The following is a 113203-nucleotide window of genomic DNA, read 5'->3' on the forward strand; positions in this document are numbered from 1 at the left end:
GATTCCGCTCAAGCGGGTGGCCGATCCGAGTGAGATGGCCGGTGCGGTGCTGTATCTGGCGAGCGACGCATCGAGCTACACCACCGGGGTTTCACTGAATGTGGACGGTGGGTTCCTGTCCTGATTCAGCCGGCCTTCAAAAGCGTGTGGGAGCGGGCTTGCTCGCGAAAGCGGCGTGTCAGTCAACGACCTGGCGACTGACGCACTGCTTTCGCGAGCAAGCCCGCTCCCACATGGGTTTTATGTCAGGGGCCCGCACAACCCGCGCAACCCGAAACTTGCGCCCTGCCCGCGCTATTGCGTGACGCAACGGGTGGTTGTGATGTGGCGAGTGACTTGCCCGTCGCCGTACATATCACCGGCGACCTCGGTGTTTTCAAGCACCTGACAAGTGCGTTCCGGCGGTGGCGCAGGCGCGACAGGTGGAGGGGGCGGCGGACTGGCACAACCCGCCAGCAACACAGCCAAGAAAGCCAACGGCAACACGCGTTTCCCAGGATGATTCATAGGACGACCCGCGATAAAGGGAGACAAACTCCCGCGACCTGACCGACCACGGAAGACCTGACCACTCATTCTTTATAGCCGACCCTCCCGCATACGCCAGTAAAGCCGCCGCATCAGGTGAATATGGCTGTCGATTTTGCGCCGGAATCACACAGGGTTGGCAGATGGGAGTGCGCATTGCCAGGCAGATCGCTTTCGCGAGCACGCTCAGCGCCTGCGAACGGCAGGATCAAATGATTGCAGCCTTTGGCTCAGGATTTGGCCGGGGCCGAATCCCAGGATGATCGCAAAGCGTTGCTCTCAAGCTCATACCGCAACTCGCCAATCAACGCCTCCACCGACTCCGGCGTGCGCAACTGATCAAGTTTCAACCCACTGATCACCAAATCCACCTGCCCGGACACCGGGTGATACAGCTTCACCGTCAACGAATGATCACCGTCCACCGAACACTCACACGCCAGCGGCGAAAAACTGCGCTCAAGCCGCGCGCGCAACTGCGCCAGATTCATCATGGAGACTGTTCCTTAAACTGCTTCGAAGGGACACGATCCCAAGCCAATCGGCTCGTATCGCACTCCGACAGGCTAAGAACTGCACCCCGCGATCAACACCTCCATTTGCACCTGGCCGACTAGTGCATTTGCACCTCAACGCTGGCCCTTGTTACGCCACTCGCCAGCGAACAAACCACGCTCCCGCGCCCAGACGATTGCTTCGCTACGGCTGTGCACATCCAGTTTCGAATAGATTGTCGCCACATGATTGCGCACGGTATTGGGCGCCAGCTTCAGACGCGCGGCGATCTCCTTGTCCGCCAACCCTTCGCAGATCAGCCCCAGCACATCGCGTTCGCGGGCGGTCAGATCGGTGAACGACACACTCGGCAGTTGCGGCGAATTGACCTTCTTCACGTTGGCGAGTTTTTCGATCAGCGTGCGGCTGAACCATGAGGCGTCCTTCATCACTTCTTCAATCGCCGCCACCAGCTCAAGCTCGGTGCGTTTGCGCTCGGTGATGTCCATCAATACCAGCAGGTAGCAGGGCACGTCCTGAATATTGACGGTGTCGGCGGACAACGCGCACTCCAGCAGATCGCCGTCCTTTTTGCGCACGCGCATGTCGACCCGGTCAACCCGACCGTTGTTCGCCAGCGCGGCCAACAGCCGTGTGCGCGCACCTTTGTCGTCGATGAAGTCCAGAGCCATCGCGGCTTTGCCAACCACCTCATCGCTGTCATAGGTCAGGGTGTCGAGAAACGCCTGATTGACGTCGATCACCCGCTGCTCGTCGGCGCTGCAGATCAGGATCGGCACCGGCGTCAGGCGGAATGCCTTGGCGAAGCGCTCTTCGCTCTGGCGCAGCGCCACTTCAGCCTTGTGCCGCAGGTCAATGTCGACAAAGGAAAACAGCATGCAATCCTCATCGTTGAGCACCAGCGGTTGCCCGGCGACGATCACCTGCTTGCGATTGCCATCGGGCAGGCGCAGTTCGGCCTGCATCTGCGGAATGGTCGCCACGTCGCGCAAACGCTGGATGGCCAGCTCGCGTTTCTCCGCTTGCTCGTAGATATCGATTTCATAGGCCGACGTGCCGATCACCTGCTCGCGGGTATAACCGGTCATCTCCAGAAATCCCGGATTGACCTTGATATAGCGCAAGTCGCTGAGGCGGCAGATCACCGCTGGCGCCGGGTTAGCGTTGAAGGTTTTCTCGAAGCGCTGCTCGGCGTTGGCCCAGTCGGTGACATCGTTCATGATCAGCACCAGCGACTCGGGCTGGCCTTCGCGATCAGTCAGAATCATGCTGCGCACGTCGTGAACCCAGACCCGTTCCGGGTCATCCACGGCATTCACTTCGATGAGCACATCATTGAACGCCTCGCAGCGAGCCACGCGGCTGATCGGATAATTCTCCGGCGCCAGCGTGTGGTTATTGCGATAGCGCAGGTTGAAGCGCTGCGCGTATTCGGTGGCGTTGCGGCCCAGGTCACCGATTCGGCTGACCCCGTGCATGGCCAGCGCTGCTTCGTTGGCCCAGAGAACGCTCTGATCCAGCTCCAGCAGAATCACGCCGTCGGATAATCCGGCGATGATCTGCTGCAACTGGCGGCGATTGGTTTCGGTGGTCAGGACTTCCTGGCTCATTGGATCTCCACGAGTGATACGCCATGTGAAGAGTACGACCGCAGCCACTTCTGATCGTGCCGCCAGCTACCCCGCTAAACATCGATCATGCATGAGCTGCCGCAGGGCTCGGACATTCGCGACTTCCGGCTTTGTCGACTAAGGTTACTCCCTCATCGGACTGAGCCCCTGCCAGCAAGACCGGGCTCTTGATCAAGGAGAGACTGATGACATCGCCTCGCAACATCGAACAGGTTTATCGCACCTGGTCCAGCCCGATTCTGCTGGAGCTGAAAAAACGTGAACACCAGATGGCGCCGTTCGAGCGCCAGGCGCTGGAGAACGTCCTGGTCGAACGGCGGTTGGTGGATGCCGGCAATCCGGGTGGCGATGAGCGCCGGGCACGATCAGAGCACTCATCGCAGGAGCTGCCGAAGGCTTCGATCCTTTGACCTTCAGGCCGCGCGTTGCCCTGCCGCTACCATCGCCGAAGCGGCGAGCATCGCCCGCAACAACACCGCGCACCCCGCCGCCAGATCATCTGGCGCGGCGTTCTCGATTTCGTTGTGGCTGATCCCGCCTTCGCACGGCACAAAGATCATCCCGGCCGGGCCAAGTTCGGCGAGGAAGATGGCGTCGTGGCCGGCGCCGCTGACGATATCCATGTGCGACAGGCCCAGACCTTGCGCCGCGCCGCGCACGGCTTCGACACAGCCTTTTTCGAAATACAGCGGCGGGAAGTCGGCGGTCGGCGTTAGCTCATAGGTCAGGCCGTGTTCTTCGCAGGTAACGTCGATGACGTGTTTGACCTCGGCAATCATCGAGTCCAGGCGCGCCGGTTCCAGGTGACGGAAGTCGAGGGTCATGCGCACTTCGCCGGGAATGACGTTGCGCGAGCCGGGATAGGCTTGCAGGCAGCCAACCGTGCCGCAGGCGTGGGGTTGGTGGCCGAGGGCGGCGCGATTGACGGCGCCGACGATCACCGAGGCGCCGACCAGGGCGTCCTTGCGCAGGTGCATCGGGGTCGGGCCGGCGTGGGCTTCGACGCCGCGCAGCTTGAGGTCGAACCACTTCTGCCCCAACGCGCCAAGGACGACGCCAATGGTTTTCTGTTCGTCTTCGAGGATCGGACCTTGTTCGATGTGCGCCTCGAAGTAGGCACCGACCTTGTGCCCGCTGACCTTGCGCGAGCCCGCGTAGCCGATGGCGTTCAGTGCTTCGCCCACCGTGACGCCGTCGGCATCGACTTTGGCCAGGGTTTCTTCGAGGGTGAATTTTTCCGCAAACACGCCGGAGCCCATCATGCACGGAGCGAAGCGCGAGCCCTCTTCGTTGGTCCAGACCACCACCTCCAGCGGCGCCTCGGTTTCCACTTTGAGGTCGTTGAGCGTGCGCAAGACTTCGACGCCGGCGAGTACGCCGAAGCAGCCGTCGAACTTGCCGCCGGTGGGTTGGGTGTCGATGTGGCTGCCGGTCATCACCGGCGGCAGGTCGGGATTGCGGCCTGGACGGCGGGCGAAAATGTTGCCGACGGCGTCGACCGTGACGCTGCATCCGGCGTCCTTGCACCATTGCACGAACAGGTCGCGGGCCTGGCGGTCGAGGTCGGTCAGGGCCAGGCGACAGACCCCGCCCTTGACCGTGGCGCCGAGCCTGGCCAGTTCCATGAGCGAGGCCCAGAGGCGGTCGCGATTGATGTGCTGATGGGTCGATTGCAGAACGTCTACGGCTGCGTTCATGGGGATCTCCTCAGGCTGCTTTTCTTATGGATATTCTTTGGTGTCGGGTAGATCGCCTGCTCGCGAAAGGGCCATCCGCTACACCGCCGACTTAACGACCGAAGGCTGCGCACGCATCACGCACAACCCGTAATAAATAATCCCGCCCAGTGCCGAACCCGTGAACCAGCCATAGCTGTAAAACCAGCTGAACGCATCGCTGCCCAGCGACATCACGGTCAGCACCACCGGCACACCAAACGCAACGAAACCGGCCCGGTTCCACGCCGGGTAGACGTCGTCGCGGTACAGCCCGGCAAGGTCGAGTTGCTGTTTCTTGATCAGGAAATAGTCCACCACCATGATCCCGGCAATCGGCCCGAGCAGGCTCGAATAGCCCAGCAACCAGTTGGAGTAGACGCTTTCCAGGCTCACGTCGGAAACGATCCAGCCGAGTTTTTTCAGCAGTTCATGGGCCATCAACGCCAGCCCGACAAACCCGGTCAGCAACACTGCTTTGGTGCGGTTGATCACCTTGGGGGCGATGTTCTGGAAGTCGTTGGTCGGCGAGACAATGTTCGCGGCGGTGTTGGTCGACAACGTTGCGATGATGATCAGCGCCATCGCCACTGCGACCCACACCGGGCTTTGGATATGACCGATCAGCGTCACCGGATCGGACACCGTCACACCGACCAGTTTCACTGAGGCCGCCGTCATCACCACGCCCAGCGCAGCGAACAGGAACATGGTCAACGGCAAGCCGATGATCTGTCCGAGAATCTGGTCTTTCTGGCTTTTGGCATAGCGACTGAAGTCAGGAATGTTCAGCGACAGCGTGGCCCAGAAACCGACCATCGCCGTCAGTCCGGCAGCAAAGTAGCCGTAAACGCTGGCACCTTCAGGGCGTTTGGCCGGGATCGCCATCAACTCTGTCATCGACACATTGGGCATCGCCCACATCAGCAGGCCGATGCCGACCGCCACCAGCAACGGCGCGGATAACGTTTCCAGCCACTTGATCGACTCGGCGCCGCGAATCACCACCCACAGGTTCAGCGCCCAGAACACCATGAAGCCGATCACCTCCCCCGTGCCGCCGAGGGATTTCCAGCCCTCGAACACCGAGCCGAGAAACAGGTGAATCGCCAGTCCGCCAAACATCGTCTGAATACCGAACCAGCCACACGCCACCAGCGCGCGGATCAGGCACGGTACGTTGGAGCCAAGAATGCCGAAGGAGGAACGCAGCAACACCGGAAACGGAATGCCGTACTTGGTGCCGGGAAACGCGTTGAGCGTCAGCGGAATCAACACAATGATGTTGGCGAACAGAATCGCCAGCAGCGCTTCGCCAACGCTCAAACCGAAGTACGCCGTCAGCACGCCGCCGAGGGTGTAGGTCGGCACGCAAATCGACATGCCGACCCACAGCGCGGTGATGTGCCATGTGTTCCAGGTTCGTTCGCGCACCTTGGTCGGTGCCATGTCATGGTTGTAACGGGGACTGTCGAGGACGTCGCTGCCGGCTTCGAGTTCGAACAAGCCGTCGCGCTCGGTCACTTGCGATCTGTTCTGTTGCATGGCCGCTCCACTGTTCTTCTGATTATTTTTTGCTCATCAGGCGGCTGGCACATGAAGGTGCAAACCGGACGATGGCCGGAGGAACTGACAACTTTCGTGCACCGGCCATGGTGTCAGCGGCGGCATCAATAAACGTGCCGGGTGCCCCGCATTCACATCGGGCGGTACTGCAAACGTTTTGCAACTTTCTGATATCTATCAGTTTTAATTATTCACCTGGAGGGCCCGCGAAAACTTGTCTGAACGCTCAGGCCAAACGTCGGGCAAGTTGTTCGAACTGTCAGGACTCAATCTGGTGCACTGCATTTATTTTCATTGTGAGCGAGCAGCCGCAGCTCAACTTCAAGCGGCTGATTTCACATACAAAATCTTGCTCATATTTCCATCCTGTCAAGTGCGTCAAAATGGTGAACGGCCTCACCATTTTGGTGATTTGTGGTTTTTATCGTTATTTTTCATGCACTTAAAACATGAATAAGCTTATAAAAAATAATCTTGATCTATTGCAGTTCTACGACTAGTTTCTATTCCTGACAGCACTGACAGGAATACGACCTGCAACGCTGTACATCAATAAAACATCTAGAACCGGCACAAGCCGGTCATGCCTGCGAGGAACTCGGAATGTCTCTGTTGATCCGTGGCACCACCGTTGTTACCCATGATGAAAGTTATCGCGCCGATGTTTATTGCGCTGACGGCGTGATCAAGGCCATTGGTGAAAACCTTGATGTTCCCGCCGGCGCCGAAGTGCTCGACGGCAGCGGCCAATACCTGATGCCCGGCGGCATCGATCCGCACACTCACATGCAACTCCCGTTCATGGGCACCGTCGCCAGCGAAGACTTCTACAGCGGCACCGCTGCGGGTCTGGCCGGCGGCACCACATCGATCATCGATTTTGTGATTCCCAATCCGCAGCAGTCGCTGATGGAAGCGTTTCACCAGTGGCGCGGCTGGGCGCAAAAGTCGGCGTCCGACTATGGCTTCCACGTGGCGATCACCTGGTGGAGCGAGCAGGTGCGCGAGGAAATGGCCGAGCTGGTCAGCGATCACGGGATCAACAGCTTCAAGCATTTCATGGCCTACAAGAACGCGATCATGGCCGCCGATGACACCCTGGTGGCGAGCTTCGAACGCTGCCTGGAGCTCGGTGCGGTGCCGACCGTGCACGCGGAAAACGGTGAACTGGTCTATCACCTGCAACGCAAGTTGATGGCCCAGGGCATCACCGGGCCGGAAGCGCATCCGCTGTCGCGGCCATCGCAGGTTGAAGGTGAAGCGGCAAGCCGGGCGATTCGCATCGCCGAAACCATTGGCACGCCGCTGTATCTGGTGCACGTCTCGACCAAGGAAGCCCTCGACGAAATCACCTATGCGCGCAGCAAGGGCCAGCCGGTCTACGGCGAAGTGCTCGCCGGGCATCTGCTGCTTGACGACAGCGTCTATCAACACCCGGACTGGCAGACCGCCGCCGGTTACGTGATGAGCCCGCCGTTCCGTCCGCGCGGCCATCAAGAGGCGCTCTGGCACGGCTTGCAAAACGGCAATCTGCACACCACCGCCACTGACCACTGCTGCTTCTGCGCCGAACAAAAAGCCGCCGGCCGCGATGACTTCAGCAAGATCCCCAACGGCACCGCCGGCATCGAAGATCGCATGGCCGTGCTTTGGGATGAGGGCGTCAATTCCGGTCGCTTGTCGATGCAGGACTTCGTCGCCCTCACCTCCACCAACACCGCGAAGATCTTCAATCTGTATCCGCGCAAAGGTGCGATTCGCGTTGGCGCCGATGCCGACCTGGTGCTGTGGGACCCGCAAGGCACGCGCACCATTTCCGCCAAGACCCACCATCAGCAGGTGGACTTCAACATCTTCGAAGGCAAGACCGTGCGCGGGGTGCCGAGCCACACCGTCAGCCAGGGCCGTTTGGTCTGGGCCAATGGCGACTTGCGTGCCGAGCGTGGTGCCGGCCGGTACATCGAACGGCCGGCGTATCCGGCGGTGTTTGATTTGCTGAGCAAACGGGCTGAGTTGCACAAACCGACTGCTGTGAAACGCTGAAATCCAGGCCTTCGGCCTTCGCGAGCAGGCTCGCTCCCACATTTGAAACGCATTCCCCTGTGGGAGCGAGCCTGCTCGCGAAGAGGCCGGTCCAGGCCACACAAAAACCAATGCCCATCAGAGGCAGCACCTCAATTAGCCATGAGGCAAAAAACCGTGATCGAGACCCTGAACCATCTCCCCCACCCGCACGAAAGTGCGGCCGCCCTCGCCGGTCATTTCACCGACCTGGCGCCGCCACTCAACGCCCGGCAGGCGCATCTGGAAGCCTCGCGCTGTCTGTATTGCTACGACGCGCCGTGCGTGAACGCGTGCCCGAGCGAGATCGACATCCCGTCGTTCATCCGCAACATTCATCAGGACAACGTGACCGGCGCCGCGCAGAAAATTCTCTCGGCCAACATCCTTGGCGGCAGTTGCGCCCGGGTCTGTCCGACGGAAATCCTTTGCCAGCAAGCCTGCGTGCGCAACAACGCTCAGGAATGCGCGCCGGTGCTGATCGGTCTGCTGCAACGCTACGCCGTGGACAATGCGCACTTCACTGAACACCCGTTCCAGCGCGCCACCGCGACGGGCAAACGCATCGCCGTGGTCGGTGCCGGGCCGGCCGGATTGTCCTGCGCCCATCGCAGCGCCATGCACGGGCATGACGTGGTGATTTTCGAAGCGCGAGAGAAGGCTGGCGGCCTCAATGAATACGGAATCGCCAAGTACAAACTGGTCGACGACTACGCGCAAAAGGAGCTGGATTTCCTCCTGCAAATCGGTGGTATCGAGATTCGTCACGGGCAGACGCTCGGCGACAATCTGACCCTCAGCGAACTGCACCAGCAGTTCGACGCGGTGTTCCTTGGCCTCGGCCTCAACGCCAGCAAGCAACTCGGCCTGCCTCACGAAGAGGCGCCGGGCCTGCTCGCCGCCACCGACTACATTCGCGAACTGCGCCAGGCCGAGGACCTCACGCAATTGCCACTGGCCGAACGCTGCATCGTCCTCGGCGCCGGCAACACCGCTATCGACATGGCCGTGCAGATGGCGCGCCTCGGCGCTCGGGATGTGAATCTGGTGTATCGCCGTGGTGCCGCTGACATGGGCGCCACCGGCCATGAACAGGACATCGCCAAAGCCAATCAGGTACGCCTGCTGACCTGGGCGCAACCCGAGGAAGTGCTGCTCGACGCCCAGGGCCACGTGCGCGGCATGCGCTTCGCCCGCACCACGCTGGTCGACGGTCACCTGCAAACCACCGGCGAAACCTTCGAGCTGGCCGCCGATGCGATCTTCAAAGCCATTGGTCAGGCCTTGGACGACAGCGCCCTCGCCGATCCGCTGGCGCGTGAGCTCAAGCGTCAGGGCGAACGCATTTTCGTCGATGAAAACCTGCGCACCAGCATCCCCGGTGTGTATGCCGGCGGCGACTGCACCAGCCTCGATCAGGATCTCACCGTACAAGCCGTGCAGCACGGCAAACGCGCCGCCGAGGCGATCAACGCTCAACTGATGCTCAACGTGGAGGCTGCGTAAATGGCCGATCTCTCGATTGTCTTCGCCGGCATCAAAGCTCCGAACCCGTTCTGGCTGGCCTCCGCGCCGCCGACCGATAAAGCCTACAACGTTGTCCGCGCCTTTGAGGCGGGCTGGGGCGGCGTGGTCTGGAAAACCCTTGGCGAGGACCCGGCGGCGGTCAACGTGTCTTCGCGTTACTCGGCGCATTACGGCAACAACCGCGAAGTGCTCGGCATCAACAACATCGAACTGATTACCGACCGTTCGCTGGAGATCAACCTGCGCGAAATCACTCAGGTGAAGAAGGACTGGCCGGATCGCGCGCTGATCGTTTCGCTGATGGTGCCGTGCGTCGAGGAGTCGTGGAAACATATCCTGCCGCTGGTGGAAGCCACGGGCGCTGACGGTATCGAGCTGAATTTCGGCTGCCCCCACGGCATGCCCGAGCGCGGCATGGGCGCGGCGGTCGGCCAGGTGCCGGAGTACGTCGAGCAGGTGACGCGATGGTGCAAGACCTATTGCTCGCTGCCGGTGATCGTCAAGCTCACGCCGAACATCACCGACATCCGCGTCGCCGCCCGCGCCGCCCATCGCGGTGGCGCCGATGCGGTGTCGCTGATCAATACGATCAACTCGATCACCAGCGTCGATCTCGAGCACATGGTCGCCCTGCCCACCGTCGGCAGCAAAAGCACCCACGGCGGTTACTGCGGCTCGGCGGTGAAGCCGATTGCGCTGAACATGGTCGCCGAAATCGCCCGCGATCCGCAGACCCAGGGCTTGCCGATCTGCGGTATTGGCGGCATCGGCAGTTGGCGCGATGCGGCGGAATTCATGGCGCTGGGCAGCGGCGCGGTGCAGGTGTGCACCGCGGCGATGTTGCATGGGTTCCGCATTGTCGAGGAGATGAAAGACGGCCTGTCGCGGTGGATGGACAGTCAGGGTTACGCCAGCATCGCCGAGTTTTCGGGGCGTGCGGTGGGCAATACCACGGACTGGAAGTACCTCGACATCAACTATCAGGTCATTGCGAAGATTGATCAGGAGGCGTGCATTGGTTGCGGGCGTTGCCACATTGCTTGCGAGGACACTTCACACCAGGCGATCAGCAGTCTCAAGCAGGCGGACGGCACGCATAAATATGAAGTGATCGATGACGAGTGTGTGGGCTGCAATCTGTGTCAGATCACCTGCCCGGTGGCGGATTGCATCGAGATGGTGCCGATGGAGACGGGCAAGCCGTTCCTGGACTGGAATCATGATCCGAGGAATCCGTATCACGTTGCGGTCTGAATTGGCGGCTGATCCTGGAAGGCCCTCACCCTAACCCTCTCCCAAAGAGAGAGGGCTGGGGCGGGTCAGCTTTTGCTTCAGGGCTCCAGCCCGATCCCGCGCAAAATCACACTCGTCACCGTCTGCACCGCCCGCTCGAACTGCATATCCGACAGCGGTTGATGATCATTGAGAATATTCACCTGGTGATCAAAATCCGCATAGTGCTGCGTCGACGCCCAGATCATGTACAGCAGGCCTGACGGTTCCACCGGCAAGATCCGCTTGTCCTCGACCCATTGGCGAATCTTCGCTTCCTTCATTTTCGCCCAGTCATACAGGCTGACATCCAGCGCCTCGCCCAACGTTGGCGCGCCGTGGATGATCTCGTTGGCCCAGACTTTCGAGCCGTAGGGCCGGCTGCGCGAGTGGTTCATCTTGGCGCGGATGTAGCTGCTCAAGACCACGCGCGGATCGTCGAACATCTCAAAGCACAGCGCATCCTGCTTCCACACTTCGAGCAAGTCGAACAGCACCGCGCTGTACAGCTCGCTCTTGGTTGAAAAATAGTAATGCAGGTTGGAGCGCGGCAGCTGGACTTCGGCCGCAATGTCAGCCATCGCCGTGCTGCCGAAGCCTTTCTCGGCGAATACTTTTTCCGCCGCCAGAAGAATTTTTTCGACGTTACTGCGACGAATCTCGATCTTGTGATTGCCCATGTGGGCTCCCTGACAACAACGTTGCCCAAGACTAGCATCCGCTCTGGTGCGCGGGCGAACGCTGCAAACAAAACTTCTTGCTGACGTGGCGGGATGGCTAAACTGAGGCTCTTCGATCCTGCCTCAGAGGTACACACGATGCTGTTCAAGAACGTCATGACCACCACTGCCCTGCTCGCTTCGCTGTTCGCCGCATCCTCGGTATTCGCCCACGCCCACCTGAAAAGCCAGACCCCGGCCGCCGACAGTACCGTCACCGCCCCGGCCGATTTGCGCCTGACCTTTTCCGAAGGCGTAGAAACCAGTTTCACCAAAGTCACGTTGACCAAGGATGGCGCGCCGGTCGCTGTCAAAGCCCTGACCACTGAAAACGACAAGAAGACCCTGATCGTCACTCCCGCAGCACCACTGACGGCCGGTGAGTACAAAGTCGAATGGCACGCGCTGTCGGTTGACACGCACAAAAGCGAAGGCGCCTATCAGTTCAAGGTCGGCCTGTAATTCATGAGTGAAGCGTTGGTGCTGTGCCGTTTCCTGCATTTCACCGTGGTGTTGATGCTGTTCGGGGCCTGGCTGTTCAGGCCGTTGCTGCTCAAGGGTGAAGCGCCGGAACTGGATCGGCACCAGGCGCGCCTGACGTGTTGGCTGAGCGCTGTGGCACTGCTCAGCGGCATCGCCTGGACGCTGTTGATTACCGCGAGCATGGCCGACTCGGCAGCGGCAGCGTTTGATCCGCACACCGTTGGGCTGGTTCTGGGCACCACATTTTTCGGTCAGGTCTGGCGCTGGCATCTGCTGATCAACGCGGTGCTGCTGATCTTGTTGTTTACCCCCTGGCGATCAAGCCTGCCATGGCGACTGGGCCTGAGCACCCTGCTGCTGGCGACACTGGCGCCGGTCGGGCATGGGGCGATGCTCGATGGTTTGAGCGGACAACTGCTGATTCTCAACCAGATCGTTCATCTGACCTGCGTGGCCGCATGGCTGGGTGGATTGTTGTTGCTGGTGCTGATCCTGCGCCAACCGACTGAGCCGGTGGCCGCTGTGTTGCGACGTTTCAGCGGGATCGGATACGCGTTGGTCGCAGGTCTGCTGATCAGCGGGTTGATCAACGTCCGCGTGCTGACCGGCCAGTGGTGGCCGACACCGCTCTTCAGCGGGTTTGCGTTGATTCTGCTGATCAAGGCGATGCTGGTGTTGGCCATGCTCGGATTGGCGCTGTTCAATCGCTTGCGGATTAATGATTGCGAGCAGCGGATGGAGACGCTCAGGCGCAGCGTGATGCTGGAATGGTTGCTGGGGATTGGCGCAGTGGCGGCGGTTTCACTGCTGGGCACTCTACCGCCGATGATCACTGCCTAAAGATCATGGAGATCCAATGTAGGCGAATTGTGTGGATCAGTGCGGCTGAGTGTCGCCCGCGGCAGTGTCGATGCTGACCACCACCGACATCCCCGGCCGCAACCGTTCCTCTTCCTGCTGATCCGGATCGATGGTGATTCGCACCGGCACGCGCTGGGCGATTTTGACGAAGTTACCCGTCGCGTTATCTGCCTGCAACAAGGCAAATTCCGACCCTGTCCCTGGCGAAATATGCTGCACATGCCCGGTGAATTGGCGGTGGTTCAACGCATCGACGGTAAAACGCACGGGTTGCCCGACGCGCACGTTGTCCATCTGGGTTTCCTTCATGTTGGCGATCACCCATTTCTGATCCGGCACCAGCGCCATCAACTGCGCGCCGGAGTTGACGTAGGCGCCGAGGCGCACGCCGATCTGCCCCAGTTGCCCGTCACGCGGAGCGACGATGCGCGTGTTCGACAGATCGATGCGCGCCAGTTGCACCGCCGCTTCAGCGCTCGCCACCGCCGCTTCCAGCGAGCCGCGATTGACGATCACCGTTTGCAGGTCCTGACGGGCGATTTCCAGATTGGCCTTGGCCTGCGCCACCGCCGCAACACTCTGCGCATTCGCCGCCAGCGCTACATCCATCTCGCGTTTGGACACCGAACCGTCGCGCACCAACGCCTGATTTCGGCGCAGATCCGCCTCGCTTTTGCGCAACTGCGCCTCGCTGTCGGCCTGCACCGCTTGGCGCAATTTAATCGTCGCCTCGGCACTGTTACGCTGCTGCACGACGTTGGCCAGCGCGGCTTTCTGCACGGCCAGTTGTGCCAGCGACTGGTCGAGACGCTGCTGATAGATACGGTCGTCCAGACGCACCAGCAGATCCCCGGCCTTCACAAACTGGAAGTCCTGCACCGGCACTTCATGGACATACCCGGCGAGCTGCGGGCCGATAATCGTCACCTGGCCGCGGATCAAGGCGTTTTCCGTGGTTTCGACCGCGCTGCTGAACGGCGGCAATTGCCACGCGTACAAGACGATCAACACGCCAACGATGGCAATCGCGGCAAAACCCAGCGAAGAGATGATCCGCACCCGCAACGAGCGCGGTTCGGTGTTCGGCGATGATGGCGGCGCCACACCTTCAGGCGTGGCAGCGATGGCATTGGTGGTTGTGGTGGTCGGTTCGGTCATGAAGGAGAAGCACCGCTAGGAGGTACGGGAGGCGCTGGGTCGACGGCTTTGGTGGTGCTCATCAGCCACAGCGCACGAATGGACAGCCAGATCATGGTCAGCACCGCAATCACGGCGATCAGCATGAACACATCGTTGTAGGCCAACACGTTGGCTTCACGGGTCGCCGCGTTGGACAGACTGCGAATCCCGGCCAGATTGCGCAGGCCCGGGTCGGCCAGCAAGGAACCGTAAGCCGAGCCGCCGCTCTGCACCCGAGCAGCCACCAGCGGATCGGACAGCGTCAGGTGCTCGACGAGGTGGCTGGAATGAAATTTCTCGCGCGCGATCTGGAACGTGCCCAACAGCGCCGCGCCGAGCAGGCCGCCGAGGTTGTTGCAGATCCCGAACAACACCGAAAAACTGACCAGATTGCGCGGATTGGTCAGCACATTGCGCGTGCCGAAGACCATGGTCGGCCCGAGGAAGAACGTGCTGCCGAAGGCCAGCAGGAACTGACTGAAGTAGAGGTTTTCCGGGCGGGTCAGGTTGTTCGAATAACTGTCCATCACCGAGCCGGTGGCCATCAGCGCCAGCGAGATGATCAGCGGCATCAACAGGTGTTTGGGGTCGATGGTCAGCGCGCTGGTCAACAGCCCGGCGACACTGCCGATCAGCATGACCACGTACAGGCTGTGCAACTGCTCATAGCCCATGTTCAGGTTCTGCATGAAACCCACTGCACCGGTGGATTGCTCAGAAGTGACCATGCGAATCAACGTCACCGCCAGCGCCAGGCGGATCATCGTCCCGCTGCCGAGCCAGCGGGTCATCAGCATCGGATTGCTGCGATTGTGTTCAATCGCCAGGCCCGCGAGGATCAAGGCAATCGAGGCGGCGAGCGCGTAGCCGATCCAGTTCGCCTCCAGCCACCAGTCGATGCGCCCCAGAGACAGCACCGCACAGAGCAGTGCCACGCCGCTGGCAAGGATGGCAAAGGTCAGAAAATCCAGCGGTTCGAAGGTTTTGAAGCGGTCCCCCGGTGGCAACTTGAGCAGCAGCACGCAGCCGAGCGACAGCAAGGCCATACCCAATTCGAACAGGTACAAGCCGCGCCATTCAGCGATCTGCAAAAGGTCTTCGGAGAACAGGCGCGCCAGCGGCAGCGCCAGTTGTGAAGCGCCAAGCCCCAGCACCAGCGCCTTGAGTCGCCATTTGGCCGGAAATGCCTGGACCATGTAATACAGACCCAACGAACTGAGCGCCGCGCCGACCATGCCGTGCGCCGCCCGCACCGCCACGGCGGAATTCAGGTCGTTGACAAACAAATGGCCGAACGTCACCAGCGCATAGAGCACCAGAAACACCTCGGTGAATGCACGCAAACCGAACTGCTGGCGAAACTTCACCAGCAGCAGGTTCATCGACACGTTGGTCATCACATACGCCGCCGGCAGCCAGGCCATCTCCGCCGTGGTCGCGCCGAGCGCGCCTTGCAGGTAAGGCAGGTTGGCGACCACCAGCGAGTTGCCCAGGCCACCGGTCACCGCTACCAGCAAACCGACCAGCGCATAGGCCAGGCGCTTGGGGTTGGAGTGCAGCGGCGTCGACGGGGAACCGGGCAGGCTGGGCTTCTCGTGTGGCTGCCAGTGGCGCGGGGCGTATTGATCCATTGAAAGGCCTTGGGCGGAACGTGGGTGAAGTTTGCCGCAAATTCATCGGCAACACACATCCCATGGACAACACAAATCAAATGTGGGAGCGGGCTTGCTCGCGAATGCGGTGTGTCAGGCGGCACTTCCGATTCTGATTTACCGCGTCGCGAGCAAGCCCGCTCTCACAAGGAGATTAGCTACGGCGCGAAGTCATCGTATAACTTACTGTTGACATTCCCGGAAAACCTAGGAAATATCCGCCTCGATGTTGTACGACGACGTATAACAAATAATAAAAACAACAAACGAATCAGGGAGCGTCACAGTGAGCACACTCGTCCGCAATTCCGTCCGCCTTTCCCGCTTTGCCACGCTGCGCCCGCGTACCACCCTCGGCCTGATCGGCTGCGGCAGCCTCGCCCTGGCCTTACCGATGAGCGCCGATGCCGAAGGTTTTCTCGACGACAGCAAGGCCACGCTGAACTTGCGCAACGCCTACTTCAACCGCAACTTCGTCAACCCGGCCTATCCGCAGGGCAAGGCCGAAGAGTGGACGCAAAGCTTCATTCTCGATGCCAAATCCGGCTTCACCCAAGGCACCGTCGGTTTTGGCCTCGACGTGCTGGGGATGTACTCGCAAAAGCTCGATGGCGGCAAAGGCACGGGCGGCACGCAATTGCTGCCGATCCACGATGACGGGCGCCCGGCAGACAACTTCGGTCGCCTCGGGGTCGCGCTGAAAGCCAAGGTGTCGAAGACCGAACTGAAAGTCGGCGAATGGATGCCGGTGCTACCGATACTGCGCTCTGATGATGGCCGCTCGCTGCCGCAGACCTTTCGTGGCGGCCAGATCACCTCCACCGAGATCAACGGCCTGACCGTCTACGGCGGCCAGTTCCGTGGCAACAGCCCGCGCAACGACGCAAGCATGGAAGACATGACGATGAATGGCCGCGGCGCGTTCACTTCGGATCGCTTCAATTTCGGCGGCGGCGAATACAGCTTCAACGACAAGCGCACTCTGGTCGGCGTGTGGTACGCCGAACTCAGCGACATCTACCAACAGCAGTATTTCAACCTCAGCCACAGCCAGCCAATGGGCGACTGGACCCTGGGCGCCAACCTCGGTTTCTTCACCGGCAAGGAAGACGGCAGCGCTCAGGCCGGCGAGCTCGACAACAAGACCGCGTTCGCCCTGCTTTCGGCCAGATACGGTGGCAACACCTTCTATGTCGGCCTGCAAAAACTCAGTGGCGACGACGCGTGGATGCGGGTCAACGGCACCAGCGGCGGCACCCTGGCCAACGACAGCTACAACGCCAGTTACGACAACGCCAAAGAGCGTTCCTGGCAGTTGCGCCACGACTACAACTTCGTTGCCCTCGGCATCCCCGGCCTGACCCTGATGAACCGCTACATCAGCGGCGACAACGTGCACACCGGGACGATTACTGATGGCAAGGAATGGGGGCGCGAGTCGGAGCTGGCCTACACCGTGCAGAGCGGCCCGCTGAAAAGCCTCAACGTGAAATGGCGCAATGCGACGATTCGCCGGGACTTCAGCACCAACGAGTTCGACGAGAACCGGATCTTTATCAGTTATCCGATTTCGTTGTTGTAAGCAGATCTCTTTTGACCCTGTGGGAGCGAGCCTGCTCGCGAAGTCGGCGGCAGATTCACCATTGATGTTGATTGACACACCGCTTTCGCGAGCAAGCCCGCTCCCACAGGTGGAACCGCATTGCAAAGAGGGCATTGTGCTGATGGAACATCAATCGGCCCTTCCGTCATTTACACCGAAAGTCGCGTTGACAAGTTCTGGAAACCCTACCGATACTTCAGCGCAGTCATACGACAACCTACAACAAACCTAATAACAATGTGTTCAGGGATTGCCATGACGTCTACCTCTACTCCCCGCGCTCCATTCAATCGCCTGCTGCTGACCGGCGCCGCCGGTGGCTTGGGCAAGGTCCTGCGCGAACGTATGCGCCCTTATGCCAACGTTCTGCGTCTGTCCGACATCGCCGCCCTCGCCCCGGCGGTTGATGACCGTGAAGAAATCGTCGTCTGCGACCTCGCCGACAAACAGGCCGTGCACCAATTGGTCGAAGGCGTCGACGCGATCCTGCACTTTGGCGGCGTCTCCGTTGAACGCCCATTCGAAGAGATCCTCGGCGCCAACATCTGCGGCGTCTTTCACCTCTATGAAGCCGCGCGCCGGCATGGCGTGAAGCGGGTGATCTTCGCCAGTTCCAACCACGTCATCGGCTTCTACCAGCAGGACGAAAAACTCGACGCTACCTCGGCGCGCCGCCCGGATGGCTACTATGGATTGTCCAAGTCCTACGGCGAAGACATGGCCAGTTTCTACTTTGATCGCTACGGCATCGAGACCGTGAGCATCCGCATCGGCTCCTCGTTCCCCGAGCCGCAAAACCGCCGCATGATGCACACCTGGCTGAGCTTCGACGACCTCACGCAACTGCTCGAGCGCTCGCTGTACACGCCCAACGTCGGCCACACCATCGTCTACGGCATGTCCGCCAACAAGGACGTCTGGTGGGACAATCGCTTTGCCAGTCACCTCGGTTTCGAGGCCAAAGACAGTTCCGAAGTGTTCCGCGAAAAGGTCGAAGCGCAGCCGCTGCCGGCCGCCGATGACCCGGCGCGGATTTATCAGGGTGGCGCGTTCGTCGCGGCCGGCCCGTTCGGCGACTGATCACTCTGACAACGACACAAGGGGATGAACATGCAAGCCGAATTGATCGTCGATGCTCGCAACGCCGTGGGCGAAAGCCCGGTGTGGGTGCCGCAGGAAAACGCGCTGTACTGGGTCGACATTCCCAACGGTGGCCTGCAACGCTGGAGCGCCGACACTGGGCATGTGCATGCCTGGAAAGCCCCGCAAATGCTTGCCTGCATCGCCCGCCACAGCCGTGGTGGCTGGATCGCCGGCATGGAAAACGGCTTTTTTCACCTGCAGCCGCACACCGATGGCAGCCTCGACAGTGAACTGCTGGCCAGCGTCGAACACCGCCGCGAAGACATGCGTCTCAACGATGGTCGCTGCGACCGTCAGGGCCGGTTCTGGGCTGGCAGCATGGTGCTGAACATGGGCCTGAATGCCCCCGAAGGGCGACTTTATCGTTACGGCGCCGGGCAGTCTGGTGTGGTTGAGGCGCAACTCGACGGCTTCATCGTGCCCAATGGCCTCGGCTTCAGCCCCGACGGCAAGACGATGTACCTGTCCGACTCGCACCCCAACGTGCAACTGATCTGGGCGTTCGATTACGACACCGACACCGGCACCCCCTCGAACCGCCGGGTGTTTGTCGACATGAACGATTACTGCGGTCGCCCCGACGGCGCGGCAGTAGACGCCGACGGTTGCTACTGGATCTGCGCCAACGACGCCGGCCTCGTCCATCGCTTCACGCCGGACGGACGCCTCGATTACTCACTGCCGGTGCCGGTGAAAAAACCGACCATGTGCGCCTTCGGTGGCAGCGCAATGGACACCTTGTTCGTCGCCTCGATCCGCCCCGGCGACGACCACGACCCGCACTCCCTGGCCGGCGGCGTGTTCGCCCTCAACACCGGCGTCAAAGGCCTGCCGGAACCGTTGTTCGACGCTTTGCTGTAACCCGCTTCTGCTGCATCGCTGTGCCTTGAACACAACAATAACAAGACTGGAGACACCCCCATGGACTTCAAACGCACCTTGCTCGCCGCTGCACTCCCGCTGATGTTCACCTTCACCGGTGCCGCCCAGGCGCTGGAAATCAAGTTCGCCGATATTCACCCCGCCGGTTATCCGACCGTGGTCGCTGAAAAAAGCATGGGCGATGCCCTGACCAAGGAAACCAACGGCGACCTCACCTTCAAGTACTTCCCGGGCGGTGTGCTCGGTTCGGAAAAGGAAGTCATCGAACAGGCGCAGGTCGGCGCAATCCAGATGACCCGCGTCAGCCTCGGCATCGTCGGTCCGGTGGTGCCGGATGTGAACGTGTTCAACATGCCGTTCATCTTCCGCGACCAGGCGCACATGCGCGCGGTCATCGACGGCGAAGTCGGCGATGCGATCCTCGACAAGATCACCAACTCGGAATTCGGTCTGGTCGCGCTGGCCTGGATGGATGGCGGCACGCGTAACATCTACACCAAGAAACCCGTGCGCAAACTCGAAGACCTCAAGGGCATGAAAATCCGCGTGCAAGGCAATCCGATGTTCATCGAAACCATCAACGCGATGGGCGGCAACGGCATCGCCATGGACACCGGGGAAATCTTCAGCGCCCTGCAAACCGGTGTGATCGACGGTGCGGAAAACAACCCGCCCACCCTGCTCGAACACAACCACTTCCAGAACGCCAAGTTCTACAGCCTGACCGGGCACCTGATCCTGCCCGAGCCGATCGTGATGTCGAAAATCACCTGGGAAAAACTCACCCCTGACCAGCAGACCCTGGTGAAGAAAGCCGCCAAGGATGCACAACTTGAAGAACGCAAGTTGTGGGATGCCAAGTCCGCCAGCAGCGAAGAGAAACTCAAGGCTGCCGGCGTCGAGTTCATCACTGTCGACAAGAAACCCTTCTACGAGGCCACTGCCTCGGTTCGCGAGAAATACGGCGCGCCTTACGCCGACCTGATCAAGCGCATCGAAGCCGTGCAGTAACCCTCCCAGCCCTCAATGAAAGGCCCGGCAGCGCAGGCATCCATCGACACCTGCGACTGCCCGGTTACGGTGGAACCCGATGAAGAATTCGCTGCTGCGCCTCAACGACTTGCTGTACATGACCTGCATCTGGGTCGCTGGCCTGTCGGTATTGGCCATCGCCCTGATCATTCCCTGGGGCGTGTTCGCCCGCTACGCACTCGGCACCGGTTCGAGCTGGCCGGAGCCCACCGCGATCCTGCTGATGATCGTCTTCACCTTCATCGGCGCTGCTGCCAGTTATCGCGCTGGCGCACACATGGCCGTGGCGATGGTCACCGACCGTTTACCACCGAACTTGCGCCGAACCATGAGCATCATCTCCCAGTTGCTGATGGGCACCATTTGCCTGTTCATGACCATTTGGGGCGCCAAGTTGTGCGCCTCGACGTGGAACCAGTTCATGAGCGCCCTGCCGACCTTGCGCGTCGGCATCACTTACATGCCGATCCCGATTGGTGGCACCCTGACGCTGGTGTTCGTGCTGGAAAAACTCTTTATGGGCGACCAAAGCAACCGTCGCGTTGTGCGCTTCGATCTGGTTGAAGAAAACGAAGGGGCTGCCTGATGGACGCACTGATTCTGCTGGGCAGTTTTATCGTATTGATTCTGATCGGCATGCCAGTCGCTTACGCGCTCGGACTGTCGGCGCTGATTGGCGCGTGGTGGATCGACATTCCGTTTCAGGCGCTGATGATTCAGGTCGCGGGCGGGGTGAACAAATTTTCGCTGCTGGCGATTCCATTCTTTGTGCTGGCCGGGGCGATCATGGCCGAGGGCGGCATGTCGCGGCGGCTGGTGGCGTTTGCCGGGGTGCTGGTCGGGTTTGTGCGCGGCGGCCTGTCGTTGGTCAACATCATGGCCTCGACGTTTTTCGGCGCGATCTCCGGCTCGTCAGTGGCCGACACCGCGTCGGTGGGCTCGGTGCTGATTCCGGAAATGGAGCGCAAAGGCTATCCGCGCGAGTTCTCCACGGCGGTGACTGTCAGCGGTTCGGTGCAGGCCTTGCTGACACCGCCAAGCCACAACTCGGTGCTCTATTCGCTGGCGGCCGGCGGCACCGTTTCCATCGCGTCGCTGTTCATGGCCGGCGTGGTTCCGGGCCTGCTGATGAGCACGTGCCTGATGGTGCTGTGCCTGATCTTCGCGAAAAAACGCGACTACCCGAAAGGCGAGGTCATTCCACTGCGCCAGGCGCTGAAAATTTGCGGTGAAGCACTGTGGGGCATGATGGCGATGGTGATCATCCTCGGCGGGATTCTCTCGGGGATTTTCACCGCGACCGAGTCGGCGGCGATTGCCGTGCTCTGGGCGTTCTTCGTCACCATGTTTATCTACCGCGACTACAAATGGAGCGAACTGCCGAAACTGATGCACCGCACCGTGCGCACGATTTCGATTGTGATGATCCTGATCGGCTTCGCTGCGAGCTTCGGCTACATCATGACGCTCATGCAGATTCCGGCAAAGATCACCACGCTGTTCCTGACCCTGTCGGACAACCGCTACGTGATCCTGATGTGCATCAACGTCATGCTGCTGTTGCTCGGCACGGTGATGGACATGGCGCCGCTGATCCTGATCCTCACGCCGATCCTGATGCCGGTGATTCTCGGCATCGGCGTTGACCCGGTGCAGTTCGGCATGATCATGCTGGTGAATTTGGGGATCGGACTGATAACGCCGCCGGTGGGCGCGGTGCTGTTTGTCGGTTCGGCGGTGGGCAAAGTGAGTATTGAAAGCACTGTAAAAGCGTTGCTGCCGTTCTACACGGTGTTGTTCCTGGTGTTGCTTCTGGTCACCTACGTTCCGGCGATTTCGCTGTGGTTGCCGCATTTGGTGTTGTAAGCCGAAAACGGATCGCAGCCCGTCAGGGCTGCGATTTTGCTTTACGCCCGCAACAACATGTACCCCGCCACCACCAGACAGACACTGGCAAATCCCACCTGCAACGCCCGCGCCGGCACCCGCGCGCACAGCCTGCGCCCGATGATCATGCCAACGACACTGGCGACGATAAACGCCACGCCCTGCCCGTCAATCCGCACACCGGCGTGAAACGATCCGATTACGCCAATCGCTGAAATCAGACAGATCACCATCAGCGACGTCGCAACAATCCCGCGCATCTGCACATCGGTCAGTTGCTTGAACGCTGGCACAATCAAAAAGCCGCCGCCGACGCCGAGCAAACCGGACACCACACCCGTGACCGCGCCCAACGCTGCCAGCGTGGCCGTGCATTTGGCGGTCCAGTCGAAGCGCCCGGTTTCTTCGTTGAGCATGCAGTTCTTCTGGCCCCAACTGGCGTGACCATGATCGCTCGGCCCTGCCTGCTGACGCTCACGACGCAGCATGCGCCAGGCCACCATGACCATCAGCAGGCTGAACAGCACCATCAGGATTTTCTCCGGCAACTGATGCGCGAAGTAGATCCCCAGCGGCGAAAACACCGCGCCCAGCGCCGCAATCAACAGCGCCGCGCGATAACGCACCAGACCATGACGCAAACCATCGATGGCGCCAACCGCCGCCGCACTGCCGACCGCAAACAAGGCGACCGGCGCCGCTTGCGTCATTGTCCAGCCGAGCCCGAGCACCAGCGCCGGCACCGCAAGAATGCCGCCGCCAGCCCCGGTCAAACCGAGGATCAGCCCCATTACCACGCCAAACACACTTGCCAGCAACATAGGGTTTTCTCAGTCGACCTTGGACAGGCGCGTCAGCCACTCGCGGCCCTTGAGCATGCCGTTCCAGTAGAACCACGGCAGCAAGGTTGCCTTGAGAAACCATGCCGAGCGCCGCGCCACCGTCGGGTCCAGCAGGAACGTCGGCAGCAACTTACCGGCATAGCCGAACTCGGCAAGGATCACCTTGCCCTTCTCCACCGTCAGCGGGCAGGAACCGTAGCCGTCGTACTTCAGCGGTAGCGGTTGTTGCTTGCGCAGGGCCAGCAGGTTTTCCGCCACCACCACGACCTGCTTGCGCACTGCCGCTGCGGTTTTCGCGTTGCTGGTGCCGCAGATATCGCCGAGCGCGAACACCTCGGCATAGCGCGGATGCTGCAAGCTGTGCGGATCGACTTCGCACCAGCCAGCGGCATCGGCCAGCGGGCTTTGTGCAATGAAATCCGGGGAAACCTGCGGCGGCACGACATGCAACAGATCGAAGGTTTTCGCCTCGCGGCTGACGTTCCCCTCGGCGTCCTTGATCTCGAACCACGCGGTTTTCGCCGGGCCGTCGACCTTGACCAAGTTCGAATTGAACGCCAGTTTCGCGTTGTATTTCTCGATGTACTTCATCAACGGCGGGACAAAAGTCGCCACGCCGAACAGCGCGGCGCCGGCCAGATTGAATTCGACGTGAATGTTGCTCAGCGCAGCGTTTTTACGCCAGTGATCGCAGGACAGGTACAGCGCTTTTTGCGGCGCACCGGCGCATTTGATTGGCATCGCCGGTTGGGTGAACAGCGCTTTACCGCCGCGCAGTTTCTGCACTTGATCCCACGTGTATTGCGCGTGCTGGTAGCTGTAATTGGAAGTGACGCCATGCTGGCCGAGGCTTTGCTGCAAGCCTTCGATTTTCTCCCACGCCAGGCGCAGGCCGGGGCAGACGATCAGGTTCTGGTAGCTGACCGTGCGCTCGTCGTTGAGGGTGAGTCGTTTATTGTCGGGATCGATGCCCGTGACGGCGGCTTGAACCCAAGTGGCCTGGCGCGGCAGCACTTTGACCATAGGCCGGACGGTATCCTTGACGTTATAGACGCCACCGCCGACCAGCGTCCACGCCGGCTGGTAGTAATGGTGAGTGCTCGGCTCGATGACCGTGATGCTCAGGGTCGGATCACGCTTGAGCAGACTGGCGACAAAACCCATACCGGCCGTACCGCCACCGATGACCACGATATCTGCACTGATGGATGAGCCCCAGTGTTGATCGTTCATTGCTTGTTCCTTTTGCTGCACGCAAGGATTGTTCTAGCCAACACATGGAACCCGTGTCATGGCTGGCATTTATTGATGGCCCAGACTTTTCAACACGGCTCCGCAATAGAGTCCGGACAGGGTCTTCATTACCTGGATCACTTCGTGGCTGGCCAGCCCGTAGAAAATGTATTTGCCTTCACGGCGGGTCGCGACCAGACCTTCGTCCCGCAGGATGCCCAGTTGCTGGGACAACGTAGGCTGGCGCACGCCGGTCATGGTTTCCAGTTCGCCGACGTTGCGTTCGCCCTGGGTCAATTGACACAGGATCAACAGGCGATCTTCGTTGGCCAGGGCCTTGAGCAACGCGCAGGCCTTGGAGGCCGAGGCGCGCAGTTGGGCGACTTCACATTCGGTCAGACTGGATTGCATTTGCACGATGCCTTCAACGTCACTTAAGCTGCGAACATTATGTTTTTAGATAAAGTGTTGCAACCCATTTCCCAAGTTCAGGTTGATGTCCATGCCCGCGCAGATTGAAGCTTTCCTCGACCCCGCGTCCTCGACCTACAGCTATATGGTCTATGAAGCCGATGGCGGGCAGTGTGCAATCATCGATCCGGTACTCGATTACGACGCAGCTGCCGGTCGCACCTGTACCGTGCAGGCCGACAAAATCATCGCCTTCGTGCGTCAACACCGCCTGCAGGTGCAATGGCTGCTGGAAACCCACGCCCACGCCGACCACCTGTCCGCCGCGCCTTACTTGCGCCGCGAACTGGGCGGCAAGATCGCCATCGGTGAATCAATCAGCAAAGTGCAGAACGTGTTCAAGGCGCTGTTCAATCTGGAGCCGGAATTCTGCGTCGACGGTTCGCAATTCGATCACCTGTTCGCGCCGAACGAGTCATTCCGCATCGGCAATCTCAAGGCCACCGCCCTTCACGTTCCCGGGCATACCCCCGCGGACATGGCCTACTTGATCGACGGCGAACAGATTCTGGTCGGCGACACGCTGTTCATGCCCGACGTCGGCACCGCGCGCTGCGACTTTCCCGGCGGCAACGCCCATCAGCTGTTCAACTCGATTCACAAACTGCTGGCCTTCCCGGCCAGCGTGAAACTCTACGTCTGCCACGATTACCCGCCCGAGGGCCGCGCCGCGCAGTGCCAGACCACGGTCGGTGAACAGCGCAAAAGCAATATTCATGTGCATGACGGCATCGATGAAGCGGCGTTTGTAGAGATGCGCACCAAACGCGATGCCGGATTGGGCATGCCGACATTGCTGCTGCCGGCAATTCAGGTAAATGTACGGGCGGGGAATCTGCCACCGGCGGAGGACAACGGTGTGGTGTATCTGAAGATTCCGCTCAATTCTCTATAGGAAAAAGTCGCTCGGACCACCGCCAGATTATTTTTCCTACGAACGCCGGCGATAGTGATGAACTGGCGAAAATCCCCTGAACGATCAGACTCCATTGGGCAAACAATCAATGGAGTTTTCGCAATATGGATATTCGCCGTAATCACCGCGACATGACGCTGCAACAGAAGTCCGCGTTCGTCGAAGCGATACTGATACTGAAAAACAACGTCGACAGCGTCCTGCGTCCCGGACAGCAAAGTCGCTACGATGACTTTGTGCAAATTCACAAAAACTCGATGGGTGGGGCCAATCCGCTGATACCCAATCCCCATCGCAGCCCTTTGTTTTATCCATGGCATCGAATTCTGATTCGCCAGTTCGAACGGGCCCTGCAATCCGCCGCCAATGATCCGACCATCACCCTGCCTTACTGGAACTGGCAACTGACCGGAGCCGACAACCCCTTCACGTCAAACTTCATGGGTTCAAACGGTGACAACCTGCAGGATCAGCGTGTCACCAACGGCCCGTTTTCCAGGGAACACTCACAATTCGATGTCAGGGTCTGGGACGAGGGCACAGGCAACACCGGCATTCGTCGAAATCTGGGGGCAAGCGGCGCACTGCCCACTCCGCTGGATGTTATTTCGACCCTTAACAGAACGCCTTACTGGATGGAAGAAAACGGCTGGGAAAACCTCTCGGAAAGCCTTTTGCACAATCCGGTACATGCCTGGATCGGCGGCAACATGGCACAAGCCTCCTCACCCAACGATCCGATATTCTTCCTGCACCACTGCTACCTCGACTTGCTGTGGGAACGCTGGAAACATCAGCATGCTGGAACTCCAGGCTTTACCGATGAGGCTGGCTCGGTAGATACGAACGAAACTGTCCTGATCTTTCATCCGGCCAATGAACTGGCGCCCTGGACGCAAACCTTTACCGTCCGACAAACCCTCTCCACCGCAGAGCTCGATTACCAGTATGACTACGTCTGACATTCAGTTACCCAGCGTCAGGCCGTTCGCTGGCAAGGGCAACGCAGTCTTGTAGCGCACCTGCTTGAGCGCAAAGCTCGAACGGATGTTCGCCACACCGGGGACCTTGGTGAGGAAGTCCATCATGAAGCGTTCCAGCGACTGAATCGTCGGCACCAGGACCCGGATGAGGTAATCCGGGTCTCCGGCCATCAGATAGCACTCCATGACTTCCGGTCGATCGGAAATCGCCTCTTCGAAATGCTGCAACGCCTCCTCGACCTGTTTTTCCAGGCTGACATGGATGAACACATTCACATGCAGCCCCAGCAGGTCGGCATCCAGCAGCGTGACCTGTTCGCGAATCAGGCCCAATTCCTCCATCGCCTTGACCCGATTGAAACACGGTGTAGGCGACAGATTCACCGAGCGGGCGAGGTCGGCGTTGGTGATGCGCGCGTTCTCCTGAAGGCTGTTGAGAATGCCGATGTCGGTACGGTCCAGTTTGCGCATGAGACAAAACCACCTGCTTTTTATGTTTATGCAGAATTTCTATCTGCAAATCGTCTCCGACGCAACGAAACAGAGATAAATATTCTTCTAGCCCGGGCCTATGATTGTTGTAGGACAAGATTTCTTTCACCCAAGAATGATTGCCAGCTCACTACAAGAAATTCACAAGATCGAGCGTAGAAGCCATGACCCAAGCGTATGAACCGCTGCGCCTGCACGTCCCTGAACCCTCGGGCCGTCCCGGCTGTAAAACCGACTTTTCCTACCTGCATCTGACCGATGCAGGCACGGTGCGCAAACCTTCCATCGACGTCGAACCTGCCGACACCGCCGACCTGGCGCGTGGGCTGATTCGCGTGCTCGACGATCAGGGCAACGCCCTCGGCCCCTGGGCCGAAAACGTGCCGGTCGACATCCTGCGCAAGGGCATGCGCGCCATGCTCAAGACGCGGATCTACGACAACCGCATGGTGGTCGCCCAGCGTCAGAAAAAGATGTCGTTCTACATGCAGAGCCTCGGCGAAGAAGCCATCGGCAGTGCTCAGGCCCTGGCCTTGAACATCGACGACATGTGCTTCCCGACCTACCGCCAGCAAAGCATCCTCATGGCCCGCGAAGTGCCGCTGGTCGACCTGATCTGCCAGTTGCTGTCCAACGAGCGCGACCCGCTCAAGGGCCGCCAGTTGCCGATCATGTACTCGGTCAAGGACGCGGGTTTCTTCACCATCTCCGGCAACCTCGCCACCCAGTTCATTCAGGCCGTGGGCTGGGGCATGGCTTCGGCGATCAAGGGCGACACCAAAATCGCCTCGGCGTGGATCGGTGACGGCGCCACCGCCGAATCGGACTTCCACACCGCCCTCACCTTCGCTCACGTGTACCGCGCGCCGGTGATCCTCAACGTCGTCAACAACCAATGGGCGATCTCGACCTTCCAGGCCATCGCCGGGGGCGAAGCCACCACTTTCGCCGGACGCGGCGTCGGTTGTGGCATCGCCTCGCTGCGGGTCGACGGCAACGACTTCTACGCGGTCTACGCCGCTTCCGCCTGGGCTGCCGAACGCGCCCGGCGCAACCTCGGCCCGACCATGATCGAATGGGTCACCTACCGCGCCGGCCCGCACTCGACCTCCGACGACCCGTCGAAATATCGGCCTGCCGATGACTGGAGCCACTTCCCGCTGGGTGACCCGATTGCCCGCCTGAAGCAGCACCTGATCAAGGTCGGCCACTGGTCGGAAGAAGAGCACGCCGCCGTCAGCGCCGAGCTCGAAGCCGAAGTGATTGCCGCGCAGAAACAGGCTGAACAGTACGGCACCCTCGCCGGCGGCCAGATTCCAAGCGCCGCGACCATGTTCGAAGACGTCTACAAAGAGATGCCGGAGCACTTGAAGCGCCAGCGTCAGCAGTTGGGGATCTGACATGAACGATCACAACAACAATATTCAGCTGGAAACCGCCATGACCACGACCACCATGACCATGATCCAGGCCCTGCGCTCGGCCATGGATGTGATGCTTGAGCGTGACGACAACGTGGTGGTGTTCGGTCAGGACGTCGGCTACTTCGGCGGCGTGTTCCGTTGCACCGAAGGCCTGCAGACCAAGTACGGCACCTCGCGCGTGTTCGATGCGCCGATCTCGGAAAGCGGCATCGTCGGCGTAGCCGTCGGCATGGGCGCTTACGGTTTGCGCCCGGTCGCCGAGATTCAGTTTGCCGATTACGTCTACCCTGCTTCCGACCAGATCATTTCCGAAGCAGCGCGCCTGCGTTATCGCTCGGCTGGCGAGTTCACCGCGCCGATGACCCTGCGCATGCCGTGCGGCGGCGGCATCTACGGCGGCCAGACCCACAGCCAGAGCATCGAGGCGATGTTCACCCAGGTCTGCGGTCTGCGCACCGTCATGCCGTCCAACCCGTATGACGCCAAAGGCCTGTTGATCGCGTCCATCGAAAACGATGACCCGGTGATCTTCCTTGAGCCGAAACGCCTGTACAACGGCCCGTTCGACGGTCACCACGACCGCCCGGTAACGCCGTGGTCGAAACACCCGCAAGCCCAGGTGCCGGACGGTTACTACACCGTGCCGCTGGACGTTGCCGCGATCACCCGTCCAGGCAAGGACGTGACCGTGCTGACCTACGGCACCACCGTCTACGTCTCGCAAGTGGCCGCCGAAGAATCCGGCATTGACGCTGAAGTCATCGACCTGCGCAGCCTGTGGCCGCTGGACCTGGAAACCATCGTCAAGTCGGTGAAGAAAACCGGTCGTTGCGTGGTGGTGCACGAAGCCACCCGCACCTGCGGTTTCGGCGCCGAACTGGTGTCGCTGGTGCAAGAGCATTGTTTCCATCACCTGGAAGCGCCAATCGAACGCGTCACCGGTTGGGACACCCCCTACCCGCACGCGCAGGAATGGGCGTATTTCCCTGGGCCGTCCCGAGTGGGCGCGGCGTTGAAACGGGTCATGGAGGTCTGAATGGGCACGCACGTTATCAAGATGCCGGACATCGGCGAAGGCATCGCAGAAGTAGAACTGTCGCAGTGGCACGTCAAGGTCGGTGATCTGGTGGTTGAAGATCAGGTGCTGGCGGATGTGATGACCGACAAGGCGATGGTCGATATTCCGTCACCGGTGCACGGCAAGGTGATTGCTCTTGGGGGGCAACCGGGTGAAGTGATGGCGGTCGGCAGTGTGCTGATCAGCATTGAAGTCGAGGGGGCCGGCAACCTCAAGGAATCCGCCGCTCCGGTTGTGACGAAAGAGCCTGTTGCGCCGCAAGTTGAAGCCGTTGTCGAGAGCAAACCCGCACCGGCCGCACCACGCCCGGCTGCCGTTTGCCAGGGCCCGATGGTTGCCCGCGAAGCAAATGAACGCCCTCTCGCGTCGCCGGCCGTGCGCAAACACGCATTGGATCTGGGGATTCAATTGCGCCTGGTGCGCGGTTCGGGCCCGGCCGGTCGCGTGTTGCACGAAGACCTGGACGCTTATCTGGCGCAAGGTCAGTCGAACGCCTCGGCGCCGGGTGCTGCTGCTTACGCCCAGCGTAACGACGAAGAACAGATTCAAGTCATCGGCATGCGCCGCAAGATCGCCCAGCGCATGCAGGACGCCACCCAGCGTGCCGCGCACTTCAGCTACGTCGAAGAAATCGACGTCACCGCGATTGAAGAGCTGCGCGCGCACCTGAACGAAAAACACGGCGCCAACCGCGGCAAGTTGACCTTGTTGCCGTTCCTCGTCCGCGCCTTGGTCGTCGCCCTGCGCGACTTCCCGCAAATCAACGCCCGTTACGACGACGAAGCCCAGGTCATCACCCGCCTCGGTGCGGTGCATGTCGGCGTCGCCACGCAAAGCGATGTCGGCCTGATGGTGCCCGTGGTGCGTCATGCCGAGGCGCGCAGCCTGTGGGACAGCGCCGCCGAAATCTCCCGTTTGGCCAATGCTGCCCGCAATGGCAAGGCCAGCCGCGATGAGCTGTCCGGCTCGACCATCACCCTGACCAGTCTCGGGGCCTTGGGCGGCATCGTCAGCACCCCTGTGCTGAACCTGCCGGAAGTGGCCATCGTCGGCGTCAACAAAATCGTCGAACGCCCGATGGTCGTCAAAGGCCAGGTGGTGATCCGCAAGATGATGAACCTCTCCAGTTCCTTCGATCACCGCGTGGTCGATGGCATGGACGCGGCGCTCTTCATCCAGGCCATTCGTGGCTTGATCGAACAACCTGCCACTTTATTTGTGGAGTAAGGCGCGCATGCAAGCTCTGAACACTACGCTGCTGATCATCGGCGGCGGCCCCGGCGGTTATGTGACCGCGATCCGCGCCGGGCAACTGGGCATCCCGACGATTCTGGTCGAAGGCCAGTCGCTGGGCGGCACCTGCCTGAACATCGGCTGCATCCCGTCGAAAGCGCTGATCCATGTGGCTGAGCAGTTTCACCAGACGCAACACCACAGCCAGCATTCCGCGCTGGGCATCAGCGTTTCCGCGCCGTCCCTCGACATCACCAAAAGCGTCGAGTGGAAGGACGGCATCGTTGATCGCCTGACCACCGGCGTTGCAACGCTGCTGAAGAAAAACAAGGTTCAGGTCATCAATGGCTGGGCCAAGGTGATCGACGGCAAGACGGTTGAAGTCGGCGATACGCGCATTCAGTGCGAGCATCTGGTGCTGGCCACCGGTTCGACCAGCGTCAATTTGCCGATCCTGCCGATTGGCGGGCCAATCATTTCTTCCACCGAAGCGCTGGCGCCGAAATCCGTGCCCAAACGCCTCGTCGTGGTCGGCGGTGGTTACATCGGCCTGGAACTCGGCATTGCTTATCGCAAGCTCGGTGCTGAAGTCAGTGTGGTCGAGGCGCAGGATCGTATCTTGCCGGCCTACGACGCCGAACTGACGCAACCGGTGCATGACGCGCTGAAGCAAATGGGCGTGAAGCTCTACCTCAAGCACAGCGTGCTGGGGTTCGACGGCACTTTGCAGGTGCGCGATCCCGAGGGCGAAACCCTGAACCTGGAAACCGACCAGGTGCTGGTCGCGGTCGGTCGCAAACCGAACACCCAGGGCTGGAACCTCGAAGCGCTGAATCTGGACATGAACGGCTCGGCGATCAAGATCGACAGCCGCTGCCAGACCAGCATGCGCAACGTCTACGCCATCGGCGACTTGAGCGGTGAGCCGATGCTCGCCCATCGCGCGATGGCTCAGGGTGAAATGGTTGCTGAGTTGATCAGCGGTAAAACTCGTGAATTCAACCCCACCGCCATCGCTGCCGTGTGCTTTACCGACCCGGAGCTGGTGGTGGTCGGCGAGACCCCGGACGAGGCCAAGGCTGCGGGGCTGGACTGCATCGTCGCCAGCTTCCCGTTCGCCGCCAATGGCCGGGCGATGACGCTGGAATCGAAAAGCGGCTTCGTGCGGGTGGTCGCTCGTCGGGATAACCATGTGATTGTCGGCTGGCAAGCGGTGGGCGTGGGGGTTTCCGAGTTGTCGACAGCGTTTGCGCAAAGCCTGGAAATGGGCGCACGGCTGGAAGACATCGGCGGCACCATCCATGCACACCCGACCTTGGGTGAAGCGGTGCAGGAAGCGGCGTTGCGGGCTTTGGGGCATGCGTTGCATCTGTGATGCACGGCGGCGGTGATGGCCTCTTCGCGAGCAAGCCCGCTCCCACAGGGGGAATGCATTTCAAATGTGGGAGCGGGCTTGCTCGCGAATTCTTGCGACCCGTGCGATTTATCTGTGTGTCATCCGATAGTCCGGGCTGCGAAACCGCCCAAGAATGAAGTATTGTTGTGCCCATCCAAAAAACGTCAGAAGCCTTGAACCGTTTCGACGGTTGTTCAGTGATAGAGGGTGTCATGGGTAACGAAAGCATCAATTGGGACAAGCTGGGTTTTGACTACATCAAGACCGACAAACGCTATCTGTCGTACTTTCGCGATGGCGAGTGGGACAAAGGCACCCTGACCGAAGACAACGTGCTGCACATCAGCGAAGGCTCGACTGCCCTTCACTATGGTCAGCAGTGCTTCGAAGGCCTGAAGGCCTATCGTTGCAAGGACGGCTCGATCAACCTGTTCCGCCCGGACCAGAACGCCGCGCGCATGCAACGCAGCTGCGCTCGCCTGCTGATGCCGCACGTGTCCACCGAGCAGTTCATCGAGGCGTGCAAAGAAGTGGTTCGCGCCAACGAGCGCTTCATCCCGCCTTACGGCACCGGCGGCGCGCTGTACCTGCGTCCGTTCGTGATCGGCGTGGGCGACAACATCGGCGTGCGCACCGCACCGGAGTTTATCTTCTCGGTGTTCGCGATCCCGGTCGGCGCGTACTTCAAGGGCGGACTGACCCCGCACAACTTCCAGATTTCCAGCTTCGACCGTGCCGCACCGCAAGGCACCGGTGCTGCCAAGGTCGGTGGCAACTATGCTGCCAGCCTGATGCCAGGTTCCCAGGCCAAAAAAGCGCACTTCGCTGACGCCATCTACCTGGACCCGCTGACCCACAAGAAAATCGAAGAAGTCGGCTCGGCCAACTTCTTCGGGATCACCCACGACAACAAGTTCATCACCCCGAACTCGCCGTCGGTTCTGCCAGGCATCACCCGCCTGTCGCTGATCGAACTGGCCAAGTCCCGCCTGGGCCTGGAAGTGATTGAAGGCGACGTACTGATCGACAAACTGTCGGACTTCAAGGAAGCCGGTGCCTGCGGTACGGCTGCCGTGATCACGCCGATTGGCGGTATCAGCTACAACGATCATCTGCACGTGTTCCACAGCGAAACCGAAGTCGGCCCGGTCACCCAGAAACTCTACAAAGAGCTGACTGGCGTGCAAACCGGCGACATCGAAGCGCCAGCCGGCTGGATCGTCAAGGTTTGATCTGACCGCCGCTGTTGCTCAAAAGCCCCCCATCGAGTGATCGATGGGGGGCTTTTTTGATTGTGTTGGTTTTTTTGTAAGGCTGGAGATCCTTTCCCCCCACCTGAGCCGATCATTGTGCCGTTGAAAACCTGAGTTCGACCTGATCGTTCAGGTCGATGTAGTACGCGAGAACACCTCGATCAGCCCCCTCGCTCTCCGGGAGTGGGCTGGGGTGAGGGTGAGCTCTTAGCTCTTCAAGGCAATCCGTTTGCCCGCCCGCGTGGAAATCCCGCTCGCCTGCCCATCCTGCTGTTTGCCCATCCGCGCCTGGGTAATCAACCCGGGGATCAATTCGCCCTCCGGCAGATTCTTCCAGAAGCGCACCGGCAAATGTCCTTGCATGACCTTCTCGTTGAGCCGCGCCGGGTTGAAGATATGACTGTAATACGTCAGCCACAGATCGCCGTGGGGATCGTCGACGTTCTGCGCCAGTTGCTGCCATTGCACCGGACATTCGCGTTGATGAATCAGTTGCTCGCCATCGTAATAAACCCCGTCACGCGGCGTGGCGATCAGCCAGCGATGGCGGCCCATCCGACCGATGAAGTGCGCACTGGCGCTGTGCAGGATGTCGTGTGCAGGCTCGTGCCATGCCACGTATTGCGGGCCGACGCTCGATTGCGGGCGCTCGATGAAGCGCACAAAGGCGTGCAAGTGATGGGCTTCACGATTCACCTGTTTGATCCGGCGCTGCAGTTCACTGCCGAGCTTGTCTCCGGCCATCATCGCCGTGCGATCACCGTGACTGACGCGCCACAACACTTCGTAGAGCAGACTCCAGCGCTGATCACCGCGGTATTGCGCGGCTTGTTCCAGGGTATCGAGCAGCGAGCGCGGGATGCGCGCCAGAAACGGCCCCTGCCCCTCAGGCACTGAAAGATCACTGGCAAACAGGTCGCCCTCGCCTTGCGACGCCCAGCTCACCAGGCTGGGGTCGACTTCATGGCTGAGCAGCCAGCGCGCCTGCTGACGCCAGGTGTCGAACAGATCGTCGCAATCGAGATTGATCATCCCCACAACCCCATCTGCTGTGGCATTGGCCGGTCACGCAACTGCTGATAGAGCATATGGCTGGTGACTTCCGCCTGTTGCGGGTGGTAGTCGCTGGTGATGATGAAAGGCTTGGCCTTGGTCAGCACGCAGCGCATGCGCGCGACGTCTTCGTAGCGAATTCGCCGTTGCCGGCGCAACTCGACCAGCCGTTCAGTGGTGCGCAGGCCGATGCCGGGAATGCGTGCGATCAGTGAGGCGTCGGCGCGGTTCAGATCCAACGGGAAAACTTCACGATTCTGCAGCGCCCAGGCCAGTTTCGGATCAATGTCCAACGCCAGATTGCCCGGCCCCTTGAGCAATTCGTCAGCGCTGTAGCCGTAGCTGCGCAGAAGAAAGTCGGCTTGATACAAGCGGTGCTCTCGCATCAGCGGAGGCGCGGCCAATGGCACGCTTTTGGGGCTGTCGGGAATCGGGCTGAACGCCGAGTAGTAGACCCGGCGCAAACGGAAGTTGCCGTACAAGGTCTGGGCACCGTGGAGAATCGTGCTGTCGTCGGTATCGTCGGCGCCAACGATCATTTGGGTGCTTTGCCCCGCCGGGGCGAATTTCGGCGCACGGGGTTCGTTGAGTACGGTCTGCTCGCCGGTGTAGATGGTCTGCATCGCCTGCTTGATGGAACCGATCTGCTTCTCCGGTGCCAGGGTCTGCAGGCTGGCATCGGTGGGCAGCTCGATGTTGACGCTGAGGCGATCAGCGTAGCGGCCTGCTTCCTCGATCAGCGCCGGGTCAGCCTCGGGGATGGTCTTGAGGTGAATGTAGCCACGGAATTCATGCTCTTCGCGCAGCAGTTTCGCCGCCCGCACCAGTTGCTCCATGGTGTAGTCCGCCGAACGGATGATTCCAGAGCTGAGAAACAAGCCGCTGACGCAGTTGCGTCGGTAAAAATCCATGGTCAAAGTCACCACTTCCTCCGGCGTGAAGCGTGCGCGAGGCACATCGCTGGAGCGACGATTGACGCAGTATTGGCAATCGTAAAGGCAGAAATTGGTCAGCAGGATCTTCAGCAAGGAAACGCAGCGCCCGTCCGGCGTGTAGCTGTGGCAGATGCCCATGCCATTGGTCGAACCGAGCCCGCTCTTGCCTTCGGAACTGCGTTTGGGCGCGCCACTGCTCGCACAGGACGCGTCGTACTTGGCGGCGTCGGCGAGAATGCTCAGCTTGTCGATGATTTGCATGGCGCAGGCTCTTTACTGTTTGGATATACAGTATAGCGTAGGGCTTTGGGTTACAAGCTGATAGAAGCGCACCTCGTCGGACAGAAGCTCAAGGTCAAAAACCGAGTTGCGCTGTTTGATCGCCATCAGCAATGAGCGATTACCGCCCGCCTCTTGACGGGCGTATCCCGCTGCTCAGCAAGGTCTCGGCTTAAGCGCTATGCAGTTCGACGGTCAGGTGGGACAGTTCATGCACGGGCGCCAGCCGCTCGCGAATGGCGTCCGCCGTGACACCTGCCACCGCCACGACACTGACGATCGCCGCCCGCGCCTGCGGACCGACCTGCCAGACGTGCAGGTCGCTGATGCGCACGTCGTTCGTGGATTCGAGCAATTGGCGAATCTCTTCGGCCACCGGCTCATCGGTGGCGTCGAGCAATACCGCCGCGCTGTCACGCATCAGGTTGTAGGCCCACTTGGCAATGACGATGGCGCCGACAATCCCCATCACCGGGTCCAGCCACCCCCAGCCCAGATAACGCCCGGCCAGCAGTGCGGCAATCGCCAGCACTGAGGTCAGTGCGTCGGCCAGTACATGGACATAGGCCGAGCGCAGATTGTTGTCATGATGGTGAGGGTGATCGTGGCCATGATCATGGGAATGTCCGTGGTCATGCCCGTGGTGCCCCATCAGCAGGAAGGCGCTGACCAGGTTCACCGCCAGGCCTGCGACCGCGATCACGGTCGCTTCACCAAACGCCACGGTGGTCGGCTGGAATAAACGTAAAACGGATTCACCGGCAATGCCCAGTGAGATCACGCCCAAAATCATCGCTGAGGCAAAACCGGCGAGGTCGCCGACCTTGCCGGTGCCGAAGCTGTAGCGACGGTTATTGGCGTTGCGCCGGGCGAAACCATACGCCGCCGCTGCAATGCTCAACGCGCCCGCGTGGGTTGCCATGTGGAAACCGTCGGCCAGCAACGCCATCGAACCGGTGAGGTAACCGGCGGCGATCTCGACGATCATCATTACAAAGGTCAGCACGACGACCCACAAGGTTCGGCGGGCATTTTCATCATGAGAGGCACCGAGAAACTGGTGATCGTGCGCGAAGCGGTCTGCCTTGGGCGTCAGGGCCATGAGGTTTGTGCTCTATTTGGAGTAGCGACGGATAGCTTGCAGTAAATCTTCCGCGCCTTGGGCGCGCGCCTCATCACTGAGGTCGGGGTGCGCGACATGCTCGCGAGCGTGGGCCTCGATGAATTGCTCCATCAGCCCGTTGACCGCCCCACGAATCGCCGCCACCAGGTGCAACGTCCTGGCGCAGTCGGCGTCACCCTCCAGCGCTTTCTCGACCGCCTGAACCTGCCCGGCAATGCGCCGTACACGGTTGAGCAGTTCGTCTTTGTGTTCGTGAATGTGCGACATACCTATACCCCCTACCCCTATATGGAGGCGATGATCGTCGATTGCGCCGATAACCGCAATGTCACTCAGTCTCCAGGGGATCAACGCGATGCGATGAACGGGCCAGCACAGTCAACATCTGTGCAGTCAGGCCCGCCGCCTTCGCGAGCAAGCCCGCTCCCACAGGTTTTTGTGGTGTCGGGAAGTGACGGCCTCGGCGGTGGCGGACGGAAAAACGCAGCATCATTTCGGCGTCCCCAGCAGGCTACAGCGCCTTGCACCTTTGCCTGCAACCACGCCAGAATCCGCCGGCTTGTGCGGTTTTTTTGGGGGGGGATCCTGTCAGTAAAGAGCTCAACCCGTGCTCGGGCGAAAATCCGAAAGAATGAAAGGCGTACTGGCTCTCAAATAAACCTCGACATCATCCAGCGAGCACAACGATTCGCTGGATGACTGAACACTCCCTGCATCGTCCTGACGAGTCACGGTGACGATGTAAGCCCCATCCCCGTGAATTAATGAAGCAGTGAATTTAACTTTCTGTCCCGCCTCTTCGGCAAACGATGTCGCACTTATCGGCGCATCCTGCAGTGCTTGCTTGACGCTTGCCCTGAGCGCCGTGCGCTTGGCGAGCAGTTCTTTACCCACGACCCAGCTACCGATGCCTGCGGCGGCGTAAACCACAAACATGTAGTTGTAATCCGAGCCTCGACGCGTTGCGTGTTTTTCCACCAGCCAATCGGCTATCTGAGAAACTGCATGCCATACATCCATTGGTCTATCCCTGATGGTGAGAAACGGACAGCGGCGTTTGTACTCAATCTTCCCGCGTCAAAACCTCCAGCAACTCAATCTCGAACACCAGATTCGAATTCGGCGGGATCTTGCCCATCGTTCGCTCGCCATAACCCAGGTGCGCCGGCACCAGCAGTTTGCGCTTGCCGCCCACCTGCATGCCCATCAGTCCCTGATCCCACCCCTTGATTACGCGGCCAGTGCCAATCACGCACTGAAAAGGTTTGCCACGGCTGTAGGAAGAATCGAACTCGCTGCCGTCTTCCAGCCACCCGGTGTATTGCGTGGTGATCAGCGCCCCTTTGACGGCGGCTTTGCCTTCGCCGACCTGGAGATCGATTACCTGCAGTTCATCATTCATAACATTCACTCTATTGTTCACCAGGCCGCCGTTTTCCCAGAATTGCCGGTGGTTGGCAACCCGTGCGCGAAGATCATTGCTGTATCCGAAGCGAGTGTGGAACCATTAACATAGCTATCCGCCACTACTCTACGGATCGACTCACAATGCCGGCAAACTCCCGATGATTGAGCTCTGGATCGGCCTGGTGACGGGCGGGATTTTGCTGGCCGTCATCGCCGTATTGATCCGCCGCGAACGCGATTTACGCCGCCAGCTCGGCGAATACCGCGACCTGCTCAGCCGCGCCGTTGAAGGACGCAACATCCATTCGGACGGCGACGCCGAGCGCTTCAAGCGCAGCCAGTATTTCGCGCGCATTGGCACCTGGGATTGGGAAGTCGATACGGATCGGCTGTATTGGTCGGATGCGATCTACGGCATGTTCGGCTTCAAGATCGGTGAAATCACCCCGTCCTATGCGCTCTTCTGTTCCTGCGTCCATCCGGACGACCGTGTCAGGGTGCGCGACGGTGAACTGCGTTGCCTGGAAACCGGCGAGAACCACGACGAGGAATACCGCGTGGTCTGGCCCGACGGCACGATTCGCTGGCTGCGCGAGACCGGCAACGTGGTGCGCAATGACCACGATGCCGTGATCAAAATGATGGGTGTGGTACGCGACATCACTGAAGAAAAGGCCTCGGCCAGTTACCTCAAACACCTCGCCCACTTCGACCCGCTGACCGGTTTGCCCAATCGTCTGGTGCTGGAAGAACGGCTGTCCGAAGCGCTGGATCAGGCGCGACAAACCGAAACCCGCGTCGCGCTGGTGTTCGTTGACCTCAACGGTTTCAAAACCATCAACGACCACTACGGCCATGCCGCCGGCGACCGCGTATTGATCACGACCGCCTCTCGCCTGAAACGTATCCTGCGCAGCACCGACACCGTCGCACGGATTGGCGGCGACGAGTTCGTCGTGATCCTGCAAGGCCTGGCGCCCGGCCTCAACCTGCAGGATGAAGCCCGCCGTATCTGCCAGAAAATTTTCGTCGAACTGTCCCCACCGATCAGCATCGGCAATGACCAACGCCACATCGGCACCAGCCTTGGAGTGGCGGTGTTTCCGGATCACACGACGGCGATGGATCGATTGCTGCACATTGCCGATCTGGCGATGTATGAGGCCAAGCGCAGTGGCAATAATCAGTATCGGCTGGGGGGTGGGCAAGTATTAAATCAGGGTCGAGTGGAGCCGCTCAGTCAGGAGGCAAGCCAAATACGACACCATTGAAAGTATGGGTGCAACATTGGCAATGAGCGACTTTCAATCTTGCCATTACGCTCATGCCGATAGTGCGCGACCGACTCATTACGTCGAACGCCCCACGTGCGGGTGTTTTCCTTGCGATAAAGCGGTTTCTTTTCCAACGAATGCTCCTGACATCCAGTCACTCGAAACGCCCTTCGCGTTTAGACCCGAATGGCGCCCGAATGCAAATCGACCGTCCATGGCCAATCGTTGCCGAAGTGCTTAACGCTCGACAGGCTGCATCTCGACAATGGTGCCGTTGGTGATCATGACCATCACGTACTTGTCGTTGATCTGCACCCACTGCGCCTGTTCGACTGGTGCTTTCAAGCCTTTCTGTTTCCAGTTTTTCAACGCTTTGTCGCTGCGCTGATAAACATCTGGAGCCCGGTCGTTGACCTTCAATTCACGGTCGCTGGTCGGCGACTGGACGGCAGGTTCGTTCGAGGTTTGCGCCGCTTGAACAAGTGGGTTGATCCCGGCGATGCCGGCAACGAGGGCCAGGCTGGCGATTAGGGTTTTGCTGTTCATCGGTGAACCTCCTTCAAATGTGTGATACCTGAACTCCGACTGCGGCGTCACGCAATCATTCCTTGTTTTTTTGCTTGGGTTGGCTGGGGATTGTCGTTGGCAGGCAGGCCGCCTTCGCGAGCAGGCTCACTCCTACAGGATCCGGGCTCAACTGCGTGCTTTTGCGCTAATATGCCGCGCCCCATTCCGCCGTGTGAACAAGGACATCACCGTGAGCACCTATCTCGTCGTCAATCTGGTTTTGCTCGGTCTTTGCGCCCTCTACGCGGTGCGCTTATTCAACTCGCTGGTTGCACGCCGCAACGAAATCAAGAACGCCTTCGCGCAAGTCGAAGTACAGCTCAAGCGTCGCTACGACCTGATCCCCAATCTGGTTGCCATTGCCAAGGGCGCTCTGGCCCACGAACGCGAAACCCTTGAAGCCGTGATCGCGGCACGCAATGCCGCAGTGGCCGTACTTGAGGCCGCGCAGGCACAACCGGGTAACGCGCAAAACATCGAACATCTGGGTCAGGCCGACAGCGCGCTCAATACTGCCGTGGATCGTCTGAATGTCACGCTGGAGGCTTATCCCGATCTCAAGGCCTCGCAGAACATGCTGCAGTTGAGTGAAGAATTGAGCAGTACTGAAAACAGAGTGAGTTTTGCCCGCCAGGCTTACAACGATGCGGTGATGACCTACAACACCCTCAAGCAGAGTTTTCCGGCAGTGCTGTTAGCCCCCAGCTTCGGCCATCGCGATGATGCTGCACCGCTCAAATTTGCCGACACTCTGGCGATCAAGACGGCTCCCAACGTTTCTTTCTAACCCCCCTTGCCCACGGAAGGCCCGATGAACTTCTTCGAACAACAACGCCAGGCGAAAAACCAGACCGCGCGCCTGATCAACATGATGATCCTGTCCATTGTCATGTTGATCGGTCTGACGAGTCTGCCTTTCGTCTTCAGTGGTTTTGAGGATTATCTGAGCGGTACCGGGAACCTGCTGGATGCCTTTATGGCGCTGGGGGTTATCGCAACAATTGTCGGCGGCATCGTGGTGATCGGCGGTCTCCTGAAATACCGGGAATTACGGGCGGGCGGCAAAGTGGTGGCCGAGAAGCTTGGCGGGCGTTGGCTCAACGGATTTGCAATGACGCCGGGCGAGAAACGGCTGATGAACGTTGTCGAGGAAATGGCTATTGCCTCTGGCAGCGTAATGCCAGCGGTGTACCTGTTACCGGATCAGAGTATCAACGCCTTCGCCGCAGGATTTACGCCTGAGGACGCGGTCATCGGCGTGACCCAGGGGGCAGTCACCCAACTGACTCGCGAAGAGCTGCAAGGGGTAATTGCCCATGAGTTCAGTCACATCTTCAATGGCGATATGCGCCTGAACACGCAACTTGTGGCAGTGGTACACGGCCTTCTGGTGCTAGGGCTTTCCGGCGGTCTGTTGATGGCAAGCCTGCTCAAGGGGGGAAAGCGCGACGTGCGCTTGATGCTGCTGGCGTTGTTCGCTGGCTTTTTGCTGTGTCTGGCCGGTTTCATCGGCAATCTTTTTGGCAATCTGGTCAAGGCTGGCGTGAGTCGCCAGCGCGAGTTTCTGGCCGATGCCAGTGCGGTGCAATTCACACGCAACCCTCAGGCGCTCGTCGGCGCCCTGAAAAAAATCGGCGCTCAAGGTTCGTCAATCAGCGCTGCCCGGGCCGGTGAGTACAGTCATTTGTACTTCAGCACAGGCGTCTCGACCACGCTGAGTCGCATGTTCGCTACCCATCCCGATCTGAGCGTACGTATCCGGCGGATCGATCCGCAATGGGACGGCCACTTTACTGCGACGTCCGCGCAGTAACCGCCAGCCCGCCTGAACGCGATGCGACAGGCGCACCCGACACCTTCCGGACATTACGATGAATTTCTTCCAGCACCAGCGCCAGGCCAAGCGCCGCTCGGTGCTGCTCGTTTTTTTGATGGGCCCCGCCCTGCTCAATGCCATGACCCGCCGTGTGATGCATGACGGGGTGATCACCGTGGCGAAAGCCGAGTTGTTTCGTGCGGTGGCGGATCTGCTCGATTGCCCGCTGCCACCCTTTCTGGTCACAGAACCCGACACGGGAACGAGCCTGAATGAGAGTGCAGGCTAAAGGACCGGCACTTCCAGCAACGCGAAAAATGTGGGAGCGAGCCTGCTCGCGACGAGGCCGGCAGCGTCAACATCTTCTTCCCCTGACACAACGCCTTCGCGAGCAAGCTCGCTCCCACAGGTTAAACGGTGTTTTCAGGATTGATCCGCTTTGCACATCAATGCATGCCAATAATGCAATTAACATCCTGTTACACCTGAGCCACCATCCACCCCAATAAGAACCGTGCGCTGACTCTCCGTGGCGCACGTCATAAAAGCGGTGGAGTCCTTTGTTATGACAGCCTCAATCCCACACGGCGGCTCGCGGGCCGGTGCCATTTTCCGAGTGACCTCGGGCAACTTCCTCGAACAGTTCGACTTCTTTCTGTTCGGTTTCTATGCCACGCAGATCGCGGCGGTGTTTTTTCCGGCGAGCAGTGAGTTCGCTTCCCTGATGATGACCTTTGCGGTGTTCGGCGCAGGCTTTTTGATGCGTCCGCTGGGGGCCATCGTGCTCGGTGCGTACATCGATGATGTCGGCCGCCGCAAGGGCTTGATCGTCACCCTGTCGATCATGGCCAGCGGCACGATATTGATCGTGCTGGTCCCCGGATACGAATCCATCGGTCTGTTTGCGCCAGCGCTGGTGTTGATCGGGCGTCTGCTGCAAGGCTTCTCCGCCGGCGCGGAACTGGGCGGTGTTTCGGTCTACCTGTCCGAAATCGCCACCCCGGGCCGCAAAGGTTTCTTCACCGCTTGGCAGTCGGCCAGTCAGCAAGTGGCGATCATCGTTGCCGCTGCTCTGGGCTACGGGTTGAACGCGTGGATGGCGCCGGACGTGATTGCCGATTGGGGCTGGCGGATTCCGTTTTTCGTCGGCTGCCTGATCGTGCCGTTCATCTTTGTGTTGCGTCGCAACCTCGCCGAAACCGAAGAGTTCGCCGCACGCAAACACCGCCCGAGCATGCGCGAAGTGTTCCGCACCCTGGGCCAGAATTGGGGCGTGGTACTGGGCGGGATGTTGATGGTCGCGCTGACCACCACGGCGTTTTATCTGATCACCGTGTACGCGCCGACCTTCGGCAAAACCGTGCTGCACCTGAGCACCTCCGACGCCTTGCTGGTGACCTTGCTGGTCGGTGTGTCGAACTTCTTCTGGCTGCCGATTGGAGGCATGTTGTCCGACCGCATCGGGCGTCGTCCGGTGCTCATCGCCATGTCGTTGCTGGCGCTGGCGACCACGTATCCGGCGCTGTCGTACCTGGTGCAAGCGCCGAGCTTCAGTCACATGTTGCTGTCGCTGCTGTGGCTGTCGTTCATCTACGGCCTGTACAACGGCGCGATGATTCCGGCGCTCACCGAGATCATGCCCGTCGAAGTTCGCGTCGCTGGTTTCTCCCTTGCCTACAGCCTGGCCACGGCCATTTTCGGTGGCTTCACGCCGGCGATGTCGACCTTCCTGATTCAGTACACCGGTGACAAAGCCGCACCGGGTTACTGGATGAGCATCGGTGCCGTGTGTGCGCTGTTCGCGACGCTGTACCTCTATCGCCGCGCAGGCGGCCGTCTGCAACCGGTTGCCGCCTAAGGAGCAATCACCTTGAAAAAAATCATCAATCTCAGCGCCATCGCCCTCTTCGCTTTCAGCGCCCTGGCACACGCAGAACAACTGAACGTGATGACCTCGGGAGGCTTCACTGCCGCTTACAAAATCCTCGGTCCTAAATTCGCCGCCGCCACCGGCAATACCCTCGACACCCAACTCGGCCCGTCGATGGGCAAGGCTCCCGAGGCGATACCCAATCGTCTCGCACGCGGTGAACACGCCGACGTGGTCATCATGGTCGGCTACGCCCTCGATGAGCTGATCAAGCAAGGCAAGGTCGACCCGGCGTCCCGTGTGGAACTGGCGGATTCGCGGATCGGTCTGGTGGTGCGTGAAGGCGCGCCGAAACCGGACATCAGCAGCGTCGACGGCCTGAAGAAAGCCTTGCTCGACGCACAGTCGGTGGCTTACTCCGACAGCGCCAGCGGCGTGTACATCGAGCAGCAGTTGTTCAAGAAACTGGGGATCGAAGAGCAGTTGAAACCCAAGGCGAAAATGATTCCAAAAGTCCCCGTGGGTTCGGTGGTTGCGACCGGCGACTATCAACTGGGCTTCCAGCAGGTCAGCGAATTGCTGCCGGTGCCGGGCGTGAGTTTCGTGGCGAAGATTCCGGAATCGGTGCAATCGGTGACACGATTTGCTGCGGGCATTCCGGTCGATGCGCAGCATCCGCAAGAGGCGAAAGCCTTGCTCGCCTACCTCGCCGCACCGGCCGCCCAGGCTGACGTGCAGGCCACCGGGCTGGATTCGGTCAAGCGTTGATCGTTGGCGGCTGGACTTTCATTTCCACCACCAGCCGCTCCAGTTCCAATGCCGCCGGGGTCAACGTGCGACCCCGGCGCTTGATGATGCCGACACTGCGCATCACGGGTGGATCGGTCAGCGGCACCCGCGTCAGGATCGGATGATCCGGCCCCGGCAGCGCCATCATCGGCACCGCCGCCACGCCCAACCCCGCCTCGACCAGACCGATCATGGTCGTCACATGCTTGGTTTCGCAGATGCTCTGACGCTGCGGCACCACCGTGCTCAAGGCTTGATCGAGCAAAAACCGGTTGCCCGAAGTCTTGTCCAGCGAGATGTAATCCTGCTGATAGAACTCGTCCCACGTCACGCTATTACGCCCGGCCAACGGGTGATCGCGGCGGCAGGCGACCACGTAGCACTCCTGCACAAGCGCTTCGAAATCGACTTTGGCATCCTGCGTGCCCATGAAACTCAAACCGAAATCCGCCTCGCCATTGACCACGGCGCTCAATACATCGTGGGCGCTGGAATCGAGGACTTTGACTTTGATGCGTGGAAATTGCTGGTGATAGCGCGCGACCACGCGGGGCATGAAGTAGTACGCCGCCGAGGGTACGCAGGCGACGGTGACGTGGCCCAATCGGGTCGAGGCGACTTCGCTGATGCCGAGCAGTGCCACGTCCAGATCATCGAGCAGCCGTTCCACGCTGGGCATGAAGCCGCGTCCGGCCTGGGTCAGGCTGACCTTGCGCGTGGTGCGCTCGAACAGCTTCACGCCGAGGGCCTCTTCGAGCTTTTCAATACGTCGGCTCAGCGCCGGTTGTGACAGGCGCACGGTGTCGGCGGCCTTGCGAAAACTGCCCTGCTCGACCACGGCGCGAAAGGCTTGCAGGTCGTTAAGGTCGAAGTTGATGGCCATGGCGGGACTCGGAGAGATTGATTCGTAGAGAGCATGAATGTAACCAATTGATGCAACTTTATACAGTTCCCACATAATCCTGTGGGAGCAAGCTCGCTCCCACAGGGGATCTTCGGTGGATGAAAAGTCGCTGTAGCCCTTATCCTTGTCACCCCCCGCCGTACCGTTGTCAGGAGTAAACCCATGCCCCATGAAGGCAATCTGTTGCAAGCCGCTGTCGTCTTTCTGTTCGCGGCGGTGCTCACCGTGCCTTTGGCCAAACGCCTGCAACTGGGGGCCGTGCTCGGTTATCTGTTTGCCGGGGTGATCATCGGCCCTTCCGTGCTGGGCCTGATCGGCAACCCGCAGAGCGTGGCGCATATCTCGGAGCTGGGCGTGGTGCTGCTGTTGTTCATCATTGGTCTTGAGCTGTCGCCGCGACGACTGTGGGTGATGCGCAAATCGGTGTTCGGCGTGGGTCTGGCGCAGGTGCTGCTGACGGCTTCGGTGATCGGCGTTCTGGCGTTGTCGGTGTTCGGTCAGCCGCTCAATAGCGCGATTGTGCTGGGCCTGGGTCTGGCGCTGTCGTCCACGGCGTTCGGCCTGCAAAGCCTCGCCGAACGCAAAGAACTGACCAGCCCCCACGGGCGTCTGGCGTTTGCGATTCTGCTGTTTCAAGACATCGCCGCCATTCCGCTGATTGCCCTGGTGCCGATGCTGGCCGGCGGCGCGCACGACACCAGCAACGCCGAGAGCCTGAATCATGCGTTGCAGGTATTGGGCGGCATCGCTGTCGTCGTGGTCGGCGGGCGTTATCTGTTGCGTCCGGTATTTCGCGTAGTAGCGAAAACCGGGCTGCCGGAAGTGTCCACCGCCACCGCATTGCTGGTGGTGATCGGCACGGCGTGGCTGATGGATATGGTCGGTGTGTCGATGGCGCTGGGGGCGTTTCTCGCCGGTCTGCTGCTGGCGGATTCGGAATATCGCCATGAGCTGGAAGCGCAGATCGAACCCTTCAAGGGCCTGCTGCTCGGGCTGTTCTTTATCAGTGTCGGCATGGGCGCGAACCTGAGTCTGCTGCTGAGCGCGCCGATCACTGTATTGGGGCTGACGCTCCTGCTGATCGGCCTGAAATTGCCGTTGCTGTTTGTGGTGGGGCGCTTGGCTGGTGGCTTGAACAGGATCAGTGCGATCCGCCTCGGCATCGTCCTCGCGGCGGGCGGTGAGTTTGCCTTCGTGGTGTTCAAGATCGGTCGCGATCAGGGTCTGTTCGAACCACGTCTGTACGACCTGCTGGTGTTGACCATCACCCTGTCGATGGCGTTGACGCCGTTGTTGCTGTTGATCTGCGCGCGGCTGGTCAGCCCGAAAGTGCAGCCGGTGGAAGTGCCGGAAAAATATCGTGAGATCGACACCGAAACCCCGCGCGTGGTGATTGCCGGCATGGGCCGGATGGGGCAGATCGTGGCGCGGATTCTGCGCGCGCAGAACATCAGGTTCGTCGCACTGGACACCTCCGTGGAAACCATCGAACTGTCGCGCAGCTTTGGCGGAGTGCCGGTGTTCTACGGCGACCCAATGCGCCCGGAAATCCTCAATGCAGCCAAGGTCGGCGAGGCGGAATATTTCGTCATTGCCACGGATGATCCCGAGACCAACATCAAGACGGCCGAGGTGGTGCGCAAGCTGTATCCGCACATGAAGATCATCGCCCGCGCACGTAACCGGCAGCATGTGCACCGCTTGGTCGACGTTGGCGCCGATCCGATTCGTGAAACCTACTATTCGAGTCTGGAGATGAGCCGGCGCACGCTGGTGGGCCTCGGTTTGACCCAGGCCCAGGCCGATGCGCGGATCAAGCGCTTCAAGCATCACGACGAACAGGTGCTGGAGGCGCAGCACGCGGTCTACGATGACGCGGCGAAAGTCCTGCAAACCGCCCAGGAAGCCCGGGCGGAATTGGCGCGGTTGTTTGAATCGGATCAACTGGAAGAGGAATCGGGCAAGGCTTGAGCCCTTTGCACAGATCCAGATGTGAGGCTGGCCGGACTGGCGCCTTCGCGAGCAAGCCCGCTCCCACAGGGTTCGGCGTCGTATACAGAAGAGGGGGACGACTCGATCACTGTGGGGGCTGGCTTGCCAGCGATGGCGGCAGCCCATTCGGCATCAATGCTTCTTGAATCAGGCCATCTCCAGCGTGCGCGCCTGCTCGACCGGCGCCACTTCAAAGCGATCCGCCAGAAACGGTGTGATGTCCAGCGGCAGCGGTTCATCGTTGACCAGTTTGTCCAGCAGCACGCCGGTAATCGCCGAGGTCAGAATCCCGGTGCGGAAATGTCCGCAGGCATTCAGATAACCCTCCACGCCCCGCATCGGCCCGAGAATCGGCAACTCATCCGGCGAGCCCGGACGCAGCCCGGCCCAGGTGCGTTTGAGATTGACGTCCTTCAGCTCCGGCAAGCAGCGCACCGCGCCCTGCACCAGCCCAGCGATTTCCGGGTAGCTGGTCGTGACGTCGAAGCCTTTGTCTTCGGTGGTGCTGCCGATCAGGATTTCGCCATTGTCCTTCTGTGCCACGTAACAATCGCTGGTGGTCAGGCAACCGTTGAGGATCTTCGGCATGCGCTCGGTGAGCAGAATCTGGCCTTTGACCGGTTTGACCGGGATGCGAATCCCGGTGGCCCACTCGCTCAGATCCGCCGCCCACGCGCCCGCCGCGTTGATCAGGGTCTTGCAGTGGAGCACGCCCTCCTCGGCCGTCTGCACACCGGTCACGCGCGTGCCGTGATGCAACACGCCGGTGACGTTGGTGTTCACGAAAATATCCACGCCGTTTTGCCGCGCACCTTCCATGTAGGCGTCGGCGAGCCGGAACGGGCTGACCTGGTGATCACACAGAAACTCCAGCGCCCCGCGTGCTTCGTGGCTGACGCTGGGCTCCGACTCGCGCAGTGCAGCCTGATCGAGCCAGCGCACCTGATCGGCCAGGTGCGGAATGCAGCCGACGATATGTTCGGCGTAGAGGCGGTCTTCATCGTCATAGATGACAAATTTCAACCCGGTCTTTTCGAACTTGAAATCCATGCCGTGATTGTCTTTCAGCTCGCGGTGCAGCGCCGGGTACAGGGCGTTGGACTGCAAGGCGAATTCGAAGAATGACGGCGGCAGAATGTGCGGCGTGCTCGCATCGACGGCCACCGCTGCGCCCTGGGTTTCGCGTTTGCGGTTGGCCGACATCATGCGGAAGAAAATCACCCCGCAGCCAAGGCCGACCGACTCGCCAATCGCCCACAGACCACCGGCCGAAGCACGGGTCGCGTTGCCCGGACGCTTGGCGTCGATAAGTGCCACGTTGAGATTGTGGCGCTTGGACAATTGATAGGCGCAGGACGCCCCGATCACGCCACCCCCGGCGATGACCACGTCGTAGAACTTACTCATGGGAAGCGGCCTCCGTGCCGACGGACTGGAACGCGGAAAAAGGAATCGGATCAATCGGAAAACGCGGACGCAGCCAGCCGACATCCTCGCGTCCAGTGGCCTGGCGCAGCCTGTCGCTGCAATAGCCGACGCACATCCGGCCCTGGCAATCGCCCATGCTGACACGGGTACGCATTTTCAGGCTGGCGATGTCTTGCACGCCCTGCTCCAGCGCCCGGTCGATGTCCGCGCGGGTCGCGTGTTCGCAGCGGCAGATCACCGTGTCGGCGGCGGGCAAAGCGGTCTGGCCGACACCGCGTTCGGTGTAGCGGTCCACGGCCGCGCGAAAGCGCACGATGGTTTTGAGCTTGCCGAGGTAGCGGTCGCGGCGCACGACCGCCAGATTCTCTTCGAGCAAGCCGCGTTGCAGGAGGATCGAGGTGGCGGCGATCTTGCCGGCGAGCATTGCCGCTTCACCGCCGCGAATCCCGCCCATGTCACCGGCCAGATGCACGTGGGGTTCGTTACTCTGTTGCCAGACATTGGCATTGGCGCGCAGGTAGCCGTCGTCGCTGAAACCGTGATCGAGGCCCATCTGCTGACTGAGTTGCGTGCGCGGAATGAAGCCGTAACCGACCGCCAGCGTCTTCGCCTCGAAACGCTCGACGCGAGACATGTCCGGTTCCCACGTGGTCGAGTACGGCGCGACGCTGACGCTCTTCAATTCGCCCTCGCCGTGGGCTTCGACCACACCCCAACCGTATTGCATCGAAATGCCATGGAGTTTCAGGTAGGCAAGCATGCTCAAGCCATCGAGGAACAACTGCGGTTTGTTCAGCAGCGCCAGACTTTCACGGGCGATCTTGCCGAACGCACAGGCCTCGTAGACACCGGCCACGCTGACGCCCGCGGCGTGCAGTTGCGTTGCGACCAGCGGCAGCAACGGACCGGTGCCGGCGATGATCACCGGCCCTTGCGGCTTGACCACGCCGCTTTTGATTTGCAATTGCAGACCACCGAGCATGATCACTCCCGGTAAGGTCCAGCCGGGGAACGGCACGCTGCGTTCATGACAACCGGCAGCCAAGAGCAGCTGTGGGTATTCGATTTCGTGCAGTTGCTCATCGCCGTCGAGCACGACCAGTGCGCGGGTGCCTTCGGCGCCGACCACGCGATGGTTGAGGCGCACATCGATCAGCCCGGACTGCGCCTGAAATTCGCCGTGCAGTTTGCCCAGCGCTTCGGCGTAGCGCGGCCCCAGATAATCCAGTTGCACGCCGTCACGCAGCGGCCCTCGATAGACCACGCCGCCAAGGCGCGAAGCTTCTTCCAGCAAGGTACAGCGCACGCCGTGGCGCGCCAGTTCGATGGCCGCCGCCATACCCGCCGGGCCACCGCCGACGATCACCGGTTGCAGGCTCATACGACCTCCTGCGCGGTGATGCGGTTGACCTGGGTTTCGATCTGCATGCCGTCGCGCACCACGGTCTGGCAGGCGCGACGCTTGTGCCGACCGTTGATTTTCACCAGGCAGCACTGGCACACGCCCATGCCGCAATAGGCGCCGCTGATCTGGTGGTGATCGTTACGGGCGATCTGGCGCAAGCCAAGGGACTGGATCACGCTGAGGACGGTTTCGCCGATGGCGGCGATGACGGGTTGACCGTTGATGTGCACGGTCATATCCGCCTGCGCCAAAGGCTGGATATCGAAGGTTCTTTCTAGGCAGTGCATTGCGATTTCATCCGTGAAGGTTCGGTTGAGGTTGTGTCAGCTCCTTGCTGCACTACACCGTGTCGACGTGTTTATTGTTGCTGTGATGGGTGCGTCGACGCAGGTACTTCGTCAGCGCAACAAGGTGCGCGACAAGCACTGTAGCTCATGCCTCAGCAAAGGCCTGGATCATTCACGTTAGGCGATATCCCCCCACGAAATATTGATCCAGGCCAGTGAAAACCGTCGGATTGTTCAATGCGACCGCCAGAAAGCAAAAAGCCGCTTTGACCCGAAGGTAAAAGCGGCAGAGGCATCCTGCCTCAGAGGGATCAGTGCACGAACAGGGCGATCAGGATAATGATCGGGATCGGTACGCCGAGGAAAAACAGCAGTAATGAGCGCATGGTGTAGCTCCTTGTTTAACGGACTGGAGTGGTCGTGGTGTAGGTGTCGACTTCGACGTACTCGACGGCATCCCGACGACGACCGCCGAAGGTGGCAGCAAAACTGGCGAAGAAAGCACCGGCCAACAGCGAGATAAACATCCACAGCGAAGTCCAGGCAGCGACTTTGGCGGCGGTATCAGCGGCTTGCTGGGCTTTTACCTTGGCGTCGGCGAGGGCTTTCTGCGTGCGCGCATAGATCTCGTCGACACGACGTTCGGCGTCGGCCTGACTCAGGTTGGTACGCTGGGCCACGAGTTGTGCGAGGTAGGCACGATCCTCGGCGCTGAGCTGACCGTTAGCCAGACTTTGCGCGAAGATGCGGGCGACTGCGCCGTGTGCGGCGTCATCGCTGACCGAGGCCGGACGATCATCGCGGAACAGGCTGTCGATGTAGTAACCGTACTGATTGCTGTCGGTGTTGGCGGCGGCAGTACCGGCCGCTTGCGTCATGGCACCGGCTGCACCGCCGGCGAGACTTGCCCCGGCCTGCACGCCACCACTGATGACACTACTGACGGACCCGACGACCAGCACGGCGGTCACGAGCGTAGCGACACACCAGGCGAGGAAGCCGTGCGCGGTGTCGCGGAAATACACCTCATCACCGTGCATGTTTGCCCACTTCACCCGCAGACGACCGGCAATGTAGCCACCCATGCCGGAAGCGATGATCTGCGTCGCCGCTAACCAGATGATTGTCGAAATACCCAGGCCCTTGGCGCTGACGCCCTCCCCGGCCCATGGTGAAACGGCAGAGAAACCCAAACCGAACCCGAGCAGGACCAGAATCATCGACAGCGCTGCGGCAGCCGCCGCACCTGCGAAAATCGCGCCCCAGGACACGCCCGAAACGCTGCTCGACTCTTCGGCGGCAGGATAAAAACCATCAGAAGATCTATTCATTGTTGTTCTGCTCCAGGCATGAAAAATAGTGTTACAACTCGTCATCGGAGGAATTGCAGTGACCGTGCCAGTCTCAGAAATTAAATAAATCCTTGTATTTCAATCAGTTAGAAAAGATGAACTTCCCAGGACCATGCATATTGCAACAAGGGCCTCCGAGCAGCGGGTTTTATGCACTGGCGGTAAAGGTCAACAGGCGCCGAAATTTGCGTTTGTGACAGCTCAACATGAAAGTTAATTTAAAGCGTGCGCGGATTTTCTTGGCAAAATGCAGCCATTCCGTTTGAACCGATCAGCAGGCCTGCCTATGACTCGTATCTTGACCATCGAAGACGACGCCGTGACCGCGCGGGAAATCGTCGCCGAACTGAGCAGCCACGGGCTCGACGTCGACTGGGTCGACAATGGCCGCGAAGGCCTCGACCGTGCCGTGAGCGGCAACTACGACCTGATCACTCTCGACCGCATGTTGCCCGAGCTCGATGGCCTCGCCATCGTCACCACCCTGCGTACCCTGGGCGTGGCCACGCCGATCCTGATGATCAGCGCCCTTTCCGATGTCGATGAACGCGTGCGCGGTTTGCGCGCCGGGGGCGATGACTACCTGACCAAACCCTTCGCCACCGATGAGATGGCCGCGCGGGTCGAAGTCTTGCTGCGCCGGCAGAACAGCGTCGCAACCCAGGCAACGACGTTGCAGGTGGCTGACCTCGAGCTGGATTTGATCAGCCACGAAGCTCGCCGCGCCGAGCAGGTGCTGACGCTGTTGCCGACCGAATACAAGTTGCTCGAATTCCTGATGCGCAACAGCGGCCAGATTCTCTCGCGAATGATGATTTTCGAGGAGGTCTGGGGCTATCACTTCGACCCGGGGACCAACCTGATCGACGTGCACATCGGCCGTCTGCGCAAGAAAATCGACGCAGCGGGCAACGTTCCGCTGATCCGCACGGTACGGGGCTCGGGTTATGTCATTGCCGAACCCGTCTGACGGCTGGCGTTCTTCCAGCAGTCGTTTACTGGCGCTGTACAGTTCGCTGTTCGTGGCCTGGAGCGCGATCCTCATGGGGGTCATGTACTACGAGGTGTCCGGTTACCTCGACAACCTCGCCAAACATTCGCTGATGCAACGTCAGCATCTGTTTTCGCACTTTCGCGGCGAACAACTGGAAGAAGCGCTCGCCGCCAGCATGACCTTCGACATTCGCGGTATCGACGCCTATGGCCTGTTCGATGCCGAGGGCGTTTACCTCGGCGGCGCGCTCCAGCAGATCCCCGAAGGCCTGCCGCTGGACGGCAAGATCCACATGCTCGCCGAATGCGCCAACTCCGACGACCCGACCCTGCCCAATGACAGCTGCGACGCCGTCGCCACGCAAACCCGCGACGGTCGCTGGCTGGTATTGCTGCGCGACAACGGCTCGCTGTTTGCGGTGACGCGGATCATTTTGCATGCGTTGTTCTGGGGCGTGTCGCTGACGATTCTGCCGGGGATTGCCGGTTGGCATCTGCTGCGGCGTCGGCCACTGCGGCGGATTCGGGCGATTCAGGACAGCGCCCAGGCAATTGTTGCCGGCGACCTGACTCATCGCCTGCCGCTGTCCAATCGCCGCGATGAACTGGACATGCTCGCCGCCATCGTCAACGCCATGCTCGAACGCATCGAGCGCTTGATGAATGAAGTCAAAGGCGTCTGCGACAACATCGCCCACGATTTGCGCACGCCGCTGACCCGTCTTCGCGCGCAGTTGTATCGCATGCAACAGCAGGCCAGCGAAGGCTCGCAGGAAGCGGCGCAACTGGATCTGGTGCTGGCGGAAGCGGATACGCTGATGGCGCGGTTTCGCGGTTTGCTGCGAATTTCCGAGCTGGAGGATCGCCAGCGCCGCTCCGGGTTCGTCGAACTCGATCCGGTGCAATTGCTGGAAGAACTGCACGCGTTTTATCTGCCGCTGGCAGAAGAAGGCGCACTGCGTTTCGAGCTGAACATGCCCGAAACCTTGCCGCTGCTCAATGGCGACCGCGCGTTGCTGTTCGAGGCGCTGGCGAACCTGCTGAGCAACTCCATCAAGTTCACGCCGCCCGGCGGCACGGTGATGTTGCGCGGGGTCAACGCGGGTGGGCAGACGCGAATAGAAGTGCACGACTCAGGCCCGGGGATTCCCGAGTCCGAACGCGAGGCGGTATTCCAGCGTTTCTATCGCGCCGAGGGTGGACAGCCGCAAAGCGGCTTTGGCTTGGGGCTATCGATTGTGGCGGCGATTGTCAGCTTGCATGGCTTCAGTCTTGAAGTCGGCGGCAGCGATCTGGGCGGGGCCAAACTGTTGCTCGACTGCCGGCAGAGCCTGATCGAAAACGCCTGAATCCAACCTTGAAATGCCCCCCCTGTGGGAGCGGGCTTGCTCGCGAAAGCGCTGGATCAGTCAAAGGTGATCTTGAATGATCTGACGCCTTCGCGAGCAAGCTCGCTCCCACAGGTTTTGTGGTGGACTTTCGGTATTGAGGGCACCTTTGATCCCCTGGATGTCAGGGGATGGGTTGCAGGCGCAACTGGCCGTCGCTGTCGACCGTGACGCTGAGCGCTTCATAGCTCGCCAATGTCGCGTGTGCCGTTTGCAGCGGATGCTGATGAGTGTTGGTGATGATCATCAACGGCGCCCCGGCCGCCTCGGCGGCTTGAATGCCCACCGTGGCGTCTTCGAAAATCAGGCAATCTCGCGGTTCCAGCCCAAGGCGTTTCGCGGCCAGACGATAGCCCGCTGGATCAGGCTTGCCAGCCTTCACGTCTTCAGCGGTAATCATCACCGCCGGCTCGGGAATCCCCGCTGCCGCCATGCGCCGCAACGCCAGATCCCGTGGTGCCGAGGTCACCATCGCCCAGCGATCCGCCGGCAGGCAGTTGAGAAATGCCGCCGCACCGGGGATTTCAACGATGCCTTCCACGTCTTCGATTTCAGCCTCGGTGATGAACGCCGCTTGCGCCTGCGCGTCGACCCCCGGCAGGTTCAGCCGATTGATCGTGTCGATGGCCCGCGCACCGTGAATGGTCGGCAGGAACGTCGCAACGTCCACACCATGTCGCACGGCCCAGGCAGACCAGATGCGCTCGGCCGCGGCAATGGAGTTGAGGACAGTACCGTCCATGTCAAACAGAAACGCGCCGAACGCGCGGTTGAACAGAGCATCGTGAGCAGACAAAGGGTCGCATCCTCTGGCAAGGGGCCGGGCAGAATTTGCCCGGCAATGTAGCACTTGTCAGTGCAGACGCGGAGCCTTGGACTTGAACGCGCTGTCTACGCAGTCGAGCAGTTGGCCTATGGCCCAGGGCTTTTTGATGAACGCCACCGAATGCTTGACCCCGGAACTTTCTGGCGTTTCATAACCGGACATGACCATCACCGGCTTGTCCGGCCAGCGATCGCCCACAAGGTTCGCCAGATCAGCGCCATTGAGAGTGCCGGGCATGGTGATGTCGGTGAGCAGCAGTGCCACTTCCGGCGCGTGCTCCTCAAGGTATTGTGATGCTGCGTCGGCACTCTCATGGGATACAACCTTGAAACCTTCCTCCTGAAGAATTTCGCAGAGAAACTCCAGAATCAACGGATCATCTTCAACGACCAGAATCAACCCGCCAGGAAGGTGCGTGTCCGCTGTCGGTGTTGGGCACATGGAACGGAACTCCCTGAAATTGCATTAACGATCTAGCGGCTTCAATCCGCTGCTTATCTGGTATGAGCAGCCCGCTCTGCAGAAATTCATTTTTGATACAGCTCTTTTCCGAAACGGCGTATTCGGCGGCCCGCGACAACCGTTCGCGATGGCGTATTTGTGGTTAAAATGCCGGCCCTTTTGCTTGCCGACCGTGACCGATGAACCCTGAAGCCCTCGCCACCCTCCACGCCCATTTGCTGCCCGCGCTTGCGACGGCGCCGAGCGAAACCCGTCGCCTGTTCCACGGGCGCGGACGCTGCTGGCCGGGCCTGGAGCAACTGACCGTGGACTGGCTGCAAGGCGTGGTGCTGGTCTCGCTGTTCAAGGAACCGGCCCCTGAGCAGCTGGAAAATCTCAAGGCCTTGCTGCTGTCGATCAGCGTTTCGGCCGAGTGGCAGCAGTGCGGCGCGCACACCCTGTTGATCCAGCATCGCTACCTGCCACAGAGTACGGCCGAATGGTTGCTGGGTGACGAGATCGACGAAATGACCATCGTCGAAGGCGGCCTGCAATATCGCGTCGACCTGGGCCGCAAGCAGAATGCCGGGCTGTTTCTCGACATGCGTTACGGGCGTAACTGGGTGCGCGAACACGCCAGCGGCAAGCGTGTGCTGAACCTGTTTGCCTACACCTGCGGTTTCTCCGTGGCGGCCATCGAGGGCGGCGCAAGCCATGTGGTCAATCTCGATATGTCCCGCGCAGCCCTGAGTCGCGGGCGCGACAATCACCGTTTGAACGGCCATGACCTGAGCAAAGTCAGCTTCCTTGGCCACGACCTGTTCAAGTCGTGGGGCAAGGTGATCAACAGCGGCCCCTATGATCTGGTGATCATCGATCCGCCGTCGTTTCAGAAAGGCAGCTTTCTGCTGACCAAGGATTACCAGCGCGTGCTGCGCCGCTTGCCGGAACTGCTGACGCCGCAAGGCACGGTGCTGGCGTGCATGAATGACCCGGCATTTGGTCCGGATTTCCTGATTGATGGCGTGACCGAGCAAGCACCGAGTCTGCAATTCGAGCGGCGGCTGGAGAATCCGCCAGAGTTTCCGGATATCGACCCGCAAAGCGGCCTCAAAGCGTTGGTTTTCCAGCGCACTGCCTGACCGTCCTGCAGTGTGATCGGTTTGAATCAGAGAATGGGTGGGCGTGAACGGCATCGAACGGCCCATCGAGAGGCGAGCACGCCGCCCTCGGCAGAGCAGGCTGGCCCCCTCGCGCTTGATCCGTGGAGCTGCCGCGAGCCGCAACCCGGGGCAACAACCTGTTCACCCCGCGCATCACCCTGAACGTCAAACCCGGCTGACAGCGCGGCGACAAAAAAGCCCTTGCTGCGAATTCGCACCAAGGGCTTGTTTTGTTGCAGTCAGATCAGTGCACGGTCAGGCGCCGGCGGACAAATTCTTCGACCTGGCGGGTGGTCTGATCCAGATGGCGGTCGCGCTGTTTCTCGGCGTCGAGCATGGCCCGCTTGCTGTTTTTCTGCAGCAGGTATGTGTGGATCTGCTGGACTTCCAGCGAGCGGTAAATCGGCGTGGTGTCGATGAAACCGCGCAGGCCGTTGCTGCGGTAGTTGCGGGTGCTCATCAGCACTTGTGTTTCACGCGAACCGATCACCTCGAAACCCAAGGCTTCGAAATACGGGACTTTGCCCACCGTGCACGCCAGTTCGGCGTGAGGATAACGCCCGACCATTTCGCCCAGCAGCGCCCGCGCCACGCCCTGCCGCCGATGGCCTTCGCGCACCGCCATGTAGGCGACGCTGCATGCTTCCCAATCGCCCTGCACCGGCAGATACAGCACAAAACCGATGACCAGATCCGGGTCGTCTTCAGCGGTCGCGACCAGCAATTCCACCTCGGTGCCCTTGTCGCCGTTCAACGCCTCCAGATACAGATGCACCTCATAGCCCACTGCGTACTGATAGACGTTGTACAGCAGGTTGCTCGGGCCGAGCCCGACCGCGCTGATGTCCGTCAGGTAGTCGACCACCATTTGCAGAATCTGGCTGTTGACGCTTTCAGGGCAAGGGGTTTTGTAGTGGGTGATGCGTGGCATGGCGGCTGAACTCCGGCGGAAAACCGCGACATCATACCGCGTCTGATGCCTGCGCCCGGCAGCTGCCTCGCAAAAACCCACCCTTGGGCCATGATCGAAAAGGTGGGCGTCACCACTGTCACTGCTGCGGCGCGACCACCTTGAACTTGATGGCGATGTCTTTGGACACCACGGTGTCCGCCCACTCCCCTGCGCCCAAACCGAACTCATCGCGCTTGAGCACCAGCTCGCCATCAAAAATGCCAATGGCGCTATCCGGTTTCAATTCCACCGGCACCTGCACATTGCGGGTGATACCTTTGAGGGTCAGTTGCCCGTCGATCAGGTAGCGATGCTGGCCCACTTGGGTGAACCGGCGCGATTGAAAAGTTGCCACGGGGAAGTTCCTGGTGTCGAACCACGCCGGTTTCACCAGCTCGGTATTGGCGTCCTCGCTGCCGGCATTGATGCTGTTGAGGTCGATGTGCAAGGTGGTATGGGCACTGCTGAGGTTGTCGGTATCGAAGTTCAGCGACGCCTCGAACTGGCCGAAGGTGCCGAACATCCGCGAGCCCATCTGGTTGTAAGTGAAACTGATCTGACTGGCTTCGGTGTTGACCCGGGTGTACTCGACGGCTTGCGCGGCAGGAACGGCGCACAGCCAACACGCGGCAACCAGCAGCAATCGGATCGACATGGGATTCTCCGGGCAGCGCTTGCCGTCGAGGGCCTCGATTGACTTAAGCAAACATCCGCCGCTTGCGCCAGCGGCTACACCAGCCGCTCGATCTTCTGGTGCTGCCAGACCCGTTTGTAATACAGCGTCTGCAACAGCAACATGCCCAGATACGCTATCGGAAACGCCATCCACACACCCTGCAAACCGTAATGCCCATCCAGCCAGTACGCCGCCGGCAACTGCACGCCGACCACGCAGACAATCGCGATGATCACCGGCACCAGCACCGTGCCGCTGGCGCGCATGATGCCGCCGATGATCGCCTGAAAACCGAACACCAGCAGGCTCCACAACATGATGTGCAGCAAGTGCTCGGCCATTGCCCGCGTCGAGTCTTCGGTGAGGAACAGTCCAAGCAACCAGTGCGAGAGCAGATAACCCAGCACAATCAAACCACCGGTCAGGCAGACGTTGATCAACAGCCCGGTGCGCAGGATCGGCGCCATGCGCTCCAGCTGTCCGGCACCGATGGCCTGGGCGCCAAGGATCGACGCGGTAATCGCAATCGACAACGCCGGAAATTGCACGTAATTGACGATCTGCGTCACCGCTCCATACGCCGCGGTCGCTTGCGAACCGTGCTGATTGACCAGCGCCAGAATCACCAGCTCCGACAGCGACAGCACAATCATCTGCACCCCGGTCGGCAGGCCGATGCGCAAGACCTTGCCAAGAATTGCACGGTTGAGCCGCAATGCCGCGAAGAACTCACGGTCAGGCGCCAGCGGATGGCCCTTGCGGATCAGCCGCCACGCCAGCCATGCCATCGCCGCCAGATTGCCCGCCAGCCCGGCATACGCCGCGCTTTGAATGCCCATCTGCGGTAAACCGAACCAGCCGCGAATCAACGCCGGCGTCAGCGCCAGCCCGACACTGGTCGAGACGATCAGCGCCAGCAGCGGCGACAGCGTGTCACTGACCCCGCGCAGCAATTGCGTGAACAGCACGAACACCAGCATCGACGGCAAAATCCACATCATTACATGGGCATACGCCACCGCATCGTCGAGAACGTCCGCCGGTGTGCCCAAGCCGGTCAGCGCCTGCCGCGCAAATACACTGCCGAGCACCGCCGCCATCAGACCGATCAACACCCCGAGCAACAGCGTCGCCCCGGCAATCGCCTTGACCCTGTGCAACTCCCGCGCACCCCAGGCCTGACCGATCAACACACCAGCACCCGCGCCCAGGCCGATCACCAGCGCGATGAAAAAGAACACCACCGGAAACATCCCCGATACCGCCGCCAGCGCCTGGGTGCCGAGCATCTGCCCGATGTAAATGCTGTTGACCGTCCCCGACATCGATTGCAGGAAGTTCGACAACACCATCGGCGCGAGAAACAGCAGGTAGGTTTGCCAGAGGGGCCTGGTGACAGCGGCGGTTTGCATTGAATGGAGGTCCATCTCGACGGCGGGAGGCTAATGGAGGATAGCTTCGGTGAGTTGCTCGCGGGGTGCAATTAACATTTCAGATCCGTGTTGATGGGGGCCTCGCAAACATCGGCAGGTAGGTGTCGGGCGATGGCTGTGGTAAACAACAGCCTTTTGCCCTTTCATCTGTGAGGCCCTGTTCATGCGCCACGTTCCAATTTTTCTGACCGGCACTCTGCTCGCCCTGCTCGGCACCAATGCTCACGCAGCCCCCGTTGCCGCGCCACCTGAAAGCCTGGCGCCGTTGCTGCAGACCCTCAACGAACGCCTGAACATCGGTGACCTCGTCGCGCTGACCAAATGGGACAGCGGCAAGCCGATCCAGGACAGCCCGCGTGAAGCGCAGGTCATCGCCAATGCGCGCACGCTGGCGGCGGAGCGCAAGCTTGATGTGGAGGATGTTGCGCAGTTGCTCGCGGCGCAGATGGAGGCCAATAAACTGGTGCAATACGGTCTGCTCGCGCAATGGCAAGCGGCGGGTGCCGCGCCGGACACGCCGCGCCCGGATCTGGGTCAGCAGATTCGTCCGCGTCTGGATGAACTGCAAACCCGGCTGTTGCAGCAGTACGCCGAGTTCGTGCCGTATCGTCGCGACCCCAACTGCCCGGCATGGCTGGCACAGGCGCGCAGCGGTTTGAGCGGTGATGCATTGCATGAACTGGCGCTTACCCGCGCCACCGGCGAGCTGTGTGTGCGTGCGCCAGCGCTCTGAATCGGGGGTTGTGGCAAACATTGCTGACGTCGATAGTCACCATCATGTCAATGAAGTTCTCATAAAAAATCCACGGCGTAACATCGGCTCCAGACAACCAAACAACACTTCTGGAGCACACGATCATGAAACGCCAAACCCTTCTCGGCATCGCATTCTCGGTTTTCGCAGTTAACGCTTTTGCCGCCACCCCGGCGCATACCCTGATCGCCGAAGGCGGTTCGGACAAGTTGATTGAAAGTCGTGTGGCTGAGGGCGGTTCGGATCGTCTGATCGAACGCCGTGTGGCCGAGGGCGGTTCGGATCGGCTGATCGAACGCCGTGTGGCCGAGGGTGGTTCGGATCGGCTGATCGAACGCCGTGTGGCTGAGGGCGGTTCGGATCGGCTGATCGAACGCCGTGTGGCCGAGGGCGGTTCGGATCGGCTGCTGGAACGCCGTGTGGCCGAGGGTGGTTCGGATCGGCTGATCGAACGCCGTGTGGCCGAGGGCGGTTCGGATCGGCTGATCGAACGCCGCGTCGCATGACTCGATAGCTTTACCGCAACCCAACGAAAAAGCCCGGCCTGATCAGCCGGGCTTTTCTGCGTTCAACCGGTGCTTATTGCACGGTTTTGAGCTTGACCACGTCACCGGAAATCTTGGTGGTGTAACCGGTCAGGACCCAGGCCCAGAACCAGTTTTCCTGAACCTGGGTGTTGATCATGGCGTCGCCGCCCTTGGCTTTGATCGCGGCGTTCTGGGCGCGCACGAAGCGGTTGTTCTGCTGGATCGGAATAACGCCGAACAGCAGCAGGCCGGTGGCCGTTGCTTCACTGTGGCCGATCACGGTGTATTGGTTGCTGTCGTAATGCTGGGTGTTCATCGGGGTGCCGGTGCAACCTGCCAGAACCGCACCGAACAGTGCAGCGGCGACTACTTTGCTGAGGTATTTCACTGAAAAAACTCCATAGGAAAACGCCCGTGATCCGTCTCTCGGGCGGCGCACACCTTACCGAAAATGATGGCGTACTGGTATCAATCCCGACAACTTTCATTTTGCCGCTTCGCTGGCAGCCCGTCGGCCATGTCGCATACCATGGCGCTACGCCAATCAAGACAGACCCTCATCGCCCATGCTCAAAGCCAGTCTGCGTAGCCACCTCACCCTCTGGTTCGCCGGTTTGTCCCTGTTGACGCTATTGAGCGTGGGTTTCTACGTCGGCCATATCGCCACCGAACAAATGAAACAGGCCAGTGGCAATGCCTTGCTCAACACCGCCCGTTCAGCCGCCTCGTTGCTGGGTGAGCAACTGCGCGAGCGGCAACTGGAGGTTTATCTGCTCAGCCGCGCTCCGCATCTGGAACGGGGTGATCTGGATAACCCGGCGATTCTGAAATCGATGCAATTGCGCACTCAGGCCCGCACCGAGTATGCGTGGATGGGCGTGACCGACGCCAACGGCAACGTGCATCAAGCCGTGAACAACTTGCTGGTCGGTCAATCAGTGCAACAGCGCCCGTGGTTTCAGGCTGGCCTGCGTGGCGAATACACCGGCGATCCTCATGAAGCCGTGCTGCTGGCCAAGTTGCTGCCGGACATGACGAATGGTGAACCGCTGCGTTTCATCGATTTCGCCGCGCCGATTCACAATGCCGAGGGTCAGGTGATCGGCGTGCTGGGCGCCCACGCGCACTGGAGCTGGGTGACGCGGATTGTCGAGTCGGCGGCGTTCTCCCACAAGAATTCCGCACCGGACATCGAAGCGCTGATCGTCGATCACGACGGCAAGGTGCTGTACCCCGAAGCGCTGATGGGCCAGCAACTGGCGGCGAATAATTCACCTGCGCCGGGCTGGTCGGTGGGCAACGGTTACCTGACCAGCATGGTCACTGTGCCGACACCCTCGAGCACCGCGCTGTCATGGTCGATTGCCGTGCGCCAGCCATTGGAAACCGCGCTGCAGCCGGCGCGCCTGCTCATGTATAAATTGCTGATTCTGGGCGTCGCTGCAGCCGTGCTCTTCGGTCTGGTGGCGTATTACCTGGCGCTGTACCTGAGCCGCCCGATCGAGCAGCTCGCGCGTTCGGCCAAACAGGTGCAACGCAATGAACCCGGTGCGCGTTTTCCACTGGACCATCCCGTGCAGGAAATTGCCCAGCTCGGCCAGTCACTCGATGCCATGACGCAATCGCTGCTCGGCAAAGAGCGTGAGCTGCAAGAGGCCAACGCCTCGCTGGAGGACACTGTCGCACAGCGCACGGCCGCCCTCACCCAGGCCAACGCTGAGCTGCTGAGTCTGGCCGTTCACGATGGCTTGACCGGCGTTTACAACCGTCGCCGCTTCGACGAAAAACTTACCGAATACACGCTGCTGTCCCGACGCACCGGTCGCCCGTTTGCGCTGCTGCTGATCGACGCCGACCACTTCAAACGGATCAACGATACCCACGGACATGCCATCGGTGATGACGTGCTCAAGCAGTTGGCAGCGCTGATTCAAAGCAGCCTGCGCACCACCGATTTCGTCGCCCGTTACGGCGGCGAAGAGTTTGCCGTGCTGCTTCCGGAAATCGCTCAACCGGACACGCCAGAGGTGGTCGCCGAAAAGGTTCGTGCGGCGATTGCCGATGCTATCTTCCCCGTTGTCGAACGGGTGACGGTGAGCATCGGCGTCGGCCTCGCCGATCCGGCAGACAACAGCCACGCAGCACTGATCAAGCGCGCCGATCAGCAGTTGTACAAAGCGAAAGCTGCAGGCCGTAATCAGGTGGCGTGATCAGCCCTTTTTCACCTCGCACATGCCGTTGGCTCTGTTCTTGCCGGTGTACGACACCCCGGCCGAACCATCGGGATTGATGCTCAAGGAAATGGTCACGCCAGCGCCCTTGGCTTCGAAGTAGTTGTCGTTGAATTTCTTCAGCTTGCCTTCCTTGCCGTTGATGTAGATCGGCCCGCCCTCATCGGCGTGGACTTCGATCTTGCCCGGACAGGTGGCGTTGAACATCGGGATCGCGGCCTGGGCCAATCCGGTGGCGAGTAACAGCGGCGCGGCCAACAGCAATGATTTCATGGTGTGCTCCCAGTGAGCGGCGGTGTGCCGGTGCGTTAGCAATAGCGCAAAAAAAGCGGCCAGACCAGTCTGACGATTGCACCGCCGGGCCCACAGCTTTCACGGTTGAGGAATATTGTCCGGAGCGTGCCCGTCGGCATCGAAACTCTGCAGATAAGCCAGCAGGTTTTCGACTTTCTCCTCATCACTCAGGCCCCAGAAAATCATCCGCGTGCCCGGCACCACGCCCTTCGGGTCTTTCAAATAAGCGATCAGCGTTTCGCGGTTCCAGGTCAGCCCCGAGTTTTTCATCGCATCCGAGTACACATAGTTCGCCGATGTGCCAGCGGGCCGGTCGATGATGGCATTGAGTGGCGGGCCGAAACCTGGACGGGCTGACTCACCGACCTGATGGCAGCCACCGCACAGGCGCGGGAAGATTTTCGCCCCGGCTTGAGGATCACCCGCAGCGTGGCTGAGCGGGCTGAACAGCACGGCGGTTAACAGGACGAGGGACAGGCGTGCGGTGTTTTTCATCGAGTGTTCCGGTTCGGCGTAAATCGGGCGGCGCAAGGGTAGCATTTGTTTTTACAGGTAAGCGCCGATGATCTGTCTGACCTTGGTCAAGGCCTGGCGCAGAACCTCCATCTCCACCGAACCCAACGCCAGACGAATCGCGTGGGGCACATTCGCCGATACGGCAAACGGCTCGGCGGTGGTGACGGAAATCTGCTCGTGCATCAACGCCACCACGATCTGATCGGCGCGCACGTCTTCCGGCAAGGGCAGCCACAGGAAATACGAAGCCGGATGACCGATGTACGGCAATCCCTTCAGCACGTTGGCCGCCAGTGCTTGCCGCGCCTTGGCATCGCTGCGTTTGTGCTCTTCCAGCACGCCGACCGTGCCGTCATCGAGCCAGCCACAGGCAATGGCCGTCATCACGCCGGGGGTGTTCCAGGTGGTGGCGCGGATGATGCGCTCCAGCGCCGGCACCGAGGGCTGCGGCGCGGCGATGAAGCCGACGCGCAGACCGGTGGCGATGTTCTTCGAAAGACCGGACACGTACACGGTGCGCTCCGGCGCCAATTGCACCAGCGCCGTCGGTGGATCTTCCACAAGAAACGCATAGGCCGCGTCTTCGATAATCGTCAGATCATGCTGTCGGGCGATTGCCACCAAGTGTTCGCGCGCCGCTAACGGCATCACCCAACCCAGCGGATTATGCAGGGTCGGCATGCTGTACACGGCGCGGACCGAGCGGCTGCGGCAGAGTTTTTCCAGGGCCTGAAGATCCGGCCCATAGGCGCCGACCGGGATCGCCACGACTTCCAGGTGCAGCGCCTCAGCCAACACTTTAAAGCCGGAATAGGTCAGCGCATCGGCGGCAATCACATCACCGGGTTTGAGCAACGCCATCAGCGTCACGGCCAACCCTTGCTGGGCGCCGTTGACGATCAGCACTTGCGCGGCATCGACTTGCACGCCGCGCGCGAGCAGATGCCGCGCCACCGACGCGCGCTCGTGGCTGCGACCGGCGTGGGGCTGATATCGCAGCAAAGCTTCCAGATCACCGGACAACGCCAATTGCCGCAACGCGGTGCGCAATGACTCCGCCTGACCAGGCAACGATGGGTAGTTGAAGTTGAGGTCGATCATGCCCACCGCCACGTCTTTCTGATCGATGCCCTGCCCCGGCGACAACACGGTTTCGCGCACGAAGGTGCCGCGCCCGGTTTCGCCGCTGACCAGGCCCATCGCCTCCAGCTCCGCATAGACCCGCGACGCTGTGACCAACGCCAGCCCCTCCTGCGCCGCCAATTGCCGGTGAGTCGGCAAGCGCGTACCCGGCGCAAGGCGCCCGCCGCGAATATCTGCCGCGTAGGCATCAACGATGTTTTTGTAGCGCGAACGCGGCATGCTCGATGTATCCATGACAATTTTTTGATTGTGCTGATTCTCGATCCTACGATGATCGCAACGCAACCCCACTGCCGAGCGCGACCTGACATGGAACAAACCTCGAACCTGACCACCCCGGCCCTGGAAAAAACCAGCGGCTGGATCAACGGCTTTATCGGCGTGGTGATCTTCAGCGGCTCGCTGCCAGCGACGCGGCTGGCGGTGCTGGAATTCGACCCGGTATTTCTCACGGTGGTGCGCGCGGCCATCGCCGGCGTTTTGGCCGTTGCGCTGTTGTGGTTGTTTCGCGAGCGACGTCCGGCGCGCAATCAGTGGCTGTCATTGTTGATCGTGGCGCTGGGCGTGGTGCTCGGTTTTCCGCTGCTCACAGCGCTGGCGCTGCAACACGTCACGTCGGCACATTCGATTGTGTTTGTCGGATTGCTGCCCTTGGCCACGGCGATTTTCGGCGTGCTGCGAGGCGGCGAGCGGCCACGGCCGGTGTTCTGGTTTTTTTCCGTGCTGGGCAGTTCGCTGGTGGTGGGTTACGCATCAGCTCAAGGCCTGACCGCTTCGCCCACTGGCGATTTGCTGATGCTGGCGGCGATTCTCGCCTGCGGCCTCGGCTATGCCGAAGGCGCGAAGCTGTCGCGCAGCCTCGGCGGCTGGCAGGTGATTTGCTGGGCGCTGGTGCTGTCGTTGCCGCTGATGGCGCTGTCGAGTGTCTGGCTGGCACCCGTCTCGCTCAGGCAGATCAGCCTGTCGGCGTGGCTGTGCCTGGCTTACGTGTCGTTGTTCAGCATGCTGATCGGGTTCGTGTTCTGGTATCGCGGTCTGGCCCAGGGCGGGATCGCTGCAGTCGGTCAGTTGCAGTTGCTGCAACCGTTTTTCGGCCTGGCCCTGGCGGCAACCTTGCTGCATGAACAGGTCAGCCTCGGCATGCTCGCGGTGACGCTGGGCGTGATCCTGTGCGTCGCCGGGGCAAAGAAATTCGCCAAATGATCCTCAGGCACCGGCCTTCCATTCCCGTGGACTGAGCCCGGTCTTGCGCCGAAACGCCCGCGCCAGCGCCGAGGGACTTTCGTAACCGACCTCCTCGGCGATCAACGCAATCGGCTTGCCTTCGCGCAGTCGCTTCTGCGCCAGGCTGACCCGCCAGCTCAGCAGGTAATCGGCGGGCGTCTGCCCGACCACGCGGCGAAATTGCTCGGCAAAACTGGCGCGGGACATATTCGCGACGCTCGCCAGCTCAGCCACGCTCCACGGCGTGTGCGGTTGCTCATGCATCAGGTTCAAGGCTCGGGACAAGCGTACATCCGCCAGCCCGGCGATCATGCCCGGTTGCTGTTCACGGCTGCTGATCAGATGACGCAACAGCAAAATCACCAAGAGCTCAAACAGCCGATCCATCACCGCCATCCGCCCGCAATGCCCCTCGAAGGCTTCCCTGAACAGCCACTCGACCGTGCTGGCCAGTTCGGGGATTTCAGTCAGTTCAAGCACCAGATAATCCGGCAGTGCGGCGGCCAGGGCATTGCCCGAGCCACCGTCAAAGGTCAGCGTCGCGCACACCACCTGGCTGTGCATGGCTTCGTCAGCAAACATCCGATGGGCAAACGGTCGGGGAAAGAAAATCAGCGACGGTTCAGTCAGATGCATCTCGCGTTCATTGCCCGCCTTGATCAGCAACTCACCCGCTTGCAACAGATGCACATGGCCGACGGGTTCGCCCTCATGCAGAGCGACACCGCAGAACGTGCCGCTGTGAAAGGTTCCGGCGTTTACGCCGAAATGGCTGAGCAACGTGGACAAACGATCCATGGGTGACTCCCGTCGACATGTCTGGACGATCTGTCGCATATCGTCGACGATTTGCCGCCAAAGCGCTACCCGCCGTGCCTACCATTCACTCCATCGCCGGCGCACTTCGCACCGGACTTTCGGAGCATCACCATGAGCCGCATCAACGTCATCAGCCTCGACACCGCCACCGACGCCACCCGCACCGTGCTGGAAGGCGTGAAAAGGAAGATCGGCTTTGTGCCGAACCTGTTCGCGACACTGGCCAGAGCGCCGGTTGCCCTCGACACCTATGTGCAAGCCTCGGCCATCCTCGGCAAGACCTCGCTGAGCGCCCAGCAAAAAGAAGCGGTGTACCTCGCGACGTCGCAAGTCAACGGCTGCGACTATTGCCTCGCGGCGCACACGCTGTTTGCCGGCAAGTCGGGTCTGTCGGCGCCGGACATCGTCGCTGCGCGCGAGGGCGAACTCAATGCTTATGCCGCACTCGCCCGCCAGTTGACCGAGCGCCGCGGCCACCTGAGCGACACGCAGATTGCCGCCGCCCACGCCGCCGGTATCGATGACGTTAAAATGATCGAAGTGATCGCCCTGGTAGCGGTTCAGACCCTGACCAACTACCTGAACAACACCGCGCTGACGGACATTGACTTCCCCGCCATCGACGCGTGACAAACGCCTGATCGAAACCTGTGGCGAGGACGCCGGCGCCCTCGCCACAAATCGTTTTGTCTTGCACATCGTGCCATGATGTACAAAGACCCGAATCCACTGCAGTGCAAGGACGCCCTCCGGCGTACTGAAACCTTGATCACCCGTAACGGTCTTTCTACACATGCTGACGTCAGGAACGACACGCCCCCTATGACACAATGGTTGCAAGACAACAGCGAGATGGCCGAACAGATTCGCGGTCACGACTGGGCGAACACGCCCCTTGGCCCGCTGGAACACTGGCCTGATGTGCTCAAGACCACCGTTTCGTTGAGTCTCGCTTCGCATTTTCCGCAGGCGATTGTCTGGGGCCCTGAACTGATCACGATCTTCAACGACGCGTTCAAGCCGATCCTCGGTCGCAAGCCGCCGGCGCTGGGGCGTCCGTTCAGCACGATCTGGAAAGAAGCCTGGCGCGACATCGGTCCGATTGCCGAGGCGGCGTTCGCCGGTAAAGCCACTTACATCGAAAACTTTCCCTTGATAGTGGAACGCGGCAGCGGCCCGGAACAGGCTTACTTCACCTTTTGCTACAGCCCGATCCGTGACTCCCTCGGCCGCGTGGTCGGCCTGCTCGACACCGTCACGGAAACCACCCATACCGTTTTTCTCAACCAGCGCCTCGTCGTGCTGGAGGCAATCGGCAGCGCGGTGACCAACGCCAGCGACGCCAGGTCGATTCTCGCCGCGAGCACGCGTCTGATGGTCGAGCAACTCAACCTGTCCAATTGCGCCTACGCCGACATGGATGCCGACGAAGACGGCTTCACCATTCGTGGTGACTTCGCCGCCGCCGGCTCCCCGAGCATCGTCGGGCACTACAGCCTGCGCGACTTCGGCGAAAAAGCCGTGACCTTGCTGCGCGCCGGCCAGCCGCTGGTGATTCATGACAATCGCGCCGAACTGCCGCCAGAGGAGTCGGCAACGTTCCAGGATATCGGCCTCGCCGCGACCATTTGCGTGCCGCTGATCAAGCAGGGCCGGCTGACCGCGCTGATGGCCATTCACGACAAGGTGCCGCGCACCTGGTCGTCGTTCGAGCAGGCGCTGTTGAGCGAAGTGGCCGAGCGCTGCTGGGCGCACATCGAACGTGTGCGTGCCGACGCCGAAGTACGTCAGGGGCTGTTGGCGCTGGCAGAACTCAATGCCACGCTGGAACAACGGGTCGAGGAACGCAGCGTGCGTCTGGCCCACGCCGAGTCGGCGTTGCGCCAGTCGCAAAAGCTCGAAGCCATCGGCCAGCTCACCGGCGGCGTGGCCCATGACTTCAACAATCTGCTGACGATCATTCGTTCTTCGGTGGATTTCCTGCGGCTGCCGAACCTCTCGGACGAGCGGCGCCAGCGCTATATGCGCGCGGTGTCCGACACCGTCGAGCGCGCCGCGAAACTGACCAGCCAGTTGCTGGCCTTCGCCCGGCGCCAGCCACTGAACCCGGAAGTCGTCGATGCCGGCGAGCGTCTAGCGAACATTGGCGAGATGCTCGAATCGGTCACCGGCGCGAAAATTCACATCAGCGTCGAACGCCCGAGCCAGCCCTGCTATATCCGCGCCGACCTGAGCCAGTTCGAGACCGCGCTGATCAACATTGCCCTCAATGCCCGCGATGCCATGGACGGTCAGGGTCTGCTCAAGCTGCGCCTGGAGGGCGGCAAGCCATTACCGGTGATCCGTGCGCATGCCGGCTCAAGCGCGCCGTTCGTGGCGATCACTTTGGCCGACAACGGCATCGGCATCGACGCGAAAACCCTTGAGCATATTTTCGAACCATTCTTCACCACCAAGGCTGTCGGCAGAGGCACCGGCCTCGGGCTCTCGCAAGTGTTCGGTTTTGCCAAGCAATCGGGTGGCAACGTCGACGTCTCAAGCGTCGTCGGCGAGGGCACGGTGTTTACCCTGTACCTGCCGCAAGTCGACGCCAGCGTGGTGGCCGCGCCGCAGGGTAGCGAAACCGGGAAACTGCCGCCCGTGGATATCCAGCGGCGGGTGCTGGTGGTCGAGGACAATCTGGAAGTCGGTCGTTTCGCCCAGCAGATTCTCGAGGATCTGGGTTACGAAACCCTCTGGGCCACTAACGCCGAAGAAGCGCTGCAACTGGCGGGCGCCGATGCCATGGCGTTCGACGCGGTGTTTTCCGACGTGGTCATGCCGGGCATCAGCGGCGTCGCGCTGGCTAGGGAGTTGCGCCGCCGACGCCCGGATCTGCCCGTGGTGCTGACCTCGGGCTACAGCGAAGAACTGGCGCGCAGCGGTTACGAAGGTTATGAGTTCCTGCCCAAGCCCTATTCCGCCGAGCAGGTCTCGCGCATCCTGGGCAAAACCTGGCTCAAGGACTGATCGACGTCCCAGTCAGTCGTGATCGACGCCGGCACGTTTGAGCAGTTTCTTGCAGCGCTCCGACAGATGAAACACCTGCAGATGCTTGCCGGCCTTGGTGTAGCGCTCGCGCAGGGTTTTCAGCGCGGCAATCGCCGAGTAATCGACAAAGCTCAGATGCCGGCAATCGAGCGTCACTTTCTGCGGGTCGTTGGCCGGGTCGAACTGATTGAGAAACGGCGTAGTCGAGGCGAAGAACAGTGTGCCGTGCAGGCGATAGAGTTTGCTGCCGTCGGCTTCCAGATGCTCATCGGCGTACAGTTCGCGGGCCTGCTGCCAGGCGAAGTTGAGCGCGGCGATGATGATCCCGCACAGCACCGCGGTGGCCAGATCGGTGAAGACGGTGATGGTGGTCACGGCGATAATCACCAGCACATCGTTGAGCGGTACTTTGTTGATCACCCGCAGCGAGGCCCAGGCGAAGGTCTGCTGTGACACTACGAACATCACGCCCACCAGCGCTGCCAGCGGAATACGCTCGATCAGCGGCGACAAAAACAGAATGAACAGCAGAATCAGCACACCCGCGACCACACCGGACAAGCGTCCGCGACCGCCGGAGCTGAGGTTGATCACGGTCTGGCCGATCATCGCGCAGCCGCCCATGCCACCGAACGCCCCCGACACCATATTCGCCGCGCCCAACGCCACGCACTCGCGATCCGGGTAGCCACGGGTTTCGGTGATTTCGTCGGTGAGGTTGAGGGTCAACAGGGTTTCCAGCAGACCAACCAGCGCCATCAGAATCGCGTAAGGCGCAATGATACGCAGGGTTTCCAGATTCCACGGGATGTCCGGCAAGGCCAGGGTCGGCAGGCCGCCGGCGATGTGCGCCATGTCGCCGAGGGTACGGGTCGGCAGGCCGAACAGGTAGACCAGCAGGCCGACGCCGAGGATCGCCACCAATGCCGGCGGCACCGCTTTGGTCAGACGCGGCAGGATGTAGACGACGGCCATGGTCAGCGCCACCAGCCCGGTCATCAGGTACAACGGCGTGCCGCTGAGCCAGTCTTCACCGCTCTTGAAATGCTCCAGTTGTGCCAGCGCAATGATGATCGCCAGACCGTTGACGAATCCGAGCATCACCGGGTGCGGCACCATGCGCACCAGTTTGCCCAGGCGTAACAACCCGAACGCCACCATGATCAAACCGCCGAGCAACACCGTCGCCAGCAAATACTGCACGCCGTGTTGCACCACCAGCGCGACAATCACCACCGCCATCGAACCCGCGGCACCGGAGACCATGCCGGGACGGCCGCCAAACAACGCGGTCAACGTACAGATGATGAAGGCGCCGTACAGGCCCATCAGTGGATTGAGGTGAGCCACCAGCGCAAATGCAATGCATTCGGGCAACAGGGCGAACGAGGTGGTGAGTCCGGCCAGGACATCGGCGCGCAGACGAATCGGTTTCATGGCTTACCTGATTGAGCAGCCGTCGAGCGCAGCTGCAGATGTTCGGAAAAAAGAAGGTTGCGGATGTTACGGAATTGTCGCGGATCGGGCCAGTGAACACTGACACTTGTCGATCTGCGCTTTATGCTGGCGCGCTTGAATATCCACTGAGTGCAACCATGTCATCTTTTCTGACTGCCCGCGAAGTGTCGCAGCGTTTGCGTGACGCGGCGTTGGGCGTGCTGGTGTTGAAGGTCTGTGAAGCGCCTGCCGAAACCGCAATGGTCATGGTCGATATCGAGGGCTGGCGCCTGCTGCTGGACTTCGAAGGCGAACGCCTCCATCACTGCGAATTCGCCCGCAATGCCGATGACCATGAAGGTTCACTGGCGTCATGGCAGCGTTACGGCACCGACCCGGTGAGCCTGCTCAGTACCTGGGAGCTGGCGCAGATCGAGGGGTTGCTGCGCGAGTACGGTCAGCCCTGACGCAGATCGAGCAGGTACGTGTAGTAACCGGTATCGCGCACATAACCCAGGGATTCGTAAAGGCGACGGTTGCTCATAAAAGCCCCGGTAGGCATCGAACAATTGCGCCACGGCCTCCAGGTGGGTCGAATCGGCTCGCTGTACCTGAATATTCATAGCCCCGCCTCGCGATTGCGACCTGGTGATTGAAAGAGTGATGTCGGAATGCAGGAGCAAGCTTTGCTCCTGCAAGGGTCGTGATCAGAACGTGATGTCGGCTGCGGGTTTGACGTCGACGCGAGCAGTAGCGCCGGTCAGATGCGCCAGATCCTTGTTGTGTTCGGCAATGATGTCTTCGGCAGTCATGTTGCCGTTGTCGACGGTGGAGTGCGCGTCGCCGACGAGCACCACGTCGTAACCCAGATGATGGGCCTGGCGCACGGTGGCGTTGACGCAGTAATCGGTTTGCAGCCCGCAGATGACCAAACGCTCGAAGTCCTCACTCGGCAGCAGTTTGCGCAAGTCGGTCTGGTAGAACGAATCCGGGGTGGTCTTGCGCACGCGCAAGTCTTTGGGTGAGGTTTCAAGCCCTTCGGCCAGTTGCCAGCCCTCAGCGCCATAGGCCAGCGGACTGTCCTTTTCCTCATGCTGGATCAGCACGATTGGCACGTCAGCCTTGCGCGCACGGCGGCTGAGATCGTTGATGGTGTCGATCACGCGGTGGATGTCGTGGCATTGGTATTCACCCGAGCAGAGGGTGCGCTGGACGTCGATGATCAGCAATGCGGTGGTCATGGTGAGCCTTCCTTGATCAGTCCTTGAAACCGGGGCGGACGTAAGCCCGTCCCCGTTTTACGCCCTTCAGTAACCCAGTGACAAGCCCGTGTTGCGCCGTGGATCGTTGGCGCCGTAGAAACGGTTTTTACCCACCGGTTTGCCACCCAGCGACGGCGCGCCGACCAGAATCGCCGCGATGTGGTTGGCATCCTGCGGGCCGGCAAACTTGTGCCCCCAACTCTCGAGGATTTTCTTCGTGTCGGGGCTGGCCGCGAAGTCTTCCAGGTTGGTTTCCTCAGGCATCCATTGCTGGTGGAAACGCGGCGCATCCACGGCTTCCTGCAGGCCCATGCCGTAGTCGATGACGTTGAGCATGGTCAGCAGCGTCGCGGTGATGATACGGCTGCCACCCGGCGTGCCGACCACCATCACCACTTTGCCATCCTTGGTGACGATGGTCGGACTCATCGACGACAACGGCGCCTTGCCCGGAGCGATGGCATTGGCCTCGCCCTGCACCAGGCCGTACATGTTCGGCACGCCGACCTTGGAGGTGAAGTCGTCCATCTCATCGTTGAGGATCACCCCGGTCTTGCTCGCCATCACACCCGCACCGAACCAGTCATTGAGCGTGTAGGTCACCGATACCGCGTTGCCCCACTTGTCGACAATCGAATAATGCGTGGTATTGCTGCCTTCGTGCGGTGCCACGCCGGGTTTCAGTTCAGCCGAGACTCCGGCCTTCTGCGGCTGGATCGCGTCACGCAGTTTGGTCGCGTAGTTTTTGTCGAGCAGATGCTCGATGGGGTTCTTGACGAAATCCGGATCACCCAGATAGCTGTTGCGATCCACATAGGCATGGCGCATCGCTTCAATCTGGTAGTGCATGCCCTGGGCCGAATGGAAGCCCAGATCCTTCATCGGATAACCTTCGAGAATGTTCATGATCTGGCAGATCACCACCCCGCCGGAGCTTGGCGGCGGTGCCGAGACCACATGGTAGCCGCGGTAATCGCACTCCACCGGCGCCAGCTCCCGAGTCTTGTATTTGTCGAGGTCGGCCTGGGTGATGATGCCCTTGTTGGCCTGACTGGAAGTGACAATGGCGTCAGCCACCCAGCCTTTGTAGAAGCCGTCCGCGCCCTTTTCAGAAATGGTGCGCAAGGTTTTTCCGAGATCCTTCTGCACCAGTTTCTGCCCGACCTGCATCGGCTCGCCGTTGTGCAGGAAAATCGAACCGGAATCGCGCATGTCCTTCTTGAACACGTCAGTGGCGTATTCCAGCAGCTCGACATCACCCTGCTCCAGGGTGAAGCCGTCTTCCGCCAGTTTGATCGCCGGGGCGATCATTTCCTTGCGCGGCTTGGTGCCGTATTTACTCAGCGCCAGCTCCATGCCTGAGACGGTGCCCGGCACGCCGACAGCCAAATGGCCACGGGTACTCAGCTCGGGAACGACGTTGCCCTGTTTGTCGAGGTACATGTTGGCGGTCGCCGCCAACGGGGCTTTTTCGCGGAAATCAAGAAAGGTCTTGCGCCCATCCGCCAGTTGAATGGTCATGAATCCGCCACCACCGAGATTGCCCGCTGCGGGATACACCACCGCCAGCGCATAACCTACCGCCACTGCGGCATCGACGGCATTGCCACCGCTCTTCAATACATCGACGCCGACATGAGTGGCCAGATGTTGCGCGGTGACCACCATGCCGTTCTCGGCGGCGACCGGAGCCACCGATGCGGCGTGGGCCATGAGGCAGCTAAGCGCCAGTGAGGTCGCAATCAGCGATTTGGCAAAAGGTTCGTACTTCATGAGTCGGTCTCTTTTTTGTTTTCAGGGCCTGTGCAAAACAGCCGGAACGCATCAGGAGCAACAAGCAGTATGGTCGGCTTTGCGTATTGCGCCTCCCGGCTCCGGCGGTATGCTGGACGCCGTTCACACTGTGTGCCGGAGTCTGTCGAAATGCCCTACACGTTCATCACCCTGCCCTCGCCGGTCGGCGAGCTGAAGCTGGTCGCGAACGGTTCACGACTGGCGGCCATCCTCTGGGAAAACGACAAACCAAACCGGGTACGCCTGGGCCCCATGAGTCAAGCGGCGGACAATCCGGTTCTGCAGAAGACCGCACGACAGCTCGAAGAATATTTTGCCGGCACGCGCAATGGCTTCGAACTGGAACTGGATTTCGTCGGCACCGACTTCCAGAAAAAAGTCTGGGCGGCGCTGCTGACCATTCCGTTTGGCGAAACCCGCAGCTACAGCCAGATCGCCGAACAAATTGGTCATCCCGCGGCGGTTCGCGCGGTGGGCGCAGCCAATGGGCGCAACCCGATTTCCATTGTCGCGCCGTGTCACCGGGTGATCGGCGCGTCAGGAAAACTCACTGGTTTTGCCGGAGGTCTGAAGGCCAAAGAGCACCTGCTGACACTGGAGGGGGGCGACTGGTCGCAGGCTGGCAAAACCGGGGATCTGTTTTAGTCCGTTAAAACAGATCAAGAGATCGCAGCCTTCGGCAGCTCCCTGGAAGGCGTTTCCTGCGGGAGCGTCCGAAGGCTGCGATCTTTTGATTTATCAGGTAAACAAGCTATTCATCGCCGCATACTGCAACAGCATGATGGTCTTGGCGTCACAGATCTCACCGCGCTGAAACGCCGCCAGCGCTTCGTCGAAGCCCCACTCCAGCACTTCAAGTTCTTCGGTCTCTTCTTCCAGACCGCCACCGTCGCTGACCTTCGATGCCGCGTCGTATTCGGCTATGAAAAAGTGCAGCTTCTCGGTCACCGACCCCGGACTCATGTAGGCCTCGAACACTTTCTTCACATGGTGCACGCGATAACCGGTTTCCTCCTCGGCTTCATCACGAATCCGTTGCTCCGGCGCAGCACCTTCGAGCAAGCCGGCCGCCACTTCGATCAGCAAGCCATCATGGCCATTGACGAACACCGGCAAGCGGAACTGCCGGGTCAGCACCACGGTGCGCTGCTCGCGGTTGAACAGCAGGATCGCTGCGCCATTACCGCGGTCGTAGACCTCACGGGTCTGACGCTGCCACTCGCCGTTGTTGCGGTGATAGTCGAAGGTGATTTTCTTCAGCAGGTACCAGTCGTGGGACAACACCTGAGTGTCGACGATGCTGACCCGCTCGGCTGTGTTGGACATGACGCGTGTTCCTGTTTTCCTGAATAAGCCGCCATGGTCGAATAATTGCGCCAACAAAAAAAGCCCGGCAGCGCTACCGGGCTTCTTGACTTGCAGCTAACGAGCGATGTGCGACAACCTGTCCTCGACATTCGCCTCAACGGTACTCACCCCGTGAATCAACGGCCCATAACGCCGGCTGAATTCCCAGTTGTAAGGCACGCCCTCCTTGCTGGTGCCGTTGTCCCAGTTCACCGACCAGGTCATCAGGCCTTTGATCGCCAGCCCCTTGATCGCCAGACGTTTGAGGACGTTACCGACGACGGTCTTGTCGATCACATAACCACTAGCGGCAGCATCGTTGTTGGCCGGCAGGCCGATCACAAACTTGTCCGCCGCAATTTGCGTGAATCCACGCGTGCCGGTGACCAGGCTTTCTGTCAGGTAGTAGAGGAAATCCTCTTTCAGCACGTCGTTGTTCTGCGCGATCCAGGCGCCTGCTCCGTTATTGGCTTCCGGCACCCAGACGCCGTCGCCACCCTGGTTGTAGAACTGCGGGGCGATGAAGTCGTAGTAGCCTTCCAGTGCTTGCAGGTAGCCGACGTATTTGCCGCTGCTGGTCAGGTAAGGAAACTCCGGGGCCATGCTGATGATGAAGTGCTTGCCCTGGCCTGCGTAGTGATCCTTGACCCGTTTCAGCGCGGCCGGCAGGACGGTCTTGTTGGCAGCGAAATCAATCGCGCTCTGTTCAAGATCGATGTCCAGCCCGTCGAATCCGTAGGTTTCCACCAGGCGGATGATTTCATTGGCCAGCGGTTGTTCCTGACCGCTGCGCAACTCGATGTGCGCATCAGCGCCACCGAGGGAAATCAACACGGCTCGCCCCTCGCTGTTGAGCACGCCAACCTGGCGGCGGAACTCGGCATCGGAAACGTTGTACGGCTTGAAGGTCGGAATCCCGCTGCCCTTCATGAAGGCTACCGCGACGACGTTGTATTCCTTGGGCACGTCCTCCAGCGACAGGCTGGCGAAGCGGCCCTGACGGTAACCGTCGCTCGGGCCTGCGGGCCAGTTGTGCCAGAAGCCCATGAGAATCTTCTTGCCGGCAATGCCCGGCATCAGGGAGGCGGCATCGCTCGCGGCGTTTTGCACTAAAGAAAAATCGATGTTTGCCATGTTCTAATCCTTCAGAACGTTTGGGTTTGGCGACGCGGCGCCGTTATTTGAAGTCGACGTCGAACGCCTGATAGAAGGCGTTGCCGGTGTTGGCGACAATCCACATCAGCACAATCACGTGATGGCCTTTTTTGCTGGACGGCAATTGCACCGCGTGACTGACCTTGGCCTTCAGCTCATTCGGATAGCTGTAATACGGCACCTGAGTGTAGAAGTCCTCGAAGAACGGTTGGGGTTCCAGTTGCGCACGAGTGATGCGCTGTTTCGGATCCCAACCGTCCTTGGTAATCAGCCAGCGATAGCCGCGAGTGGTGTGCGGCGCGGTGTATTGCCACTTGATTTCGAGGGTTTGTCCCGGCGAGACATTGAGCAGCGGCCAGGTAAACGGTCGAGCGAGCTGCTTGCTCATCTCTTCATTGGTGAAGTTCACGCAGTCGCGGGCATCACTCTTGCCACCGCTGAGAATGTAGCCGTCGGCTGGAGGCGTGACACTGTCCGAGTCACTCTGGTATGGCGCCGGAAACGGTCCCGCTGCCAGCGCCGGGAAGTTCTTCCCGCCTTCCATCTCGTTGACCTGCCAGGCGCCGAGCAATCCTTGCTCGATGGCCACCGCCCCGCGGCTCGCCGGGGAAATGACGCGGCCGTGCCGCAGTTGGGTATGTGCTTGAGATTGATTCATGTTTTTCACTCCGTTGATTAAAGAACTCTCCTGTCCGAGGAGAGGCCTTCAAGCTAACGGAGGCGAATTTTTTGTCCATGGGGCGGTTTTGTCGCAGTCAGCGAGTGACGGACAGCAAAACACCGAAAACACTGGATGTATATCCAGTCATTTGCGATAACGCCCACCCCAGATGACGCCAAAGGATTACACGCCGAACTGCAAACACTGCCATTCAGTACTCAAGACAACTGTGCCCGGAACTCCTTTTCGTATTGCCCGGCGAGCTGTTCTTTCTGTTTTTCGTTGAGCAACTTGCCGGCCATCTGGAAGAACTTCTGCTCTTCTTCTTTCAAATGATGATGAACCTTGTCCGACAGCTTCTTCGCGGTTGCCAACCACGCCGGACTGGACATCTCGGTCTCGTCGAGTTCTTCCATCATCTCGTCCATTTCATGGTGTTCGGCGATGGCATGGCGGCTCAGATCGACACCCTCATCAAGTTCCATCAACGGAATGTAGAAATGGCGCTCCTCAGCAGTTTCATGAGCCTGGAGCTCTGCCTTGAGCTGTTTGTAGGCCTCGACCCGCTCCGGTGTATCGCCACTGGTTTCGATCAGGGTCTTGGCGTAGCTACGCTGGCGATCATGGCTTTCGCGAAGGGCTTCGAAAATATTCATGGGGTTTCCTCATCAACCGCGTGCTGGAGTGACGCTGTAAAGGCTAGACCCCGGCGCATGAGCGGCAGTTCCACCGGGTTGAGAGGGGCTTGGAAGATCACTGCCGGGCAGGATAGGCTGCGGGCTCACATCACAAGGAACTCGGGCATGAACCTGCGAATCGAGCTGTCACAAAACCCTACCGAGGAAGAACGCACAGCCATTCTCGCGCCGCTGCGCGCGCACAACGTTGCCAACGCCGGACCTTCGACATTCGAGCCGATCGCTCTGTTAGTGCGTGACGAACACGACGCTATTCTTGGTGGATTGTATGGCCACACGTTCTATCGTTGGCTGTTCATTGAGCTACTGGCGGTGCCGGAACAGGGCCGCGGAAAGGGCATTGGTTCGCAGTTGATGCAGAGGGCGGAGGATCTGGCGCGAGAAAAAGACTGCGTCGGCATCTGGCTCGACACCTTCTCCTTCCAGGCACCTGAGTTTTACAGGAAGCTTGGATTTAGCGAATGCGGAGAGATTCTGGATTACCCACTGGGACATAAGCGGCATTTCTTCCAAAAGCGGCTTATCCGTTGACTGCGTTGGCCCCTTCGCGAGCAAGCCCGCGAAGGCGGCTTGAACGTCACCGCAACCACTGGCCCTACAGACAGGTCGCCAACGCCGCCAACCGGCGCTTGGCGACAAAGTCGTCCTGCTGCGCGTAGTAGTTCAATACCGTGCCCGAAACCTCGGTGATCACGTCGACAAACGACTCCGCCGAACGGGTATAGACCGTCGTCCCGCCCGATTCACGGGGTTCCAGATACGCTGCCGCATCCACGCCGAACACCGCTTCGTCCTGCCAGCCGAATTGCACACAGCGCGCCACGTCTTTTTCGGCTTTGTCCGAGGTCAACACCTTATAGGGAGTTTTCGTGCGAGCATCGTCCATTACCGAGCCTGCGCAACCGGCCAGCAGTGTCGCAGCCAGCGCTACCATCAGAATTCGCATTGCATTCGCTCATTCAGAAAAAAGCGGACTGTATCATCGCAGCGGCAGAAATCGTTCTGCTTTACTGCATTTATAGCGAGACAGGCGCACGCCGCTGCGGCAACCTAAGGTCATCAGCCTCACAAGGAAAACACATGGCGCCCACCGACCAGCGACATGAACACGCCCTGAAAGTGTTTCTCGATGCGCGCCCCGAGTTGCGCGAAACACTCGACCATCTCAACCCGTTGCTGGCCCAGGCCAAGGGCGAAACTCAGGCTCAGTATCGTGAAGAACGCCTGCATGAAGCGTTTGAAGCCGAAGCGGAAAGTCTCGGGCTGTTCGCCTGGGAGTTGACCTTGCAATTGACGGCGGCTTCGCCTGAGGAGTATCAGGCGCAGCGCCTTGAAGTACACCGTGAAGTCGCGGAAATGGCCGGGATGGATTGGCTGGAATATTGCGATCTGTATGGCATAGAACCGTCACCGCCGCCAAAGGACACCGCCCCTGATGCTGCCATCCGCCTCGACTGACCGCGCCAGCCCCGGCCACCTGCACACCCGGAAGTGGCGCGGGCGGATTGGTCTGGCGCTGGTGGCCAGCCTCTCGGTACTGGCCGGCATGACCGACGCCATCGGCTTCATGGCCAGCGGCGACTTCGTCTCATTCATGAGCGGCAACACCACCCGACTTGCCGTGGCAATCAGCGATGGCGATATCGGGCTAACCCTGCGTTTGTTGATCCTCATTGCGACGTTTATCGTCGGCAATGCCTTGGGCGTGGTCGTGGCTCGATTCGGCGGGCGCCGGGCGCTACCGTTGCTGCTGTGCATCGCCACCCTCCTTTGCGCGGCGGCGGCCTGGCCATTCGACACACAACTGCCGGCCCTCATGGCGGCAATCATCGCAATGGGCATGCTCAACGCGTCAGTAGAAGAAGTGAATGGCTTACCGGTCGGTCTCACCTATGTCACCGGCGCCTTGTCGCGATTCGGACGAGGCTTGGGCCGCTGGATGCTTGGCGAACGGCGCAGCGGCTGGCGGGTGCAGCTGGTGCCATGGAGCGGAATGTTTATCGGCGCGATTCTGGGGGCGGTGCTGGAACACCATTTGGGGCTCCAGGCGATGTTTGTCAGCGGTTCGCTGGCTGCGCTGATCGGCCTGCTCTCCCTGAAAATCCCGCGGCGCTGGCAACTGGGCTACATGCCCCGCTAACCGAGGACAACAAAAATCTCGGTAGGAGCGAGCAGGCTCACTCCTACAAGGTTTCGCGGCGGCCTCGATAAAGCTTTATCATGGCCGCAGTTTTGCTGATCGAGTCCGTCATGAAGTTCGCCATTGCGCTGTTTTCCGCCGCCCATGCGCCCTCCTCGCGCCGCGCCCTGCTGTTTGCGCAAGCTGCGCTGGCCGGTGGGCATGAGATCGTCCGGCTGTTTTTCTATCAGGACGGCGTCTACAACGCCTCCGACGCGGTGGTTACCCCGCAGGATGAGCTGGACCTGCCCAAACAATGGCGCACCTTCATCAGCGAGCAACAACTGGACGGTGTGGTGTGCATCGCTGCAGCCCTGCGTCGTGGCACGCTGAATGGCGAAGAAGCCAAGCGCTATCAGCGTGACGCCGTCTGCGTCAACGCGCCGTGGGAATTGTCCGGGCTCGGCCAGTTGCATGACGCGATACAAGATGCCGACCGCTTGATCTGTTTCGGAGGCGCGTAAGATGGCCAAATCCCTGTTGCTCATCAGCCGGCAGTCGCCCTGGTCCGGTCCCGCTGCTCGCGAAGCCCTGGACATCGTACTGGCCGGAGGCGCTTTCGATCTGCCGATCGGCCTGTTGTTTCTCGATGACGGCGTGCTGCAACTGGCCGCCGGGCAGAATGCCAAGGCCCTGCAACAAAAAGACCTGAGTGCCAACCTGCAAGCGCTGCCGATGTTTGGCGTTGAAGCACTGTTCTACTGTGCGCAGAGCGCCAGCGCTCGCGGCCTCGCCGACCTGTCGCTGGACGAAGCCGAGCCGCTTGCCGCCGAGCAAATCACCGCCCTTATTGACCGTTACGACCAAGTGATCACCCTCTGATGTCGACTCTGCATGTGCTCTCCCACTCCCCGTTTGGCGACGAACGCCTGAACAGCTGCCTGCGTCTGCTCGGCAGTGCTGATGCTGTGTTGTTGTCCGGTGACGCTGTCTACGCGCTGCAACCGGGCACCGCGCCGTTCGCCGCGCTGGAAGGCCGCCGCATCCCACTGTTCGTGTTGACCGAGGATGCACAGGCTCGCGCCGTGAACGTCCCGGACTGGGCCGAACTCGTCGATTATCCGGGCTTCGTCGAGCTGTCGATCCGTCACGACAAGGTCAACAGTTGGCTATGAATTCCATGACCGTCGGCACCCGCGCCATCGAACTCGACAAGGACGGCTTTCTCGTCGACCTCAGCGACTGGTCGGCAGACGTCGCCAGCGCCCTCGCCGCCGCCGAAGAGATCGAGTTGACCCCGGATCACTGGGAAGTCCTTCAATTGCTGCGCAGCTTCTACGCCGAGTTCCAGCTGTCGCCGGCCACGCGCCCGCTGATCAGGTACACCGCGTTGAAACTCGGTGCAGACAAAGGCAACAGCCTGCACCTGAACCGACTGTTCAAAGGCACCCCTGCCAAACTCGCCGCAAAACTGGCGGGCCTGCCCAAACCGACGAATTGTTTATGACCGACTTTCCAGCGCTGACCCTCGAAACGCCCGCCGAACACCCGTTCGCCCAGTTCGTGCGCATCCTCGGCAAAGGCAAACGCGGCGCCCGCGACCTGACCCGCGAAGAAGCCCGGGAAGCGATGGGCATGGTGCTCGACGACAAGGTCGAAGACACCCAGCTCGGGGCGTTTTTGATGCTGCTGCGGCACAAGGAAGAAAGCGCCGAGGAAATGGCCGGTTTCACCGAAGCCCTGCGCCAGCGCTTGCAGGCGCCGGCGCTGAACGTCGACCTCGACTGGCCGACCTACGCCGGCAAGAAGCGTCATCTGCCGTGGTATTTGCTCGCGGCCAAGTGCCTGGCGCAAAACGGCGTGCGCATCTTCATGCACGGCGGCGGCGCGCACACCGCCGGGCGTCTGTACAGCGAGCAACTGCTCGGCGAATTGAACATACCCCTGTGTCGCACCTGGCAACAGGTCGGCGCGGCGCTGGACAACAGTGGTCTGGCGTTCATGCCGCTGGTGGACTGGGCGCCGCCCCTGCAAAAAATGATCGACCTGCGCAACACGCTCGGTCTGCGTTCGCCGATTCATTCGCTGGCGCGAATTCTCAACCCGTTGGGTGCAAGGTGCGGGCTGCAAAGCATTTTCCACCCCGGCTATCAGGCGGTGCATCGCGATGCCAGCGGCTTGCTCGGTGACACGGCGATTGTGGTCAAGGGCGACGGCGGCGAGATCGAGATCAACCCGGATGCTGCCAGCCATCTCTACGGCACCACGGGTGGCGAGAGCTGGGATGAAGAATGGCCACAGATGTCGGCCCAGCGCCACGTCAAACCGGCGACCCTGGACATTGAACATCTGAAAGCCGTCTGGCGTGGCGATGTGGTCGACAGCTATCCACAAATGGCGCTGATTTCGACGATGGCCCTGGCGTTGCGTGGTCTCGGCCAAAGCCGTGAGCAAGCCTTCGAAACCGCCGAGCAATTCTGGGCGGCGCGGAACAAATCGATTTAACCGATCATTCACGCCCGATCTTTGCGCTTTTTGTTCGAACTCATCGGAATAGACTCGACTCCAACGATTATTGGTTTATGGAGTCTTGATCATGGGTTTACTCGTCGATGGCCGCTGGCAGGACAAGTGGTACGAAAGCAGCAAGGACGGCGCGTTTCAGCGCGAACAGGCACAACGCCGCAACTGGGTGACCGCTGACGGTCAGCCCGGGCCCAGTGGCGAAGGCGGTTTTGCCGCTGAAGCCGGACGTTATCACCTCTACGTTTCCCTCGCCTGTCCCTGGGCGCATCGCACATTGATCCTGCGTAAACTCAAAGGCCTGGAAGGTGTGATCGACGTGTCTGTGGTCAGCTGGCTGATGCTGGAAAACGGCTGGACCTTCGACAAGGCGCTCGGCTCGACCGGCGACAAACTCGACGGTTTCGATTTCATGCACCAGCGCTACACCGCTGATACAGCCGATTACACCGACCGCGTCACGGTGCCCGTGTTGTGGGACAAGAAACTGCAACGCATCGTCAGCAATGAATCAGCTGAAATCATCCGCATGTTCAACAGCGCGTTCGATGGTTTGACCGGCAATGAGCTGGACTTCTATCCGGCGCCGTTGCGCGGTGAAATCGATGCGCTGAACGAGCGTATCTACCCGGCGGTGAACAACGGTGTGTACCGCGCAGGTTTTGCAACGTCGCAACAGGCTTATGAAGAAGCGTTCGATGAGGTGTTTGCCGAACTGGATCACCTGGAGCGCGTGTTAGGTGCCAATCGCTATTTGAGTGGGGAGTACCTGACTGAAGCCGATGTGCGCCTGTTCACCACGATGATTCGCTTTGATGCGGTGTATCACGGTCACTTCAAGTGCAATCTGCGGCGGATCGCCGATTACCCGAACCTGTCGAACTGGCTGTGTGAGCTGTATCAGGTTCCGGGGATTGCCGAAACGGTAGATTTCCAGCACATCAAGCATCACTACTACGGCAGTCACAAGACCATCAACCCGACCGGGGTTGTGCCGAAAGGACCGGAGCAGGATTTCACGGTGGCCCATGATCGGGCGCGGCTGGCTGGGAAAGGGGTGTGGCGTCGGGGTTGATTGATGTGGTGTTTTTGAAGGCTTCTTCGCGAGCAAGCCCGCTCCCACAGGGGATTTGTGCATGACACAGATCCAGTGTGGGAGCGGGCTTGCCCGCGAAAGAGGCGACCCGGTTTTTCAGACCTGCGCCTGGGCTCCTTCAAACCACGCCAGTTTTTCGCGTAACTGCACCACTTCACCGACAATCACCAGTGTCGGTGCATGCACTTCATGCTCCGCCACCAGTCGCGGCAAGTCGGCCAGCGTGCCGGTGAACACCCGCTGATTGACCGTGGTGCCCTGCTGGATCAGCGCCGCCGGGGTTTCGGCCGAGCGACCATGCTTGATCAACTGCTCGCAGATTACCGGTAATCCCACCAGCCCCATGTAGAACACCAGCGTTTGCGCCGGCGCGACGAGGTCGGCCCACGGCAGGTCGGTGGAACCGTCCTTCAAATGCCCGGTGACAAAGCTCACCGATTGCGCGTGATCACGATGGGTCAGCGGAATTCCGGCATACGCCGCGCAACCACTGGCCGCCGTAATCCCCGGCACGACCTGGAACGGAATGCCGTGGGCGGCCAGTTCTTCGATCTCTTCGCCGCCACGGCCGAAGATGAACGGATCACCGCCCTTCAACCGCACCACGCGTTTACCGGCCTTGGCCAGATCGACCAGTTGCTGGTTGATCTGATCCTGCGGCACAGCATGGTCGGAACGACGCTTGCCGACGTAGACACGCTCGGCGTCGCGACGGCACAGCTCAAGAATTGCCGGCGCGACCAAACGGTCGTACAACACCACATCGGCCTGCTGCATCAAACGCAAGGCCTTGAAGGTCAGCAGGTCCGGATCACCCGGCCCCGCCCCGACCAGATACACCTCACCGGTGGTGACCATCGCTTCGCCATCAATCTTGGCTTGCAACAAACGCTCGGCTTCGGCGCCCTGCCCGGCCAGTTGCCGCTCGGCAATCGGCCCTTGAAACACGTCTTCCCAAAATCCGCGACGCTGCTGCACATCCGGAAACAGGTTTTTCACCTGATTGCGGAAACGCGCAGCGAGGCCGGCCAGATGGCCGTAGGTCGATGGAATCCAGGTTTCAATCCTGGCGCGAATCAGGCGTGCCAGCACCGGAGCATCGCCGCCGCTGGAAACCGCGATGATCAGCGGCGAACGGTCGACAATGGCCGGGAAGATCACGCTGCACAAGGCCGGCGCATCGACCACGTTGACCGGCACGCAACGCCGATGGGCATCGGCGGACACTTGTGCATTCAGCGCTTCGTCGTCAGTGGCGGCGATGATCAGCCCGCAACCGTCCAGATCCGCTTCGACGTAACCGCGCAGCAGGCATTCGCCACCGCTAGCAACCACCAGCTCGCGCAGTTGCGTTTCGATTTCAGGTGCGACCACCCGCAGCAGCGCACCGGCATCGGCCAGCAGGCGGGATTTGCGCAAGGCAATTTCCCCCCCACCGACGACCAACACACGACTGCCGCGCAGGTTGTGAAACAGCGGCAGATATTTCATTTAGCCGATGACCTCAAGGCCACCCATGTAGGGCTTCAATACGTCCGGAACGCGGATCGAACCATCGGCCTGCTGGTAGTTTTCCAGTACGGCAACGAGGGTACGGCCAACGGCCAGGCCGGAACCGTTCAGGGTGTGCACCAGCTCAGGCTTGCCGGTTTCCGGGTTACGGAAACGCGCCTGCATGCGGCGGGCCTGGAAGTCGCCGCAGTTCGAGCACGACGAGATTTCGCGGTACTTGTCCTGGCTTGGAATCCACACTTCGAGATCGTAAGTCTTGACCGCGCTGAAGCCCATGTCGCCGGTGCACAGCGCCAGGGTGCGGTAAGGCAGCCCGAGCAGTTGCAGGACTTTTTCGGCGTTGGCGGTCAGGCCTTCCAGCGCTTCCATCGAGGTCGACGGCTCAACGATCTGGACCATTTCAACTTTGTCGAACTGGTGCTGACGGATCATGCCGCGCGTGTCACGGCCCGACGCGCCGGCTTCGCTGCGGAAGCACGGGGTGTGCGCCACGAACTTGATCGGCAGCAGTTTCGAGTCGACGATTTCGCCGGCAACGATGTTGGTCAGCGACACTTCGGCAGTCGGGATCAGGTACAGATCGGCTTCGCCTTCGCGGGCGATCTTGAACAGGTCTTCCTCGAACTTCGGCAGTTGACCGGTGCCCTGCAGCGCCGGAGCCTGGACCAGATAAGGCGTGTACGCCTCTTCGTAACCGTGCTCGTTGACGTGCAGGTTGATCATGAACTGCGCCAGGGCGCGGTGCAGGCGGGCAATCGGGCCACGCAACAGGGCAAAACGCGCGCCGGACAGCTTGGCGGCGGTTTCGAAATCCAGCCAGCCGAACTTCTCGCCCAGGGCAACGTGGTCTTTTACTTCGAAGTCGAACGCAGTCGGCGTACCCCAGCGGCGCACTTCGACGTTGTCGTCTTCGTCTTTGCCGACTGGCACGGATTCGTGTGGCAGGTTGGGAATGCCGAGCAGGATCGAGTCCAGTTCGGTCTGGATCGCGTCCAGTTCGACTTTACCGGCGCTCAGTTCGCCCGCCATGCGCTCGACGTCCGCCATCAGCGGCGCGATGTCTTCGCCGCGCTGCTTGGCCTGACCGATGGATTTGGAACGCGCGTTACGCTCAGCCTGCAGTGCTTCGGTGCGGGTCTGGACGGTCTTGCGCTGTTCTTCCAGCGCTTCGATGCGCGCGGTGTCCAGGGCAAAGCCACGGGAAGCCAGGCGGTCCGCTACGTCCTGAAGGTTGCTACGTAACAGTTTGGAATCGAGCATGTCGGTTTCTCGTTATCAAAGTTTGGTCAAGGACAGGCCAGCCCATGTCGCGAGCAGCCCGCCGAATACGCTGAGTGCCGCATAGCCCAGGGCCAGCGGCACTTGCCCGCTTTCCAGCAGGCGCACCGTATCCAGTGAAAAGGATGAAAAAGTCGTCAGCCCCCCGAGGAAGCCGACCATCAACCCGGCACGCACCTCGATCGGCACCTCCGGGCGTATCAAAAACAGGCCGTACAACACGCCAATCAACAGGCAGCCCACGATATTAACGGCCAGCGTCGCGGTATAGAAGTGCTGCGGCCAATTGGCGTTGATCCAATTGCCGGTGGCGAAGCGCAACAAGGTGCCGGCCATGCCGCCGGCGGAGACCGCGATGATCAATGGAAGCACTATTTTCTCCGTTGCCGAGGGCTTAAACGATCCAGTTGAGCGAGGTGGTTGAGCTTCTCGCCGATCTTCAACTCCAGGCCGCGCGGCACCGGTTGGTAGAACGCAATCGGCTCGAGCTCTTCAGGAAAGTAGTCTTCACCGGCGGCATAGGCGTCCGGCTCATCGTGGGCGTAGCGATATTCGTCGCCGTAGCCCAATTGTTTCATGAGTTTGGTCGGTGCGTTACGCAGGTGCAGCGGCACTTCCAGCGAACCGTTTTCAGCAGCGGCGCGCAAAGCGGTCTTGAAGCCCATGTACACCGCATTGCTTTTTGGCGCACAGGCCAGATAAGTGATGGCCTGAGCCACGGCCAACTCGCCTTCCGGGCTGCCGAGACGTTCCTGCACTTCCCACGCCGCCAGACACAGGCTCAGGGCGCGTGGATCGGCATTACCGATGTCTTCGCTGGCCATGCGCACCACGCGCCGGGCGAGGTACAGCGGATCACAACCGCCGTCGATCATCCGCGCAAACCAGTACAGCGCACCGTCAGGATTGGAGCCGCGCACCGATTTGTGCAGCGCCGAAATCTGGTCGTAGAAGGCTTCGCCGCCCTTGTCGAAACGTCGACGGGTGTCGCCGAGCAGACTTTGCAGGAGTTCGGTGCCGATCTCGCTGTTGTCTTCGGCCAGGTCAGAGGCGTTTTCCAGCAGATTGAGCAGACGCCGACCGTCGCCATCGGCGGCCGACAGCAGCATCTGGAAGCCTTCGTCGTTCAAGCTCAGGTTGCGCTTGCCCAGCCCGCGCTCTTCGGTCAGTGCGCGGTGCACCAGTTTGCGCAACGCGGCTTCGTCGAGGCTTTTCAGCACATAGACGCGGGCCCGCGATAACAAGGCGTTATTGAGTTCGAACGAAGGGTTTTCGGTAGTGGCGCCGATGAAAATCAGCGTGCCGTCTTCAACGTAAGGCAGGAACGCATCCTGCTGGGATTTGTTGAAGCGGTGCACTTCATCGACGAACAGAATCGTGCGCTTGCCGTACTGGCCGGCCTGCTGCTTGGCGATTTCAACGGCTTGCCGGATCTCCTTGACCCCGGCGAGTACCGCCGAGACCGTTTCGAAGTGCGCATCCGAGACCTCCGCAAGCAACCGCGCCAAGGTGGTTTTACCGACACCTGGCGGGCCCCAGAAGATCATCGAATGCAGCGCGCCCTGCTCCAGCGCCTCACGCAGAGGCTTGCCGCGAGCGAGCACGTGCTCCTGACCGACGTACTCGTCCAGATTGGTCGCACGCAAACGCGCGGCCAGTGGCTGGGCAATCGGTGCACTGCGAAACAGATCCATCACGTAGCGTTGAAACCTCTATTTGATCTGGAGCAGATCATTGTCCCACAGGGTTTTGCGTTTATTCCTGGATCACGTCGGCACCCTTGGGGATGTCGAACCTGAACTTGGAGGCCGGTACCGGCTCGTTGGCCTTGACCCCGGTAAACAGGATGTTGGTGCGCTGGCCGACGCTGTCGATCAGTTGCATGTCATTGAGCAGTCCGTTGCGGAACGACAGGCGCAGGTTGTCGAACAGGGTGTCTTTGGTCTTCGGCTTGAGGGTGAAGTCGATCACGCCGCCCGCCTCTTTTGCGGAAATATCAAAGCTCTGGCTGATCTTCGACACGTCGCCGGATAGCAGCAGTGCCGGGGTCTGGGTCAGACGCTCGTCGAGTTTCTTGATCGTGGCCTGTTCCAGGTCCGGGTCCCACAGGGTGACTTTCTTGCCGTCGGAGACCATGGTCTGCTCGGCTGGCGCATTGGTGTGCCAGTAGAACAGGCCGGGACGCTGCAAGGTCATGTCGCCGGTAGTTTCCTGCAACTGGGTACCGCTGCCATCGAGGGTCAGCTGCGAGAAGTTCGCGCTCAGGGTTCTGGATGTTTCCAGCAATTGGGTCAGACGCGCCACGTCCTTGTCATCGGCGTGGGCCGTGAGGGTGGTCAAAGCCAGTACTGGCAGCAGCATGCGGATAAGACGCATGGGAGTCCTCTTGAATATTCGTTTGAAGGGGACGGCGCGTCATTGCGCCATCCTTGCAGGGCTGATTCGGGGTTGCTGGATCAGTCGCGAACCGGGCCAGGAGCCAGGACTTCACGGGAACCGTTGGTGTTCATCGAGGTGACGACGCCGGCCATTTCCATGGCTTCAATCATCCGTGCGGCACGGTTGTAGCCGATTTTCAGCTTGCGCTGTACCGCAGAAATCGAGGCGCGACGGCTTTCGAGGACGAACTGCACGGCTTCGTCGTACAGCGCGTCGGCTTCCGGATCATCACCATCGCCGCCACCGCTGCTGCCTTCAAAGCCACTGCCCGCCTCTTCGACACCGTTGAGGATGTCATCGTTGTATTCCGGTGCGCCACGCAGCTTCCACGCTTCCACCACACGGTGGACTTCATCGTCGGAAACGAACGCGCCATGGACCCGGATCGGCAGACTGGTGCCCGGTGGCATATACAGCATGTCACCGTGCCCCAGCAGTTGTTCGGCGCCGCCCTGGTCGATGATGGTTCGCGAGTCGATCTTGCTCGACACCTGGAACGCCATACGCGTCGGAATGTTGGCCTTGATCAGACCGGTGATCACGTCCACGGATGGCCGCTGGGTCGCGAGAATCAAGTGAATCCCCGCCGCACGGGCCTTCTGGGCGATACGGGCAATCAGTTCTTCAACCTTCTTGCCGACGATCATCATCATGTCGGCGAATTCGTCGACGACGACGACGATGGTCGGCAGCTTCTGCAACAGCGGCGCTTCGTCGTGGATGCTTTCACGCTTGTACAGCGGATCGCTCAACGGCTCGCCGGCGTCCTGGGCTTCCTTGACCTTGGCGTTGAAGCCGGACAGGTTGCGCACGCCCATTTTCGCCATCAGCTTGTAGCGGCGCTCCATCTCGGCAACGCTCCAGCGCAAGGCGTTGGCGGCGTCCTTCATGTCGGTGACGACCGGGCACAACAGGTGCGGAATGCCTTCGTAGATGGACAGTTCCAGCATCTTCGGGTCGATCATGATCAGCTTGGCGTCTTCCGGGCCGGACTTGAACAGAATCGAGAGGATCATCGCGTTCACGCCCACCGACTTACCGGAACCGGTCGTACCGGCCACCAGCAAGTGCGGCATCTTCGCCAGGTCGGTGATCACCGGTTTGCCGCCGATGTCATGGCCCAGCGCCAGGGTGACCGGCGATTTGAAGTTGTCGTATTCAGGCGTCGACAGCACTTCGGAGAAACGCACGATCTGCCGGTCTTCGTTAGGAATTTCGATACCGACGGTGGTCTTGCCCGGAATCACTTCGACCACCCGCACGCTGGTCACGGCCAGCGAACGCGCAAGGTCTTTGGCGAGGTTGGCGATACGGCTGACCTTGACGCCAGCAGCCGGCTGGATTTCGTAACGGGTGATGACCGGGCCTGGATGGATCGAATCCACCGTGACCTCGACGCCGAACTCCTTGAGCTTGATCTCCAGCAAATGGCCGACCGCTGCCAGGGATTCGGGCGAGTAATTGAGTTGCTTCTTTTCCGCGGGATCGAGGATCGAGATCGGTGGCAAGGTGCCTTCCACGGCGCTGTCGACGAACAACGGCGCCTGTTTCTCTTTCTGCACGCGCTTGCTTGGCTCAGGCGCTTTGGCCGGTGCCGGGGCGATAACCGGTGGCACCTGCTTCTCGCGGTCGGACATGTGCTTGCTCAGCGCTTGCTCACGTTCGATCAGGCGTTCTTTGACTTTGGCCTGTTCGCGCTTGTCCGACACCGTCGGTGCGACCACATCGTGCACGCGGTCATCCACTTCACGCAGTTGCGCCACCAGTTGCTTGCGCTCGGTGCGCGCCGACCACCAACGGTTGAGCGCGCCCTGGAACAGTTCGAAGAGGTCGAGGGTGATCTTGCCGGTGAGGTCCATCACCTTGAACCACGACAGGTCAGTGAACACCGTCAGGCCGAACAGGAACAACGCGATGAACAGCAGCGTGCTGCCCTGAATGTTCAGTGCAGTCTTCGCCAGATTACCGAGGCTTTCGCCCAGGGCGCCGCCAGCCCCGGCCGGCAGACCGGACGTGCCCTGAAAATGCAAATGCGCCAGCGCTGCACCGGAAAGCACCAGAAACACCAGGCCGATCAGGCGCCAGGAGAACAGCCAGCCGCTCCATTGCCACGGTTCGTGGCGTTGACGAAAGATCTGGTACGCCTTGACCGCCAGCAGTATCGGAAAGATGTAGGCGAAGTAACCAAGCACCATGAACAGGATATCGGCGCTGTAAGAGCCCGCCGGGCCGCCGAAATTCTGTACGTCGTCGATTTTGCTGTTGTGACTCCAGCCCGGATCGTCCTTGCCGTAGGTCAGCAAGGCCATCATCAGGAACAGGCACAAGGCGCCGATGGCGATCAATGCACCTTCCTTGAGCCGGTAGTGCAACTGTTGGCGCCAGAGCGGGACGACTGTTTTTGGTGCTTCGGTGGATTTCTTCAAAACGCTTCTTTTCCTGCGCCAGAGGCGCGTCCATCTATTGAATGACGATAAAAACTGCCCAATCCAGGCAGGTAAAAAAGTGAACGGGCACAACCGGGACTACTTTTAACACTGCACCGCGCTTTTTATAAACATGGCGCGCCGCGAATATTCTGTAACAGCCGGCATTGTACGGGTTTGTGCGTGCGATGCCATGCTTCCAACCCCGCTGTTGAGCATAGTCAGGCGTACAGAACCTGCGACTCAATTTGAGCATGCATTACCTTTTGTGACAAAGGCTTATGAGGTGTATTTGATGAACGCAACGAAGCATTCACGCCTGATCATTCTCGGCTCCGGCCCGGCCGGTTACAGCGCCGCCGTGTATGCCGCCCGCGCCAACCTCAAACCCGTGGTCATCACCGGGCTGCAGGCCGGTGGCCAGCTCACCACCACGGTCGAAGTCGACAACTGGCCCGGCGACGTCGAAGGCCTCACTGGCCCGGCCCTCATGGAGCGCATGCAGAAACACGCCGAACGCTTTGCTACAGAGATCGTTTACGACCACATCCACACCGCCAAGTTGCAGCAACGCCCCTTCGAGCTCATCGGCGACAGCGGCACCTACACGTGTGATGCGCTGATCATTGCCACTGGCGCCTCGGCGCAATACCTGGGCCTGCCCTCGGAAGAAGCCTTCGCCGGCAAAGGTGTTTCCGCGTGCGCGACCTGTGATGGCTTTTTCTATCGCAACCAGGTGGTCGCCGTGGTCGGCGGCGGCAATACGGCGGTGGAGGAAGCGCTGTACTTGTCGAACATCGCCAAGGAAGTGCACCTGATCCATCGTCGCGACAAATTGCGCTCGGAGAAAATCCTTCAGGACAAACTCTTCGAAAAAGCCGCCAACGGCAATGTGCGCCTGCACTGGAACCAGAACCTTGACGAAGTGCTGGGCGATACCAGCGGCGTGACCGGTGCGCGCCTGCGTGACAGCCATACCGGGGAAACCCGCGAGCTGCCGCTGGCCGGCGTGTTCATCGCCATCGGCCATAAACCCAACACCGACCTGTTTAGCGGCCAGTTGCCAATGCGTGACGGCTACCTGAAGGTCAAGGGCGGCAGCGACGGCGATGCCACTGCCACGGACATTCCCGGAGTCTTCGCAGCGGGTGATGTGGCCGACCACGTTTACCGCCAAGCGGTGACCTCCGCCGGGGCCGGTTGCATGGCTGCACTGGATGCCGAGAAGTATCTGGACGACATTCCTGTCATTTGACGGCACACTTTAGCGTGGGCCAAACCGCCCGCACTGCCCTCCCCTTCTGCAAGCCTGGATGCCATGCTGACTTGGTTACAACGTAATTCACTGACTTTTCCACCACTGGAAAAGGCCATGCGCGACCCCAACGGACTGCTTGCCGCAGGTGGCGACCTGTCCGCCGATCGCCTGATCCAGGCTTATCGTCATGGCTGCTTTCCATGGTTCTCCGAGGGGCAGCCGATTCTCTGGTGGTCACCGGACCCCCGCACCGTGCTGTTTCCCGACGAACTGCATGTGTCACGCAGTCTCGGCAAACTGTTGCGCAAAGAACGCTATCAAGTGACCTTCGATCAGGATTTCGATGCGGTGATCCGTGCCTGCGCCGCACCACGGGATTACGCCGACGGCACCTGGATCACCGAAGCCATGCAGGACGCCTATGTGGAGTTGCATCGACGCGGCTTCGCCCATTCGGTGGAAGTCTGGGACCAAGGCGAACTGGTCGGCGGCCTGTATGGTCTGGCGATGGGCCAGCTGTTTTTTGGCGAGTCGATGTTCAGTCGCGCCGACAACGCCTCGAAATTCGGCTTTGCCACCCTGGTGCGTCACCTGAAAGAATCGGGATTTGTGCTGATCGACTGCCAGATGCCAACCGATCACCTGCACAGCCTCGGCGCCCGGGCGATTCCTCGTCAGCAATTCGCCGATTATCTGGCCCGGCACCTGGATCAACCCAATCGCGCCACCTGGGTTTGCTGAGCGACTTTTGCGCGCGTGGCTTACACTTAATTCACCAGCTTATCCCGAGGGTTGATCATGACCGAGTTGGCGCGTTTGAAGTTCTATGCCACTCAGCCTCACTCTTGCAGTTATCTGCCTGAGGAACAGGCCACGACTCTGTTTCTCGACCCGAGTCAGCCCATGGATGTGCATGTCTACGCAGACCTGTCGGAAATGGGCTTTCGTCGCAGTGGCGATCATCTGTATCGGCCACATTGCCAGAACTGCAATGCGTGCGTGCCTGCGCGCATTCCGGTGGCGCAGTTCACCCCCAATCGTCAGCAGAAGCGCATTTTCAAGCGCAACGCCGATTTGCAGGTGCGTCCGACCAAGCCTCAATTCAGCGAAGAATATTTCGATCTGTACCAGCGCTACATCGAACAGCGTCACGCCGACGGCGACATGTACCCGCCGAGCCGCGATCAATTTTCGACGTTTCTGGTGCGTGACCTGCCCTTCTCACGCTTTTACGAGTTCCGCCTCGACGGACGGTTGCTGGCTGTGGCCGTGACCGATTTGCTGCCTAATGGCTTGTCAGCGGTTTATACGTTCTACGAGCCGGCGCAAGAGCGCCGCAGCCTGGGACGCTTCGCGATTTTGTGGCAAATCTCCGAGAGCCAGCGCCTTGGGCTTGAGGCGGTGTACCTCGGATACTGGATCAAGAACTGCAAAAAGATGAACTACAAGACCCAATATCGCCCCATCGAACTGCTGATTAATCAGCGCTGGGTCGTCTTGAACTAAACCCGAGCCCTAAACCCCTTGGCGTAAACCCCATTTTTCGGGCACAATGCACGCCGCTTTTGCCTGGCGCAGTTGCACCGGGCCATTCATTGGATACCGAGGGCTTTACTGCATGTCGAAAGAAGACAGCTTCGAAATGGAAGGCACTGTCGTCGACACCCTGCCCAACACCATGTTTCGTGTGGAGTTGGAAAATGGGCACGTCGTAACCGCGCATATTTCCGGCAAGATGCGCAAGAACTACATTCGTATTCTTACCGGTGACAAAGTGCGCGTCGAGCTGACGCCCTATGACTTGAGCAAAGGGCGCATTACTTACCGCGCTCGTTAATCAAGTTAATACAAGACGCCCGGTTTGTGCCGGGCGTTTTTGTATCTGCGTTTTGGGGTTTTGGGTTTGGGGGCGTCGCCTCCCCCCCCCTTGATGAACACCTCCGCTCGGCCTGCCGATGGGGCAAAAGATCAAAAGCCAGGTCAAAAGCCCCTCACCCGAACCCACTCCCCGAGGGAGAGGGGACTGACCGAGGTGTCTGGATGAGGTACGCAGACGTGCGATACCGCGCTGAACGCAAATTTTGAAAAGCCCACAAATCGGCCCCCTCTTCCTCGGGAAAGGGCTCGCCTGCTCTTGATCTTGATCCACGGGCGACATCGAAACGAAGGAACCCCGAGCCCCAGCGAGCGGGCCATCCGTTGTCACGGGACAGGTCCACCCTTACCGCAGCAACGGATATACACACAAAACCCAAAAACATCAGGCAACAAAAAGGCGCCCGAAGGCGCCTTTCGAATCAACATCAAGCCGTCAGGCCATCTCAGCCGTGGTCTCGAAGTCAAACGTCAACTCGCCATCCTTGATGTCGATGTGCACCACACCGCCATGCTCGGCCAGCTCGCCAAACAGAATCTCCTCTGCCAACGGACGCTTGATCTTGTCCTGAATCAACCGTGCCATCGGACGTGCACCCATCGCCGAGTCGTAACCACCCGCCGCGAGCCAACTGCGCGCCGCGTCGGTTACCTCCAGCAATACTCGCTTGTCTTCCAGCTGCGCCTGAAGTTCGGTAAGGAACTTGTCCACCACACTTTTGATGACCTCATGGCTGAGGCGACCAAACTGGATAATGGTGTCCAGACGGTTACGGAATTCCGGCGTGAAGCTCTTCTTGATCACTTCCATCGCATCGGACGAATGGTCCTGATGAGTGAAGCCGATCGAAGCACGCGCCGCTGTTTCGGCCCCGGCGTTGGTCGTCATGATGACGATCACGTTGCGGAAGTCAGCCTTGCGCCCGTTATTGTCGGTCAGCGTACCGTGGTCCATTACCTGCAACAGCAGGTTGAAGACTTCAGGATGCGCCTTCTCGATCTCATCAAGGAGCAATACGCAATGCGGCTGCTTGGTAATCGCCTCGGTCAACAGACCGCCCTGATCAAAGCCGACATAGCCTGGAGGCGCACCGATCAGACGCGATACGGTGTGGCGCTCCATGTACTCGGACATATCGAAGCGAACCAGCTCGATCCCCAACGCCTTGGCCAGTTGCCGCGCAGCCTCGGTTTTACCCACACCGGTCGGACCTGCGAACAGGAACGAACCGACTGGCTTGTCAGGCGACTTGAGGCCGGCACGGGACAGTTTGATCGCAGTCGACAGCGAATCGATCGCCGCGTCCTGACCAAACACCGTCAGCTTCAGGTCACGCTCAAGGTTACGCAGCAACTCTTTGTCGGAGCTGGTGACGTGCTTCGGCGGAATTCGTGCAATTTTTGCCACGATGTCTTCAACCTGCGGCACTTCGATGCGTTTGACACGCATCTCCACAGGCTGCAGACGCTGATAGGCGCCCGCCTCGTCGATCACGTCGATGGCCTTGTCCGGCATGTGCCGGTCATTGATGTAGCGCGAGGCCAGTTCAGCAGCGGCGCGCAACGATTCATCGCTGTATTCGATGCTGTGGTGTTGCTCGAAACGCCCTTTCAGACCACGCAGAATGCCGATGGTGTCTTCCACCGATGGCTCGACGACATCGACCTTCTGGAAACGACGTGCCAAGGCACGATCCTTCTCGAAGATGCCGCGAAACTCCTGGAACGTGGTCGACCCGATGCAGCGAATGTCGCCAGAAGACAGCAGCGGCTTGAGCAGATTCGACGCGTCCATGACCCCGCCCGACGCAGCGCCGGCACCGATAATGGTGTGGATCTCATCGATGAACAGGATCGCCTGCGGGCGCTTTTTCAATTCATTGAGCAGCGCCTTGAAGCGTTTCTCGAAATCACCGCGATACTTGGTGCCCGCGAGCAGAGCACCGAGATCGAGGGAATAAACGACGCTGTTGGCCAAAAGATCCGGCACCTGATTGTCGACAATGCGCTTGGCCAGGCCTTCGGCAATCGCAGTTTTACCCACGCCTGCCTCACCCACCAACAGCGGATTGTTTTTGCGACGGCGCGCAAGAATCTGCGCGACACGCTCGACTTCGGACTCGCGCCCCACCAGCGGATCGATGCGACCCTGGCGTGCGAGTTCGTTGAGGTTGCTGGCATAAGCATCCAGAGGATTGCCTGAAGAAGAAGACTCACCGCCCTCGTCGTCCTGCATATCTTGCTCACCTTCAGAGTGATCGCCATGCCCCGGCACCTTGGAAATGCCATGAGCGATGTAGTTGACGACATCGATGCGCGCAACGCTCTGCTGTTTCAGCAGGAACACTGCCTGACTCTCTTGCTCACTGAAGATTGCAACCAGCACGTTGGCGCCAGTCACTTCGCGTTTGCCCGAGCTCTGTACGTGGAAAACAGCACGCTGCAATACACGCTGGAAGCCCAGGGTTGGCTGGGTTTCGCGATCTTCGTCGTGGACGGGGATCAAAGGCGTGGTGGAGTCGATGAACTCCTGCAGGTCATGCTTGAGTTTGTCGAGGTTTGCGCCGCAGGCGCGCAAAACGGTGGCGGCAGCCTCATTGTCCAATAGCGCCAGCAGCAGGTGTTCGACGGTCATGAATTCATGACGCTTCGAACGAGCCTCCTTGAAGGCAAGATTGAGGGTGACTTCGAGCTCGCGGTTTAACATAGCTTCACCTCATACCCAAGTGGTCGGCGATTAACCGTCCTTCTCGATTTCACAGAGTAGCGGATGCTGGCTTTCCCTGGCGTACTGGTTGACCTGCATGGCCTTTGTCTCGGCGATGTCGCGGGTAAACACTCCACATACTGCCCGTCCTTCTGTATGGACGGCCAGCATGACCTTGGTCGCCAGCTCGCGATTCAGGTTAAAAAACACCTCGAGCACTTCGACGACGAAATCCATCGGTGTGTAGTCATCATTGAACAAAACCACCTTGTACATCGGCGGCGCCTGTAATGCAGGCTTTGCTTCCTGAACCGCAACGCCCGCCGAATCGTCGTCGTGTTCCTCCGGGTGATCCTTTTGGAAAGTCGGGCGATCCTGATTGAATGTTAGTCGAATCTGGCTGATTGCATGCATGGAAAGAAAGGTTCGTCAGTTGTGCAAATACAGTGGTGGGGGCGGCTGTGCACCTTTTCAACTCCGACTGCCCGGTCACCTTGACTATCGGGAAAACGGTGTTACAACCAATAGAGCCCACAGTGGGTAAAAAAGATCCGCGGAGTCAATTCTTTTCACGAATAAGATTGCGGATGAATTGGATGATACTCCAGCGATGGAGTCTGTTGCAGAGGGATTTGAGCATGGCTGTCGGCAAGGTGAAATGGTTCAACAATGCCAAGGGATTCGGCTTCATCAATACCGATGCCCGCGAAGGCCGAGATGAGGATGGGAAAGAGATCGACTTCTTTGCTCATTTTTCTCAGATCAGGATGGAGGGGTACAAAACCCTCAAGGCCGGACAAGCGGTGGCTTTCAGTATTATTCAAGGCCCCAAGGGGCTGCATGCCGTCGACATCCAGTCTGTCACCACCGAACCATCCAGTGCCGCTGCTGCTACGGCTGCTACGGCTGCTACGGCCAAAGCGTGAAATGACTGACTTCACCTGAATAATCCAGACAATAAAAACCGCCTGACTCAATGAAGAGTCAGGCGGTTTTTGTGTGCCCGCGTTTTTACATGTGCGAAATCAACGCATCCCCGAAGCCCGACGACGAAACCAGCTTCGCTCCCTCCATCAGACGCTCGAAGTCATAAGTCACGGTCTTGGCACCGATGGCGCCGTTAGTGCCCTTGATGATCAGATCCGCCGCTTCGGTCCAGCCCATGTGGCGCAGCATCATCTCGGCCGAGAGAATCAGCGAACCCGGATTGACCTGGTCCTTGCCAGCGTATTTCGGCGCGGTGCCGTGAGTGGCTTCGAACATCGCCACGGTGTCGGACAGGTTCGCACCCGGCGCAATACCGATACCGCCGACCTCTGCCGCCAAGGCGTCGGAGAGGTAGTCGCCGTTGAGGTTCAGGGTCGCGATCACATCGTATTCCGCCGGGCGCAGCAGAATCTGCTGGAGCATGGCGTCGGCGATAGCATCTTTAACCACAACGTTCTTGCCGGTTTTCGGGTTCTTGAACTGCATCCACGGGCCGCCATCGAGCAGGGTCGCACCGAATTCTTCGGCGGCCACTTCGTAGGCCCACTCTTTGAAGGCGCCTTCGGTGAACTTCATGATGTTGCCTTTGTGCACGATGGTCAGCGAATCGCGGTCATTGTCGACCACATATTGCAGGGCCTTGCGCGCCAGACGCTTGGTACCTTCGCGGGAAACCGGCTTGACGCCGATGCCGCAGTTTTCGTCGAAACGGATTTTGGTGACACCCATTTCTTCTTTAAGGAACTTGATGACCTTGGTGGCTTCCGGCGAACCGGCCTTCCACTCGATACCGGCATAGATGTCTTCGGAGTTCTCGCGGAAGATGGTCATGTCGACGTCGCCAGGCTTTTTCACCGGGCTTGGCACGCCTTCGAACCAGCGCACCGGGCGCAGGCAGACGTAGAGGTCGAGTTGCTGACGCAGGGCCACGTTCAGCGAGCGGATGCCGCCACCGACCGGTGTCGTGAGCGGGCCTTTGATGGAAACCACGTAATCCTTGACTGCGTCGAGGGTTTCCTGAGGCAGCCAGGTGTCCTGATCGTAAACCTGAGTGGCTTTTTCCCCGGCGTAGACTTCCATCCAGGAAATCTTGCGCTTGCCGCCGTATGCCTTTTGAACTGCAGCATCGACAACCTTGATCATCACCGGACTGATGTCGACACCAATGCCGTCACCTTCGATGAAGGGGATGATCGGGTTATCAGGAACATTGAGAGAATGGTCTGCATTGACGGTGATTTTGTCGCCGACGGCTGGAACCTGAATCTTCTTGTAACCCATGCTGAACTCCATTGTTTGGATTGAACATCTGGCTTGGTTCGAGCGTAACCCAGTTAAATCAACACGCAAACCCTCTGTTCGTGGCGCGGCCACATCTCGTTTCGTACAACCCTGAAAGCAAAGGGAAAAGCGCCAAACTCAAGCATTCGCGACGACTCTACGCCCCACCCCGCCCTGCGACCTTTAGACCAATGGACGAGAAACGTTGCATATGAACCATCGGCAGATTGCCAGCTACCTATGTATAATGCCGCCCGCTGACCACAGGGTCACGACGGCTGGCCTCTCTAGCACGAGACTTTCCGCCTGATTGGTCGGGTTGTTACCGCAGCCTGACTGCTTGACGCTCTACTGATGCACCCAACATCACCGCGAAGAATCTCGACATTCGGTTCATGGATGACTTTGAACGAACGCGCTTACCCGGCGCCCCTCGAGTTTCTGCGCACGCTTTAGCAAAGAAGAGAGAGTTAATCCGAATATGCCCACCCGCTCGAAGATCATCTATACCTTCACCGACGAAGCTCCAGCCCTCGCCACCTATTCCCTGCTGCCGATCATCGAGGCTTACACCGCCTCGGCCGATATCGCCGTGGAAACCCGCGATATCTCTCTTGCAGCGCGCATTCTGGCCAGCTTCCCCGAGCAACTGGGCGACAAAGCCGTAGCCGACCACCTCGCCGAACTGGGCGACCTGGCCGTTACGCCTGAAGCCAACATCATCAAACTGCCGAACATCAGTGCTTCGGTGCCACAACTGCAAGCGGCGATCAAAGAGCTGCAGGCGCAGGGTTACAACCTGCCGGACTACCCGGAGACCGTGACCAGCGACGCCGACAAAGACGCCAAGGCGCGTTACGACAAGGTCAAGGGCAGCGCCGTGAACCCGGTCCTGCGTGAAGGCAACTCCGACCGTCGCGCACCGCTGTCGGTGAAGAACTACGCACGCAAGCACCCGCACAAAATGGGCGCCTGGGCCAAAGACTCCAAGTCCCACGTCGCTCACATGAGCACCGGCGATTTCTACGGCAGCGAAAAAGCTGCCCTGATCGACGCCGCTGACGCCGTGAAGATCGAGCTGATCGCCAAAGACGGCACCGCGACCGTTCTGAAAGAAAAAACCACCGTTCAGGCCGGCGAGATCCTCGACTGCGCCGTGATGAGCAAAAACGCCCTGCGTGCGTTCATCGCTGCTGAAATCGAAAGCGCCAAGGCTCAAGGCGTGCTGCTCTCGGTGCACCTGAAAGCAACCATGATGAAGGTCTCCGACCCGATCATGTTCGGCCAGATCGTTGCCGAGTTCTATAAAGACGCCCTGACCAAGCACGCTGACGTGCTGGCCGAGATCGGCTTCAACCTGAACAACGGCATCGGCGATCTGTACGCGCGCATCAAGGCCCTGCCGGCTGAGCAGCAAGCGCAGATCGAAGCCGACATGGCGGCGGTCTACGCCGTTCGTCCGTCGCTGGCGATGGTCAACTCCGACAAAGGCATCACCAACCTGCACGTGCCGAGCGACGTGATCGTCGACGCCTCGATGCCGGCAATGATCCGTGACTCCGGCAAGATGTGGGGCACCGACGGTCAACTGCACGACACCAAGGCCGTGATCCCGGATCGTTGCTACGCGACCATCTATCAGGCCGTGATCGAAGACTGCAAAGCCAATGGCGCGTTCGATCCGACCACCATGGGCAGCGTGCCAAACGTTGGCCTGATGGCGAAGAAAGCCGAAGAGTACGGCTCGCACGACAAGACCTTCCAGATCAAGGCTGACGGCGTGGTTCGCGTCACCGACAGCAAGGGCAACCTGCTGATGGAACAGGCTGTTGAAGCCGGTGACATCTTCCGCATGTGCCAGACCAAAGACGCGCCGATCCAGGACTGGGTCAAACTGGCCGTCAACCGTGCTCGCGCCAGCAGCACGCCGGCGATCTTCTGGCTCGACCCGATGCGCGCTCACGACGGCGTGGTGATCGAGAAAGTTCAGGCTTACCTGAAGGATCACGACACTGCGGGCCTGGACATCCAGATCATGGCACCGGTCGACGCGATGAAGTACACCCTGCAGCGCACCCGCTCCGGCCTCGACACCATTTCGGTGACCGGCAACGTATTGCGCGACTACCTGACCGACCTGTTCCCGATCATGGAACTGGGCACCAGCGCCAAGATGCTGTCGATCGTCCCGCTGATGAACGGCGGTGGCCTGTTCGAAACCGGCGCCGGCGGTTCGGCTCCGAAGCACGTGCAGCAACTGGTTGAAGAGAACTTCCTGCGCTGGGATTCGCTGGGCGAGTTCCTCGCACTGGCAGCGTCCCTTGAGCATCTGGGTGTGAACTACAACAACCCGAAAGCCCTGGTTCTGTCCAAGACCCTGGATCAGGCCACTGGCCAGTTCCTCGACAACAACAAGTCGCCATCGCGCAAAGTCGGCAACATCGACAACCGTGGCAGCCACTTCTACCTGGCGATGTACTGGGCTCAGGCCCTGGCTGCCCAGACTGAAGACGCTGCACTGCAAGCGCAGTTCGCGACCCTGGCCAAGACTCTGACCGAGAACGAAGCAACCATCGTTGCCGAGCTCAACGCCGTTCAGGGCAAGCCAGTCGACATCGGCGGTTACTACCACGCCAATGCCGAGCTGATCAGCAAGGCCATGCGCCCAAGCGCAACCCTCAACGCGGCGATTGCTGCGCTGGTTTAAGGTTGTAGCGCGGTAAACAAACCCCGGCCGAGTGCCGGGGTTTGTTTTTGTGGCGTTTGCACCCATTTATCTGTGAAATACAAACCAATGTGGGAGCGGGCTTGCTCGCGAATGCGTCGGTTCAGCCAATAAAGATTTTGAATGACAAACCGCTTTCGCGAGCAAGCCCGCTCCCACAAGGGATTGGGTTTCAACCAATAGATTGAGGAAGGTTTTATGGAGTGGCTCCCCCACATCACCGTCGCCACCATCGTCGAGGACAACGGTCGCTTCCTGATGGTTGAAGAGCACAAAGGCGGGCGTAACGTACTCAACCAGCCCGCCGGCCATCTCGACCCAAATGAAACCCTGATCGATGCCGCCGTGCGCGAAACCCTCGAAGAAACCGGCTGGGACGTCGAACCCACCGGCGTGATCGGCATTTACCTGTACACCGCACCCAGCAACGGCGTGACCTACCAACGCGTGTGCTTCAGCGCCAAAGCCGTGCAACACCACCCCGATTATCAACTCGACGACGGCATCGTCGGCGCCAAGTGGCTGACCCGCGACGAATTAATGACTCACCGCGACAACTGGCGCAGCGAGCTGATCATCCGCTGCATCGACGATTATCTGGCCGGTCATCACTTCAGCCTCGAACTGATCCGCCCTTCTCTTTAGCCTTGAGGCCGCGAGCCTGCTAGAATCGCGTCCTTTTTCAAGACACTCATTGAATCCCTATGCCTGATCCAGCCCCTTCTGACACATCCAAGAAGCGCGTCATTGTCGGCATGTCCGGCGGCGTGGACTCTTCCGTTTCCGCTCTCCTGCTGATCGAGCAGGGTTATGAAGTGGAAGGCCTGTTCATGAAGAACTGGGAAGAAGACGACGGAACGGAATACTGCACCGCCATGGACGACCTGGCGGATGCCCAGGCTGTCTGCGACAAGATCGGTATCAAGCTGCACACCGCCAACTTTGCCGCCGAGTACTGGGACAACGTGTTCGAGCACTTTCTGGCCGAGTACAAGGCCGGTCGCACGCCGAACCCGGACATCCTGTGCAACCGCGAGATCAAGTTCAAGGCGTTCCTCGACTACGCCATGATGCTCGGCGCCGACCTGATTGCCACCGGTCACTATGTGCGCCGCCGTGACCTCGATGGCCGCACCGAATTGCTCAAAGGCCTCGATCCGAACAAGGATCAGAGCTACTTCCTGCACGCCGTCGGCGGTGAGCAGATCGCCAAGACCCTGTTCCCGGTCGGCGAACTGGAAAAGCCGGAAGTCCGTGCGATTGCCGAGAAATACGAGCTGGCGACCGCCAAGAAGAAGGATTCCACCGGAATCTGCTTTATCGGCGAGCGTCGCTTCAGCGACTTCCTCAAACAATACCTGCCGGCGCAACCGGGCGAGATCAAGACCACCGAAGGCGAAGTCATCGGCCGTCACCATGGCTTGATGTATCACACCATCGGTCAGCGTCAGGGCCTCGGCATTGGCGGCCTGAAAGATGCCGGCGATGAGCCTTGGTACGTGCTGCGCAAGGATCTGGACACCAACGAACTGATCGTCGGCCAGGGCAACAACCATCCGTGGCTGTTCTCCGGCGCCCTGCTCGCCTCGGAAATCTATTGGGTCAACCCGATCGACCTGAGCCAGCCGCTGCGCCTGACCGCCAAGGTGCGTTACCGCCAGAGCGATCAGGCTTGTACCCTGGAAAAAACCGCGACCGGCTACCGAGCCGTGTTCGACGAGCCGCAACGCGCGGTGACGCCGGGCCAGTCCGTGGTGTTCTACGACGGTGAAATCTGCCTCGGTGGCGGCGTGATCGAAGTCGCCGAGCCGTGGAGCGGCCAGGCATGAGCCCGACTCAGGAGCAACTGACGGCGCTCGGCGGCGTGTTTCTCGCCGCTGTACTGGTCGACCGGATCGCCAAGACCGGCCAGACCAGCGAGGCCGGCCTGACCTGCATGCTCGGCAGTTTGCTGGTACGTGACCCGAAGGACACGCTGGACGTTTACGGCGGTGACGACCTCAACCTGCGCGAAGGTTACCGAGCATTGATCGGCGCCCTCGAACGCGACCCGAGCACCCTGCAACGCGAACCGCTGCGTTATGCCCTGTCGATGCTCGGCCTGGAACGTCAATTGGCCAAGCGCGACGACATGCTCGACACGATCGGCAAGCGTCTGCCGCAGATTCAGTCGCAGGTCGAACATTTCGGCCCGGCCCACGAAAACGTGGTGGCCGCTTGCGGCGCGCTGTATCAGGACACCCTGAGCACGTTGCGCCAACGTATTCAGGTGCATGGCGACATGCGCAACCTGCAGCAACCGAGCAACGCCTCGAAAATTCGCGCCCTGTTGCTTGCCGGCATTCGTTCAGCACGCCTGTGGCGACAGCTCGGCGGCCATCGCTGGCAGCTGGTGATCAGCCGGCGCAAGCTGCTCAAAGAGCTGTATCCGTTGATGCGCAGCGAGTAAACGCCGCGCAATAAAAGCTTTGTAGTCTGTAACGCGTAATACGCCGGTCAGTTGGCAACGGACCGGCGGATTTTTTCATGTATGATACGCGCCCCATTTCGTTGCCCGACTGTCCGAGAACACCCCATGCAGCTTTCTTCGCTCACTGCGGTTTCCCCTGTTGACGGCCGCTACGCCGGCAAAACCCAGGCCCTGCGCCCGATTTTCAGCGAGTACGGCCTGATCCGTGCCCGCGTTCTGGTTGAAGTGCGCTGGCTCCAGCGCCTGGCCGCCCACGCTGGCATCCCGGAAGTGCCAGCCTTCTCCGCCGAGGCCAACGCCGTTCTCAATGAACTGGCTGAAAACTTCTCGCTGGAGCATGCCGAGCGCGTCAAAGAGATCGAGCGCACCACCAACCACGACGTCAAAGCGATTGAATACCTGCTCAAAGAGCAGGCGGCCAAGTTGCCGGAGCTGGCCAAGGTCAGCGAGTTCATCCACTTTGCCTGCACCAGCGAAGACATCAACAACCTGTCCCACGCCCTGATGCTGCGCGAAGGCCGTGACGACGTGATGCTGCCGCTGATGCGCCAGACCGCCAACGCCATCCGCGAACTGGCCATCCGTTTCGCTGACGTACCGATGCTGTCGCGCACCCACGGCCAACCGGCCTCCCCGACCACTCTGGGTAAAGAGCTGGCGAACGTGGTGTACCGCCTCGAGCGTCAGATCGCTCAGGTCGCCGCCGTGCCGCTGCTGGGCAAGATCAACGGCGCTGTCGGCAACTACAACGCTCACCTGTCGGCCTACCCGCAGATCGACTGGGAAGCCAACGCCCGCGCCTTCATCGAAGACGAGCTGGGCCTGGGCTTCAACCCGTACACCACGCAGATCGAGCCGCACGACTACATTGCCGAACTGTTCGACGCGATTGCACGCTTCAACACCATCCTGATCGACTTCGACCGTGACATCTGGGGCTACATCTCCCTGGGCTACTTCAAGCAGCGCACCATCGCCGGCGAAATCGGTTCGTCGACCATGCCGCACAAGGTCAACCCGATCGACTTCGAAAACTCCGAAGGCAACCTGGGTATCGCCAACGCGCTGTTCCAGCACCTGGCGAGCAAACTGCCAATCTCCCGCTGGCAGCGCGACCTGACCGACTCCACCGTCCTGCGCAACCTCGGTGTCGGCTTCGCCCACAGCGTGATCGCCTACGAAGCCAGCCTCAAAGGCATCAGCAAACTGGAGCTCAACGAGCAGAAGATTGCCGCTGACCTCGACGCTTGCTGGGAAGTGCTGGCTGAGCCGATCCAGACCGTGATGCGCCGCTACAACATCGAAAACCCCTACGAGAAGCTGAAAGAACTGACCCGCGGCAAGGGCATCAGCCCTGAAGCGTTGCAGACTTTCATCGACGGCCTGGACATGCCTGCCGACGCGAAAGCCGAGCTCAAGCAACTGACTCCGGCCAACTACATCGGCAACGCTGTAGCGCAAGCCAAACGCATCTGATCGACCGCTTGACCCGTTTGAGACGCCCGGCCGCGCCGGGCGTTTTTATTCCCGTCTGAAAAGTGCTTTTTTTCAATAGGTTACATATGAATTCCGATATTCCTCTTCAACTTCTGGGCGGCCTCACAGCACGCGAATTCCTGCGCGACTACTGGCAGAAAAAGCCACTGCTGATCCGTCAGGCGATTCCTGACTTCGAAAGCCCGATCGACGCCGACGAACTGGCCGGCCTGGCCCTGGAAGAAGAAGTCGAATCGCGCCTGGTGATCGAGCACGGCGAGCGCCCATGGGAACTGCGTCGCGGCCCGTTCGCTGAAGACGAGTTCAGCAAACTCCCGGAAAAAGAATGGACGCTGCTGGTGCAAGCCGTTGACCAGTTCGTTCCGGAAGTCAGCGAACTGCTGGAAAACTTCCGTTTCCTGCCGAGCTGGCGCGTCGACGATGTGATGATCAGCTTCGCCGCCCCAGGTGGCAGCGTTGGCCCGCACTTCGACAACTACGACGTGTTCCTGCTGCAAGGCCACGGCAAGCGCAACTGGAAAATCGGCCAGATGTGCGACTCCGAGAGCCCGCTGCTGCAACACGCGGACCTGCGCATCCTCGCTGAATTCCACGAGACCGAAGAGTGGGTGCTGGAACCGGGCGACATGCTCTACCTGCCGCCGCGCCTGGCCCATTGCGGCGTGGCCGTCGACAACTGCATGACCTACTCGGTCGGCTTCCGCGCGCCAAGTGCTTCCGAAGTGCTGACCCACTTCACCGACTTCCTCAGCCAGTTCCTGACCGATGAAGAGCGCTACACCGATGCAGACGCGCAGCCAGCCACTGACCCGCATCAGATTCAACACGATGCGCTGGATCGCCTGAAAAGCCTGCTCGCCGAGCACATGAGCGACGAACGCCTGCTGCTGACCTGGTTCGGTCAGTACATGACCGAGCCACGCTATCCAGAGCTGGTGGTTGGCCCGGAAGACGTCGAAGAGGAAGACTTCCTCAGCGCTCTGCAGGACGGCGCCGTGCTGATCCGCAATCCGAGCGCGCGCCTGGCCTGGTCGGAAGTCGATGACGATCTGCTGCTGTTCGCCAGCGGCCAGAGCCGTTACCTGCCGGGCAAACTGCGCGAACTGCTGAAGCTGATCTGCGCCGCTGACGCCCTGCACACCGACAACCTCGGTGAGTGGCTGAACGACGAAGACGGTCGCGGCCTGCTGTGCGAGCTGGTCAAGCAAGGTAGCCTGGGGTTCGCCGATGAATAAAATTCGCGTTCGTGTCGCAGACTGGCAGAAGGACATCGCCGAGATCCGGCGCATTCGTGAAACGGTGTTCATTGCCGAGCAATCGGTGCCACCCGAGCTGGAGTGGGACGCGGACGACGCAACCGCCGTGCATTTCCTGGCGTTTGAAGGCGACTTTCCGATTGGCACTGCGCGCCTGCTGCCCGACGGGCACATCGGCCGCGTTTCGGTGCTGAAAGACTGGCGCGGGATGAAGGTCGGAGATGCACTGATGCAAGCGGTCATTGCCGAAGCGGAAACGCGCGGCCTGAAACAGCAGATGCTCAGCGCGCAGGTGCAGGCCACAGCGTTTTATGAGCGCTTGGGCTTCAGCCTGGTCAGCGAGGAATTCCTTGAAGCCGGGATTCCGCATGTCGACATGGTTCGCCACTCGGCATAAGACCGTGGCGCAGCCTTCGCGAGCAAGCCCGCCCCCACAAGGGATCTGTGCCTGACGCACAATTTGTGTCCGCTGGAGATCTAGTGTGGGAGCGAGCCTGCTCGCGAAGAGGCCCGCCAGCACACCACAAAACGCCCCGCCATTTTCGGATGCCGGGGCGTTTTGCTGTCTACGATTCAACTTGCCCCACCCGAGGCCGACAAACTGGCAATATCAAGCCTTTCGAAAGCGGAGATAACGGACATGTCCCTACGCACCCTGCTCACCACCCTGCTGCTCGGCTGCAGTTTTTCGGTGATGGCAGCCACAGAAATCGTGCCTCTCAATTACCGCACCAGCACTGACATGCTGCCGATGGCGCAAGACTTCCTCGGCAAGGACGGTCAGGTCAGCGCCTATGGCAATCAACTGATCATCAAGGCCGAACCGGACAAGATTCAGGAACTCAAGGCGCTGATCACCCAACTCGACACCGCGCCCAAACGCCTGCTGATCACCGTCGACACCAACGAAAACAATGGCCGTGGCGATGAAGGCTATTCGGTCAACGGCGCACAACCCAACCAGACGCGCATCATCAGTCGCAGCACCACCAGCCGTAATGGCGGCGTGCAGCAGATTCAGGCCAGCGAAGGCGCGCCGGCTTTGATCCAGGTCGGGCAAAGCGTGCCGATCACCAATGTGCAGAGCGATTCCTACGGCGGGTACAACAGCCAGACCCAATACCGCAACGTCACTCAGGGTTTCTACGTCACCGCCAGCGTCACCGGCGACATCGTTCACCTGGCGATCAGCACCAACCGTGACCGCATGAGCCAGGAGCGTCCCGATGTAGTGAACGTGCAAAGCACCGACACAACCGTCAGCGGGCGCCTCGGCGAATGGATCACCCTCGCCGGCATCAACAGCCAGACCCAGGCCGATAAACAGGGCCTGGCCCGCAGCTACTCGACTCAAGGCCGGGATGACATGACCTTGCGGGTAAAAGTCGATACGTTGGACTAAAGCACCAAAAACTGACTGATTAGTCGTATTAGACGAAAGATGTAGTGCCACAAAAAAAGCACTACAAAACGTTTGACGAGGCAAAAAAGCGAAGGCATGATGGCCTCGCTCCCGCTAATCAGAGGCCCTGGCAAGGGCCTTCGAAGCGACGTTCGCACCTACCCCGCGAACCGCTTCGTGTCTGTACCGCCCACAAGGCGTGTTTGACGAGGTTGCCGACTGGAACGAAGTTGTCCCGAGGGACGGAAGCGTAATTAGGTAACCCGGCTTCACACTGTAAACCGTATAAAGGCCCACGACGCCCGAATGCGCCCGCAGTCCGCCACTACCTGCTCACTTCCCCTCGAGCCCATCGTTCATCCCGTCGCCTACCCCGCCGAATCCGACTTGACCACCTAAGCTTCTGGTCAGCGAGCGCAGGAATTTTCCACCGCAGAACAACTTTTCATAAAAGACGCGACGAGGTTTATCTCCATGGCACTGACACGCGAACAGCAAATTGCAGCCCTCGAAAAAGACTGGGCTGAAAACCCGCGCTGGAAAGGCGTGACACGCACTTACTCCGCTGCTGACGTCGTCCGTCTGCGTGGCTCGGTTCAGCCTGAGCACACCTTCGCAAAAATGGGCGCCGAGAAGCTGTGGAACCTGGTCACCCAGGGTGCCAAGCCTTCCTTCCGTCCTGAGAAAGATTTCGTCAACTGCATGGGCGCCCTGACCGGCGGCCAGGCTGTTCAGCAGGTTAAAGCCGGCATCCAGGCGATCTACCTGTCGGGCTGGCAGGTGGCTGCGGACAACAACTCCGCAGAATCCATGTACCCAGACCAGTCGCTGTACCCGGTGGATTCGGTTCCAACCGTGGTCAAGCGCATCAACAACTCGTTCCGTCGTGCTGACCAGATCCAGTGGAAAGCCGGCAAGAACCCGGGCGACGAAGGCTACATCGACTACTTCGCACCAATCGTGGCTGACGCTGAAGCCGGTTTCGGCGGCGTATTGAACGCTTACGAGCTGATGAAGAGCATGATCGAAGCAGGCGCCGCCGGCGTTCACTTCGAAGACCAACTGGCTTCCGTGAAAAAATGCGGCCACATGGGCGGTAAAGTACTGGTTCCAACGCAAGAAGCCGTGCAGAAGCTGACCGCTGCGCGTCTGGCTGCCGACGTTGCTGGAACTCCGACCATCATCCTGGCCCGTACCGACGCCAACGCTGCGGACCTGCTGACTTCCGATTGCGACCCATACGACCAGCCGTTCGTGACCGGCGAGCGCACTCAGGAAGGCTTCTACAAGGTACGTGCCGGCCTGGATCAAGCGATTGCCCGCGGCCTGGCTTACGCGCCATACGCCGACCTGATCTGGTGCGAAACCGCCAAGCCGGATCTGGAAGAAGCCCGTCGCTTCGCCGAAGCGATCAAAAAGGAATACCCGGACCAACTGCTGTCGTACAACTGCTCGCCTTCCTTCAACTGGAAGAAAAACCTGGACGACGCGACCATCGCCAAGTTCCAGCGCGAACTGTCTGCCATGGGTTACAAGCACCAGTTCATCACCCTGGCCGGCATTCACAACATGTGGCACAGCATGTTCAACCTGGCGCACGACTACGCCCGCAACGACATGACGGCCTACGTGAAGCTGCAGGAGCAGGAATTCGCTGACGCCGCCAAGGGTTACACCTTCGTGGCTCACCAGCAGGAAGTGGGCACCGGCTACTTCGACGACATGACCACTGTGATTCAAGGTGGCTCGTCTTCGGTAACCGCACTGACCGGTTCGACTGAAGAAGAACAGTTCCACTGATTCGGCTTCGCTGAGCAAACGGCCTTTGCAGATCGTATAGAAAGCTAACCGCAAAGCCGCAAAACTGACGCCCCGACTGGTTCGGGGCGTTTTTTTGTCTGTAGAACTCTCAAAGACTCCACAATCCCCTTGTGGGAGCGAGCCTGCTCGCGAAAGCGTTTTATCAGCTTGCACATGCGCTGACTGATCCACCGCTTTCGCGAGCAGGCTCACTCCCACTGGTTTCTTCGTCAGCCCGCGAGACGAAACATTGATCCAGAGCGGTACAACCGTCAGAAAAATCTGCTAAAACGGGCGCCTTCGCTACTTGCAGTAATGGGCAAGTAAGACAACTTCCCAATACCTCACCCGCTAAACAGTTACAAAACCACTCCAAACGATATCAATTATCATTTAGCAGCAACTATGTTCGTTACATTCTCTACAAAACATTATTTGCATAAACCCGGCTAATGCCCGCAACGCATGGGCTGCAGGGCATTGGAGATGCGCTATGTCCTTATTCCAATAAATAATTTCGCTATAGGAATTTTACTTGCAGGGTGTTTAGCCATAAAATCAGCGCGATTGATTGCTGCGACATATCGTCACTGCCTATTTCTTTATCAAGCTCAGAGACCTTTGCTCTCTGTTAAGGATTACCAGCATGCCCGAAGCGACAGGACTCATGGCCCACAACTGGGGCTTTGCCATTTTCCTTCTGGGTGTCGTCGGCCTGTGTGCCTTCATGCTTGGCGTCTCCAGCCTCCTCGGGTCAAAAGCCTGGGGTCGCAGCAAAAACGAACCGTTCGAGTCCGGCATGCTACCTACCGGTGGCGCCCGCTTGCGGCTCTCAGCCAAATTCTATCTGGTCGCGATGCTCTTCGTGATCTTCGATATCGAAGCCCTCTTTCTCTTTGCATGGTCTGTGTCCGTCCGCGAAAGCGGCTGGACCGGATTCGTCGAAGCTCTCGTTTTCATAGCAATTCTGTTGGCAGGTCTTGTCTACCTGTTCCGAGTGGGCGCCCTTGACTGGGCTCCGGAAGCTCGTCGCAAGCGGCAGGCGAAGCTGAAACAATGAGGCTTTGGCAATGCAATACAATCTCACCAGGATCGACCCCGATGCTCCTAACGAGCAGTATCCGATTGGCGAACGGGAAACCGTTTCCGATCCGTTAGAAGATCAAGTCCACAAAAACATTTTCATGGGCAAGCTGGAAGACGTGCTGAGTGGCGCGGTCAACTGGGGACGCAAGAACTCCCTGTGGCCGTACAACTTCGGCTTGTCGTGCTGCTACGTGGAAATGACCACCGCCTTCACGGCGCCCCACGACATCGCGCGCTTTGGCGCCGAAGTGATCCGGGCATCGCCGCGTCAGGCCGACTTCATGGTTATCGCCGGCACCTGCTTCATCAAGATGGCGCCGATCATCCAGCGTCTCTATGAGCAGATGCTCGAGCCGAAGTGGGTTATCTCCATGGGGTCGTGCGCTAACTCCGGTGGCATGTACGACATCTACTCTGTGGTTCAAGGGGTGGACAAGTTCCTGCCCGTGGACGTCTACGTACCTGGCTGCCCGCCCCGTCCGGAAGCATTTCTGCAAGGCTTGATGCTGTTGCAGGAATCGATTGGACAGGAGCGTCGTCCGCTTTCCTGGGTCGTTGGTGATCAAGGCGTTTACCGCGCCGACATGCCTTCGCAGAAGGAACAGCGCCGCGAACAGCGAATCGCAGTCACCAACCTGCGCAG

General features: G+C 60.1%; 112 protein-coding genes and 2 pseudogenes (2 of these 114 cut by a window edge). 63 read left to right on the forward strand and 51 right to left on the reverse strand.

Going from position 1 to position 113203, the window contains the following annotated elements; all coding sequences use genetic code 11:
• Nucleotides 1-124: the 3' portion of an SDR family oxidoreductase gene (locus AACY19_RS01240; RefSeq protein ID WP_339447155.1), read on the forward strand. 644 nt of this gene lie to the left of the window's left edge; only the last 124 of its 768 coding nucleotides appear in the window; its start codon lies off the left edge, out of view; it ends in the stop codon at nt 122-124.
• A gap of 634 nt (nt 125-758) precedes the next feature.
• Here AACY19_RS01240 and AACY19_RS01245 read toward each other — a convergent pair.
• Nucleotides 759-1022, reverse strand: coding sequence for a DUF1652 domain-containing protein (locus AACY19_RS01245; protein WP_339447157.1), 264 nt, complete (start codon nt 1020-1022; stop codon nt 759-761).
• Nucleotides 1023-1157: 135 nt separating this feature from the next.
• The gene (locus AACY19_RS01250; protein ID WP_339447159.1) at nt 1158-2654 is read right to left on the reverse strand and encodes a helix-turn-helix transcriptional regulator; all 1497 of its coding nucleotides are present in this window, start codon (nt 2652-2654) and stop codon (nt 1158-1160) included.
• Nucleotides 2655-2860: 206 nt separating this feature from the next.
• Between AACY19_RS01250 and AACY19_RS01255 the strand changes: the two genes are divergently transcribed.
• The gene (locus tag AACY19_RS01255; protein WP_339447161.1) at nt 2861-3085 is read left to right on the forward strand and encodes a hypothetical protein; all 225 of its coding nucleotides are present in this window, start codon (nt 2861-2863) and stop codon (nt 3083-3085) included.
• A 3-nt stretch (nt 3086-3088) separates the two neighbouring features.
• Here the strand turns inward: AACY19_RS01255 and AACY19_RS01260 are convergent, their stop codons facing one another.
• Both AACY19_RS01260 and AACY19_RS01265 read right to left on the reverse strand, forming a co-directional pair.
• Nucleotides 3089-4372, reverse strand: coding sequence for a Zn-dependent hydrolase (locus AACY19_RS01260; RefSeq protein WP_339447163.1), 1284 nt, complete (start codon nt 4370-4372; stop codon nt 3089-3091).
• 78 nt (nt 4373-4450) lie between these two features.
• The gene (locus AACY19_RS01265; RefSeq protein ID WP_339447165.1) at nt 4451-5935 is read right to left on the reverse strand and encodes an NCS1 family nucleobase:cation symporter-1; all 1485 of its coding nucleotides are present in this window, start codon (nt 5933-5935) and stop codon (nt 4451-4453) included.
• Nucleotides 5936-6559: 624 nt separating this feature from the next.
• Here AACY19_RS01265 and hydA point away from each other — a divergent pair.
• From hydA to preA, 3 genes are all read left to right on the forward strand, one after another.
• A complete protein-coding gene (hydA, locus tag AACY19_RS01270; RefSeq protein ID WP_339447167.1) occupies nt 6560-7999 on the forward strand; it encodes a dihydropyrimidinase in 1440 nt (479 codons plus the stop codon).
• Nucleotides 8000-8155: 156 nt separating this feature from the next.
• Entirely contained in the window at nt 8156-9523 is a 1368-nt protein-coding gene (locus tag AACY19_RS01275; RefSeq protein WP_339447169.1) for an NAD(P)-dependent oxidoreductase, read from the forward strand.
• Nucleotides 9524-10798 (forward strand): NAD-dependent dihydropyrimidine dehydrogenase subunit PreA, encoded by a 1275-nt coding sequence (preA, locus tag AACY19_RS01280; protein ID WP_277758312.1) that lies wholly within the window; start codon nt 9524-9526, stop codon nt 10796-10798. It abuts the gene before it with no gap.
• A 77-nt stretch (nt 10799-10875) separates the two neighbouring features.
• On the opposite strand, the gene AACY19_RS01285 is transcribed toward preA, so the two are convergent.
• Nucleotides 10876-11496 (reverse strand): TetR/AcrR family transcriptional regulator, encoded by a 621-nt coding sequence (locus AACY19_RS01285; RefSeq protein ID WP_339447173.1) that lies wholly within the window; start codon nt 11494-11496, stop codon nt 10876-10878.
• A gap of 138 nt (nt 11497-11634) precedes the next feature.
• On the opposite strand from AACY19_RS01285, the gene copC reads away from it, so the two are divergent.
• Nucleotides 11635-11997, forward strand: a complete 363-nt coding sequence (gene copC / locus AACY19_RS01290; protein WP_339447175.1) for a copper homeostasis periplasmic binding protein CopC — start codon at nt 11635-11637, stop codon at nt 11995-11997.
• Nucleotides 11998-12000: 3 nt separating this feature from the next.
• Nucleotides 12001-12858 carry a copper homeostasis membrane protein CopD gene (copD, locus tag AACY19_RS01295; protein ID WP_339447176.1) on the forward strand — a complete coding sequence of 286 codons (858 nt, stop codon included), beginning with the start codon at nt 12001-12003 and terminating at the stop codon, nt 12856-12858.
• A gap of 36 nt (nt 12859-12894) precedes the next feature.
• Here the strand turns inward: copD and AACY19_RS01300 are convergent, their stop codons facing one another.
• Nucleotides 12895-14037 (reverse strand): HlyD family secretion protein, encoded by a 1143-nt coding sequence (locus tag AACY19_RS01300; RefSeq protein ID WP_339447178.1) that lies wholly within the window; start codon nt 14035-14037, stop codon nt 12895-12897.
• The gene (locus AACY19_RS01305; RefSeq protein ID WP_339447180.1) at nt 14034-15689 is read right to left on the reverse strand and encodes an MFS transporter; all 1656 of its coding nucleotides are present in this window, start codon (nt 15687-15689) and stop codon (nt 14034-14036) included. The genes AACY19_RS01300 and AACY19_RS01305 overlap by 4 nt, the downstream gene beginning before the upstream one ends.
• A gap of 307 nt (nt 15690-15996) precedes the next feature.
• Between AACY19_RS01305 and AACY19_RS01310 the strand changes: the two genes are divergently transcribed.
• From AACY19_RS01310 to AACY19_RS01335, 6 genes are all read left to right on the forward strand, one after another.
• Entirely contained in the window at nt 15997-17292 is a 1296-nt protein-coding gene (locus AACY19_RS01310; protein WP_339447182.1) for an OprD family porin, read from the forward strand.
• Nucleotides 17293-17568: 276 nt separating this feature from the next.
• Nucleotides 17569-18393, forward strand: a complete 825-nt coding sequence (locus AACY19_RS01315; RefSeq protein WP_339447184.1) for an NAD-dependent epimerase/dehydratase family protein — start codon at nt 17569-17571, stop codon at nt 18391-18393.
• A gap of 30 nt (nt 18394-18423) precedes the next feature.
• Nucleotides 18424-19317, forward strand: a complete 894-nt coding sequence (locus AACY19_RS01320; RefSeq protein WP_339447186.1) for an SMP-30/gluconolactonase/LRE family protein — start codon at nt 18424-18426, stop codon at nt 19315-19317.
• 60 nt (nt 19318-19377) lie between these two features.
• Nucleotides 19378-20349: a TRAP transporter substrate-binding protein gene (locus AACY19_RS01325; protein ID WP_339447188.1), complete on the forward strand. Its 972-nt coding sequence runs from the start codon at nt 19378-19380 to the stop codon at nt 20347-20349.
• A 79-nt stretch (nt 20350-20428) separates the two neighbouring features.
• Nucleotides 20429-20956 (forward strand): TRAP transporter small permease, encoded by a 528-nt coding sequence (locus AACY19_RS01330; RefSeq protein WP_339447190.1) that lies wholly within the window; start codon nt 20429-20431, stop codon nt 20954-20956.
• A complete protein-coding gene (locus AACY19_RS01335; protein WP_339447192.1) occupies nt 20956-22236 on the forward strand; it encodes a TRAP transporter large permease in 1281 nt (426 codons plus the stop codon). Before AACY19_RS01330 ends, AACY19_RS01335 begins: the two co-directional genes overlap by 1 nt.
• 41 nt (nt 22237-22277) lie before the next feature.
• Here the strand turns inward: AACY19_RS01335 and AACY19_RS01340 are convergent, their stop codons facing one another.
• The 3 genes from AACY19_RS01340 to AACY19_RS01350 all read right to left on the reverse strand — a co-directional run bounded on the left by AACY19_RS01340 (nt 22278) and on the right by AACY19_RS01350 (nt 24743).
• Nucleotides 22278-23078 carry a sulfite exporter TauE/SafE family protein gene (locus AACY19_RS01340; RefSeq protein WP_339447194.1) on the reverse strand — a complete coding sequence of 267 codons (801 nt, stop codon included), beginning with the start codon at nt 23076-23078 and terminating at the stop codon, nt 22278-22280.
• A 9-nt stretch (nt 23079-23087) separates the two neighbouring features.
• Nucleotides 23088-24332 (reverse strand): NAD(P)/FAD-dependent oxidoreductase, encoded by a 1245-nt coding sequence (locus AACY19_RS01345; protein WP_339447196.1) that lies wholly within the window; start codon nt 24330-24332, stop codon nt 23088-23090.
• Nucleotides 24333-24401: 69 nt separating this feature from the next.
• Complete coding sequence (locus AACY19_RS01350) at nt 24402-24743, reverse strand: ArsR/SmtB family transcription factor (protein ID WP_339447197.1); 342 nt, start codon at nt 24741-24743, stop codon at nt 24402-24404.
• Between the two features lie 91 nt (nt 24744-24834).
• Here AACY19_RS01350 and AACY19_RS01355 point away from each other — a divergent pair, with 91 nt between their 5' ends.
• Together AACY19_RS01355 and AACY19_RS01360 are read left to right on the forward strand one after the other, a co-directional pair.
• Nucleotides 24835-25698, forward strand: a complete 864-nt coding sequence (locus AACY19_RS01355; RefSeq protein WP_339447198.1) for an MBL fold metallo-hydrolase — start codon at nt 24835-24837, stop codon at nt 25696-25698.
• 125 nt (nt 25699-25823) lie between these two features.
• Nucleotides 25824-26681, forward strand: coding sequence for a tyrosinase family protein (locus tag AACY19_RS01360; protein WP_339447199.1), 858 nt, complete (start codon nt 25824-25826; stop codon nt 26679-26681).
• A 3-nt stretch (nt 26682-26684) separates the two neighbouring features.
• Here AACY19_RS01360 and bkdR read toward each other — a convergent pair whose 3' ends face one another.
• A complete protein-coding gene (bkdR, locus tag AACY19_RS01365; RefSeq protein ID WP_007915088.1) occupies nt 26685-27173 on the reverse strand; it encodes a Bkd operon transcriptional regulator BkdR in 489 nt (162 codons plus the stop codon).
• A 185-nt stretch (nt 27174-27358) separates the two neighbouring features.
• On the opposite strand from bkdR, the gene AACY19_RS01370 reads away from it, so the two are divergent.
• The 5 genes from AACY19_RS01370 (at nt 27359) to AACY19_RS01390 (ending at nt 33557) form a co-directional block, all read left to right on the forward strand.
• The gene (locus tag AACY19_RS01370) at nt 27359-28594 is read left to right on the forward strand and encodes a 3-methyl-2-oxobutanoate dehydrogenase (2-methylpropanoyl-transferring) subunit alpha (protein ID WP_041073337.1); all 1236 of its coding nucleotides are present in this window, start codon (nt 27359-27361) and stop codon (nt 28592-28594) included.
• 1 nt (nt 28595) lies between these two features.
• The gene (locus AACY19_RS01375; protein ID WP_339447203.1) at nt 28596-29654 is read left to right on the forward strand and encodes an alpha-ketoacid dehydrogenase subunit beta; all 1059 of its coding nucleotides are present in this window, start codon (nt 28596-28598) and stop codon (nt 29652-29654) included.
• Nucleotides 29655-30923: a dihydrolipoamide acetyltransferase family protein gene (locus AACY19_RS01380; protein ID WP_339447205.1), complete on the forward strand. Its 1269-nt coding sequence runs from the start codon at nt 29655-29657 to the stop codon at nt 30921-30923.
• Between the two features lie 7 nt (nt 30924-30930).
• A complete protein-coding gene (gene lpdA / locus AACY19_RS01385; protein ID WP_339447207.1) occupies nt 30931-32304 on the forward strand; it encodes a dihydrolipoyl dehydrogenase in 1374 nt (457 codons plus the stop codon).
• A gap of 233 nt (nt 32305-32537) precedes the next feature.
• Nucleotides 32538-33557 (forward strand): branched-chain amino acid aminotransferase, encoded by a 1020-nt coding sequence (locus AACY19_RS01390; RefSeq protein WP_339447209.1) that lies wholly within the window; start codon nt 32538-32540, stop codon nt 33555-33557.
• 228 nt (nt 33558-33785) lie between these two features.
• On the opposite strand, the gene AACY19_RS01395 is transcribed toward AACY19_RS01390, so the two are convergent.
• From AACY19_RS01395 to AACY19_RS01420, 6 genes are all read right to left on the reverse strand, one after another.
• Entirely contained in the window at nt 33786-34610 is an 825-nt protein-coding gene (locus tag AACY19_RS01395) for a TIGR03915 family putative DNA repair protein (RefSeq protein WP_339447211.1), read from the reverse strand.
• Nucleotides 34607-35827: a putative DNA modification/repair radical SAM protein gene (locus tag AACY19_RS01400; protein ID WP_339447212.1), complete on the reverse strand. Its 1221-nt coding sequence runs from the start codon at nt 35825-35827 to the stop codon at nt 34607-34609. Before AACY19_RS01400 ends, AACY19_RS01395 begins: the two co-directional genes overlap by 4 nt.
• A gap of 190 nt (nt 35828-36017) precedes the next feature.
• Nucleotides 36018-36947 carry a CDF family Co(II)/Ni(II) efflux transporter DmeF gene (gene dmeF, locus AACY19_RS01405; RefSeq protein WP_339447213.1) on the reverse strand — a complete coding sequence of 310 codons (930 nt, stop codon included), beginning with the start codon at nt 36945-36947 and terminating at the stop codon, nt 36018-36020.
• Between the two features lie 12 nt (nt 36948-36959).
• Nucleotides 36960-37235 (reverse strand): metal/formaldehyde-sensitive transcriptional repressor, encoded by a 276-nt coding sequence (locus AACY19_RS01410; protein ID WP_339447215.1) that lies wholly within the window; start codon nt 37233-37235, stop codon nt 36960-36962.
• Between the two features lie 333 nt (nt 37236-37568).
• On the reverse strand, nt 37569-37988 hold the full coding sequence (locus AACY19_RS01415; protein ID WP_339447217.1) for a hypothetical protein: 420 nt from the start codon (nt 37986-37988) through the stop codon (nt 37569-37571).
• Nucleotides 37989-38031: 43 nt separating this feature from the next.
• Nucleotides 38032-38370, reverse strand: a complete 339-nt coding sequence (locus tag AACY19_RS01420; RefSeq protein ID WP_053121462.1) for an FKBP-type peptidyl-prolyl cis-trans isomerase — start codon at nt 38368-38370, stop codon at nt 38032-38034.
• Between the two features lie 163 nt (nt 38371-38533).
• Between AACY19_RS01420 and AACY19_RS01425 the strand changes: the two genes are divergently transcribed.
• Entirely contained in the window at nt 38534-39646 is a 1113-nt protein-coding gene (locus tag AACY19_RS01425; protein ID WP_339447220.1) for a sensor domain-containing diguanylate cyclase, read from the forward strand.
• Between the two features lie 240 nt (nt 39647-39886).
• Here AACY19_RS01425 and AACY19_RS01430 read toward each other — a convergent pair whose 3' ends face one another.
• Entirely contained in the window at nt 39887-40195 is a 309-nt protein-coding gene (locus AACY19_RS01430) for an RcnB family protein (RefSeq protein WP_339447222.1), read from the reverse strand.
• 205 nt (nt 40196-40400) lie between these two features.
• Between AACY19_RS01430 and AACY19_RS01435 the strand changes: the two genes are divergently transcribed.
• From AACY19_RS01435 to AACY19_RS01455, 5 genes are all read left to right on the forward strand, one after another.
• The gene (locus AACY19_RS01435; protein ID WP_339447870.1) at nt 40401-41003 is read left to right on the forward strand and encodes a LemA family protein; all 603 of its coding nucleotides are present in this window, start codon (nt 40401-40403) and stop codon (nt 41001-41003) included.
• 24 nt (nt 41004-41027) lie between these two features.
• Nucleotides 41028-42029, forward strand: a complete 1002-nt coding sequence (locus tag AACY19_RS01440) for a M48 family metalloprotease (protein ID WP_339447224.1) — start codon at nt 41028-41030, stop codon at nt 42027-42029.
• A gap of 58 nt (nt 42030-42087) precedes the next feature.
• Nucleotides 42088-42321: a hypothetical protein gene (locus AACY19_RS01445; RefSeq protein ID WP_339447226.1), complete on the forward strand. Its 234-nt coding sequence runs from the start codon at nt 42088-42090 to the stop codon at nt 42319-42321.
• A gap of 276 nt (nt 42322-42597) precedes the next feature.
• Nucleotides 42598-43890 (forward strand): MFS transporter, encoded by a 1293-nt coding sequence (locus AACY19_RS01450; RefSeq protein WP_339447228.1) that lies wholly within the window; start codon nt 42598-42600, stop codon nt 43888-43890.
• A 12-nt stretch (nt 43891-43902) separates the two neighbouring features.
• On the forward strand, nt 43903-44670 hold the full coding sequence (locus AACY19_RS01455; RefSeq protein WP_339447230.1) for a substrate-binding domain-containing protein: 768 nt from the start codon (nt 43903-43905) through the stop codon (nt 44668-44670).
• Here the strand turns inward: AACY19_RS01455 and AACY19_RS01460 are convergent.
• Complete coding sequence (locus tag AACY19_RS01460) at nt 44660-45574, reverse strand: LysR family transcriptional regulator (RefSeq protein ID WP_339447232.1); 915 nt, start codon at nt 45572-45574, stop codon at nt 44660-44662. The two genes, AACY19_RS01455 and AACY19_RS01460, sit on opposite strands and share 11 nt — an antisense overlap.
• A gap of 183 nt (nt 45575-45757) precedes the next feature.
• Here AACY19_RS01460 and AACY19_RS01465 point away from each other — a divergent pair, with 183 nt between their 5' ends.
• The gene (locus AACY19_RS01465; RefSeq protein ID WP_339447234.1) at nt 45758-47566 is read left to right on the forward strand and encodes a monovalent cation:proton antiporter-2 (CPA2) family protein; all 1809 of its coding nucleotides are present in this window, start codon (nt 45758-45760) and stop codon (nt 47564-47566) included.
• A gap of 168 nt (nt 47567-47734) precedes the next feature.
• Here the strand turns inward: AACY19_RS01465 and hcnC are convergent, their stop codons facing one another.
• From hcnC to AACY19_RS01485, 4 genes are all read right to left on the reverse strand, one after another.
• A complete protein-coding gene (gene hcnC, locus AACY19_RS01470) occupies nt 47735-48994 on the reverse strand; it encodes a cyanide-forming glycine dehydrogenase subunit HcnC (protein WP_339447236.1) in 1260 nt (419 codons plus the stop codon).
• A complete protein-coding gene (gene hcnB, locus AACY19_RS01475) occupies nt 48987-50396 on the reverse strand; it encodes a cyanide-forming glycine dehydrogenase subunit HcnB (protein WP_339447238.1) in 1410 nt (469 codons plus the stop codon). Before hcnB ends, hcnC begins: the two co-directional genes overlap by 8 nt.
• Nucleotides 50393-50707, reverse strand: coding sequence for a cyanide-forming glycine dehydrogenase subunit HcnA (hcnA, locus tag AACY19_RS01480; RefSeq protein WP_339447240.1), 315 nt, complete (start codon nt 50705-50707; stop codon nt 50393-50395). Before hcnA ends, hcnB begins: the two co-directional genes overlap by 4 nt.
• 401 nt (nt 50708-51108) lie before the next feature.
• On the reverse strand, nt 51109-52038 hold the full coding sequence (locus AACY19_RS01485; protein WP_339447242.1) for a hypothetical protein: 930 nt from the start codon (nt 52036-52038) through the stop codon (nt 51109-51111).
• A gap of 307 nt (nt 52039-52345) precedes the next feature.
• On the opposite strand from AACY19_RS01485, the gene AACY19_RS01490 reads away from it, so the two are divergent.
• Together AACY19_RS01490 and AACY19_RS01495 are read left to right on the forward strand one after the other, a co-directional pair.
• Nucleotides 52346-53029, forward strand: coding sequence for a response regulator transcription factor (locus tag AACY19_RS01490; protein WP_339447244.1), 684 nt, complete (start codon nt 52346-52348; stop codon nt 53027-53029).
• Nucleotides 53007-54401 carry a sensor histidine kinase gene (locus AACY19_RS01495; RefSeq protein ID WP_339447246.1) on the forward strand — a complete coding sequence of 465 codons (1395 nt, stop codon included), beginning with the start codon at nt 53007-53009 and terminating at the stop codon, nt 54399-54401. The genes AACY19_RS01490 and AACY19_RS01495 overlap by 23 nt, the downstream gene beginning before the upstream one ends.
• 163 nt (nt 54402-54564) lie before the next feature.
• Here the strand turns inward: AACY19_RS01495 and AACY19_RS01500 are convergent, their stop codons facing one another.
• Nucleotides 54565-55236, reverse strand: a complete 672-nt coding sequence (locus AACY19_RS01500) for an HAD family hydrolase (protein WP_339447248.1) — start codon at nt 55234-55236, stop codon at nt 54565-54567.
• Nucleotides 55237-55293: 57 nt separating this feature from the next.
• Nucleotides 55294-55707 (reverse strand): response regulator, encoded by a 414-nt coding sequence (locus tag AACY19_RS01505; protein WP_339447250.1) that lies wholly within the window; start codon nt 55705-55707, stop codon nt 55294-55296.
• A 200-nt stretch (nt 55708-55907) separates the two neighbouring features.
• Between AACY19_RS01505 and AACY19_RS01510 the strand changes: the two genes are divergently transcribed.
• Nucleotides 55908-56849 (forward strand): class I SAM-dependent methyltransferase, encoded by a 942-nt coding sequence (locus AACY19_RS01510; RefSeq protein ID WP_339447252.1) that lies wholly within the window; start codon nt 55908-55910, stop codon nt 56847-56849.
• Between the two features lie 265 nt (nt 56850-57114).
• Here AACY19_RS01510 and AACY19_RS01515 read toward each other — a convergent pair whose 3' ends face one another.
• From AACY19_RS01515 to AACY19_RS01525, 3 genes are all read right to left on the reverse strand, one after another.
• Nucleotides 57115-57801 (reverse strand): GNAT family N-acetyltransferase, encoded by a 687-nt coding sequence (locus tag AACY19_RS01515; protein WP_339447254.1) that lies wholly within the window; start codon nt 57799-57801, stop codon nt 57115-57117.
• Nucleotides 57802-57919: 118 nt separating this feature from the next.
• The gene (locus tag AACY19_RS01520) at nt 57920-58477 is read right to left on the reverse strand and encodes a YceI family protein (RefSeq protein ID WP_339447256.1); all 558 of its coding nucleotides are present in this window, start codon (nt 58475-58477) and stop codon (nt 57920-57922) included.
• Between the two features lie 74 nt (nt 58478-58551).
• Nucleotides 58552-59910, reverse strand: coding sequence for an MATE family efflux transporter (locus AACY19_RS01525; protein ID WP_339447258.1), 1359 nt, complete (start codon nt 59908-59910; stop codon nt 58552-58554).
• 184 nt (nt 59911-60094) lie between these two features.
• Between AACY19_RS01525 and AACY19_RS01530 the strand changes: the two genes are divergently transcribed.
• Both AACY19_RS01530 and AACY19_RS01535 read left to right on the forward strand, forming a co-directional pair.
• Nucleotides 60095-60664, forward strand: coding sequence for a chorismate mutase (locus AACY19_RS01530; RefSeq protein ID WP_339447260.1), 570 nt, complete (start codon nt 60095-60097; stop codon nt 60662-60664).
• Nucleotides 60665-60789: 125 nt separating this feature from the next.
• A complete protein-coding gene (locus AACY19_RS01535) occupies nt 60790-61191 on the forward strand; it encodes a hypothetical protein (protein WP_339447262.1) in 402 nt (133 codons plus the stop codon).
• Nucleotides 61192-61264: 73 nt separating this feature from the next.
• On the opposite strand, the gene AACY19_RS01540 is transcribed toward AACY19_RS01535, so the two are convergent.
• On the reverse strand, nt 61265-61600 hold the full coding sequence (locus tag AACY19_RS01540; RefSeq protein WP_339447264.1) for a hypothetical protein: 336 nt from the start codon (nt 61598-61600) through the stop codon (nt 61265-61267).
• A gap of 178 nt (nt 61601-61778) precedes the next feature.
• Between AACY19_RS01540 and AACY19_RS01545 the strand changes: the two genes are divergently transcribed.
• Entirely contained in the window at nt 61779-63422 is a 1644-nt protein-coding gene (locus tag AACY19_RS01545) for a sensor domain-containing diguanylate cyclase (protein WP_339447266.1), read from the forward strand.
• Here AACY19_RS01545 and AACY19_RS01550 read toward each other — a convergent pair whose 3' ends face one another.
• The 3 genes from AACY19_RS01550 to AACY19_RS01560 form a co-directional block, all read right to left on the reverse strand.
• Nucleotides 63423-63716: a hypothetical protein gene (locus AACY19_RS01550; RefSeq protein WP_339447268.1), complete on the reverse strand. Its 294-nt coding sequence runs from the start codon at nt 63714-63716 to the stop codon at nt 63423-63425.
• A gap of 99 nt (nt 63717-63815) precedes the next feature.
• On the reverse strand, nt 63816-64232 hold the full coding sequence (locus AACY19_RS01555) for a c-type cytochrome (protein ID WP_339447270.1): 417 nt from the start codon (nt 64230-64232) through the stop codon (nt 63816-63818).
• Between the two features lie 51 nt (nt 64233-64283).
• Complete coding sequence (locus tag AACY19_RS01560) at nt 64284-65615, reverse strand: aminotransferase-like domain-containing protein (RefSeq protein ID WP_339447272.1); 1332 nt, start codon at nt 65613-65615, stop codon at nt 64284-64286.
• A 90-nt stretch (nt 65616-65705) separates the two neighbouring features.
• Here AACY19_RS01560 and AACY19_RS01565 point away from each other — a divergent pair, with 90 nt between their 5' ends.
• Entirely contained in the window at nt 65706-66599 is an 894-nt protein-coding gene (locus AACY19_RS01565; protein WP_339447274.1) for a DMT family transporter, read from the forward strand.
• Between the two features lie 3 nt (nt 66600-66602).
• Here the strand turns inward: AACY19_RS01565 and AACY19_RS01570 are convergent, their stop codons facing one another.
• Entirely contained in the window at nt 66603-67418 is an 816-nt protein-coding gene (locus AACY19_RS01570; protein WP_339447276.1) for an AraC family transcriptional regulator, read from the reverse strand.
• Nucleotides 67419-67550: 132 nt separating this feature from the next.
• Between AACY19_RS01570 and AACY19_RS01575 the strand changes: the two genes are divergently transcribed.
• The gene (locus tag AACY19_RS01575) at nt 67551-68069 is read left to right on the forward strand and encodes a carboxymuconolactone decarboxylase family protein (protein ID WP_339447278.1); all 519 of its coding nucleotides are present in this window, start codon (nt 67551-67553) and stop codon (nt 68067-68069) included.
• Between the two features lie 192 nt (nt 68070-68261).
• Complete coding sequence (locus AACY19_RS01580) at nt 68262-70448, forward strand: GAF domain-containing protein (RefSeq protein WP_339447279.1); 2187 nt, start codon at nt 68262-68264, stop codon at nt 70446-70448.
• Nucleotides 70449-70460: 12 nt separating this feature from the next.
• On the opposite strand, the gene AACY19_RS01585 is transcribed toward AACY19_RS01580, so the two are convergent.
• Complete coding sequence (locus AACY19_RS01585; RefSeq protein ID WP_339447281.1) at nt 70461-71906, reverse strand: SulP family inorganic anion transporter; 1446 nt, start codon at nt 71904-71906, stop codon at nt 70461-70463.
• Between the two features lie 158 nt (nt 71907-72064).
• Between AACY19_RS01585 and AACY19_RS01590 the strand changes: the two genes are divergently transcribed.
• A complete protein-coding gene (locus AACY19_RS01590; protein WP_339447284.1) occupies nt 72065-72373 on the forward strand; it encodes a DUF7693 family protein in 309 nt (102 codons plus the stop codon).
• Here the strand turns inward: AACY19_RS01590 and AACY19_RS27785 are convergent.
• The 3 genes and pseudogenes from AACY19_RS27785 to ggt all read right to left on the reverse strand — a co-directional run.
• Nucleotides 72364-72441: pseudogene (locus tag AACY19_RS27785) on the reverse strand (GNAT family N-acetyltransferase); the annotation flags it as partial. The gene AACY19_RS01590 and the pseudogene AACY19_RS27785 sit on opposite strands and share 10 nt — an antisense overlap.
• A gap of 172 nt (nt 72442-72613) precedes the next feature.
• Complete coding sequence (locus AACY19_RS01595) at nt 72614-73147, reverse strand: cysteine hydrolase family protein (protein ID WP_339447286.1); 534 nt, start codon at nt 73145-73147, stop codon at nt 72614-72616.
• Nucleotides 73148-73213: 66 nt separating this feature from the next.
• Complete coding sequence (ggt, locus tag AACY19_RS01600; RefSeq protein ID WP_339447288.1) at nt 73214-74941, reverse strand: gamma-glutamyltransferase; 1728 nt, start codon at nt 74939-74941, stop codon at nt 73214-73216.
• A 150-nt stretch (nt 74942-75091) separates the two neighbouring features.
• Here ggt and AACY19_RS01605 point away from each other — a divergent pair, with 150 nt between their 5' ends.
• Entirely contained in the window at nt 75092-75607 is a 516-nt protein-coding gene (locus tag AACY19_RS01605) for a methylated-DNA--[protein]-cysteine S-methyltransferase (RefSeq protein ID WP_339447872.1), read from the forward strand.
• A gap of 93 nt (nt 75608-75700) precedes the next feature.
• Here AACY19_RS01605 and AACY19_RS01610 read toward each other — a convergent pair whose 3' ends face one another.
• The 4 genes and pseudogenes from AACY19_RS01610 to AACY19_RS01625 form a co-directional block, all read right to left on the reverse strand.
• Complete coding sequence (locus AACY19_RS01610) at nt 75701-76288, reverse strand: NUDIX domain-containing protein (protein ID WP_339447290.1); 588 nt, start codon at nt 76286-76288, stop codon at nt 75701-75703.
• A 153-nt stretch (nt 76289-76441) separates the two neighbouring features.
• Nucleotides 76442-77443 (reverse strand): annotated as a pseudogene (locus AACY19_RS01615) (chitinase); the annotation flags it as partial.
• A gap of 43 nt (nt 77444-77486) precedes the next feature.
• A complete protein-coding gene (locus AACY19_RS01620; protein ID WP_339447292.1) occupies nt 77487-78122 on the reverse strand; it encodes a lytic polysaccharide monooxygenase auxiliary activity family 9 protein in 636 nt (211 codons plus the stop codon).
• Nucleotides 78123-78343: 221 nt separating this feature from the next.
• The gene (locus tag AACY19_RS01625) at nt 78344-78781 is read right to left on the reverse strand and encodes a hemerythrin domain-containing protein (protein ID WP_339447294.1); all 438 of its coding nucleotides are present in this window, start codon (nt 78779-78781) and stop codon (nt 78344-78346) included.
• A gap of 147 nt (nt 78782-78928) precedes the next feature.
• Here AACY19_RS01625 and AACY19_RS01630 point away from each other — a divergent pair, with 147 nt between their 5' ends.
• The gene (locus tag AACY19_RS01630) at nt 78929-79354 is read left to right on the forward strand and encodes a GNAT family N-acetyltransferase (protein ID WP_339447296.1); all 426 of its coding nucleotides are present in this window, start codon (nt 78929-78931) and stop codon (nt 79352-79354) included.
• Nucleotides 79355-79418: 64 nt separating this feature from the next.
• Here the strand turns inward: AACY19_RS01630 and AACY19_RS01635 are convergent, their stop codons facing one another.
• Complete coding sequence (locus AACY19_RS01635) at nt 79419-79769, reverse strand: hypothetical protein (RefSeq protein ID WP_339447298.1); 351 nt, start codon at nt 79767-79769, stop codon at nt 79419-79421.
• A 134-nt stretch (nt 79770-79903) separates the two neighbouring features.
• Here AACY19_RS01635 and AACY19_RS01640 point away from each other — a divergent pair, with 134 nt between their 5' ends.
• The 8 genes from AACY19_RS01640 to AACY19_RS01675 all read left to right on the forward strand — a co-directional run bounded on the left by AACY19_RS01640 (nt 79904) and on the right by AACY19_RS01675 (nt 84540).
• Entirely contained in the window at nt 79904-80281 is a 378-nt protein-coding gene (locus tag AACY19_RS01640) for a DUF6388 family protein (RefSeq protein ID WP_339447300.1), read from the forward strand.
• Nucleotides 80259-80963 (forward strand): YoaK family protein, encoded by a 705-nt coding sequence (locus tag AACY19_RS01645; RefSeq protein ID WP_339447302.1) that lies wholly within the window; start codon nt 80259-80261, stop codon nt 80961-80963. Before AACY19_RS01640 ends, AACY19_RS01645 begins: the two co-directional genes overlap by 23 nt.
• A gap of 110 nt (nt 80964-81073) precedes the next feature.
• Entirely contained in the window at nt 81074-81466 is a 393-nt protein-coding gene (gene tusD / locus AACY19_RS01650) for a sulfurtransferase complex subunit TusD (RefSeq protein ID WP_339447304.1), read from the forward strand.
• A gap of 1 nt (nt 81467) precedes the next feature.
• Nucleotides 81468-81824 (forward strand): sulfurtransferase complex subunit TusC, encoded by a 357-nt coding sequence (tusC, locus tag AACY19_RS01655; RefSeq protein WP_339447306.1) that lies wholly within the window; start codon nt 81468-81470, stop codon nt 81822-81824.
• A complete protein-coding gene (gene tusB, locus AACY19_RS01660; RefSeq protein WP_339447308.1) occupies nt 81824-82117 on the forward strand; it encodes a sulfurtransferase complex subunit TusB in 294 nt (97 codons plus the stop codon). The genes tusC and tusB overlap by 1 nt, the downstream gene beginning before the upstream one ends.
• Complete coding sequence (locus AACY19_RS01665; protein ID WP_339447310.1) at nt 82114-82449, forward strand: TusE/DsrC/DsvC family sulfur relay protein; 336 nt, start codon at nt 82114-82116, stop codon at nt 82447-82449. Before tusB ends, AACY19_RS01665 begins: the two co-directional genes overlap by 4 nt.
• Nucleotides 82446-83447 (forward strand): glycosyl transferase family protein, encoded by a 1002-nt coding sequence (locus AACY19_RS01670; protein ID WP_339447312.1) that lies wholly within the window; start codon nt 82446-82448, stop codon nt 83445-83447. Before AACY19_RS01665 ends, AACY19_RS01670 begins: the two co-directional genes overlap by 4 nt.
• 91 nt (nt 83448-83538) lie before the next feature.
• Nucleotides 83539-84540: a glutathione S-transferase family protein gene (locus AACY19_RS01675; protein ID WP_339447314.1), complete on the forward strand. Its 1002-nt coding sequence runs from the start codon at nt 83539-83541 to the stop codon at nt 84538-84540.
• Between the two features lie 117 nt (nt 84541-84657).
• Here the strand turns inward: AACY19_RS01675 and cysG are convergent, their stop codons facing one another.
• The 6 genes from cysG to AACY19_RS01705 all read right to left on the reverse strand — a co-directional run bounded on the left by cysG (nt 84658) and on the right by AACY19_RS01705 (nt 92216).
• Nucleotides 84658-86052 carry a siroheme synthase CysG gene (cysG, locus tag AACY19_RS01680; protein WP_339447316.1) on the reverse strand — a complete coding sequence of 465 codons (1395 nt, stop codon included), beginning with the start codon at nt 86050-86052 and terminating at the stop codon, nt 84658-84660.
• Entirely contained in the window at nt 86053-87333 is a 1281-nt protein-coding gene (gene serS, locus AACY19_RS01685) for a serine--tRNA ligase (protein ID WP_007908080.1), read from the reverse strand.
• A 15-nt stretch (nt 87334-87348) separates the two neighbouring features.
• Nucleotides 87349-87723: a fluoride efflux transporter CrcB gene (gene crcB / locus AACY19_RS01690; RefSeq protein WP_339447320.1), complete on the reverse strand. Its 375-nt coding sequence runs from the start codon at nt 87721-87723 to the stop codon at nt 87349-87351.
• Nucleotides 87723-89045: a replication-associated recombination protein A gene (locus AACY19_RS01695; RefSeq protein WP_339447322.1), complete on the reverse strand. Its 1323-nt coding sequence runs from the start codon at nt 89043-89045 to the stop codon at nt 87723-87725. Before AACY19_RS01695 ends, crcB begins: the two co-directional genes overlap by 1 nt.
• Nucleotides 89046-89106: 61 nt before the next feature.
• Nucleotides 89107-89727, reverse strand: a complete 621-nt coding sequence (gene lolA, locus AACY19_RS01700; protein WP_339447323.1) for an outer membrane lipoprotein chaperone LolA — start codon at nt 89725-89727, stop codon at nt 89107-89109.
• Between the two features lie 80 nt (nt 89728-89807).
• Entirely contained in the window at nt 89808-92216 is a 2409-nt protein-coding gene (locus AACY19_RS01705; protein ID WP_339447324.1) for a DNA translocase FtsK, read from the reverse strand.
• 295 nt (nt 92217-92511) lie between these two features.
• Between AACY19_RS01705 and trxB the strand changes: the two genes are divergently transcribed.
• From trxB to infA, 4 genes are all read left to right on the forward strand, one after another.
• Nucleotides 92512-93471 carry a thioredoxin-disulfide reductase gene (gene trxB, locus AACY19_RS01710; RefSeq protein ID WP_339447325.1) on the forward strand — a complete coding sequence of 320 codons (960 nt, stop codon included), beginning with the start codon at nt 92512-92514 and terminating at the stop codon, nt 93469-93471.
• Nucleotides 93472-93534: 63 nt separating this feature from the next.
• Entirely contained in the window at nt 93535-94215 is a 681-nt protein-coding gene (gene aat / locus AACY19_RS01715) for a leucyl/phenylalanyl-tRNA--protein transferase (protein ID WP_339447327.1), read from the forward strand.
• A gap of 57 nt (nt 94216-94272) precedes the next feature.
• The gene (locus tag AACY19_RS01720; protein WP_339447329.1) at nt 94273-94980 is read left to right on the forward strand and encodes an arginyltransferase; all 708 of its coding nucleotides are present in this window, start codon (nt 94273-94275) and stop codon (nt 94978-94980) included.
• Between the two features lie 112 nt (nt 94981-95092).
• Nucleotides 95093-95311 carry a translation initiation factor IF-1 gene (gene infA / locus AACY19_RS01725; protein ID WP_002553999.1) on the forward strand — a complete coding sequence of 73 codons (219 nt, stop codon included), beginning with the start codon at nt 95093-95095 and terminating at the stop codon, nt 95309-95311.
• A gap of 474 nt (nt 95312-95785) precedes the next feature.
• Here the strand turns inward: infA and clpA are convergent, their stop codons facing one another.
• Nucleotides 95786-98056, reverse strand: coding sequence for an ATP-dependent Clp protease ATP-binding subunit ClpA (gene clpA, locus AACY19_RS01730; protein WP_339447331.1), 2271 nt, complete (start codon nt 98054-98056; stop codon nt 95786-95788).
• Between the two features lie 30 nt (nt 98057-98086).
• Nucleotides 98087-98470 carry an ATP-dependent Clp protease adapter ClpS gene (clpS, locus tag AACY19_RS01735; protein ID WP_236483710.1) on the reverse strand — a complete coding sequence of 128 codons (384 nt, stop codon included), beginning with the start codon at nt 98468-98470 and terminating at the stop codon, nt 98087-98089.
• A gap of 224 nt (nt 98471-98694) precedes the next feature.
• On the opposite strand from clpS, the gene AACY19_RS01740 reads away from it, so the two are divergent.
• Nucleotides 98695-98982: a cold shock domain-containing protein gene (locus tag AACY19_RS01740; RefSeq protein WP_339447338.1), complete on the forward strand. Its 288-nt coding sequence runs from the start codon at nt 98695-98697 to the stop codon at nt 98980-98982.
• Nucleotides 98983-99067: 85 nt separating this feature from the next.
• On the opposite strand, the gene icd is transcribed toward AACY19_RS01740, so the two are convergent.
• Entirely contained in the window at nt 99068-100324 is a 1257-nt protein-coding gene (gene icd / locus AACY19_RS01745) for an NADP-dependent isocitrate dehydrogenase (RefSeq protein ID WP_339447340.1), read from the reverse strand.
• Between the two features lie 481 nt (nt 100325-100805).
• On the opposite strand from icd, the gene AACY19_RS01750 reads away from it, so the two are divergent.
• From AACY19_RS01750 to AACY19_RS01800, 11 genes are all read left to right on the forward strand, one after another.
• Complete coding sequence (locus AACY19_RS01750; protein ID WP_339447342.1) at nt 100806-103031, forward strand: NADP-dependent isocitrate dehydrogenase; 2226 nt, start codon at nt 100806-100808, stop codon at nt 103029-103031.
• A gap of 216 nt (nt 103032-103247) precedes the next feature.
• Nucleotides 103248-103694 (forward strand): NUDIX hydrolase, encoded by a 447-nt coding sequence (locus tag AACY19_RS01755; RefSeq protein WP_339447344.1) that lies wholly within the window; start codon nt 103248-103250, stop codon nt 103692-103694.
• 59 nt (nt 103695-103753) lie between these two features.
• Nucleotides 103754-104878 (forward strand): tRNA 2-thiouridine(34) synthase MnmA, encoded by a 1125-nt coding sequence (gene mnmA / locus AACY19_RS01760; RefSeq protein WP_339447346.1) that lies wholly within the window; start codon nt 103754-103756, stop codon nt 104876-104878.
• Complete coding sequence (gene hflD / locus AACY19_RS01765) at nt 104875-105498, forward strand: high frequency lysogenization protein HflD (protein ID WP_007920199.1); 624 nt, start codon at nt 104875-104877, stop codon at nt 105496-105498. The genes mnmA and hflD overlap by 4 nt, the downstream gene beginning before the upstream one ends.
• Nucleotides 105499-105624: 126 nt before the next feature.
• Nucleotides 105625-106995 carry an adenylosuccinate lyase gene (gene purB / locus AACY19_RS01770; protein ID WP_339447348.1) on the forward strand — a complete coding sequence of 457 codons (1371 nt, stop codon included), beginning with the start codon at nt 105625-105627 and terminating at the stop codon, nt 106993-106995.
• An 86-nt stretch (nt 106996-107081) separates the two neighbouring features.
• A complete protein-coding gene (locus AACY19_RS01775; protein ID WP_339447350.1) occupies nt 107082-108251 on the forward strand; it encodes a ribosomal protein uL16 3-hydroxylase in 1170 nt (389 codons plus the stop codon).
• Nucleotides 108244-108669 (forward strand): GNAT family N-acetyltransferase, encoded by a 426-nt coding sequence (locus tag AACY19_RS01780; RefSeq protein WP_339447352.1) that lies wholly within the window; start codon nt 108244-108246, stop codon nt 108667-108669. The genes AACY19_RS01775 and AACY19_RS01780 overlap by 8 nt, the downstream gene beginning before the upstream one ends.
• A 243-nt stretch (nt 108670-108912) precedes the next feature.
• Nucleotides 108913-109674: a secretin N-terminal domain-containing protein gene (locus AACY19_RS01785; RefSeq protein ID WP_339447354.1), complete on the forward strand. Its 762-nt coding sequence runs from the start codon at nt 108913-108915 to the stop codon at nt 109672-109674.
• A gap of 474 nt (nt 109675-110148) precedes the next feature.
• Nucleotides 110149-111474: an isocitrate lyase gene (aceA, locus tag AACY19_RS01790; protein ID WP_003223815.1), complete on the forward strand. Its 1326-nt coding sequence runs from the start codon at nt 110149-110151 to the stop codon at nt 111472-111474.
• 646 nt (nt 111475-112120) lie between these two features.
• Nucleotides 112121-112534: an NADH-quinone oxidoreductase subunit A gene (locus AACY19_RS01795; RefSeq protein ID WP_003223812.1), complete on the forward strand. Its 414-nt coding sequence runs from the start codon at nt 112121-112123 to the stop codon at nt 112532-112534.
• A gap of 10 nt (nt 112535-112544) precedes the next feature.
• Nucleotides 112545-113203, forward strand: the 5' portion of a protein-coding gene (locus AACY19_RS01800; RefSeq protein ID WP_003223809.1) for a NuoB/complex I 20 kDa subunit family protein. Its footprint extends 16 nt past the window's final position; only the first 659 of its 675 coding nucleotides appear in the window; the start codon lies at nt 112545-112547; the stop codon falls past the right edge of the window.

Source organism: Pseudomonas sp. EA_5y_Pfl2_R50, from assembly GCF_963970475.1.
Classification (GTDB): Bacteria; Pseudomonadota; Gammaproteobacteria; order Pseudomonadales; family Pseudomonadaceae; genus Aquipseudomonas.

Bases quoted from the DNA above. Each gene is read 5' to 3' on its own strand.
- AACY19_RS01245 (WP_339447157.1), bottom strand. From the start codon at position 1,022: ATGATGAATCTGGCGCAGTTGCGCGCGCGGCTTGAGCGCAGTTTTTCG.
- AACY19_RS01250 (WP_339447159.1), bottom strand. From the start codon at position 2,654: ATGAGCCAGGAAGTCCTGACCACCGAAACCAATCGCCGCCAGTTGCAG.
- AACY19_RS01255 (WP_339447161.1), top strand. From the start codon at position 2,861: ATGACATCGCCTCGCAACATCGAACAGGTTTATCGCACCTGGTCCAGC.
- AACY19_RS01260 (WP_339447163.1), bottom strand. From the start codon at position 4,372: ATGAACGCAGCCGTAGACGTTCTGCAATCGACCCATCAGCACATCAAT.
- AACY19_RS01265 (WP_339447165.1), bottom strand. From the start codon at position 5,935: ATGCAACAGAACAGATCGCAAGTGACCGAGCGCGACGGCTTGTTCGAA.
- hydA (WP_339447167.1), top strand. From the start codon at position 6,560: ATGTCTCTGTTGATCCGTGGCACCACCGTTGTTACCCATGATGAAAGT.
- preA (WP_277758312.1), top strand. From the start codon at position 9,524: ATGGCCGATCTCTCGATTGTCTTCGCCGGCATCAAAGCTCCGAACCCG.
- AACY19_RS01285 (WP_339447173.1), bottom strand. From the start codon at position 11,496: ATGGGCAATCACAAGATCGAGATTCGTCGCAGTAACGTCGAAAAAATT.
- copC (WP_339447175.1), top strand. From the start codon at position 11,635: ATGCTGTTCAAGAACGTCATGACCACCACTGCCCTGCTCGCTTCGCTG.
- copD (WP_339447176.1), top strand. From the start codon at position 12,001: ATGAGTGAAGCGTTGGTGCTGTGCCGTTTCCTGCATTTCACCGTGGTG.
- AACY19_RS01300 (WP_339447178.1), bottom strand. From the start codon at position 14,037: ATGACCGAACCGACCACCACAACCACCAATGCCATCGCTGCCACGCCT.
- AACY19_RS01305 (WP_339447180.1), bottom strand. From the start codon at position 15,689: ATGGATCAATACGCCCCGCGCCACTGGCAGCCACACGAGAAGCCCAGC.
- AACY19_RS01315 (WP_339447184.1), top strand. From the start codon at position 17,569: ATGACGTCTACCTCTACTCCCCGCGCTCCATTCAATCGCCTGCTGCTG.
- AACY19_RS01320 (WP_339447186.1), top strand. From the start codon at position 18,424: ATGCAAGCCGAATTGATCGTCGATGCTCGCAACGCCGTGGGCGAAAGC.
- AACY19_RS01325 (WP_339447188.1), top strand. From the start codon at position 19,378: ATGGACTTCAAACGCACCTTGCTCGCCGCTGCACTCCCGCTGATGTTC.
- AACY19_RS01330 (WP_339447190.1), top strand. From the start codon at position 20,429: ATGAAGAATTCGCTGCTGCGCCTCAACGACTTGCTGTACATGACCTGC.
- AACY19_RS01335 (WP_339447192.1), top strand. From the start codon at position 20,956: ATGGACGCACTGATTCTGCTGGGCAGTTTTATCGTATTGATTCTGATC.
- AACY19_RS01340 (WP_339447194.1), bottom strand. From the start codon at position 23,078: ATGTTGCTGGCAAGTGTGTTTGGCGTGGTAATGGGGCTGATCCTCGGT.
- AACY19_RS01345 (WP_339447196.1), bottom strand. From the start codon at position 24,332: ATGAACGATCAACACTGGGGCTCATCCATCAGTGCAGATATCGTGGTC.
- AACY19_RS01350 (WP_339447197.1), bottom strand. From the start codon at position 24,743: ATGCAATCCAGTCTGACCGAATGTGAAGTCGCCCAACTGCGCGCCTCG.
- AACY19_RS01355 (WP_339447198.1), top strand. From the start codon at position 24,835: ATGCCCGCGCAGATTGAAGCTTTCCTCGACCCCGCGTCCTCGACCTAC.
- AACY19_RS01360 (WP_339447199.1), top strand. From the start codon at position 25,824: ATGGATATTCGCCGTAATCACCGCGACATGACGCTGCAACAGAAGTCC.
- bkdR (WP_007915088.1), bottom strand. From the start codon at position 27,173: ATGCGCAAACTGGACCGTACCGACATCGGCATTCTCAACAGCCTTCAG.
- AACY19_RS01370 (WP_041073337.1), top strand. From the start codon at position 27,359: ATGACCCAAGCGTATGAACCGCTGCGCCTGCACGTCCCTGAACCCTCG.
- AACY19_RS01375 (WP_339447203.1), top strand. From the start codon at position 28,596: ATGAACGATCACAACAACAATATTCAGCTGGAAACCGCCATGACCACG.
- AACY19_RS01380 (WP_339447205.1), top strand. From the start codon at position 29,655: ATGGGCACGCACGTTATCAAGATGCCGGACATCGGCGAAGGCATCGCA.
- lpdA (WP_339447207.1), top strand. From the start codon at position 30,931: ATGCAAGCTCTGAACACTACGCTGCTGATCATCGGCGGCGGCCCCGGC.
- AACY19_RS01390 (WP_339447209.1), top strand. From the start codon at position 32,538: ATGGGTAACGAAAGCATCAATTGGGACAAGCTGGGTTTTGACTACATC.
- AACY19_RS01395 (WP_339447211.1), bottom strand. From the start codon at position 34,610: ATGATCAATCTCGATTGCGACGATCTGTTCGACACCTGGCGTCAGCAG.
- AACY19_RS01400 (WP_339447212.1), bottom strand. From the start codon at position 35,827: ATGCAAATCATCGACAAGCTGAGCATTCTCGCCGACGCCGCCAAGTAC.
- dmeF (WP_339447213.1), bottom strand. From the start codon at position 36,947: ATGGCCCTGACGCCCAAGGCAGACCGCTTCGCGCACGATCACCAGTTT.
- AACY19_RS01410 (WP_339447215.1), bottom strand. From the start codon at position 37,235: ATGTCGCACATTCACGAACACAAAGACGAACTGCTCAACCGTGTACGG.
- AACY19_RS01415 (WP_339447217.1), bottom strand. From the start codon at position 37,988: ATGGATGTATGGCATGCAGTTTCTCAGATAGCCGATTGGCTGGTGGAA.
- AACY19_RS01420 (WP_053121462.1), bottom strand. From the start codon at position 38,370: ATGAATGATGAACTGCAGGTAATCGATCTCCAGGTCGGCGAAGGCAAA.
- AACY19_RS01425 (WP_339447220.1), top strand. From the start codon at position 38,534: ATGATTGAGCTCTGGATCGGCCTGGTGACGGGCGGGATTTTGCTGGCC.
- AACY19_RS01430 (WP_339447222.1), bottom strand. From the start codon at position 40,195: ATGAACAGCAAAACCCTAATCGCCAGCCTGGCCCTCGTTGCCGGCATC.
- AACY19_RS01440 (WP_339447224.1), top strand. From the start codon at position 41,028: ATGAACTTCTTCGAACAACAACGCCAGGCGAAAAACCAGACCGCGCGC.
- AACY19_RS01445 (WP_339447226.1), top strand. From the start codon at position 42,088: ATGAATTTCTTCCAGCACCAGCGCCAGGCCAAGCGCCGCTCGGTGCTG.
- AACY19_RS01450 (WP_339447228.1), top strand. From the start codon at position 42,598: ATGACAGCCTCAATCCCACACGGCGGCTCGCGGGCCGGTGCCATTTTC.
- AACY19_RS01460 (WP_339447232.1), bottom strand. From the start codon at position 45,574: ATGGCCATCAACTTCGACCTTAACGACCTGCAAGCCTTTCGCGCCGTG.
- AACY19_RS01465 (WP_339447234.1), top strand. From the start codon at position 45,758: ATGCCCCATGAAGGCAATCTGTTGCAAGCCGCTGTCGTCTTTCTGTTC.
- hcnC (WP_339447236.1), bottom strand. From the start codon at position 48,994: ATGAGTAAGTTCTACGACGTGGTCATCGCCGGGGGTGGCGTGATCGGG.
- hcnB (WP_339447238.1), bottom strand. From the start codon at position 50,396: ATGAGCCTGCAACCGGTGATCGTCGGCGGTGGCCCGGCGGGTATGGCG.
- hcnA (WP_339447240.1), bottom strand. From the start codon at position 50,707: ATGCACTGCCTAGAAAGAACCTTCGATATCCAGCCTTTGGCGCAGGCG.
- AACY19_RS01485 (WP_339447242.1), bottom strand. From the start codon at position 52,038: ATGAATAGATCTTCTGATGGTTTTTATCCTGCCGCCGAAGAGTCGAGC.
- AACY19_RS01490 (WP_339447244.1), top strand. From the start codon at position 52,346: ATGACTCGTATCTTGACCATCGAAGACGACGCCGTGACCGCGCGGGAA.
- AACY19_RS01495 (WP_339447246.1), top strand. From the start codon at position 53,007: ATGTCATTGCCGAACCCGTCTGACGGCTGGCGTTCTTCCAGCAGTCGT.
- AACY19_RS01505 (WP_339447250.1), bottom strand. From the start codon at position 55,707: ATGTGCCCAACACCGACAGCGGACACGCACCTTCCTGGCGGGTTGATT.
- AACY19_RS01510 (WP_339447252.1), top strand. From the start codon at position 55,908: ATGAACCCTGAAGCCCTCGCCACCCTCCACGCCCATTTGCTGCCCGCG.
- AACY19_RS01515 (WP_339447254.1), bottom strand. From the start codon at position 57,801: ATGCCACGCATCACCCACTACAAAACCCCTTGCCCTGAAAGCGTCAAC.
- AACY19_RS01520 (WP_339447256.1), bottom strand. From the start codon at position 58,477: ATGTCGATCCGATTGCTGCTGGTTGCCGCGTGTTGGCTGTGCGCCGTT.
- AACY19_RS01525 (WP_339447258.1), bottom strand. From the start codon at position 59,910: ATGCAAACCGCCGCTGTCACCAGGCCCCTCTGGCAAACCTACCTGCTG.
- AACY19_RS01530 (WP_339447260.1), top strand. From the start codon at position 60,095: ATGCGCCACGTTCCAATTTTTCTGACCGGCACTCTGCTCGCCCTGCTC.
- AACY19_RS01535 (WP_339447262.1), top strand. From the start codon at position 60,790: ATGAAACGCCAAACCCTTCTCGGCATCGCATTCTCGGTTTTCGCAGTT.
- AACY19_RS01545 (WP_339447266.1), top strand. From the start codon at position 61,779: ATGCTCAAAGCCAGTCTGCGTAGCCACCTCACCCTCTGGTTCGCCGGT.
- AACY19_RS01550 (WP_339447268.1), bottom strand. From the start codon at position 63,716: ATGAAATCATTGCTGTTGGCCGCGCCGCTGTTACTCGCCACCGGATTG.
- AACY19_RS01555 (WP_339447270.1), bottom strand. From the start codon at position 64,232: ATGAAAAACACCGCACGCCTGTCCCTCGTCCTGTTAACCGCCGTGCTG.
- AACY19_RS01560 (WP_339447272.1), bottom strand. From the start codon at position 65,615: ATGCCGCGTTCGCGCTACAAAAACATCGTTGATGCCTACGCGGCAGAT.
- AACY19_RS01565 (WP_339447274.1), top strand. From the start codon at position 65,706: ATGGAACAAACCTCGAACCTGACCACCCCGGCCCTGGAAAAAACCAGC.
- AACY19_RS01570 (WP_339447276.1), bottom strand. From the start codon at position 67,418: ATGGATCGTTTGTCCACGTTGCTCAGCCATTTCGGCGTAAACGCCGGA.
- AACY19_RS01575 (WP_339447278.1), top strand. From the start codon at position 67,551: ATGAGCCGCATCAACGTCATCAGCCTCGACACCGCCACCGACGCCACC.
- AACY19_RS01580 (WP_339447279.1), top strand. From the start codon at position 68,262: ATGACACAATGGTTGCAAGACAACAGCGAGATGGCCGAACAGATTCGC.
- AACY19_RS01585 (WP_339447281.1), bottom strand. From the start codon at position 71,906: ATGAAACCGATTCGTCTGCGCGCCGATGTCCTGGCCGGACTCACCACC.
- AACY19_RS01590 (WP_339447284.1), top strand. From the start codon at position 72,065: ATGTCATCTTTTCTGACTGCCCGCGAAGTGTCGCAGCGTTTGCGTGAC.
- AACY19_RS01595 (WP_339447286.1), bottom strand. From the start codon at position 73,147: ATGACCACCGCATTGCTGATCATCGACGTCCAGCGCACCCTCTGCTCG.
- ggt (WP_339447288.1), bottom strand. From the start codon at position 74,941: ATGAAGTACGAACCTTTTGCCAAATCGCTGATTGCGACCTCACTGGCG.
- AACY19_RS01605 (WP_339447872.1), top strand. From the start codon at position 75,092: ATGCCCTACACGTTCATCACCCTGCCCTCGCCGGTCGGCGAGCTGAAG.
- AACY19_RS01610 (WP_339447290.1), bottom strand. From the start codon at position 76,288: ATGTCCAACACAGCCGAGCGGGTCAGCATCGTCGACACTCAGGTGTTG.
- AACY19_RS01620 (WP_339447292.1), bottom strand. From the start codon at position 78,122: ATGAATCAATCTCAAGCACATACCCAACTGCGGCACGGCCGCGTCATT.
- AACY19_RS01625 (WP_339447294.1), bottom strand. From the start codon at position 78,781: ATGAATATTTTCGAAGCCCTTCGCGAAAGCCATGATCGCCAGCGTAGC.
- AACY19_RS01630 (WP_339447296.1), top strand. From the start codon at position 78,929: ATGAACCTGCGAATCGAGCTGTCACAAAACCCTACCGAGGAAGAACGC.
- AACY19_RS01635 (WP_339447298.1), bottom strand. From the start codon at position 79,769: ATGCGAATTCTGATGGTAGCGCTGGCTGCGACACTGCTGGCCGGTTGC.
- AACY19_RS01640 (WP_339447300.1), top strand. From the start codon at position 79,904: ATGGCGCCCACCGACCAGCGACATGAACACGCCCTGAAAGTGTTTCTC.
- AACY19_RS01645 (WP_339447302.1), top strand. From the start codon at position 80,259: ATGCTGCCATCCGCCTCGACTGACCGCGCCAGCCCCGGCCACCTGCAC.
- tusD (WP_339447304.1), top strand. From the start codon at position 81,074: ATGAAGTTCGCCATTGCGCTGTTTTCCGCCGCCCATGCGCCCTCCTCG.
- tusC (WP_339447306.1), top strand. From the start codon at position 81,468: ATGGCCAAATCCCTGTTGCTCATCAGCCGGCAGTCGCCCTGGTCCGGT.
- tusB (WP_339447308.1), top strand. From the start codon at position 81,824: ATGTCGACTCTGCATGTGCTCTCCCACTCCCCGTTTGGCGACGAACGC.
- AACY19_RS01665 (WP_339447310.1), top strand. From the start codon at position 82,114: ATGAATTCCATGACCGTCGGCACCCGCGCCATCGAACTCGACAAGGAC.
- AACY19_RS01670 (WP_339447312.1), top strand. From the start codon at position 82,446: ATGACCGACTTTCCAGCGCTGACCCTCGAAACGCCCGCCGAACACCCG.
- AACY19_RS01675 (WP_339447314.1), top strand. From the start codon at position 83,539: ATGGGTTTACTCGTCGATGGCCGCTGGCAGGACAAGTGGTACGAAAGC.
- cysG (WP_339447316.1), bottom strand. From the start codon at position 86,052: ATGAAATATCTGCCGCTGTTTCACAACCTGCGCGGCAGTCGTGTGTTG.
- serS (WP_007908080.1), bottom strand. From the start codon at position 87,333: ATGCTCGATTCCAAACTGTTACGTAGCAACCTTCAGGACGTAGCGGAC.
- AACY19_RS01695 (WP_339447322.1), bottom strand. From the start codon at position 89,045: ATGGATCTGTTTCGCAGTGCACCGATTGCCCAGCCACTGGCCGCGCGT.
- lolA (WP_339447323.1), bottom strand. From the start codon at position 89,727: ATGCGTCTTATCCGCATGCTGCTGCCAGTACTGGCTTTGACCACCCTC.
- trxB (WP_339447325.1), top strand. From the start codon at position 92,512: ATGAACGCAACGAAGCATTCACGCCTGATCATTCTCGGCTCCGGCCCG.
- aat (WP_339447327.1), top strand. From the start codon at position 93,535: ATGCTGACTTGGTTACAACGTAATTCACTGACTTTTCCACCACTGGAA.
- AACY19_RS01720 (WP_339447329.1), top strand. From the start codon at position 94,273: ATGACCGAGTTGGCGCGTTTGAAGTTCTATGCCACTCAGCCTCACTCT.
- infA (WP_002553999.1), top strand. From the start codon at position 95,093: ATGTCGAAAGAAGACAGCTTCGAAATGGAAGGCACTGTCGTCGACACC.
- clpA (WP_339447331.1), bottom strand. From the start codon at position 98,056: ATGTTAAACCGCGAGCTCGAAGTCACCCTCAATCTTGCCTTCAAGGAG.
- clpS (WP_236483710.1), bottom strand. From the start codon at position 98,470: ATGCATGCAATCAGCCAGATTCGACTAACATTCAATCAGGATCGCCCG.
- AACY19_RS01740 (WP_339447338.1), top strand. From the start codon at position 98,695: ATGGCTGTCGGCAAGGTGAAATGGTTCAACAATGCCAAGGGATTCGGC.
- icd (WP_339447340.1), bottom strand. From the start codon at position 100,324: ATGGGTTACAAGAAGATTCAGGTTCCAGCCGTCGGCGACAAAATCACC.
- AACY19_RS01750 (WP_339447342.1), top strand. From the start codon at position 100,806: ATGCCCACCCGCTCGAAGATCATCTATACCTTCACCGACGAAGCTCCA.
- AACY19_RS01755 (WP_339447344.1), top strand. From the start codon at position 103,248: ATGGAGTGGCTCCCCCACATCACCGTCGCCACCATCGTCGAGGACAAC.
- mnmA (WP_339447346.1), top strand. From the start codon at position 103,754: ATGCCTGATCCAGCCCCTTCTGACACATCCAAGAAGCGCGTCATTGTC.
- hflD (WP_007920199.1), top strand. From the start codon at position 104,875: ATGAGCCCGACTCAGGAGCAACTGACGGCGCTCGGCGGCGTGTTTCTC.
- purB (WP_339447348.1), top strand. From the start codon at position 105,625: ATGCAGCTTTCTTCGCTCACTGCGGTTTCCCCTGTTGACGGCCGCTAC.
- AACY19_RS01775 (WP_339447350.1), top strand. From the start codon at position 107,082: ATGAATTCCGATATTCCTCTTCAACTTCTGGGCGGCCTCACAGCACGC.
- AACY19_RS01780 (WP_339447352.1), top strand. From the start codon at position 108,244: ATGAATAAAATTCGCGTTCGTGTCGCAGACTGGCAGAAGGACATCGCC.
- AACY19_RS01785 (WP_339447354.1), top strand. From the start codon at position 108,913: ATGTCCCTACGCACCCTGCTCACCACCCTGCTGCTCGGCTGCAGTTTT.
- aceA (WP_003223815.1), top strand. From the start codon at position 110,149: ATGGCACTGACACGCGAACAGCAAATTGCAGCCCTCGAAAAAGACTGG.
- AACY19_RS01795 (WP_003223812.1), top strand. From the start codon at position 112,121: ATGCCCGAAGCGACAGGACTCATGGCCCACAACTGGGGCTTTGCCATT.